Below are 112197 nucleotides of genomic sequence, written 5' to 3' on the forward strand. Positions count from 1 at the left end.
GCTCGGCCGGCTGTCCAAGCGCCGCTGGGTGTCCTGGCCGGCGGTGGCGTTCACCGAGATCTTCCGGTCGCTGCCGACGATGCTGCTGATCCTGGTGTTCCTGCTGGCGCTGCCGCCGGTCGGCCTCAACCTGCCGACGATCTGGAAGCTCGCGGTGCCGATCTGCCTGACCGGCTCGGCCACCATCGCCGAGGTGTTCCGGGCCGGCATCCTCGCCCTGGAGCGCGGCCAGACCGAGGCCGCGTACGCGATCGGGATGCGCTACGGCCAGGCGATGCGGCTGGTGATCCTGCCGCAGGTGATCCGGCCGCTGCTGCCGCTGCTGCTGGTGCAGCTGATCAACCTGCTGAAGGACTCGACGCTCGGCTACGTGGTGACCTACTCCGAGCTGCTCTACTCCGGCAAGATCCTCGGCGAGTACGTGCACGCGCCGATCCAGACCTACCTGGTCGTGGCCGCGCTGTACATGATCGTCAACTGGCTGATCACCCGGCTCGCGCACCTGATCGAGCGGCGGCAGGGCCGGCTGCCCCGGTTCCGTACCCGGCGGGTCACCGCCGCCGCGGCCGTCACCGCCGCCGCGGAGTGACCGCGGCGGCCCGCGGCCCGGCCGTGCGGCCCGGCCGTGCGGCCCGGCCGTGCGGCCCGGCCGTGCGGCTCAGTCCCGGCGACGGAAGGTGTCGGTGTTCGCCAGTACGGCGTGCGCCCACGGCAGTTCGATCTCGACGGGTTCGGCGCCCGGCCGTGGGCTGCGTACCGCTCGGTCCGACACGACGTGCCAGGCCAGGTGAAGCAGGTCGGCGCGGAGCAGCCCGGTGAACGAGGCGATCGCCGCGAGCTCGCCGGCGGTCACGAAGGCCACGTGCAGCGCCCTCCCCTTGGCCAGCCCGGTCACCGGCACCGTGGTGCCGGCGAACGAGCTGTCGCCCAGCGCGGTCGTGAAGGTGCCCGCGACGTGACCGTCTCGTTCCGCGGTGATCCGCAGCAGCGAGCCGTACTCGTTGATCCAGGTTCCGGTCCAGGTGTCCGGCGCGTCATCCATGCATCCAGCCTGCGGGCGGAACCCGCGCGGCGCCGAGTGGCGGGATAGCCACTCTGCATGGTTTTCTTGCCAGATGCTCCGGGTGGTGGCCGTCGTGGTGGAACCGCAAGCGTCGTTCGAGCTCGCCTGTGTCGCCGACATCTTCGGCATTCGACGAGATGGCATCCCGGACTGGGCGGAGTTCCTGATCGCCGCCGAACACCCGGGTCCGGTCGGCACCAAGGCCGGGTACCGGATCGTGGTCGAGCACGGGTTGGCCGCCGTCGACCAGGCCGACGTCGTGTTCGTCACCGGATGGCCAACACCCGCCGAACCGTCCCGCGCCCTGACCGACGCGCTGGTGTCCGCGCACGCGCGCGGCTGCCTCATCGCCGGGCTGTGCTCCGGGACGTACGCGCTGGCCGCGGCCGGCCTGCTGGACGGCCGGGCGGCGACCACGCACTGGTCCCAGACCGACGACCTGTCCCAGCGGTACCCGCTGGTGCGGGTCACGCCCGACGTGCTGTTCGTGGACCACGGGGATGTGGCGACCAGCGGCGGTGCCGGCGCCGCGGCGGATCTCGCGCTGCACATCGTTCGCCGGCGATGCGGTCCCGAGTTGGCCGCCACCATCGCCCGCAACATGGTGCTGCCGCCGCATCGGCAGGGCGGGCAACGTCAGTACGCCATCGATTCGCGGCCACGTCGACAACCGGATCCGTTCGGCGGGCTGCTCGACTGGTGTGTCGACCATCTGGCCGACGAGCTGAGCCTGGCCACGATGGCCAGGCGGGCCAGGGTCGCACCGCGCACGCTGCACCGTCGGTTCCAGTCGCACCTGGGCACGACGCCGGCGGCATGGGTCCAGCAACAACGGATCGCCCGGGCGGCCACGCTGTTGCAGACCACCAACCTGCCGGTCGCGGCCGTCGGGGCGGCCGTGGGGATGCGCGACCCGACCAACTTCCGGGCGCAGTTCCGGGCCGGGACAGGCACCAATCCGAGCGACTACCGCCGAACGTTCGCCCCACCACGCCGGGCACCCGGCAGAGGACTCGGCCCGGCGGTCCTGCCCGCAGGAGGGTGACCGGCTCGCGGGCGGCCGGGACCGCTCAGGGTCGGTCGTCGTCCTCGTCGGCCGGTTCGGGGTAGGCGTACCAGCGGATCCGGACCGGGCGGGAGCCGGGCGGCGCCTCGTCCACCCGCTGCGCGTACCGGTGCACGAGTGCCAGGTAGTCGGCCTCGAAGGCGCGGAACTGCTCCGGCGACAGGTGGGTACCGGCGCGCGACCAGGTGGTCATCGGCTTGTCCCGCTCCCAGTGCGCGAGCAGCGTGTCGACCATGGTGCCGATGTCGTGCGCGTCCTCGGCGAGCCTGCGCCGGGTGACCTGCTCGACCAGCGCCCGACCGGCCTGGTCGAGCGTGTCCGGGTCGGCGGTCTGCCAGTTCGTGTTGGTGCGCCGCCACCAGCGTTCCCGCCCGGTGCCCCGGTCGGGCACGTCCTCGATGTACCCGTACCGCTCGAGCTGGCGCAGGTGGTAGCTGAGGGTGCCGGTGTTCTGTCCGAGGCGCTCGGCGAGCGTGGTGGAGGTGACCGTGCCGTCCCGGTCGATCTCGCGGAGGATGCACCGGCGGAGCGGATGGGTGAGCGCCTTCAGCGTTTCCGGATCCGCGACACGGTGGCGCATCGGCTCGGGCATGTCCCCTAGGTTACATCTACAGACTTTTCTTTGCAGAGAAAGCTCTGCGGATTGCTAGGGTGGGCCCGGGACGAACCGGGGAGGGTCCGATGGCGCTGAGTACGAGAGTGTTTCGCCTGGTCGGCGTCGCCTTCGCGATCGCGGCGGCGGCCATGCTGCCGTGGCTGGCGGTGCTGTCCCGCACCCTGCCGACCAGTACCCGGGCGCACCACTGGTCGCTCGCCTGGGTCGGCTTCGACGTGCTGCTCGCGCTCGGCCTGGCCACCACCGGCGTACTCGCCTGGCGCCGGCACCGCGGCGTGGTGGTCACCGCGACCGCCACCGCGACGATGCTCGTCGTCGACGCCTGGTTCGACGTGCTGACCTCGGCACCGGGTGGCGACCTCGACCAGGCGCTGCTGCTCGCCGGGTGCTGCGAGCTGCCGGTCGCGGCCGGCTGCCTCGCCCTCGGCGTCGCCGCCACCCGCCGTCTCCGCTGATCGCGCCGGAAGTGTGGTGGCGTCAGCCGGTGGCCGGGGTCCCGGCGGTGCGGACCAGCTCGACGTAGCCGGGGAGCACGTCGGCGAGCGGAGCGGCTTCGGGGTGCCAGGCGCGTTCCCACTCCAGCGACACCGGCCCGGCGTACCCGCGCCGGTGCAGCTGTGCCAGCACCTCGTCGAGCGGCAACACCCCGGCGCCCAGCGGTACCGGCGTGCCGTCCTCGGCCGACGGGACGTCCTTGAGCTGCACGTACCCCAGCCACGGCGCGACCAGCGCAGCGGAGGCGGCCGGGGTCTCGCCACCGAGCCAGGTGTGCAGCACGTCCCAGATCACCCCGAGCGGTACACCGTCCGATGTGGACACACCGGCCCGCTCGGTCGCCGCGGCGACCACCCGTACCGCGTCTTCCGCGCGGCGGTGCGAGTCGTGCGTCTCCAGCAACACGCCGACGCCCGCGTCGACGGCGGCGTCGGCCACCGCCGCGAGCCGCCGTACCGCCCGCTCGTCCGCGGCCGGGGACGGCTCACCACCGCCCGGAAACACCCGCACGTACGGTGCCCCCACCGCGACCGCCGCCGCCAGGTGCCGGCGCAGCTCCGCCATCACCTCCGCGTCGTCCCCCTCGGCCGCCACCCGGATGTACGAGTCGAGCGCCAGCGCGGTGAGCCCGGCCGCGGCGAGCCGGTCCCGGACGGCTGCGAGCTCCGATGTGGACAGTCCGGGATGCACGGGCTCGCCGTCGGCGCACCGGAACTCGATGCCGGTGCAGCCGTTGGTGGTGGCGAGGTCGATCACCTCGGGCAGCGGCAGCCCCGGGCAGCCGAGGGTGGCGAACGCGATCACGTCAGTTCTCCTGTCCGGTGGTGGCGGGGCCGGGTCGGCGAAGCGACGCCGGCGCGGCGGGCCGGCCGGCGAAACGGGTCCGGCGCGGGCGGTGGCAGGTGCGGTGGGCCGGCCGGAAAGCGGTTCGGGCGCCGCCGGGCGTCGGCCGGTGGCGCGAGGGCCGGCGTCGACCGGGCGGGGCGAGGCAGCGACGGGGTCAGCCCTCCCGGCCGGACGCGGCACCGCGGGCGGGTCCGAGCGCGGCGGCGCCGTCACGTACCTGCCGGGTGGCCGGGATCGGCGCGGCCGGCCGGTGCAGCGCGATGGTGCTCTCCCGCAGCACCACCTCGGCGTCGATCCGGATCACCTGGGGCGTCGGGGTCTCCCGGCCGGCGAGGGCCAGATCCAGTGCGCGGGCGCCCATCTCGGCGAGCGGCAGCCGCACGGTGGACAGCGGTGGGGTGAGGTCTCGTACCGTCGGGATGTCGTCGAAGCCGGCGAGCGACACGTCGTCCGGTACCCGGATGCCGAGGTCGCGCAGCGCGGCGAGGGCGCCGATGGCCATCACGTCGGACAGCGCGACCACGCAACTGACCTCGCGCAGCGCGCCGGACTCGTGCAGCTTCCGGACCGCGGCGTACCCGCCGTCCCGGGTGAAGCCGCCGTCGGCGACCCGCCGGTTCGGCAGCTTCGCCGCGGCGCGGCCGAGCTCGTGCCGGAACCCGAGGTACCGGTCCCGCACGGTCAGCAGGTGTTCGGGCCCGGTGATCAGGGCGAACTCGCGGTGACCGAGGTCGATCAGGGCGCGGGCGAGCGCGCGGGCGCCGCCCTGGTTGTCCGGCAGCACGGTGTCGACGTCGAACCGGTGCTGGCTGACCACCGCGACCCGGCCGCCGCCCGCGGAGTACGCGGCGAGCGCGGCGCGCAGCTTCTCGCTGCGTTCCCGGTCGTGGTAGCCGGAGCCGGCCAGGATGATCGCCTGGGCGCGCTGCTGGTGCAGCATCCGCACGTACGCGAGTTCCCGGTCCGGGTCGCGGAACGTGCAGGACATCATGACGAGCATGTCGTGTTCGGTGGCGCGGCGCATGGCGCCGCTGGCGATGGCCGCGAAGTACGGGTCGGACACGTCGTGCAGCACCAGGCCGACGCTCGCGGTGCGGCTGCCGGCGAGCGCTTGGGCGTGCGCGTTCGGGGTGTAGTGCAGCTCGTTCGCGGCGGCGAGCACCTTGTCCCGCAGCTGCGGGCGGACCACCCGGTTGCCGCCGTTGAGCACCCGGGACGCGGTGGCCACCGACACCCCGGCCTGCCGCGCCACCTCGGCGAGTGTCGCCACTGCGGTACCCCTTTCCCGCGTGCATGCGCGCGCGGCATGCCACCCGGTATCCCTACCATCCGGGCGGGTTCGGCGTGGCCCGGGGCTCGCGCAACGCGCCCACCGGCCGTGCTTGACCCGGCCCGGACCGCCAGTCTACGGTACGGCAAGCGCTTTCCAGGTAAGCGCTTGCCGTAGCTTGCAGGAGGATCGACCGCATGCCAGTACGTACCGTCGGTATCGCCATGAACGGGGTCACCGGCCGCATGGGCTACCGACAACACCTCGTCCGCTCGATCCTCGCCATCCGGGACCAGGGCGGCGTGGAACTCCCGGACGGGACCCGGGTCGTACCCGAGCCGATCCTGGTCGGCCGCAACGAGACCAAGCTGCGCGACATCGCCGCCCGGCACGGCCTGGACCGGTACGGCACCGACCTCGCCGCGGTGCTCGCCGAGCCCGACGTCGAGGTGTACTTCGACGCGCAGGTGACCTCCGCCCGGGAGAAGGGCATCCTCGCTGCGATCGCCGCGGGCAAGCACGTGTACACCGAGAAGCCGCTCGCCGAATCGGTCGAGGGCGCCCGCGCGCTGGCCCGCGCCGCGTGCGCGGCCGGCATCGTCGACGGCGTGGTGATGGACAAGCTGTTCCTGCCCGGCCTGCGCAAGCTGCGCCGGTTGATCGACGGCGGCTTCTTCGGCCGCATCCTGTCCATCCGCGGCGAGTTCGGCTACTGGGTCTTCGAGGGCGACTGGCAGAGTGCCCAGCGCCCGTCCTGGAACTACCGCGCCGCGGACGGCGGCGGCATCGCGCTCGACATGTTCGCGCACTGGAACTACGTGCTGGAGGACCTGTTCGCGCCGGTACGGGCGGTGACCGCGCGGGTCGCCACGCACATCCCGGAACGCGTCGACGAGTCCGGGCGGTCCTATGTGGCCGATGCGGACGACGCCGCGTACGGCATCTTCGAGCTGGACGGCGGGATCGTCGCGCAGATCAACTCGTCCTGGTGCGTTCGGGTCAACCGGGACGAGCTGGTCGAGTTCCAGGTCGACGGCACCCACGGGTCGGCGGTCGCCGGGCTGCGCCGGTGCCGGTTCCAGCACCGCGCCGGTACCCCGAAGCCGGTGTGGAACCCCGACCTCGCCACCCCGGAACCGTTCCGCGAGCAGTGGCAGGAGGTACCGGACAACGAGGAGTTCGACAACGGCTTCAAGGTGCAGTGGGAGCAGTACCTGCGGGCCGTCGTCGCGGGCGAGCCGTTCCGGTACGACTTCGCCGCCGCGGTGCGCGGCGTGCAGCTCGCCGAACTCGGCTACACCAGCTCACGGGAGGGCCGGCGGGTCGAGATCCCGGCGGTGGACGCATGAGTGACCTCGTTCTGCCCACTATGGACGGTCAGCTCGCCACCTACCGCCTGCGCGATCCGGTGCGCTGGCCCGCGATCGAGCGACCGGCGACCTCCCGCGTCGCCTACGCGGCGGCACACGTCGTCGCCGATCCGCTGGCGGACAACACACCCGGCGCGGCGGCGGCGGTCGACTGGGACGCGACCATCGCGTACCGCCGGCACCTGTGGTCGCTCGGCCTCGGGGTGGCCGACGCGATGGACACCGCGCAGCGCGGGATGGGGCTGGACTGGTCCGCCACCCGCGAGCTGATCCGCCGCTCGGCCGACGCCGCCCGCGACGTCGCCGGGCCGGCGGTGCTCGGCTGCGGCGCCGGTACCGATCACCTCGGCGACGTGACCGCCGTGGACGAGGTGATCGCCGGGTACGAGGAGCAGATCGGCACGGTCGAGGACGCCGGCGCCACGGTCATCCTGATGTGCAGCCGGCAGCTGGCCCGGCTCGCCCGCGGACCCGAGGACTACGCCCGGGTGTACGGCCGGCTGCTCGACCAGGTGCGCCGGCCGGTGATCCTGCACTGGCTGGGTGAGATGTTCGACCCGGCCCTCGCCGGCTACTGGGGATCGACCGACCTCGCGGTGGCGACGAAGAGCTTCCTCGACATCATCTCGGCCCATTCGTCCACAGTGGACGGTGTCAAGGTCTCGCTGCTGGACGCCGAGCACGAGGTCGCGCTGCGGTCCGCGCTGCCGGCCGGGGTGCGGCTCTACACCGGCGACGACTTCAACTACCCGTCGCTGATCGCGTCCGGGTCCGACGCGCTGCTGGGCATCTTCGACGCGATCGCGCCCGCCGCCGCCGCGGCGCTGCACGCGTTGGACGCCGGCGACCGGGACCGGTACGACGAGATCCTCGCGCCGACCGTCCCGCTGTCGCGGCACGTGTTCGGCACACCGACGTACCACTACAAGACCGGGATCGTGTTCCTCGCCTGGCTCAACGGCCACCAGGACGCGTTCACGATGGTCGACGGGCGGCAGAGCGCCCGCAGCCTGGTACACCTGGCCGAGATGTTCCGGCTGGCCGACGCCGCCGGGCTGCTGCGCGACACCGACCTGGCGGTACGCCGGATGCGCGCCCTGCTTGCGGTGCACGGGATCGAGGCCTGATGGCGGGCGACCGGACCGACCTCGACGTACCGAGCGGGGCGCGGGCGGCCATCGAGACGCCGGCGGCGGGCGACCCCCGGCTCTCCCGGCTGTCGCTGAACCAGAAGACCGTCGACCGGCTCGACCTGCCCGCCGCTGTCGACCTGTGCGCCCGGCACGGGATCCCGTCGATCGGGCTGTGGCGGGAGCCGGTCACCGAGTACGGCGTGGCCGCCGCGGCGAAGCTCGTTCGGGACGCCGGCCTGCGCGTCTCCTCGCTGTGCCGGGGCGGGTTCCTCACGGCCGAGGACCGCGAGGGGTTCCGCGCGGCGATCCAGGCGAACCAGCGCGCGATCCTCGAGGCCGCCGAGCTCGGCACCGACACGCTGGTGATGGTCGTCGGCGGCCTGCCCGCCGGCTCGCGCGACCTGCCCGGCGCCCGGGAACGGGTCGCCGACGCCATCGCGGAACTCGCGCCGTTCGCCGCCGGCCACGGCGTTCGCCTGGCCCTGGAGCCGATGCATCCGATGTTCTGCGCCGACCGCGGCGTTCTGTCCACTGTGGATGAAGCGGTCGCGATGGCCGCACCGCATCCGGCCTCGGCGGTCGGCGTGGTGATCGACACGTACCACGTGTGGTGGGATCCGACCGTGGCCGCGGCGATCGGGGCGGCCGGGGCGCGGATCGCGTCGTTCCAGGTGTGCGACTGGATGGTACCGCTGCCGGCGGACGCGCTGCTCGGCCGCGGGATGATGGGCGACGGGCACATCGACTTCCGGGCGCTGCGCGGCATGGTCGACGGTGCCGGCTACACCGGCGACATCGAGGTGGAGATCTTCAACGCCGACGTCTGGGCCGCCGATCCGGACGCGACCGCGGCGACCGTGAAGCGGCGGTACGTCAGCGAGGTGTGGTAGCCCGCCGAAGCAACGCCGGCGGACCGCCACGGGCGGTCCGCCGGCAGCGTCGGTTCAGGCCGGGACCTTGTCCAGGAAACCGGCCACCTGGGCGATCCGGCCCTCCTCGTCGAGCGCCACGACATCGAAACCGACGACGATCGGATCGGTGCCGTCCGGCCCGAGGTGCCAGTGGAACCGGGCCAGGTGGTGGTGGTCGTCGACCGGTCCGCCGAGACTGAACCGCAGCCCGGGGAACTGCTGCTGCGCCTCGCCGAGCAGCGCGTCGATGGCGTCCCGCCCGCGGACGTCGGCGAGCGGATCGGTGTAGCGGGCGTCGGCGGCGAAGACCTCGTCCACCAGGGCGCGGCGGGCGGCCGGGTCGTTCTCGTTCCAGGCGTCGAGGTACCGGGTTGCCAGCGCGGTGATGTCTGCCATGACTTCCTCCTGTTGTCGTGTCGGTACGCCCGACGCTACGGACGCCCCGGGGGCCGCCGAATCAGTCACGCATCGGTAATTCACCGGACACCGCGATCCGCCATGTCGGCCACGACCGACCCGTCGGGCGCCAAACGCTGCGACCGATTTCCGCCAGCCAGCCGCCGGGGAGTGGCCGCAGACTGACGACATGGAGTACGAGAACAGCCACACGCCGATCGCCCCCAGCATCCTGTACTGGGGCACCCCGGTCGTCCTGCTGTCCACCGAGAACCCCGACGGTACGGCCAATCTGGCCCCGATGTCGTCGGCGTTCTGGCTCGGCTGGCGCGGCATGCTCGGCCTCGGCGCGGGCTCGCAGACCGCACGCAACCTGCGCCGTACCGGGGAGTGCGTGCTGAACCTGCCCTCCGACGAGCAGGCCGACGCCGTCGACCGGCTCGCCCTCACCACCGGCAACGCCTGCATGTCGGCGGGTAAGTCGGCGCGCGGCTACCGGTACCAGCCGGACAAGTTCGGCGTCGCGCAGCTGACGCCGGCACCGTCGGACACCGTTGCGCCGCCGCGGATCGCCGAGTGCCCCGTCGCCATGGAGGCGACGCTCGCCACGACGCACCCGATCGCGGACGACAACGAGCAGGAGCGCGGCGCGATCGTGGCGTTCGAGGTGGTGGTCCGCCGCGTCTGGGTGCACGACGAGATCCGCGACACCGAGCGGGCCGACCACGTCGACCCCGATGCCTGGCGGCCGCTGATCATGAGCTTCCAGCAGCTGTACCGGCTGGGCCCCCGGGCCCGCTCGTCCCGGCTCGCCACCATCCCCGAACAGTCGTACCGGGACAGCGAGTACGTCCCCGTCGCGACTTGACCCTGACCCGCGGGTCAGGGTCTACGGTCGCGCCATGGCACCGAACTTCCCGGCAGCGGGCGCCCGGCGGGCGAACCACGAGGCGGCTTCCACCAGCGGATCGTCGACCGGCAAGGCGGTGGTCGTCACCGGCGGCGGCACCGGCATCGGGCGGGCCACGGCCCGGCTGTTCGCGGCCGAGGGCGCCGACGTGCTGATCACCGGCCGCACCGAGCGGACCCTGGCCGAGACGGCGGACGGCGTGAACGGCGTGCGTACCGTCGTCGCCGACGTGGCCGCGCCGGACGGGCCGGCGAAGATCGTCAGCGCCGCGATCGAGGCGATGGGACGCATCGACGTCCTCGTCAACAACGCCGCGATCATCCGGCCGGCGCGGCTCGGTGCGATCGACCGGTCCACCGCCGAGACCGAGCTGGGTACCAACCTGCTCGGTCCGGTGTTCCTGACCCAGGAGGCGCTCCCGCACCTGTCCCCGGGCGCGGTCGTCGTCAACGTCACGTCGAACGGCCCGCACCACGGCTGGCCGGGCAACTCGATGTACGGCTCGACCAAGGTGGCGCTCGACTTCCTCACCTACACCTGGGCGGCCGAACTCGCCGAGCGGGGCATCCGGGTGGTGTCGGTCGCGCCGGGCATCACCGCCACGCCGGTACTGGCGCACGCCGGGTTCAGCGCCGACCGTATCGCCACCGAGACTCCCCGCGCGATCGAACGCATCCCGCTCGGCCGGATCGCGGACCCGGCCGAGATAGCCTGGTGGATCGTGGCGATGACCCGGCCGGAGGCGAGCTACGTGACCGGCCAGGTGCTGCGCGTCGACGGTGGTCTCAACCACGCCGGCACGATCTGACGGCCGCGCGGGCGGCAAGGGAGGGGTCCGGGTGCGCATCGGCGAGCTGGCCCGGCGGACCGGCGCCACCCGGCGCGCGCTGCGGCTGTACGAGTCGCACGGGCTGCTGACGGCCGAGCGGGCGGCCAACGGCTACCGGCACTACGACGAGGCCGCGGCCCGGCAGGTGGCGAACATCCGGCGACTGCAGACGGTCGGCTTCACGCTGGCCGAGATCGCCGACTTCCACCCCTGCCTGGGCGGCGAGCTGACCGCGGTGTGCCCGGCCAGCACCCGCACGATCGCCCGCAAGCTCGCCGCGGTACAGGAGGAGCTGGACGCGCTGACCGTGTTGCGGGACCGGCTTGCCGACCTGCTCGACCACGCCGCCGAGCCCGCCGGGTCCCGCTGACCGCGCGGGGCCGACCGGTCAGTCCGATGTGGACAGTCGGACCAGCATCTTGCCGATGTTGCCGCCGCGCATCATGTCCAGGAACGCCACCGGCGCGTTCGGCAGGCCGTCGACGAAAGTCTCCCGGTAGGACAGTTCGCCGTCGGCCAGCCACCGGCCGGCCCGTTCGACGAACTCGGCGCGCAGATCGCCGTGGTCGCGGACGAGGAAACCGCGCAAGGTGAGCCGCCATCCGATCAGCCGGGCGAGGTTGCGCGGCCCGGGCGTCGGCTCGGTGTCGTTGTACCCGGAGATCATCCCGCAGATCGCGGCCCGGCCGAATCGGTTCATCGAGGCGATCGCGGCCTCCAGGTGCTCGCCGCCGACGTTGTCGAAGTACACGTCGATGCCGTCCGGGGCGGCCGCCCGCAGCTGCCGCGCCACCGGCCCGTCGTGGTAGTCGAACGCCGCGTCGAAGCCCAGCTCGTCGGTCAGGTAGGCGACCTTCGCCGCCGTACCAGCCGAACCGATCACCCGGCCGGCACCGAGCAGCCGGGCGAACTGGCCGGCCGCGCTGCCCACCGCACCGGCGGCACCGGACACGAACACCGTCTCGCCCTGCTTCAGCTGCGCCACCGCGACCAGCCCCGCGTACGCGGTGAGGCCGGTCATGCCGAGGATCCCCAGGTAGGCGGAGACCGGCGCCGCGATCGGGTCGACCCGCACCGCGCTGCCGGCGTCGAGCAGCGCGTAGTCACGCCAGCCGAGGCCGTGCAGCACCGTGTCACCCACCGCGTACCGCGGGGACCGGGACTCGACGACCTCGCCGATCGCGCCGCCCTCCAGCGGCCCGCCGACCTCGAACGGCGGCACGTACGACTCGACGTCGTTCATCCGGCCCCGCATGTACGGGTCGACCGACATCAGCGTGTTGCGCACCAGCACCTGCCCGTCGGCCGGCGCCGGCACCTCGACCGTGGCCAGTTCGAACGTCTCCGCGGTCGGCCAACCGACCGGCCGCGCCGCCAACCTGATCTCCCGCCCAGCTGTCATGCCACCAGGCTAGGGTCTGTTTCGGTCCGGGTGCGGGCCGACCGGGAGCCCGCCCGCTCAGACGTCGACGGAGCGGCGCCCCTCGAACGCGCGCCCCAGCGTGATCTCGTCCGCGTACTCCAGGTCGCCGCCGACCGGCAGCCCGGACGCGATGCGCGTCACCGCGATCCCCATCGGCTTCACCAGCAGGGCGAGGTACGTCGCGGTCGCCTCGCCCTCGGTGTTCGGGTCGGTGGCGAGGATCAGCTCGGTCACCGCGCCCGACTGCAACCGGGTCATCAGCTCCCGGATCCGCAGGTTGTCCGGGCCGACGCCCTCCAGCGGGTTGATCGCCCCGCCGAGCACGTGGTACCGGCCGCGGAACTCGCCGGTGCGCTCGATCGCGACGACATCCTTGGGCTCCTCCACCACGCACAGCACCTCGTCGGTGCGCCGTGCGTCCCGGCAGATCCGGCACTCGTCGGCCTCGGCCACGTTGAAGCAGACCCGGCAGAACCGCACCTGGTCCTTGACCCGGGTCAGTGCCGCCGACAGTCGGGTCACGTCCTCCCGGTCGGCGGCGAGCACGTGGAACGCGATGCGCTGCGCACTCTTCGGACCGACCCCGGGCAACCGGCCGAGTTCGTCGATCAGATCCTGGATGGCGCCCTCGTACACCGGGCGGTCCTAGAAGCCCAGACCGGGCATGCCGCCGGCCATCCCGCCGAGGCCACCCGCGATCGGGCCCATCTTCTCCTGCTGCACCTTGCGCGCCTCCTCGGTGGCGCTGCGCACCGCCGCGACGATCAGGTCCTGCAGGGTCTCGATGTCGTCCGGGTCGACCACCTTCGGGTCGATCTCGATGCTGCGCAACTCGGCGCTTCCGGTCACCGTCGCGGTCACCAGCCCGCCGCCGGCGGCACCCTTGACCTCGGTGTCCGCCAGTTCTTCCTGTGCCGAAGCCAGCTGCTCCTGCATCTTTTGTGCCTGCTTGAGCAGTTGCTGAAGGTTCGGCTGCCCGCCACCCGGCATCACGGCGACTCCTCGGGGCTCGTCGGCTCTGCGGTCTGTCCCTGCCGAGCGTAGCCGGCGCAACGCGACACCACCCGCACCGCCCGCTGCCGCCCGCGGACTTCGAGACGCCACCGCGGGTGTGGCACGGAATCCTGCCTGCCGGTCTGCGGGGGGGCGGGCCACCACCCGTTCTAGTCGATCGGCTCTGCCCCGAGCTTCTGTACCAGCAGCGAGACCGCCCGGTCCTCGACGCTGACCGGCTTGGGCGCGGTGGCCGGGTCGAACGGCTCGTCGGTCGGCTCGTCGCCGGGCGCGAACCCGTCCAGCGCCGGCGCCGTGCCCGGACCGGTCGGCCGAACAGGCGCCGTGGCCACCGCGGTCGCCGCGCCGCCGGTCGGGGCCGTGCCGCCCATGCTGACCGGTACCGGGTCGTCCGGCGAGAAGTCGGTGGGCCCGTCGGGCAGCCAGTCCGGTGCGCCGGCCGGCCGCGGCATCGTCGCCACCGCGCCGCCCGGCTGCGCGCCGCCGTTCCCGGGCGCGAACCCGCTCGGCGCCGATCCGGCACCGGCAGCGTTCGACACCGGCGCGCTCCCGGCGACCGCCTGAGCGCCACCGAACCCGGCCGGGGCCGCTCCCGCCGACCCGGTCGGGGCCGGGCCACCCGGCACGGGACCGGGCGGCACGGGGCCCGCCGATGCGGCACCGGTCGGCCCGGAGCCGTTCGCCGGCGGTACGGCAGCGGCGCCGCCGCCTCCCGCGGGTCCGGCGCCTCCCGCGGGTCCGGCGCCTCCCGCGGGTCCGGCGCCTCCCGCGGGTCCGGCGCCGGTCTCCGGCCGGCCGGGCGTCCCCCCGGCGGAGCCGCCGGGGCGGGCGATCTCCGGCCAGCCGCCGGCGTCGTCCGCAGGCACCGGCGAACTGGTCGCGGTCGGTGCCGGCGGCGCGGCGGCGGCCGGCGGGGCGCTGCGCTGCGGCGCCGGTCGGCTCGACGCCGCCGGGTTCGCCTCGCAGCGGATCCGCAGCCGACGGTGCAGTACAGCGTGCACCGCATCCTGGATCACCGACGCCAGGTTGTCGTCGTTGAGCCGCGCCGCGGTGCCGGCGTTGCGCGCCTTGAGAACCAGGGTGTCGCCGTCCAACGCGTACGGCCCGGCGTTCTGGCCGAGGATCGCCCACACCATCTGCCGCCGCCGCTTCACCTCGGCCAGCACCGCACTCCAGTGCGCCTCGACGGTGGCCAGATCCACGTCGCCGGACGCGGCGGGGCCCGCGGGTTCGGTACGGCCCGGCCCGCCCCCGGCCGCCGCCGGCGCGGCAGCCGGCACGGACGGCGCAGCCGGCGTGGACGGAGCAGGTGGCACGGACGGCCCAGGTGGCGCAGCAGGCGCAGGTGGGGCCGAGGCCGGGTCCGCCGCGGACGTCGACCCGGGCTCGACCGGGGCGGGCGCAGGCACCGGTGCGGCCGGCGCGGGCACGGCGGGCGCAGGTCCCGCGGCCTGCGCGGGCACCGACGCCGTCGCGGCCGCGGCACCCGCAGTCGGGCTCGGGCCGGACGCGGCACCCGCAGTCGGGCCGGTGCTCGGGCCGACCGGAGCGCCGGTACTCGGCCCGGACGCGGCACCCGCGCTCGGGCCGGCCGCGGCACCCGCGGTCGGGTCGGATGGGACGTCGGTGCCCGGGCCGACCGGGGGCGTACCCGGTGCACCCGCGGCCGGCGAGCCGACGATCGGCACCGCACCGCCGGCGGCGATCCGGTGCTCCAGCGTTTCCAGCCGTTGCAGCAGGTCGGCGGCGCTGTCACCGGCGGGCAGCAGCATCCGGGCGCAGAGGACCTCCAGCACCAGCCGGGGCGAGGTGGCGCCGCGCATCGAGGCGAGACCCTCGTGCAGGATGTCGGCCATCCGGGACAGCGTCGCCGGACCGAGCCGCTGCGCCTGCGCGACGAGCCGTTCCACCTCGTCCGGCGGCACCGCGAGCAGGCCCTTGCCGGCGGCGTCCGGCACCTGGTTGAGCACGATCAGATCGCGCAACCGTTCCAGCAGGTCGGAGGCGAACCGGCGGGGGTCGTGGCCGGCCTCGACGACCCGGTCGACCGCGCCGAACAGCCCGGCGCCGTCGGAGCCGGCGAGCGCGTCGACGGCGGCGTCGATCAGCTCCACGTCGGTCACGCCCAGCAGCGCGACCGCGCGCGGGTAGCTCACCCCGGACTCGTCGGCGCCGGCGAGCAACTGGTCCATGATCGACTGGGCGTCCCGCACCGAGCCGCCGCCCGCCCGTACGACCAGCGGAAACACCGCCGGATCGACCTTGACGCCCTCCTTGGCGCAGAGCCACTCCAGGTGTTCGCGCATCACCCCGGGCGGCACCAGCCGGAACGGGTAGTGGTGAGTCCGCGACCTGATCGTGCCGAGCACCTTGTCCGGCTCGGTGGTCGCGAACACGAACATGACGTACTCGGGCGGTTCCTCGACCAGCTTGAGCAGCGCGTTGAACCCGGCCGACGAGACCATGTGCGCCTCGTCGATCACGTACACCTTGTAGCGGCTGTTGACCGGGGCGAAGAACGCCTTCTCGCGCAGCTCGCGGGCGTCGTCGACGCCGCCGTGGCTGGCCGCGTCGATCTCGATCACGTCGATCGAACCCGGCCCGTCGGGCGCGAGCGCCCGGCACGAGTCGCACTCGCCGCACGGCTCCGGCGTCGGCCCCTTCGCGCAGTTCACCGAGCGGGCCAGGATCCGGGCGCTGGACGTCTTGCCGCAGCCGCGCGGCCCGCTGAACAGGTAGGCGTGGTTGAGCTTGTCGTTGCGCAACGCCGCCATCAGCGGCTCGGTGACCTGCTCCTGGCCGAACACCTCGGCGAAGGTGCGCGGCCGATATTTCCGGTACAACGCGATGTTCGGCACCGGCGTCTCGCCCCCTCTCCGAGACCCACTGCTGGCCCCGGAGCCGAAGTCTAGGTCAGCCGGCCGACACCATCCGCCCGGCGCGGCCGGGCGGGTGACGGCGGGGTTGCGATGCCCGGCACGGTGGCTCGGCGCGGGCACGTCGGCCGGCCGGGCGCGGGCACGAAAGGGCCCCCGTGCACCCGTGAGAGCTCGCGTACCCTTGCTGCCTTCCGGCCCTGGGGGAGTTGACGAGATGCACGCCGCACGAGGGGCTGGCGACTACTGTACAGGGCACCCGGCGGCCGAACCCACCCGCATGCGGCGCTCGGCGGTACCGGCTGGATACCTGCTCGCGCGGGCCGGTATCGTGTCCCGCGGAGGATTCGCCTAGTGGCCTAGGGCGCACGCTTGGAAAGCGTGTTGGGTTCACACCCTCACGAGTTCGAATCTCGTATCCTCCGCCAGTGCCTCACCGGGCACGACGTCGATGGCCCCCGCTGCGAGCAGCGGGGGCCATCGACGTCCGTAGTCTCATCTACAGTCTCAACGGGGCCCGGCGGAATTCCCGGGAGTCCCCTCTCCGCCCTCCTTGGCCACTACCCAGATGGGGCCGCCGACGCGCTGCGCCACGTCCCGGAGGGTGCCGGCGGTCACGTGCTGGTAGCGGGCCGCCATGGCGGTCGACGACCACCCCATGATCTGCATCACCACGCGCTCCGGTACGCCGAGGGTGAGCAGGACCGTGGCGGCGGTGTGGCGTCCGTCGCGGACCGTGGCACTGGCGAGCAGGCCCTTCCACGGGTCGTAGTCGGGTCGGCGCGCCCCCGACTTCAGTCATCGAGGGAGCGGTCATCCGGGTCGATGGCGCGCAAGATGCGTTGATCGATCTCGCGTAGCTGCCGGGACTGAGCCTTGGTCAGCGGGTCGAAGACCAGGCGGCGAACCTCCTCGACGTGGCCGGGTGCGGTGTGGGTCACCTTGGTCCAGCCCTCGGCGGTCAGGGTCGCCAGGGTGTAGCGGCCATCCGCCGGATCAGGGGTGCGGCGCACCCAGCCGCGCTGCTCATGCCGGGCGACCACCTGGGACAGGCGCGGCAGCGAGCCCCCGGTTCGCGTCGCCAGCACGCTCATCCGCAGGGTGCGGTCGGGCGCCTGGGACAGCCAGGCCAGCACCTGGTACTCGAAGTGACTGATCCCGGCGTCGCGGCGGAGTTGCGCGTCGAGCGCGGCCGGCAGCCTGATCAGCGCGCTGGCCAGGGAGAGCCACGTCCGCCTCTCCTCAGCGTCGAGCCAGCGGGGTTCCTGCGGGGTGTCCATGACGACAGCATAACTTAAAAGGTGAAGTGATTCACCGGCCGATTGACTTTCATGTTGAAGCGCCCTAGGCTAACTTGTGACTTAAATATTTAACTACTAGCGCCGAGTATCGGTCTGGGCTACGACCGCCTGGCCGCCGTGCTGGACTTCGGCACCACGCGAGTTCGTCCTGGTGGCGTTGGGCTGAGGACCGGGCGCCGACCAGGCATGACCGACCGGGCGCGGGGCCCAGAAGCGCCGTACCCCGGCTCCGCGCCCTCGAACGACCGTGGGCTGCAACTACAGAGGTACGCGCGATTTCCCGGCCCGGATGTTTCGGGTCGGCGCCCAAGGCCCGACGGGCCAACCGAGCGCGAATCCGCGTCCTGGCCGCCCAAGCGGCCAGGAACATCCGAGGAGTGAACATGTCGACATACATCGCCGTCAGCCACCTGCAGCCCAAGGAAGGCCTACGAGACCAGCTCATCGAGCTGCTGCGCGAGTTCGCAGTCTCGATGCACGCCGAGCCCGGGGGCATCCACTACTCGGTCCACCAGCCGATCGACGACCCGAGCGGTCCCTTGACGGTCGTCCAGGCGTACTCGTCGGTCGAGGCGTTCGAGGAGCACGACGCGTGGATGCGCTCGAACGTGCCAAGTCTCGCTGCGCTGCTTGCTTCCCGCCCACAGCCTCCGGTCCTGCATCGCCAGGTGCCACTGAGCGGGCACGCCAAGGAGTCCTTCTCGGCTTGAGCCGCCTGCGAACTGGACGTCGGCGGATCCGCCGAGGCGATCCCGTCCAAACCGGGGATCACCACCGGGCCACATCCCTTCTCCATCCTGTCCCGCTTGATCCGAAGGAACTTCCCATGTCAACGATCTCAACACTCGCAACGACCCTGCCCGTGCTCGACGACAGGGGCCGCCGCCTGCTGTTCACGGACGCGCGAACCGCGAACACCTTCACCGACCAGCCGGTGACCGACGAGCAGCTCGCCCAGATCTACGAACTGACGAAGTTCGGCCCGACCTCGGCGAACACCAGTCCCCTGCGCATCCTGTTCACCCGGCTCGGCGAGGGGCGCGACCGCCTGCTGCCGTTCATGAACGAGGGCAATCGAGCGAAGACGGCCGCCGCGCCGGTCACCGCCATCCTGGCCAACGACTCCGCGTTCCATGAGCGGATCCCTGAGCTGCTGCCGTTCAAGCCCCAGCTGCGCGAGGTGTTCGCCGGGGCCCCGGCCCTGCGCGAGGCAACAGCGCGCTACAACGGTGCGCTGCAGGCCGCGTACTTCATCTTCGGTGTCCGAGCTGTCGGCCTCGCCGCCGGGCCGATGAGCGGCTTCGACGCCTCCGCCGTCGACGCCGAGTTCTTCGCCGGCACCACGTGGCAGTCCCATCTCGTGGTGAACATCGGGTACCCCGGTGCCGACGCCTGGTTCCCTCGCCTGCCGCGCCTGCACCACGACGAGGTCGTCCGCTACGCGTGAGCAACCGGATCGGGCGTATCTGAACCTCTTCGAACCCGGCAACGTACGGGCGTTCTTGGACGAAGCCCTTGCCCGCCGGCTGTTTCCCGCAACAGGAACGGCGGAGATCGACGGCTGGCCCCTGTTCGACGCTCTGATGCCGAACGCTCGGTCAGCCAGACAAGCAGTCACCGCCGATCGATCAGCCAGTGCGTGACGTCTGTCGCCGCACGATCGAGAGTCCTGGAAGTATGTGGCCTCCGGCGCCTCGGCGATGCTGGTCACGGCGGTGTGTTTCGCATCGGTCAGGTGCGGCTGAGGTTCTGCCGCAGGTGCCGCAACTGCCACGCGGTCAACACGGCGCGGGGGCAACCCCAGCCAGCCGGGCTGGTTTCTGCGTATAAGCAAGGTGATGATGAGAACGTGCTGGTTCCCCGAGCAGTTGCCGTCGTCATTGACGGGCCTCGTGCGCTGATCATCAAGCGTTTCCTCAGGCACGACTCTGCGGCTGTCTGTGCGATGTGCGGCGACGCCGGCTGGCCCGGGCCAACGTGCCCCGGCCATCACTATGCGGTCCTTCCCGGCGGCGGCGTTGAAGACGGCGAAACCGTCGAGGAGGCCGCTCTGCGCGAGCTCAACGAGGAAACGACACTGAGCGCGAGGATCGAGCGGCTGGCGTGGACGGGCCGGCACAACGGCCGACCCGCCTCGTACTTCCTCATGGCTGACGTCCGCGGGATTCCGGTCCTGTCCGGCGAAGAGGCACAGGCGCATGGCCCAAACGACAGTTTTGAACTCATGTGGGCCACCGCCCAGGATTTCGACCGCCTCAACCTTCATCCCGCTGACATCCGGGCTCCGCTCTCCAGCCTTCTGCGAGCGAACTGAACCCTGGCACAGGTGCAGGTCCGGCAGCAGCAGTTGGCAGGGCGGAAACGCCGGTCTGCCAACGTCCCTGGCCGAGCTGGCGCTGTCCTGCCGTCTCATTCGCGCCCGTACGCGGCCGTTCGGAGACATCCACGGTTCCTCGGGGCGCCGGTCCGGCGTTGTTCGTCGGTGCGATTACGCCGGTGTGACGTTGTTGCGGTGGTTGGCGGTGAAGCGCGCCTTCTTCTGGCGGTTACCGCACGTGTTCATGTCGCACCACCTGCGGGTGCGGCTCTGGCTGGTGTCGAAGAAGGCGGCCTGGCAGGTCGGCGATGAGCACAGGGCCAGCCTCCCGTCGCGTTCCCCCGCGATGATGCCGATCGCGTCGGCGGCGATCACCCCGAGCGCGTCTGCCACGGCGGAGGCCGAGCCGAGCTGCCAGCGCCGGGCGCCCTCGGGAGTCAGGACAGCCGCGGCCCGCCCCTGAATGCTGCAGTCGTTGATGATCTCGACGGCGGGCATCGGGAGCGGTTCGTGGCGCGCGGCCGCGGTCGCCGCGGCGTGAATCGACTCGCGGAGCTGCCACGCGCGTTCGAGCTGGACGGTGGTGCAGGACGGCACGGCGAGGCCACTGACCGCGAGCCAGTCGGCGAGTCGGTCGGGCGTGGGGATGCGTTCCACCGCGTCGCCGTACCGCTCGGACAGGGTCCCGGTGAAGCTGGTCGCCAGCACCTTGCCGAGACGGAAGTCGGGAAACCGGGGACTCATGGAACCACCTTAGCCGGTTGCGAGCGCGTTCCGGCCATGCTAGAACCGTCTTAGCTGGTTCCAACAGGATGGGGGCGCCGCATGAGCCGTCACACCCGCGACGTGCACACGTTCGAAGCCCACGCGAGCGACGCCGAGCTCGCCGAGCTGCGCGCACGGCTGGCCGCGGCCCGGCTGCCGGAGGCCGAGACGGTCCGCGGCGCCCCGCCCGGCCCGCACCGATGGGAGCAGGGCGTTCCCCTCGCCGACCTGGTGGACGTGGTGCACCACTGGCGCACCGCCTACGACTGGCGGGCGTTCGAGACGCGCCTCGACCGGATCGGCCAGTTCCGCACGACCATCGACGGGCTGGGAATCCACTTCCTGCATCGCCGATCGGCCCGCCCGGACGCCACGGCACTGATCCTCACGCACGGCTGGCCGGGCAGCGTCGCCGAGTTCGCCCACGTGATCGACGAGCTGACCGCGCCGTCAGACGCCACCGCGCCGGCGTTCCACGTCGTGGCTCCGTCCCTGCCGGGGTTCGGCTACAGCGACAAGCCAGCCGGTACCGGATGGGGCACCGGACGGATCGCGGCCGCCTGGGTGGAGCTGATGGGACGGCTCGGGTACGACAGGTTCGTGGCGCACGGCGGCGACTGGGGCGGCGTGATCACCACGGTCCTCGGCGGCAGGTTCCCGGAACACGTTCTCGGTATCCACACCACGCTCGCGCAGGCGCCGCCCGGATTGCCGACGGACGGGTTGACCGCGGTCGAGCGCACCTGGGTCGACCAGACCCGCGACTTCTGGCTGCACCGGGCGGCGTACGCGAAGCAGCAGGCGACCCGACCGCAGACCATCGGGTACTCGCTCGTCGACTCACCGGTCGGGCTGCTCGCCTGGATCCTCGACAAGTTCGCCGAGTGGACCGACACCGAGGACAGCCCGTTCGAGACGATCTCCACCGACCGGATCCTCGACGACGTCACCCTGTACTGGCTGACGCGTACGGGCGCGTCGGCGGCCCGCATCTACTACGAGAGCCACGGCGGCGTGAACGCGCTCGATCCCGAGCTGCGGGTCGACGTCCCGTCGGCGATCAGCATCTACCCTCGCGACATCGAGAAGTGTCCACGCCCCTGGGCGCAGGAACGGTACCGGCAGATCGTCCGCTGGCGGTCGCCGGAGAACGGCGGGCACTTCCCGTCGCTGGAGGTTCCCGGGCCGTTCGTCCGGGATCTGCAGGAGGGCCTCGCGGCGGTACTGGCCGCACAGGCGTGAACGCGGCCGGCGCCGAGCCCACCGACTCCCGACGCCCCGTCCCGACCGACCGCGGTCGAGCCCGCGTTCGGGCTCGTCCGCCCGGAGTTGTGGGCGAGCGGGGTTACGGGGCGTGCAGGGGCGGGTGGATCGCGGCGATCTTCTTGGGCACGCACATCAGCCAGGCGTCGAGGACGAGTTCGCGCATCTCGGGCACGTCGAGGGCGGCCAGCCGCACCCGCACCCAGTTGAACCGCTCGTCCGACGGCAGCGGCGGCAGGAACTTCTCCGGCTCGCCGGCGACCAGCGCGTCGCGCTCGTCCTTCGGGTAGCCGAAGCCCATGATCGTCTCGTCCCGGGAGAGTGCCGCGTAGACGATGCGGCCGACCCGGAACTTGACCCGGTCGTACACCAGCGCCTCGGTGGTGCGGGGCAGCCGGATGGCCCAGCTGCGCACGTCGTCGACGGTGACCATGCCTCCGGTCTACCCCCGGGGACCGACATTTCCGCGGGAGAATGGTGCGTGGCCCGCTGGGTACTGCACGTCGACCTGGACCAGTTCGTCGCGGCGGTGGAGATCCTGCGCCGACCGGAGCTGCGCGGCCTGCCGGTGGTGGTCGGCGGCGACGGCGACCCGAGCCGGCGCGGCGTGGTGAGCACCGCGTCGTACCAGGCCCGGCGGTACGGCGTGCATTCCGGCCAGCCGCTGCGCATTGCGGCCAGGCTGTGCCCGGACGCGGTGTTCCTGCCGGTCGACCGGGAGGCGTACGAGGCGGCCTCGGCGACGGTGATGGCCACGCTGCGCGGCTTCGACGCGGTCGTGCAGGTACTCGGGTGGGACGAGGCGTTCCTCGCCGTGGACACCGACGACCCGGCCGCGGTGGCCGCCGAGATCCAGCGCCGGGTGCGCGCGGCGACCGCGCTGGACTGCACCGTCGGCATCGGTACCAACCGGATCCAGGCCAAGCTCGCCACCGGCTTCGGCAAGCCCGCCGGGATCTTCACCATCACCCCCGACACCTGGTACGGCCTGCTCGGCGACCGGCCGCCCGACGCGCTGTGGGGCATCGGCGCGAAGACGGCGAAGCGGTTGGCGGCGCTCGGGATCACGACGGTGGCGGGGCTGGCCGGTACCGACCCGAGCACGCTCGCGGACGCGTTCGGCGCGGCGACCGGCCCGTGGCTGGTACGGCTGGCGCGCGGTGCGGACGACGGCACGGTGACCGACGCGCCGCACGTGCCGCGGTCCCGCAGCCGGGAAACCACGTACCAGGAGGATCTGGCCGACTGGGCGCAGGTGCGGCGGGAGGTGGCCCGGTTGGCCCGGCTGGTCGCCGCCGACGCCGCCGAGCTGCGGGTGGCGCGGGTGGTGGTGAAGGTGCGGTACGCCCCGTTCCACACGCACACCCACGGGCACTCCCTGGCCGAGCCGACGACCGACGCCGACCGGATCGAAATGGCGGCGCTCGCCGCCCTCGACGACTTCGCCGCCGACCGCCCGGTCCGGCTCCTCGGCGTACGCGCGGAGTTCCCGCGCTGATCCGCCGCGGCCGACGCGCCAGGTGGACGGCGCCGGCGCTTCCGTTGGTACGCCGGGAAAGCGGTGCCGGCACGCGTCGGTCCACTGTCCATTGTGGAGCTATGGTCGGTGACCGTGGCATGCGAAGCGGTCCGAATGGGTACTGCTCTGGCATGCAGACACTCAATGTCGTGCTGTTGATCGCATCGGTCCTGTTCCTGGTGCTGGGCGGGATCAGCTACAGCCACCGGCGGACCCGCAAGGTCCGCTGGGAGTGGCTCGGCATCGCCTGCCTGGTGGCGACGATGTTGGTGAGCAAGCTCGCTGCGCTGTTCTGATCCGCCGCGCACCGCCCTCCCCAGCCGGCATCGGCGGCGTACCCAGGCGCCGGTGCCGGGCCCGCCGGCGCCACTCGGCGGCCGCACCACCCCCGGAGGCACCCATGCTGTTGCTCCACAACGAGGACGCCGGCACCAGCGATGCCGAGTCGATCGCGACCGGCGAGAAGATCATCGGTGCGCCGGTCACCCGGGTCGCGGTCTCGGCCGGCACCGGGCTCGACCCGATCCTGGCCGAGCACACCGACGAGGACGTGATCGTCGCCGGGGGCGACGGATCGCTGCACGCCCTGCTCCGCGCGCTGTACCGGCGGGACGAGCTCGGCCGGCGGCGTGTCGGGCTGCTCCCGCTCGGTACCGGCAACGACTTCGCCCGCGGCAGCGGGATCCCGCTGGACGTCACGGCGGCGGCCGGCGTCGTCCGGGACGGCGCCACCCGCGCCACCGACCTGATCGTGGACGACACCGGCGACGTCGTGGTGAACGCGGCGCACGTCGGGGTCGGCGCCGACGCCGCGGACAGCGCCCGCCCGCTCAAGCCGCACGTGGGCCCGGCCGCCTTCCCGATCGGTGCGATGATCGCCGGTCTGGTCCGACCCGGCAAGCGGCTGACCGTGGTCATCGACGGTCGTACGGCCACGCATCCGCGGCACCGCAACCTGATGGTGGCCGTCTCCAACGCGCCGACGATCGCCGGCGGCAGCGCGCTGCTCAGCCCGGACGCGTCCGTGCACGACGGCCGGATGCACGTGACGATCTCGCAGGCGACCGGGCCGATCGCGCGGATCGGTTACGCCCTGCGGCTGCTGCGCGGCCGGCACGTCGACTCGCTCGACGTCATCCACGGCCCGGCGGACCGGGTGCTGGTGGCCGGCGAGTCCTTCCGGGTCAACGCGGACGGCGAACTCTCCGCGCCGACCGTCAGCCGGTCCTGGCGGGTACTGCCAGGCGCCTGGCGCCTGTTCGTACCGGCCGACCGCGCGACGGGCCGGCAGCCAGCGGCCGAAGCCGCCGGCGAAGCTGGTCCGGGTACGGAGGCGGAGGTGCGACGGTGACCGCGATCCGATGGCCGTGGCGGCACGCGCCCACCCACCACCGTCAGGTGCTGATGCGCCGCGTCGGCCGGGCGGGCTACGCCGCGTACGGGGCGATCCACCTGCTGGTCGCCTGGCTCGCGGTGCAGATCGCGTTCGGCGGCTCGGACCGGTCGGCCGACGCCGGCGGCGCCCTCGCCACCCTGGCCGGCGCCGCGTTCGGCCGGGTACTGCTCGCGATCCTCACCGTGGGGCTGCTGCTGCTGACCCTGTGGCGGCTCGCCGAGGCCGTCTGGGGCGAGCCCGGCCACGGTGGCCATCCCGGCACGAAGCGGCGACTGACGTCGATCGCGCAGGCGATCTGCTTCGCCGCGCTGACCGCGACCACGGCGCGAACGGTGCTGTCCGACCGCGCACCGTCCAGCGGGCACAGCGAGCAGCGGGCGACGTCGACCGCGCTGAGCCTGCCGGGCGGGCGGTTCCTGGTCGGCGCGATCGGCGTCGGGGTGGTCGCGCTCGGCATCGGCATGCTCTGCTACGGCCTGCTCCGCCGGTTCGAGCGCGCCATGCAACTGGACCGGCTGGGCCACCGGGCCCGCCGCGCCGTGCTCGCCGTCGGCGCGATCGGGCACGTCGCCAAGGGCGTCGCGTACGGCATCGTCGGCGTGCTGCTGACCATCTCGGCGGTCACCTACCAGCCGCACCACAGCCGCGGGCTGGACCAGGCGCTGCGGGTACTGGCCGGCCAGCCGCACGGCCGGGTGCTGCTGTGCCTGGTGGCGTTCGGGATCGGCTGCTTCGGCGTGCTGTGCTTCGTCCGCGCCCGCTACCAGCGACGCTGAGCGATCCCGCACGACGGCACGTCACCGGCGGCGTCAGGGGGCCGCGTCGCCACCGGGCAGCCGCGAGCGCGCCGGTCAGTGCGCGATGACCAGCTCGTACGAGTGGAGCCGGGCCTTGTGGTCCCAGGCCTGGGTGGTGACCATCAGCTCCTGCGCACCGGTCTTCGCAACCAGTTCGGTCAGCTGGTGCGCCACCTGGTCCGGGTCGCCGACGACGGTGTGCTGGCCACGCTGCTCCATCAACTGCCGGTCCAGCGACGTGTACGGGTAGTTCGCCGCCTGCTCGGGGCTGGGCAGCGGGCCCGGCCGACCGGTGCGCAGCTGCAGGAACGACAGCTCCTGCGAGCTCGCCATCCGCCGCGCCTCGTCCTCGGTGTCGGCGCAGAACACCGACACCCCGAGCATCACGTACGGCTCGGCCAGGTCCGGCGACGGCCGGAACGACGAGCGGTACAGTTCCACCGCCGGCAGCGTGTTGTCGCCGGCGAAGTGGTGCGCGAACGAGAACGGCATGCCGAGCGCGCCGGCCAGCTGCGCCGAGTAGCCGGACGAGCCGAGCAGCCAGATCGGCGGCCGATAGCCCTTGCCCGGCACGGCGGTGATCGCGCCGTACGGGTGGTCGTCCGGGAACTCGCCGTCCAGGAAGCCGATCAGCTCGCCGAGCTGGCGCGGGAACTCGTCCGCGGCGGGCGAGGCGTCCCGGCGCAGCGCGTGCGCGGTGACCTGGTCGGTACCGGGGGCTCGACCGAGCCCGAGGTCGATCCGCCCGTCGTGCAGCGCGGACAGCATGCCGAACTGTTCGGCCACCACCAGCGGCGCGTGGTTGGGCAGCATCACCCCGCCGGAGCCGACCCGGATGCGCTCGGTCGCGCTCGCCAGGTGCCCGATCAGCACCGGCGGGGACGAGCTCGCGATGCCCGGCATGTTGTGGTGCTCGGCCACCCAGTACCGGTGGTAACCAAGCCGTTCCGCCAGCCGTACCAGCTCGACGCTGTTGCGCAACGCGTCGGCCGGCGTCGATCCGTCCGGTACCGGCGCCAGGTCCAGCACCGACAGCTTCACCTCGTCAGACACAGCCACGTGACGTGCAACGCGCCGCGCTCCCGGCGCGTTCCCGGGTACGGCGGTCGGTAGGCGGGATCACAGCGCCGCCGCCAGCCCGGCGTGCCGGACCACGCCTCGGACCAGCCGGGCACCGCAACCCGGCATGTCCGGACCATGCCTCCGTCGGCACGGCGGGCCGGGCCGCGCCGCGGACCAGCCGGGCCACACGGCGGGCACGGACCACGCCTCGGACCAGCCGGGCCACTGCGGTGTGCCGGGTCGACGCTCCCCGGCTGGCCGCGGGGGGCCGTCAGCCCGGCACGGTGGCCAGGTCGGTGAGGATTCCGCGGGCGTGGCCGGTCAGGTACCACTCGTGCCGGTACGTGTCGGCGAAGCCGTCGCCGCCGACCGCCGCCGGCGCGATCTGGCTGGCGTGCGCGGACATCGCGGCCCGCTTCGCGGCGAGTTCGGCGTCGGTCGCGGTCAACCGCACCGGAATCTCGTGCCCGGCCCGTCCGTAGTCACCGGTGTGCCCGCTCGCCGCGTCGATCAGGTGGGTACCGCCACGTCGGTGCAGGTGGTCCCGGTCCACCGTCGCCTCGTACGACACGGCGCCGGTCATCGCCGCCGCCAGCGCGCCGATCCGGTGCACCGCAACGTGATCCGGGTGACCGTAGATGCCGCGGTCGTCGTAGTGCAGCACGGTGTCGGCCCGTTCGGCGTCGATCACCTCGGCGAGCCGCCGGGCCAGCCGGTCGGTCCGCCCCCGGGCCAGCGCCCGCGGATGCCGGGCCGACGGCCACCCCGCCATGCCCGAGTCGCGCCGGCCGAGCAGTACCAGCCGGGAGACGCCGAGCAGCTCGGCCGCGGCCTCCAGCTCGGCCAGCCGGCGGCGGTGCACGGTCTCGCCGGGGCGCAGCGGGGCGAGCCGCTCGCCGAGCTCACCGCCGGTGGCCATGACGAGTACCACCCGGGCGCCACGGTCGGCGAGCCGGCGCATGGTGGCCGCGGTGAAGATCGCCTCGTCGTCGGGGTGCGCGTGCAGAACGACGACGGCGCGGCCGGACAGGTCGGGCGCGCCGGCGGAGGCGGGCACGCGGGTACGGGCAGGGCGGGAGGCACGCAGGGCCGAAGACATGGGTACGCTCGCTGACTCGACGGGAGCCCGGTGGCAGACCGGGCGGGGCGCGGGAGATCAGCGGCAACAACACGGACACGCGGCGGCGACAATCGGCGCGAAGCCGGTCGCGGTGCAGCGCAGGTCCGTCATGACCGAGGATTCTGCCACGACCGCGGGCCGGCCCGCCAGGACACCCCGGACACCGGCCCGCGATCCGCCGAACGCGACTCGCCGCCCCGGGCCGGACCGGACAGCCGGTCCGGCGTCGGCGGCGGCCCGGGTCAGGCGGCAGCGAGGATCCAGCGGTGCCCGAAGGGGTCGGCGATGCGTCCCATCCGGCCGTACTCGTGGTCGCTCAGCGGAAAGATCTCGGTACCGCCGGCATCGATCGCCCGCTGCCAGACGGCGTCCACGTCGGGCAGCCGCAGCGCGAGGATGACCGGTACCGCCCCGTCCGGTGCGGGATCGACGTCGTCGGCGTCCTTGACGGCGAACTCGCTGGTACCGACGGAGAGATCGGCGTGCACGATGCGGCCGGCGTCGCGGTAGCGGCTCAGTTCGGTCGCGCCGAACGCCTGCCGGTAGTAGTCGATGGCGGCGGCCGCGTCCCGGACCGCCAGGGTGGGTGCGAGTGTGCTGTCCATGCCTGCCATCGTGGCGCCGCGGGCGGCACCGGTATTGGAAAAACCCGACCGCTCAGCCCGATGCGACCGGCAGGTGGTTGGGCATGCCCGCCGCGCGCGGCCGGTACCGGGTGGGCGTGACCGAGGCGAACGTCCGGAAGTCGTGGATCAGGTGCGACTGGTCGACGTACCCGTGTGTGGCGGCCAGTCCGGCCCAGTCGATCCGGACCGCGCCCGCCGGCAGCGCCGCGCAGCCGGCGGCGACCCGCTGGAACCGGCGGATCCGCGCGTACCGCTTCGGGGTGTAGCCCGTGTGGGCGGCGAACCGGCGGGCCAGCCCCCGGTCGGTACGGCCCAGCCGGTCCGCGACGGTCGCCACCGGCAGCCCGCGCTCCAGCGCCCTGGCCGCCGCGCCCACGAGCGGATCCGGTCCGGCCGGCCGGTCTCGCAGCCGGGCCAGCAGCAGCTCGGCCATTGCGGCCAGCCGCCCGCGCGGGGTCGGGTAGCCGCGCAGCCGCTCCGCGAGCGTCGCGCCGTCCCGGCCCCACAGCTCGTCCAGCGGCAGATCGCCGGTGGCGTCCGGAGTACCGAAGAACGGGAAGCCGCCGCCGGGCCGGAAGCAGACGCCGACGACCTGCCGCTGCTCGGCGGTGTCGATGCACAGCGGCGCGGCGTTGGCCCCGGACACCGTCGCCGCGGGCAGCCGGTGCACCCGGGCGAAGCCCGGACCGTCGTACCAGCGTTGCTCGTCCTCGGCGAGGTTGACGATCAGCTGCTGCCGCCCGGTCGGCAGGGCCAGCTCCAGCGCGGCGTCGAGCGGTTCGTCGTACCAGTAGAGGTTCGTGACGAACGGGGCGAGCGGCGCCGGCGGCGGCATCGTCAACAGCATCGCCTGCCAGACTACGACGCCGCGGGCCGGCCGAGCGGGTCAGCGGCGACGACGCGCGGACGGGCCGGGGCAGTTGCGACGTGGGTCAGCTGGCCGGGGCGAGCGGCCGGCGGTGGTCCTCGACGAGCTCCAGATCGGCCAGGTTGACCAGCTCGGCCACCTCGTCCACCGACCGGCACACCGCCACCTGGTAGCCGTTGTGTGACACGCGCAGCAGATCGCGGGGCCGGCCGTCCTCGGCTGCGGTCCCGATCATGTGCTCGACGGTCCAGCGCCCGTCCCTGCTGCGGTACATCGTCTTCGACGGTAAGCCGGATTCCTTGGCGTGGCCTGGAAAAAGGGCCTCGATGTAACGGAGGAAACGGCCAGGGCGTCGCCCCGGCCACACTTCTGCCGGTACGGACGACCGACCCCACCGTTCGGCCTACTCACCGACCAGCCGAACGGGCCAATCCGGTTAGGGATCCTGGCAGAACGGGGTCGAACGGCCGGACCGAAAGGCACCGGTGGGGCATACCGGGCGGCGGTCGTCAGACCTCGCTTCTACGATGCGACCATGCCCATGTCCGTTGCCGATCATCTCGCCACGCTGCGCGCCGAGGGCGAGTTGCTCGCCGCGGCCGCCGACCGCACCGACCTCGACACCCCCGTCCCGACCTGCCCCGACTGGACGCTGCGCGACCTGCTGCGCCACATCGGCGGGGTGCACCGCTGGGCCGGCTACTACGTGACCACGGGATATGCCGAGGAGACCAGCGAGGAGCTCGACCGCGAGCTGATGGAGACCTGGGGCGACGACGCCGAGCTGGTCGGCTGGTTCCGCGCCGGGCATGCCGCGCTCGTCACGGCGCTGACCGAGGCGCCCGATTCGTTGGCCTGCTGGACGTTCCTGCCCGCGCCGTCGCCGCTGGCGTTCTGGGCCCGGCGGCAGGCGCACGAGACGGCGATCCACCGGGTCGACGCGCAGGCCGCGGCGGGCCGGATCACCGGCGTCGCACCCGAGTTCGGCGCCGACGGTCTGGACGAACTCCTGCTCCGCTTCCTCACCCGCCGCCGGCACCGCCCGGACGGCTGGGGCGCGCCGACCCGGCTGGGGCTGACCGCCACCGACATCGACCGGCGCTGGCTCGTGACGATCTCCGAGTCCGGTGTCCGAGGCGACGATCGGCCCGACGCCGCCGCCTGCGCCGCGGCCGACTGCGTGATCACCGCGACCGCGTCCGACCTGTACCACCTGATGTGGAACCGGCGCGACCACGCCGGTCTGACCGTCACGGGTCGTCCCGATGTCCTCGACCGGTGGCGCACCACCATGGCGGTCCGCTGGTCCTGACGCGGTTCGCCGCGGCCGGTCAGCCCGCGACGCCGACCACGACGAACATGAAGGCCATCCCCAGTACGGTCATGCCGAGGGTGAGGCGGCTGGGGTGCCGGGCGTGCGCCTCGGGCAGGATGTCGCTGGTCGCGATGTAGAGCAGGAATCCGGCGAAGAAGCCGAGATAGAGCCCCAACACCGACTGCGGTACGTGCACGAACAGCGTCACCGCCGCCCCGGCCACCGGCGCCACCGCGTCCAGGCACAGCAGGGTGAGCGCGCGGCGATGGGCGTTGCCGTACAGCGAGGTGATGGTGAAGGTGTTGAAGCCGTCGGCGAAGTCGTGCGCGATGACGGCGATCGCCACGGTGGCACCGATCGCGGTACTCGCCTGGAAGCCGAGGCCGATCCCGAGCCCGTCCAGGAAGCTGTGCGCGACCAGTGCCGAGGCGGCGAGGACCCCGACGGTCGGGTAGTGGTGGCCGTGCGACTCGTACTCGTGCTCGTGGCCGCGGTGCACCGCGGTGCCACGTTCGACGATGTGCAGGGTGAGGAACCCGGCGGCGAACGTGATCATCACGGCGGGCACGCCGAGCACGTGGTAGGCGTTCTGCTCGAACATCTCCGGCAGCAGGTCGAACGCCACGACGCCCAGCAGTACGCCGGCCGCGAGGCCGAGGATCAGGTGCAGCTTGTCCCGGGCCCGGAGCGCGACGAGGCCACCCGCGAGGGTGGCCACCAGGGACAACAGCGTGACGAGTACCGCCATGCCGCCCAGCATATTCGACAACGATTTTCTCTTTCACTGGGCCGCCCGCGATCTCGATCACTGCCCAGCCGTTACCCGGCTGCGCGACTCGCTCGACTGAGACGATCGAGCAAGGCGTTGCTAGGCTGCGGCGATGGCCGGAGGCAACAACAAGGGCAACCGCGAGGCGCTGCTCGACGGCGCGAAACGGTGCCTGCTGGAGAAGGGGTTCGACCGCAGCTCGGTGCGCGACATCGCGACGGCCGCCGGGGTCTCCACCGCCGCGATCGGCTACCACTTCGGATCCCGGGAGAAGCTGCTGTTCCAGGCGCTGTTCGCGCTCATCGACGAGTGGGGCGACAAGGCCGGCCGGGCGCTCGTCTCGGCCGACGACCCCGACGCGGACGTGGTGGAGCGATACGTGCGCAGCTGGGACGAGCTGATCGCGCAGGCCCGCGCGCACCCCGACCTGTGGCTGACCTCGGTCGACCTGTTCATGCAGGCGCGCCGGAACCCGGACCTGCTGCCGCAGTTGGCCGACGGGATGCGGCAGGGCCGCACCGGCTCCGCCGCGACCATCCTCAGCGTGCCCGAGGACGAGGTCTCCGACGAGGCGGCGCGCACGGTCGGGATGGTGCAGATGGCACTGATGTCCGGCGTCGTCATCCAGGCGCTCGCCGACCCGGAGCACCCGCCGACCGGCGCCGCCGTACTGGCCGGCCTGCGCGCCCTCGCCGACCTCGGAAAGTGACCCCGGCGCCGGGACCCGAAGCCGCCCGGGCGCCGCAACGGACCCGGAAGGGCCGCACACGAACTCGGCCCGCCACCTCGCAGGTGCCGGGCCGAGCGGGTGGTACGGCGACGGTCAGGCGAGCACGTCGGCGACCGGACGGAACGGCAGGTCGTGCGCGGCGGCGACCGGCTCGTTGGTGAGCTGGCCGGCGTGCGTGTTGAGCCCCTGCGCGAGCGCCGGGTCGTCGGCCAGCGCGGCGCGCCATCCCTTGTCCGCCAACGCAACCGCGTACGGCATGGTCACGTTGGTGAGCGCGAACGTGGAGGTGTTCGGCACCGCGCCCGGCATGTTCGCCACGCAGTAGAAGATGCTGTCGTGCACCCGGTAGGTCGGGTCGGCGTGCGTGGTCGGGCGGGAGTCCTCGAAGCAGCCGCCCTGGTCGATCGAGATGTCCACCAGCACGCTGCCCGGCCGCATCCGGGACACCAGCTCGTTGCTGACCAGCTTCGGCGCCTTCGCGCCCGGCACCAGGACCGCACCGATCACCAGGTCGGCGTCGGTGACCTCCTTCTCCAGCTGGAACGCGTTCGAGGCGACGGTGTGGATCCGCCCCTCGTACAGGTGGTCCAGCTCGCGCAGCTTCTCCACGTTGAGGTCGAGCACGGTCACGTCGGCGCGCATGCCGACCGCGATCTCGACCGCGTTGCGGCCGGCGACACCCGCGCCGAGCACGACGACCTTCGCCGGCGTGACCCCCGGTACGCCGCCGGGCAGCACGCCGCGGCCACCGGCGAACCGCATCAGGTGGTACGCGCCGACCTGCGGGGCGATCCGGCCGGCGACCTCGCTCATCGGGGCCAGCAGCGGCAGCGAGCGGTCGGCGAGCTGCACCGTCTCGTAGGCCACCGAGGTGACCTTGCGGTCCAGCAGCGCGTCGGTGCACTCCCGGGACGCGGCGAGGTGCAGGTAGGTGAAGAGCACCTGACCCTCGCGCATCCGGTGGTACTCCTCGGCGACCGGCTCCTTGACCTTGAGCACCAGGTCCGCCTCGGCCCACACCGCGTCGGCGGTGTCGCCGATCTTGGCACCGGCGTGCAGGAACTCGTCGTCCGGGATGGACGAGCCGACGCCCGCGCCGCGCTCGATGACCACCTCGTGCCCGTGCGTGACCAGTTCGTGCACCCCGGCCGGGGTGATCGCGACCCGGAACTCGTTGTTCTTGACCTCGCGTGGAACGCCGACCTTCATGACGCACTGTCCTTCCGACTGCAGGCACCGTTGCCTGGGAGAGGTCGTGCGGATCGGGCTCGACCGACCTCTGCTTGAGCTGATCACCGGTTCAACGACACGAGTCGTTCGAGGGTCGCCCGTGTCGACACCTCTGCGGTAATGGTCCGGCCTGAGGTGACCGTCGGTCATCGTTCCGGCAAAACGAGCCCAAGGCCGATCATTGTGCGCCGGGCACAACTCAACCGTGCAACCTGCCGGCATAAAGCTGGATCTGTAGTGCCAAGCGCACGTCCGGTGCATCAAGGTCCACCGGGAGCGCGGCACGCAGCCGGCGCATCCGGTAGCGGAAGGTGTTCGGATGTACGTGCAGCTGCCGGCTCGCCGCCGCCGGATCACCCGGGTGCGCGAGGTACGCCCGGAGCGTCTCGGCGTACCAGCCGCCACGCGAGTCGTCGGTCGCGAGCAGCGCGCCGAGCGGGCCGATCGCGAGCAGGTCGCCCAGCGGCACCGCGCCGGTGACCAGGTCGAGTACGGCCGCCGCCCAGGAGTCCTCGTGCGCGGCGACCGGCCCGGTGACGAAGCCCCGGTCGATCAGCCGCAGCAGCGCCGCGGCCTGCACGGTCGAGCGGTGCAGCTCGCCGAGCCGGTCGACCGGGCCGCCGGCCGCGACCCGTACGTCCGGCTCGGTGCGCGCCAGCTCGGTGCCGAGCTTCGCCAGCCACGGCCAGGAGCCGGTGTCACCGTGCTCGGTCACCACCGCGTACAGCCGGCCCTCGTACTCGGTGATCGCCGGCCGCCGCCAGCCCCGGCTGCGGCCGATCGACTCCCACAGCGCCTGCAGCCGGTCCGCGTGCCGGGGCGTACCGGGGTGCGGGTCGTCCGGCGCGGCCAGATCCAGCGCCACCGCCCGGTACGGGCCCGGCGGCAGGGCCAGGTCGGCCGGGTCGTCGGCCCCGGTACCGGACAGGGCGGCGCGCAGCCGGTCGGCGGCGACCCGGCGGGCCACGTCGGCGGCGGCCCGCACCCGCAGCAGGTGCAGCGCCACCACGCTCGCGGTGTCGGCGAACGCCTGGACCCGCTCCTCCGGCGGCCGTTCCGGCACCAGCGCCCAGATCGAGCCGAGCAGCTGCCCGGACAGCCGTACCGGCACGATGAGCCGGGGCATCGTGCCGTCCGGCTGCTCCGGTACGAAGATGGGCTCGGAACCGCTGCCGAGCCGGCGGAACACGCCGCGGGAGCGGAACTGGCGCAGCACGTCGGCGGGCACCCGGCGGCCGACGATAGTGGACAGCCGGGCCGCGTCCGCCTGTTCCTGCCGCTTCGAGTAGGCGAGCACCCGGGAGAACTCGTCCTCGATGGTGACCGGCGCGTCGATCACCGCGGCGGCCGCGTCGGCCAGCGTGAACAGGTCCTGGAACGCCGGCGAGTCGACCGAGCCGGCGGGCGCAGCGACGGTACCGGTGTCGACCAGGCTGCGCAGCAGCCACACCACTTGGGCCCAGGACACCTGCCGGCGGGCGGTCACCAGCGGCAGCCGCAGCTCCCGGGCCCTGGCTCGGACGGCCGCCTCGCGGGCGACCGGTGGCCGCAGCAGCAGCGCCGCCGCGCCCCGGTCGGCGCACCGTTCCAGTACGGCCAGCGCCGCCGGCACGTCGTGTACGGCGACGCCGAGGACCAGGTCGCCGGGGTGGATGCGGTCCACGTCGGACGGGTCGGGGTCGGCGACGACCACGTCGCGCACCCCCGGATCGGTACCGACCTCGACCGGGTCGAGCAGCCCCGGGCCGAGCGCGTCGAGCACCCACCGCAGCCCGATCACCGCGCCTCCCGCCGTCGTCGTCGCCCCCATTCTGTCCCGGTACCACCGTGTACCGATCGGCGAGCCGGGTACCCGGTGTGGTGAGTACGACGGTTTCGACCGGGCACCAACCGGGTAATCTGGAATCGTTCCAGATTATGGCGCCCCGGCCCGCCGGGGCACAAAGGACGGATCACAAGGGGGAGAGATCATGGCAGCCGTCACCGGCCCACTGTCCGACGAGGCGCGCAAGGTCACCGGCGATGCCCTGCAGTCGGCGCTGGTCGACCTGATCGACCTGTCGCTGTCGGCCAAGCAGGCGCACTGGAACCTGATCGGCCCGCACTTCCGGTCGCTGCACCTGCAGCTCGACGACGTCGTCGACATCGCCCGCAAGCACATGGACATCGTCGCCGAGCGGGCCGTCGCCATCGGCGTCAACCCGGACGGGCGCGCCGAGACGGTCGCCAAGTCGGCGCACACCAAGCAGCTGCCCGACGGGTACGTGCAGGACCGCGACGTGATCGAGTACTTCACCAGCCTGCTGGCCGACATCGTGCAGCGGTTCCGCACCCGGGTACGCGACACCGACGAGCCCGACCCGATCACCCAGGACCTGCTGATCGCCGCGACCCAGGACCTCGAACAGCAGCACTGGATGATCCAGGCCCAGAAGTAGCCGCCGAGAGAGTTGATCAAGGACTGAGTTAGTTGATCAAGGGATCGGGACACGTTTGCCCAGGCCGATCCGCACCGATCCCTTGATCAACCGGGCCAGCGCGGCGCGGCCGCGCCCGCGCCGTGCCACGCCGTGCCGGGCTGGGCCGCGCGCCGGGGCGGCGTCGATCAAGGACCGGGAGTGTTGATCAAGGGATCGGGACACGTTCGGCCAGGTCGGTCCGCACGGATCCCTTGATCAACTACGCCGGGGCTTGATCAGGCGTCGAAGGCGGCACCGGCGGCGGTCGGGTCGCCTGCGGCGATCGCCTGGTAGATCGCCCGATGACGCTCGTACAGGCCGGGCGGCGGCACCGCGTCGGCCGAATCCGGCCGGTCCGGCCAGACCAGCTGCGCCTTGCGCAGCGCGCCCACGACGCCGGACCGCAGCAGGGTCAGCGCCGGGCTGGCTGCCGCCTCGATCATCGCGTCGTGGAACTCCTCGTGCGCGGTCAGCACGGCGTTCGGCCGAACGTCCCGCATCCCCTCCAGCGCCTGGCGCAGCGCCGCCAGCTGGGCGTGGTCGGCCTGCGTGGCCGCCTCCCGGGCCGCCTGCCGGTCCAGCGCGTCCAGCGCGGTGAACATCGACTCGGCCGGCAGCCCGGAGAACGTCACCGCGACACCGAGGGTACGAGTCAGCGCCTGCGGGTTCAGCGCCTCCACGTACGTACCGGAGCCGGATCGGCGCCGCAGGATGCCGGCCGACTCGAGGAACCGCAACCGGTCCCGCAGCGCGGTACGGCTGACGCCGAGGCGGGTGGCAAGCTCACGCTCGGCCGGTAGCCGCTCGCCCGGCCGGATCTCCCGGATGATCGCGGCGAGCCGCATCGCGAGCGGATCGGCCAGCGCGTCCGGTGGATCGGCGAGCGGCCCGTCACCCGTGTACCCGTAGCTCATGGCCCGCATTGTTCCGTGTACTGAGCGGATGTGCGGCCCCCGTACGGCAGGTTTGACCGAATCTTGCCCGCCCGCCCGTCGATCTTGGCCCTGCGGCGCGCCGATCGCGGCCTCGTGGCGGCGCCCAGCCGCGCCGATCGCGGCCTCGTGGCGGCGCCCAGCCGCGCGATCCGGCCGGTGGCGGCGCCCAGCCGCGCCGATCCGGCCGGCGGCGGCGCCCAGCCGCGCCGATCCGGGCCGGCGGCGGCGCCATCCTCCCGCCGGTCGTGGACTCGTGGCGCCGCGCCGAGCTCGGGCCCGCGGCGGCGCGCCGTCGAGGACACGCCGCACGCAGGTTCTCGACCAGCGGGGACGAGCGGGCGGGTTCCTGATCGACGCGACGAGGCCGCATCGGCGAGCGATGCGGCCTCGAAACGCAAGCCCGGGCGGACCCACGACCGCGGAAAGCTTCGTTCTTCCCCCCGTCGTGCAGCCCGCCCGGCTGCCGGTGTCTCGCCCCCCTGGCCGGTGCCACCCCCCAGTTGCGCCGGCCGCAAGACACCCTGGTCGTCGCGATTTATTCCCGTCGATCGGTACGACCACCTACAAGGTTGGTAGCACCGCGCATGGTTGTCAAGAGTTGCCGACGAATTACTCGGCGTAATTTTGCCAGGTGGAGATGGGTGGGTTTGGTATCCAGAGTCGCTACCCGGCAATGGTCGACCGCTGGATCATGCAGGAGAGGCGGGCCGTGCAGACCCGCCGGCCGGCGTCGTCGACGACCTCGATCTCGTACGTCGCGAGGCTGCGTCCGAGCCGCAGCGCCGTCGCGGTGGCGGTGACCGAGCCGTCCCGCACGCCGAGGTGGTGGCTCGCGTTGAGCTCGATGCCGACCGCGCGCCCACCCGGCCCGGCGTGCAGCGCCGCCCCGACCGACCCGACGGTCTCCGCCAGCACGCAGGACGCGCCGCCGTGCAGCAGCCCGTACGGCTGGGTGTTGCCGACGACCGGCATCCGGCCGACGACCCGGTCCGGGGCGGCCGACAGCACCTCGACCCCCATCCGGTCGGCGAGCGCCCCCATGCTCTCGAAGACCTCGCTCAGCGTCGCCGCCGTCACTGCCCGCTCGTCCACGCCCGCCGCGGCCCGCTCGTGCACACCCGCCGTCTCGCCCGCGTCCACCGCGCCGCCCCTGACCGTCTCGTCGTCCGCCATGCCGGCGACGCTACCCGCCTGCCGCCCGGCCGGGAACGTCGTGCCACGACACGTGCCGCACACCACCACGCCGGTACGAACGATCCGGGCACTCGCCGCGATCGGTTCTACTCTCCAGCAACGGATCCAAGGCGGGACAGCACCAGATTCGTTGGCAGGTAACCGGACCGGAGACCCCACGCACTCGGCACGCCTCCGGTCGTGACCCCGACGGCGCGATCGACTCGACGAAGTACGCCGCCATCGTCCACTATGGACTATCAAGTGCCACGCCGCACCCCAGCAGCGGCAACCGATCCATCACTGATGAGTCCATAGTGGATAGTTTCGATTCGGGCCGGGATCGATGGGTTCAGCCAGGCACGGTCCGCCGCGCCTCGGTGAGACTGCCGTCGGCGACGTACGAGTAGAACCGGTCGGTGTCGCCGGACAGGTACCCGAGGAGCGGCTCGCGCATGGCCGGAAAGGGCAGGGTCGCGATCCGTTCCCGGGCGGTCGACAGCGGAACGAACTCGCTGGCGACGACCTCGCCGGCCGGATCACCGGCGAACCCGTCGACCGCCGACCAGCCGGCCACGACGAAAACGTGCGCCGTGGACAGGAACGACGGCGTGCACAGCTCGGTCACGTGCGCGAGCCGCACCACCGGGCCGGGCCGCAGGCCGGTCTCCTCGACCAGCTCGCGGCTCAGCGCGGCGAGCAGTGACTCGCCGTCCTCGACCGTCCCGCCGGGCAGGCTCCAGAAACCCCGGACGCGGAACTGCTGGCGCACCAACAGCAGCCGGTCGTCCCGGACCAGGATCCCTGCCACCGCTGCGATCCGCCGCACGCTCAGCCCCGGAGGGCGATCAGGTGCAGCAGCGGGGCGACCGCGCGGTACGGGTCGGTGCGGCCGGCGCGGTCCTCCGCGTCCAGGATGGCGGCGAACGTCTCGTCGTCGGGCACCGGGCTGTCCGCGGCGAGGGTGTCGGTGAACACCCGCACGCCGTACCAGGTGGGTACGGACAGGCCGAGACCGGCCAGCGCGGCGGTCAGGTCGGCGCGGCGGTCGGCGCGGGCCTGCACGCCGATCCGGTTCAGGTAGCCGGCCTGCGTGAACGCGCGGCGCGCGGCGGTCCAGTCACCCGTGAGCCCGGGCCGCATCGCGAGCGCGTCCCCGTTGCGTACCAGCAGGGACAGCACCCCGCCGGGTGCGAGCACCCGGGCCAGGTCGGCGAGCAGCGGGGCCGGATCGTCGAAGTACATGAGCACGCCGTGGCACAGCACCACGTCGAAGCTCGCCGGCCCGAACAGCCCGCCCCGACCCCCGCCGGCCGGCTCGCCCCCAGCAGGCACGGCACCACCAGCCACACCGGCACGCCGTCCCCCGGCAGGCACACCGCCGGCAGCCACATCGGCGCGCTCGTCCCCGGCAGCCACATCGGCACGCTCGTCCCTGGCCGGCCCGCCGGGCGGCGGGTCCCCGGCGGGCGCGTGCAGTTGGGCGATATCGGCGCGCACCAGCGTGACCCGGTCGCGTACCGTGGCCGGTTCGACGCTCAGCGCCGCCTCGAAGTCGGCCAGCAGCCGGTCGGACCCGTCGAGGCCGGTCACCCGGTGCCCGCGCCGGGCCAGCCGCAGCGCCTGGGTGCCCTGGCCGCAGCCGACGTCGAGCACCCGCCGCGGTGGCGCGTCCGGTACCTGCTCGGCCAGTTGCCGCGCCACGAGCTCCTGCCGAACCGCCTGCCGCAGCGACCCGAGGCGGGCCCGCCACTCCGGCTCGCCGGCGGCGAACCCGGTCACGACCGGTCCAGGAACGCGGTCATTCGACGGCGCTTCTCGTCGTCCTCGAACAGCACCGCCTGGGCCAGCTGCTCGATCTGCGGGTGCGCGTCGGCCGGCGCGTCGACGGCAAGCTTGGTGAGCCGCAACGCGAGCGGTGAGACCTTCGCCATCCGGTCCAGCAGCGCGTGCGCGGTCGCCAGCAGCTCGTCGGCCGGCACCACCTGCGACACCAGCCGTACCGCCAGCGCGTCCGCGGCGGTGAGCCGGCGGCCGGTGTACAGCAGTTCCTTGGCGAGCGACTCGCCGACCAGCTGCGGCAGCCGGTAGAGCGCGCCGGCGCCGGCGACGATGCCGAGCCGCACCTCGGGCTGGCCGAAGAAGCTGCGGTCGGTGCAGATCCGCACGTCGCAGGCGTAGCAGAGTTCGGCGCCGCCACCCAGCGCCGGCCCGTCGACGGCGGCGACGCTCGGCATCGGCAGCGACCGGATGTGCTGCATGATGCCGTGGTTGATGCCCGCGAGCGCGTCGTACCGGTCACGGTCGCGCAGCTGCGCGATGTCCACCCCAGCCGCGAAGATCCCGTCGGTACCGCCGGTGAGCAGCAGCAGTTTCGGCTCGCGGGTGAGCTTGTCGCACACCGCGTGCAACTCGTCGACCATCTCCGCGTCGATCGCGTTGCGCTTGTCCGGCCGGTGCAGCGTGACGACCACCCGGTCGTCTCGCTCGTCGACCAGCAGCGTCCGGTAGTCCGTCACCGTCCCCCTCCGTTCGCCGCGCCGGGTCGGCGTCGCCGGTGCTCATCGACGACCTCCGGCCCAGCGGCCCGCCGACCGCGCCCGGCGTTACTCATCGACGACCTTCTTGCCGTCGACCCAGCGGTAGAAGCCCTGGCCGGACTTGCGGCCGAGCCGGCCCTCGGCGACCATCCGCTGCAACAGGTCCGGCGGCGCGAACCGGTCCCCGTACGCCTCCCGCAGCGTCTCGGCGATCGCCAGCCGCACGTCCAGCCCGACCACGTCGGTCAACTCCAGCGGGCCCATCGGATGCCGGTACCCGAGGGTCATCGCGGTGTCGATGTCGGCCGGGCTCGCGACCTTGGCCTCGACCATCCGGATCGCCTCCAGGCCAAGCGCCACGCCGAGCCGGGAGGACGCGAACCCGGGTGCATCGGCCACCACGATCGGCTCCTTGCCCAGCCGTACCGCGAGGGCCAGCGCCGCGTCCGTGGTGGCCGCCGCGGTGTCCGGGCCGACCACGACCTCCAGCAGCCGCATCGACCAGACCGGGTTGAAGAAGTGCAGCCCGCAGAACCGGTCCGGGCTGGCCAGGACGGCGGCCAGCGCGCCGATCGCGATGCTGGAGGTGTTGCTGGCCAACAGATCCGGCCGCAGCCGCTCCGCCTCGCGCAGCACCTGCCGCTTCAGCTCGACCCGCTCCGGTACCGCCTCGATCACCACGGACGGCTCCGAAGGCAGGTCGGCCAGCGCGGTCGCGGTGGTCAGCCGGTCCCGGGCGGCGGCCGCGTCGGCGGCGTCCTGCCGGCCGGTGCGCACCGCCTTGTCCCACCGGGCGGCCAGCGTCGCGAGCGCCGCGGCGGCCCGGCCGCCGTCGACCTCGACCAGCTCGACCTGGTACCCGGCGTTCGCGGCGACGTAGCCGATCCCGCTGCCCATCGTGCCGCCTCCGATCACCACCAGCCGCTCGGCCACCCGTACCTCCCACCGCTCGACGACGCTGTCGAGCCGACCCTACCGGCGCCGCTGTGCACCACCGCCGGCGTCATCGCGCCGCTGTGCACCACCGCCGGCGTCAGCCCACCGCTGTGCACCATCGCCGGTGTCATCGCGCCGCCGAGCGCCGGGACGGTTGCGGAGTCGGCCGCCGAGCTCGCGATCTCGCGCACGTGTCCACATAGCGACTGGTAGCGTGGATTCGGCCTCTAAGTTCCGATCGTCGTGCCAAGTACCGTTGTGTCATGTCAGGGGAGGCCAAGGCCGCGCCCGAACAGCCGGATTCCTCTGGTCTCGGGTCGTTGCTGAAGGTCTCCGGCGCGGTCGTCGCGCTCCTGGCCGGCATCCACGCGCTGACCGGGTGGAACCCGATCAGCCTCGTTCACCCGGAGCCACGCGCCGAGTTCGTCGTCGTCTCATACGAGTTCGCCGGATCGCCCTGCGATCCCGGCTGTGGCATGCATGCCATCCTGCGCAACAACGGCGGCCGCGCCGGGGCGGCAGAGGCGGTCAGCCGCCGCTGAAGCCGTGCAGCAGGTAGACGACGATCCACAGGGCGGTGGCGAGGACACCGATGGAACTGGCCATGCCGAGCCGGTTGTCCGGGCTGATCCGCTGCCGGCGGGCGGACACGGTACCGATGCCGACCAGGATCAGCGCGATCACCGAGGCACCGGGTACCAGCAGGCCCGCGATGGCGAGGGCGCAGGACCAGCCGCCGAGCGGGGTGCGCTGCTCCCGGCCGTACCGGCTGGCGACCGGGATGCCGAGAGCGACGAGTCGCTGCCGGGCGAGCAGGATCTCCCGGACGCACCGTTCCAGCGCCGGTGTCCGCGGGTTCGGGTTGCGCGCCGCCTCCCAGTACGACGGGTAGCCGCTGCGGCTGATCTCCACCGCGAGCTTCGCCTGCGCCCGCTGCAGCCTGCGTACCGTCCGGTCGGCGCGCAGGCCCGCCTTGGCCGCGGCGCGCTTGCGGGCGGCGCTCCGGCCGCGCGCGGTGACCAGCGCGTCCATCTCGTCCGGCGCGACCAGGATCGGCTCGATGCCGTTCAGCCGGCCCAGGTAGTACCCGGCCTCGTGCCGGCGGGCCACCCGCAGCATCAGCAGCACGGCGACGAACCCCGGGATGCCCTTGATCAGCAGCCCGGCGATCAGGCCGCCGACGCCGATGCCGAACCCGTCCCGCAGCAGCGGCGAGTTCCAGACGAAGTGCAGCGTCCAGGCGCCGAGGTAGGCGAGGACCGCGACGCCGACCCGGATCCGCAGCGGCCGGTCGGTACGAACCACCGCATAGCCGACGCCGGCCCCGACCAGCGCGGTGAACAGCGTGTGGCTCCACAGACCGCCCAGGAACCCCCGGACCAGGAAGGTCGCCACGACCGGCATGATCGTGTCGCCGTCGCCGGCGATTACCACCGAGTTGATGGAGTAGACGAAGTCCTCGACGACCTGGAAGCCGAGACCGACGAGCGCCCCGTAGACGAAGCCGTCCACGACACTGTTGACGTGCCGCTTGGCCAGCAGCACGATCGCGACCACGCCGAGCGCCTTGAGCGTCTCCTCGTTGGTCGGGCCGACGATCGCCGGCGCCCAGCGGTCGGCGAAGCTCGGCGAGAAGACCTTGGCGAGGATCTCCTGGGCCGCGGTGTTGCCGATGTTGGCCATCGCGGTCGCCACCAGCCCGCCCCAGCAGAACGCCGTGGCGAGCAGCACGAACGGTTCTCGTTCCAGCCAGTCGACCTCGCGGACAACCCAGATGAACGGCACCGCGTACGCGGCGAACAGCACGAACGCCACCGCGGAGGCGCGCGGGTACAGCCGGACCGCGTCGGCGAAGATCAGCCCGATCCGCCAGGCGCCGATCGCGACGAGCACGGCGACCATCCACACCGCGGGCATCCGCAGCTGGACCGCGGGGCCGGAGGCGGCCGGCGGCGGCGCCACCGGCGGGCGTTCGGCGATGCCCGCCCGGTGCCGACCGTCATGGGACAGCGGGCGACGCGCACCGAGCCGTTTGGTGATCTTGCGAGTCGGCTCGGCACCGTCCTCGGGTACCGTGCCGGACGTCACGACGCACCGAACCGCACGCTACGGATCATGGCGGTCAGGTCCGTACCCTCCTTGCGCAGGTCCGACCCGTCCCCGGCCATGCTGATCTCGACACCGACGCCGTGATGCCCGAACACCGCGTACGTCCCGTTCCGCCCCGGCGTGGAGTAGCTGCCGGCGAGCCCGGAGACGCCGGTCACGGTCGACGTCGGATGTTCCTCCTGCGAGGTCTGGTACCCGGGATTGCTCTGGATCTTGCGGCGCAGTCGCTCGCTCAGCCCGGCCAGGTCCCCGGCGTACCTGCTGGCCTCGACCACGACCCGGACGCTGCGCACCGAGAAGACCAGCCGGTACAGCGAGGGCTGCGTCTTGGTGACGTCCAGGACGGCGTCCGCCGGCGCGGCCACGGAGACGCCGAGGCCGACGTCGAGCCGTTCGCCGGCACGCAGCGAGCGCCCGGCGGGCAGCGCGTCGTCGATCGTGGGCAGGCCGATCGCGATGGCGGCGACGACGGCGAGTACGGCGAGGCTGCCGTACAGGTTCGGACGGAGCACGGCAATCCCCACCTCACTCTGAGTCGGTGGTGACCAGCAGAAATGTAGCGCATAGCGCCAAATGGTGCGGTCTCGGAGCGCGCTCGGTGACGGCCTGCCTCCCCATCGCCCCACCTCCACCACCGCCATCGCGCCCGGCGGCACCTCTCATCGTCCGTCCGGCCGCCCTGTTGATCAAGGCGTACCGGTGGGCAACTCCCCCATCGTGTTCGGCGGTACGTGTCACAGAACGCACGCGCAGTAGTCGTGACTCGGGAGCCGTAGCCTGCCATGCATGGAGTTCGCCGAAGTCGTCCGGCGTCGCCGGATGGTCCGCAACTACGACCCCGATCGTCCGGTGCCCGCCGACGTCCGAGACCGGATCCTGCGGCACGCGCTGCGCGCGCCGTCCGCCGGGTTCTCCCAGGGCTGGGCCTTCCTCGTACTGGAGTCGGCCGAGGACCGGGCCCGGTTCTGGGCGGCGACCGCGCCGGACGACTCGACGCCGGACGCGCCCTCGAGGTGGCTGGCCCGGATGTCGACCGCACCACTGCTGGTGGTGCCGCTGTCGCACCGGGACGCCTACCTCGACCGGTACGCGGAGCCCGACAAGGGCTGGACCGACCGGGACGAGGCGCGCTGGCCGGTGCCGTACTGGCACATCGACACCGGGTTCGCCGCCCTGCTGATGCTGCTCACCGCGGTCGACGAAGAGCTCGGCGCGTGCTTCTTCGGCATCCCGCCGGAGCGCATCGACGCGTTCCGCGCCGCCTTCGGCGTGCCGGAGCCGTACCAGCCGATCGGTGCGCTCACCATCGGCTACCGGGCGCCCGACCCGCGCTCGCCGTCGCTGCGCCGCGGCCACCGCCCGTTCGACGACGTGGTCCACTTCGGCCGCTGGTGACGCCGCCAGGCCCTGTCGAGCGGGGCGCAAGGTGGCCGGAAAGCGCTGGCCAGGCGGTACCGCACCATGGTCGACGCCGGAACGGCTGGGCGCGCGAAAGGACGCACCCGCCTGGTGGGGGGTGCGTCCTGGTTGCGCCGTGTTCGTGACGGACAGTCGGTGCCGGATCCTCCTCGCCGCCGCTCGGGGGTGTGCGGTACCGACTCGCCACCATCCGCCGCCGGGGCGACGGATCGGTTGTTCTACTCGCCCTGTCGCTGCGTGGGGATCTGCCCCTGGAGCAGAGCCCGCACCTCAGACTCGCGGTAGCGCCGGTGGCCACCAAGCGTCCGGATGGCGCTCAGCTTGCCGGCCTTGGCCCACCGGGTCACGGTCTTCGGGTCGACCCGGAACATCGAGGCCACTTCCGCCGGGGTGAGCAGCGGCTCGGATTCATGCGTACGCGATGCCATCGGTTATTCCTCCTGATTACTCTCAGCCATCGACCGGGGTCCCGCCGGCCGACGCTCTTCCATGGTCCGTCCTGTCCGCGATGTCCGACATGGGCCGAACGGATGAACTGGGCTGGACAACAGGAGGAACTAAGTCCGATCTATCCCCATTAACTGGCGTGCGGTCAGTTGCGGCGTTCCCGTAGCTGCACCTTCCGCCAACGTTCCAGCAGGTCGGAGTAGAGCTCGCCGGCGGCGTCCGTGTCGCCACGGGCCAGTGCGGCCAGGGTGTCCGCCACCACCCGGGGCGAGTCGTCGTCCAGCAACTCACGGTCACCCATCAGGTAGACCAGGCCGCCGTAGTCCAACTCGACTACCGAGCGTGGGTGGAACTTCTCCAACCAGCGCGCGTCGTTCTCCACCGCCAGCGTCATCGGCGCGTGCTCGCCGACGGTCCGGCGCATCACCGCGAGCGCCCGGTGCGCCCGCCGCCGGGCCCGCGCCATCGACGTCCGGTACCGGACGTGCCGCTCGGTCGGGGCCAGCCCGGCGCGGCGCTCGTCGTACTCCACGAAGGCGAACCAGCGGGCCGGGACCACCCAGCCGGACACCAGCTCGTGCAGCAGCTGGTCGTGCTCGGTCAGCGCGGCGCCGCCGGTACGCAGGTCGCCCAGCGGATCGGCCGCGGTGCGCCAGTCGGCCACCACCCGCTCCGCCACCGCGGTCAGGGCCGGCGGCACGAACGCGTCCGCGAGCGCCGCGGGCACCCCGCGCCGGGCCGACAGCACCCCCTGCGCCACTTGGACCCGCAGGTCCCACGGGCAGACCAGGGTCACCTCGCCGTCGGTCACCGAGTACGCCTCGTCGGGCAGCTCGGGCAGCTTGGTCCAGCCGGCGCCCAGCGCCTCCAGCACGGTGCGCCGCTGCCGCGCCGGGCCGAGCGCCTGCGGTACGGCACGATTGGCCGCCAGGTAGCGCCGCCAGTGTTGCTGGCGGGCACGCTCGAACGCGATCAGCGGTTCGTAGACGCGAAGGTACGACGCGAAGGGCGGCACGGCGCCGATCGTGCCACGTCCGAGCCTCTCACCGCCGACGCGGTGTCCGCGAGTTGGGATGCACCGCACCTGTCGCCCCGTACCGGGCGAGCGCGCGCACTACGCTCAGTTGTACCGGCAGACCCGCCGGCGGCGCGCCGCCACCCCACAAGGACGCGGCCGAGGACACGTAGGAGTGACGAAAAGATGGGCGTATTCACCGCCGACAGCGGCCACGAACAGGTCGTCTTCTGTCAGGACAAGCCGTCCGGGCTGAAGGCGATTATCGCGATCTACTCCACCGCGCTCGGCCCGTCCCTCGGTGGCACCCGCTTCTACCCGTACGAGAGCGAAGCCGACGCGGTCCACGACGCGCTCGAGCTGTCCCGCGGCATGGCGTACAAGAACGCGCTGGCCGGGCTGGACCTGGGCGGCGGCAAGGCGGTGATCTGGGGCGACCCGAACACGATCAAGTCCGAGGCGCTGCTGCGCGCGTACGGGCGGTTCGTCGAGTCGCTGGCAGGTCGCTACATCACCGCCTGCGACGTCGGCACCTACGTCGCCGACATGGACATCGTGGCCAAGGAGACCCGGTACGTGACGGGGCGGTCGGTCGAGCACGGCGGCGCCGGCGACTCGTCCATCCTCACCGCGTACGGCGTGTTCCAGGGCATGCGCGCCGCGGCCGAGCACGCCTGGGGCACCCCGACCCTGCGCGGCCGCCGGGTCGGCGTGGCCGGTGTCGGCAAGGTCGGCCGGTACCTGCTGCAGCACCTCACCGAGGACGGCGCCCAGATCGTCGCGACCGACCCGAGCCCGGCCGCGACCGAGTGGATGCGCAGTACGTTCCCGCAGGTCGACGTCGTCGCGGACACCGACGCGCTGCTGGCCTCCGACATCGACGTGTACGCGCCCTGCGCCATGGGCGGCGCCCTGAACGACGAGACGGTGGGCGCGCTGCGCGCCAAGATCGTCTGCGGTGCGGCGAACAACCAGCTGGCCCACCCCGGCGTCGAGAAGGTGCTCGCCGACCGCGGCGTGCTGTACGCGCCGGACTACGTGGTGAACGCCGGCGGTGTGATCCAGGTCGCGGACGAGATCGACGGCTTCAACTTCGACCGGGCCAAGTCGCGGGCCAGCAAGATCTTCGACACCACCAAGGAGATCCTGGCGCTGTCGGACAGCGACGGGGTGCCGCCCGCGGTTGCCGCGGATCGGCTCGCCGAGCGCCGGATGGCCGAGTGCGGTCGGCTGCGTGGCATCCTGCTGCCCGCTCACTGAGCAGCAACCGTACCGCCGGCTCCCAGCGGGGCCGGCCCGGGGCACCGGTCGGTAGCGGCCGGTGACCGTTCGTACCCATTACTTCGACGCCCCCGGTGCGGCATCGCGCCGGGGCCGCTGTGTGGTCTGCCACCGATGGCTCACTCAAGGGTGGGGCGAGGTGCCGAATCCCGGACCGGCGCTGTACCGTATTAGCCACGAGAGATGCCTAAGTCACCGGGGTCGCCTCCGGCACCCCGTCATTACCGCGTGAGGGGGTCGAGCCATGGGGCGCGGCCGAGCTAAGGCCAAGCAGACAAAGGTGGCCCGGCAGCTGAAGTACCACACCCCTGATACCGACCTCGGGGCGCTTGAGCGCGAACTGGGGAGCGGTCCTTCCAACGGGGACGATCTCAACAGCGTGGACGAATACGGCGACTCGTACGACTCGTACGAGGAGGAGTCGGGGCAGCGCGCCGCCAACGGCCGCTGATCGCCTCGCCTTTCGTCCACGCCGACAGGGCCGGTCCTTCCGGCCACCTCGCCGGTCCGCACGAATCCGTGCGGACCGACCGCGTGCCAGCGGCACGGTTCCGACGCGGCAGCCACCGCGATCCACCGTGCCCCGGCACCGGACCCGCGAGTCCGTCGGCGAAAGAGATCGACAGCAGAAACGGGCCACCCGGTCGACGAGGACCGGGTGGCCCGTTGCCTGCCCACCGGGCGCTGCGGCGCCCGGCAGCCGGTCAGGCGGTCGCGGTGGGCTCGCCGGAACTCGGCGCCGCCGGCGGGACCTCGATCGGCCGGGTCAGCGCGCCGGCCACGGTGCGTGCCCGCGGCGCGGCCACCGCACGCAGCCCGCTGAGCCGGTGCAGCAGCGACTGCTGCCGCTCCGCGACACCCGGACCGACACCGAACTTCGCGATCGCCTTGCGGACCAGGTTCATCCCGCCGAGGCCGGGCAGCTCGTCCATCTTGCGGTCGATCCGCTCGATGTGCTTGGCGCCCTCCGGCCCGCCCATCAGGTAGTTCAGCACGAACGCGGTCTCCCGCTTCGGCTCGATGGTCGAACCGACCGGGCCCCAGAACGCCTTCATCGCGAACCGGGTCAGCTTGCGCGCCTTGGCGGAACGCTCCAGCCGGTCCTTCGCCTGCGAGGCGTAGAAGGCCAGATGCCGGGTTTCCTGCTGCTGCACCCGCTTGAGCAGCTTGGTCAGCTCCGGGTGGTCCTCCCGCTGCATCATTCGCGCGTACGCGGAGTGCGCCGACCACTCGTTGATCGCACCCCAGGACATGTGCACGGCGACAAAATCCTCCCCGATGATGTTCGCCGCGAGCGCCTGGTTGATCGGTGCCAGCCGGTCCTTGACGCCCTGCGCGAGGCGCACCTCACGGATGTGCGCGTAGTCGGCAAGCATGCCGTGCACCCGCAGCACCTCGTCGAGCGCCTCGCCGTGCCAGAACTCCTCGTACGCCCAGTGGGTGAGGAACGCGGTCACCTCCGGGTCCTTGTGCGACGGGGTGACGAGCAGGTCACGCAGGTAACAGATCGTATGGCTCTCTACGTCGGACATGTAACGCAGAGTGCGCAGTGCCGCCGGGGTGAGCGGTCGTTCTCGGAACGAGTCGTAATCGACGTCGTCGAACTTGACCCGCACCGAGTTGTTCTTGTAGTTGCTGATGTCGAAGGCCACGTAGGTATTCGTATCCTGTACCGGCGCGGATCGCTAGCGGCGGAGCGTGCCGAATCTCCCCGATGGCCGGCAAACCGACCGTGAGATTGACCAAGTCACGAACACCGCCGCTGCGCAGCGTGAGCGGTACGGCCGGCACGGTTTACGCCCGGCTTGCCAGCGAGAGACACTGACGGGCGGATTGTTCGTCCGGCACCGCGGAACCGTCTGTGACCACGCCGGAAGACCGCAGGGCACCACCGCATCCGCGACGGTGACACACAGCGAACAAGGGGTCTGGTATGGACAGTAGGGCAGTCACCGAAGACGATCGGACCAGCCGGGACACGGCCGGCACGCCGTTCGGCCTCCGCTTCGCCCGGACGCCGCGCGCCGGCGTCGAGCTCGACCTCGACCACGTCCGCTACGACGAACGCAGCCAGCGCTCCCTCGCCGCCGATGGCGACCGCTGGCTGCCCCTGATCGACCACCGCCTCGCCCAGACCCTGCAGACCAGCGGCGAGAGTCCACGCGAGGACGAGATCTTCGACAAGTCGTTCACGTGATAGCGCCGGACACCGTGCTCGTGCTCACCGGCCGGCTGGACGCCACCGCCGACCTGGTGATCACCGAACTCGACCGCCGGGACGTACCGGTGTTCCGGTGCGACCCGGCGGACTTCCCGGACCGGCTCGCGCTGTCCGCCACGTTCGACGGCGCGGGCGGGTGGACCGGGACGCTGCGCACGCCGTACCGGTCGGTCGAGCTGGACCGCATCGTCGGCGCCTACCACCGCCGGCCGGGCCGGATCGCCGTTCGTACCGGCGGGGCGGACGGCACTCCGGCGCAGGGCCCCGCCGGGGCCGGCGCGCCGGGACGGGGCCCGGACGCCGGGCACACCGCCGGTCCCGACGACGCCGGTACCAGCGGGGCCGACGAGTGGGCGACGGCGGAGGCGCGCGGCGGGTTCGGCGGGCTGCTCCGCGCCGTACCACGCTGGCTCAACGACCCCGGCCGGATGGAGCACGCCGAGTACAAGCCGGTGCAGCTCGCCGCGGCCGCCCGCGCCGGCCTGGCGACACCCCGGACGCTGATCACCACCGATCCGGCCGCCGCGCGGGAGTTCGTCGCCGGGCTGCCGCGCGCCGTGTACAAGCCGTTCCGCGGCTCGCTCCCGTCCGCCGGCGGCACCCGGTTCATCTACACCAGCCCGATCACCGCCGCCGAGATCGACGACTCGGTCCGGTACACGGCGCACCAGTTCCAGGAGTGGATCGACAAGGAGCACGAGGTGCGGCTGACCGTGGTCGGCAACCGGTACTTCGCCGCCCGGCTGACCGCGCGCTCCGACGACGCCCGCCTCGACTGGCGGTCCGACTACGACGCGGTCGACTACGCCGTCGCCGAGGTACCGGACGGGGTGCGCGCCGCGGTCGCCGCGATGCTCGCCGACCTGGGGCTGCGGTTCGCCGCCATGGACTTCGTCGTGCGGCCGGACGGGCGCTGGTACTTCCTGGATCTCAACCCCAACGGGCAGTGGGGCTGGATCGAGCACCACACCGGGCTGCCCATCTGCGCCGCCATCGCCGACGCGCTCACCGGATGCGTCGGGTAACGCAGCCGTCGTTCGCCTGCGTCCGATCGGGGTGACGGCGCAAAGGCCACCCGCTTCGACCCTTCGATGGGGAGCGGGCTCGCCCCTCCCCATCGAAGGTGGGTCAGCCGCGGGTGTGCTCGCCGAGCATCTGGACGCGGCCGTCACCCTCGACGACCTCGCCGAGGACCCAGGCGTTCACGTCGTGCGCGGCCAGCAGCGAGATCGCCCGGTCGACGTCGGCGGGACCGACGATGGCGACCATGCCGACGCCCTGGTTGAAGGTGCGTTCCATCTCCTCGGCGTCGATGCGCCCCTTGGTGGCGATCAGGTCGAAGATCGGCTGCGGCCGCCAGGACGAGCGGTCCACGATCGCGTCCAGGTCCTCGGGCAGCGACCGGACCAGGTTGCCCGGGATGCCGCCGCCGGTGATGTGCGCGAACGCGTGCACGTCGCACTCCTGGATCAGCGACAGGCAGTCCTGCGCGTAGATCCGGGTCGGTACGAGCAGCTCCTCGCCCAGCGAGCGCTGCACGCCGAGGTCGTCCACCACGGTGTCGAGCTTCATCCGGCCGGCGCCCAGCAGTACGTGCCGGACCAGCGAGAACCCGTTCGAGTGCAGGCCGGACGAGCCGAGCGCGATCAGGGTGTCGCCCAGCTGGACCCGGTCGCCGCCGAGCACCTTGTCGGCGTCGACGACGCCGATGCCGGTCCCGGAGATGTCGTACTCGTCCGGGCGCAGCATGCCCGGGTGCTCGGCGACCTCGCCGCCCACCAGCGAGCACCCCGCGTACCGGCAGCCGTCGGCGATGCCGGCGACGATCTCGACGATGCGCTCCGGCACGACCTCGCCGCAGGCCACGTAGTCCTGCAGGAACAGCGGCTCGGCGCCGCACACGACCAGGTCGTCGACCACCATCGCGACCAGGTCGACGCCGACCGTGTCGTGGATGCCCATCTGCTGCGCGATCAGCAGCTTGGTGCCGACGCCGTCGGTGGAGGAGGCGAGCAGCGGCTTGGCGTACTTCGTGGTGTCCAGCGCGAACAGGCCGGCGAAGCCGCCGATGCCGCCGACCACCTCGGGCCGGAAGGTCTTGTGCACCTTGCTCTTCATCAACTCGACGGCCTGCTCACCGGCCTCGATGTTGACGCCGGCCTCGGCGTAGCTGGAGCCGCGCTTGCGGCCACGGCCGGCGGTGCCGGACCACGGGACGGTACCCGCTCGCTGACCCGTCTCGCCGTTGGTGCCGTCGGTCGTACCAGCTCGCTCGGTCACCTGGGTCACCGAATCTCCCCTCAGGTGGGCCGCCGAGCGACCCACGTCGTTCACGGACGCCGGAGGGCGTCCGCCCCACCCGGGCCGGCGGACACCGGGTTGGCATCCGCTGCCTGTGGCCGCGCCTCGCTCGGGCGGCCGGCGCCAGCGTCGGCGGCCGGTGGGCCGGACGTGGCGGTCGAACTGTCGGCGCGTCGGCCGATGCCTTCCAGGACGTGCTTGCCGACCAGGGTGTCGGCCGGCAGCTCGACCGGGTAGACCCCGTCGAAGCAGGCCCGGCAGAGCCGGTTACGGGGCTGCTCGGTCGCCGCGATCAGGTTGTCCAGCGACACGTAGCCGAGGGTGTCGGCGCCGACCGACCGGCGGATGCCCTCGGTGTCCAGCCCGTTCGCCAGCAGCTCGGCGCGGGTGGCGAAGTCGATGCCGTAGAAGCACGGCCACTTGACCGGCGGCGACGCGATCCGGACGTGCACCTCCAGCGCACCGGCCTCGCGCAGCATTCGGACGATGGCCCGCTGGGTGTTGCCGCGCACGATCGAGTCGTCCACCACCACGACCCGCTTGCCGCGGATCTGCTCGCGCAGCGGGTTGAGCTTGAGCCGGATGCCGAGCTGGCGGATCGTCTGCGACGGCTGGATGAACGTGCGGCCGACGTAGGCGTTCTTGACCAGCCCCATGCCGTAGGAGATGCCGGACTCGTCGGCGTAGCCGATCGCCGCCGGCGTACCGGACTCCGGGCTCGGGATCACCAGGTCGGCCTCGACCGGGTACTCCTGGGCGAGCCGGCGGCCGATCTCCACCCGCGTCGCGTACACGTTGCGGCCGGCGATGGTGGTGTCCGGCCGGGCCAGGTAGACGTACTCGAACAGGCAGCCCTTGGGCTCCGGGTTCGCGAACCGCTCGCTGCGCAGCCCGTGCTCGTCGATGGCGAGCAGCTCGCCCGGCTCGACCTCGCGGACCACCGAGGCGCCGACGATGTCCAGCGCGGCGGTCTCGGACGCGACCACCCAGCCCCGCTCCAACCGGCCCAGCACCAGCGGGTGGATGCCCTGCGGGTCGCGGGCGGCGTAGAGGGTGTCCTCGTCGCAGAACACGAAGCTGAACGCGCCGCGCAGGGTCGGCAGCAGTTCCAGCGCGGCCGCCTCGACCGACAGGTCGGGGCGGCTGGCCAGCAGCGTGGTGACCAGGGCGGTGTCGTTGGTGGCGCCGGCGTCCAGGCCGAGCTTCGCGGCCCGGTGGGCCAGCTCGACCGCGTTGACCAGGTTGCCGTTGTGCGCCAGCGCGATCGTGGTGCCGGCCGTGGTGGACCGCAGGGTGGGCTGCGCGTTCTCCCAACCGGGGCCGCCGGTGGTGGAGTAGCGGCAGTGGCCGACCGCGATGTGCCCCCACAGACTTGCCAGGGAGGCCTCGTCGAACACCTGGGAGACCAGGCCGAGGTCCTTGTACACCACGACGCCGGAGCCGTCGCTGACCGCGATGCCGGCCGCTTCCTGGCCGCGGTGCTGCAGTGCGTAGAGACCGAAATAGGTGAGTTTGGCGACCTCTTCGCCCGGTGCCCAGACACCGAAGACGCCACACGCGTCCTGCGGGCCGGGGCCGTCCGGGTCGAGATCGTGGGTCAGCAGCCCGTCGCCTCGGGGCACTGCCGCTCCTCGCTAGCCGGGGAAAGCCGTCGCCGGCCAGTGTACGCGAGCCGACTCCGATGACATAGAGGCGTCGTTTGATCACTTCTGGTCATCATCGCCGGTCCCGCGGCCGTACGAGCAGCCCGCGGCGCCCCCACCCCCGTGCGACGATGGTCCGGATCGTGGCGTGAGCGGCGCAAGCCACACGGTCGGACTCACCGGGCCAGCGGCAGCTCGTGGCTGAGGTCGGCCCGCACGCCACTCGCCCGGACGGAGCCGGCGGCGACCGCGTCGGCCCACGCGGTGCGACCGGTGGCCAGCCGGACCCAGGTCAGCGGGTCGGTCTCGATCACGTTCGGCGGCGTCCCGCGGGTGTGCCGGGGGCCGGCGATGCACTGGATCGCCCCGTACGGCGGGACGCGGACCTCGACCGAATGCCCCGGCGCGCGCTCGGCCAGCCAGCCCAACAGCACCCTGGTCGCATCTCGCAGCACCGCCGCGGGCGGGGTACGCCCGGCGTCCAGCTCGGCGGCGGCCGCGGCGACCGCGGCCGGGTCCGGTCCGCGGGAACGAGTACGGGCGGTCACGGCCGGGACGATACCGTCACGGTACGACGGGAACGCCGGGAGACATCCGCGTCGCAGGTTGGTTGGCTGCTTTGTTCCGGGTCCGGAAGAACGAGGCGAATCTTCGACGTGGGTCACTCGGTTGACAGGTCGGGTCGCCAACTCACAGGCGGACAAGGCATAGTTCCGGCGTTGGGACGGACGTATACACCGGAGGCGGTGGAGATGGCAACGCCAGCGCACACCCGCGGGCGTCGACGCCGGGCGAGCCTGGCCACGGCGGTCGGCCTGGCCGTCGGGCTCATGCTGGCCGGGGTGGCGGCCACCCCGGCCATCGCCGCACCCACCCTGTCGGTCAGCGCCAGCCCGGACACCGTCGACCTGAAGGTCGGCGGTGACAACCGCACGATCAGCATCAACATCCAGACGTCCGAGCCCGCGGAGAACGTCTCGGCGGTGGTCAGCGTGCCGCTCGCCGACTCCGGCGTGACGATCAAGGGCTCGCAGGGCGCCAGCTGCGTCGCCACCGGGCAGAACCAGCTCAACTGCCCGGTCGGGCACATGGACCCGGGCAAGGCGAAGGCTATCTACGTCACCGTCGCCGCGCCGCAGCAGAGCGAGATCGCGGCCGGCGACAGCCGCAGCGGTAGCGGCCAGGTGCAGGTCACCGCGGCCGGCGCACCGCAGCCCGGCTCGGCGTCGTTCAACATGACGCTGTCCAACGACGCCCCGCAGTCGGTCGGCCAGATCTCCGGGTCGGTGCTGTCGGCGAAGGACGGCTCGGCGATCGCCAACGCCAAGGTCACGCTGACCGACAGCGCCGGTACCAGCCGGCAGGCCACCACCAACGCGAACGGCGAGTTCAGCTGGACGCCGAGCGACGACCAGACGCTCGCCGCGGGGCAGATCACCGCGACCGTGGACGTCGACGGGTACAAGCAGGCCAAGCAGACGCAGAACGGCACCAACGGTCAGCCGCTGGCGTTCTCCCCGTTCAAGCTCACCAAGATCGCCAAGGCGAAACCGACGAAGACGCACGCCAAGGCGGCGTCGCCGACGCCGAGCGAGGCACCGAAGGACGACGGCGGCGGGCTCGGCACCATCGTCTGGGTCCTGATCATCCTCGGCGCGTTGCTGGTGGTCGGCGGCATCGTCGCGATCGTTCTGCTGATGCGCAAGAAGGACGACGACGGCGACGGTCCGGGCGGCTCGGGCGACGGGATCCTGCCGTTCAACGACGGTCCCGAACCGACCGGGTACCCGCAGCGCGGCGCCGGCGAGACCGCGGTGATCAGCGCGGTGCCCGGCGGCGACGACGCGCCGACGATGGTGCACAACGGGCCGCTGGTCCGCGACGACGGCTACCCGCCGTACGGGGGCGCCGGCCAGACGCAGGCCTACGGCGCCGAGAACGGCCAGACCCAGGTGTACGGCGGCCAGACCCAGGCGTACGGGGCGGACGCGCCCAGCGGCGCCACCCAGGTCTACGGCGGCGAGACCCAGGTGTACGGAGCGCAGCCACCCGCCGGTCCGCCCGCCGGCGACGCGACCGGCACGTACGGCGGGCAACAAGGTCCGTCCCAACCGTGGCAGCAGTCCGACCGCGGCGTCGGCGGTTCCTACGAGGGCACCATGTACGGCCGCGGTCCCGGCTCCGCGCCGACCTCCGGCGCGGCACCCGCGTCCGGCGCCCCGACCAGCGGTTACCCCGGCTCGGGTGCGGCTCCGACCAGCGGTTACCCGGGCGGGCAGCCGACCAGTGGCGCGGCCCCGACCAGCGGTTACCCGGGCGGGCAGCCGGCCGGCGGTTACCCGGGCGGGCAGCCGGCCAGCGGCGCGAACCCGGCGAGCGGCGGCGGGTACCCGCAGTCCGGCGGCGCGCCGGCCGGTGGCTACGGCCAGGGCGGCGGCTACGGTCAGCCGGCCGGGCAGTACGGCCAGGGCCAGCAGTACGGGCAGGGCGGTCAGCAGTACGGGCAACCGGCCGGGCCGGGTCAGCAGTACGGGCAGGGCGGCCAGCAGTACGGGCAGCAGCGGCCGGAGCTGAACGAACCGACCGGTGTCTGGCAGCCCGGCCAGCAGCAGCCGGGCCGGCCGCAACAGCAGCCGCGGCCGGCGCCGCCGTCCGGCGACGAGACCCGGCTGGACCGCAACGACGGCGTCGACTGGCTCGACTGAACGCTCTGCCGACCACGGCCCTTGATCGACGCGGGTACCCGAGCCCCGCCGCCCCGACAAGCCCGGGATCGAGGCAGCGGGCCGCGCCACCGGCCCTGGTCAGCGCGGCGGCGCGCCACCGGCCCCTGGTCGGCGCGGCGGCGCGTCATCGGCCCCCTGGTCGGCGCGGCGGCGCGTCATCGGCCCCCTGGTCGGCGCGGCGGCGCGTCACCGGTCCTTGATCGATGCTGGGGGCGGGGCGCAGGTTGTCGGCCGACGGGCTTGTCAGTGGGGTGTGCGTTCGCCGCGGTGCAGGTCGTGGCCGGCGATCACGGCGGTGGCGGCGAGTGCGGCGAGGACCGCGGTCGCCGCGAGTCCGCTCGGGTGCAGGCCGGTACGGGCGTCGGCGAGCAGGTTCTGGCCGGCCGCCATCGCCAGGCCGAGCCCGAACAGCAGCAGGGCTGCGGACAGCCGGCGGGTGCTCGGCAGGACGGTGGCGGTGGAGATCCGGCCGACCAGGGTGCAGCACCGGACGGCGAGGAACGCCAGCGTGGCCCAGTAGTACCCGACGAGGGCGAGGTCGGCGGGGCCGGTGACGTGCTCGGCCACGCCGCTCCAGGCGACCGTCAGCAGGATGCCGACCGCCGCGGTGGGTGCGGCCAGGGTGCGGACTGCCACGATGGACAGCTGCCGCAGGGACGCCGGCCGCAGCCGGGGCAGCGGCGCGCCGAGCGCGACGCCGGCGAGCAGCGGCGCGAGCCACAGGCTGGTGGCCGGGTGGGCGACGTCGGCGGTCAGCGCGGCGGACGGGGTGACGGCGCGCAGCGCGAGCACGGTCGCCGCGACGACCGCGAACAGCATGACGGTCAGTACCCGCCGGGTCTGGCCGCTGCGGTTCTCGCCCCAGTCGCTCGGGTGCAGCCAGAGCCGGACGGCGCCGGCCAGGGTGTCCGGCCAGGATCGGATGCCCGCGGCGGACACCTCGCGGCTGATGTCGACGCCCCAGCGCTCCCGGACGGCCGGCGGGTAGAGCCGCGCGAGCAGCGTCGCGGCGCTCATGGCCGCGTCGCCCCGAGTGCCCGCAGGCCGGCCGCGGAGACGCGGGCCATCTGCTGTAGCTCGGCCCGCAACACCTCGCGGCCGGCGCCGGTGATCTGCATGGTGCGGTGCCGCTCGGCGGACTCGCCGGCGCCCTCGACCGGTTGGATCAGCTCGCGCGCCTCCAGCCGGGACAGCGCGCCGTACAGGCTGCCCGGGCCGAGCCGGCTGCCGGTGAGCTGCTCGATCGCGGCGTTGATCGCGTACCCGTGCAGCGGCCGGTCGGCCAGCACGGTGAGCACGAGCATCTGCGCGTCGTTGCTGTGCATGGCCCTCCTCGTCTCCGCCTCAGCATAGTACGCACCTCGATACTACTTGCCTCGTACTACGAGGCGCGTACTATCGCGGCCATGGAACCCGAGTACCGGAAGGGCCGCGCCACCGTGGCCGCCTGCGGCGCGAGCCTGCTCCTGGCCGCCGTCTTCGAGGCGCTGACCGTCCTCGCCGCCCACGACCGGACCGTGCGGGTGGCGAGCCCGTGGCGGGACGACCCGTACCACGCGGTCGTCGGACTGGCCGAGCTCGCCGTCCCGTGGCTCGGGCTCCTGGTCGTGCTGCGGCTCTTCGCATGGCGGGCGCCCGGCGGGCCGGACCGGGCGCAGCAGACCGCCCGCGCCGCCGGCACGATCACCACGCTGGTCGGGGTGGCGTCCGCGTTCGAGTGGGCGGCGGTGCTCGGTGCGGCGCCCGTCGCCCGGACCGGCTGGACCTCGGTACTGGTCGCCGGCCTGGCGGTGACCTCGCTGCTCGTGGCAGGCGCCGCGGTGCTGCTCGTGCGGTGTCGCCAGCCGCTCGGCTCGGCCCGCCGGTGGCGGCACGACTGGTTGGGTGACGTCGCCCTGCTGCTGCGGTGGACACCGCTGCCGCGCCGCTGGACCGGCCCCGCCATGGTCGACCGCGTACGCCGACACGCGCTGGCCGTGTTCGCTGCCGTCAGCGTGCTGGCCGGAGCCGGGCTCGCCGGCGCCCAGAGCATCGGCGAAAGGCTCACCGATCCGCTGCTCGTCACCTGGTACTTCGTCGTCGAGGCGGCCAGTCTCCTGGCGTTCTGCCTGGTCAGCAACGCCGTCGCCGGGTTCGTCGTCCGGCCGGCCGCTGGCCGTGCCCGCCGCGCCGTCGAGACGTCGTTGGCCACCGGCGGCGCCGCGGTCCTGCTGGCGGTGGCGTTCCGTGACGCGATCCGGGCCGCGTTCGGGCTGGGGCCGGTGACGGCCGTACCGACCCTGGTCGGGCTCACGCTCGGTGCCGGGCTCGGCGCGGCGGCGCTCGCCGCCGTGCTGGCGCTGGCGGTGCCGGCCCGGCCGACGGGGCACCAACGACCACACCACGGGGAGGCAACCCGATGACGGCCACCATGATCAGCGCCGAGCACCTGACCAAGCGGTACGGGCGGCGACCGGTGGTGCGCGACCTCAGCCTCGCCGTCGAGGCCGGCCAGGTCTGCGCGCTGCTCGGGCCGAACGGCGCCGGCAAGACGTCCACCATGCGGATGCTGCTCGGACTGTCCACACCGGACGGTGGCCGGGCCCGGCTGCTCGGCGAGCCGGTCGCGCTGGGCGCTCCGGTACTGCGCCGGGTCGGGGTGCTGATCGACGGGCCGGCGCTCGTGCCGCACCTGTCCGGCCGGGCCAACCTGCGGCTGCTCTGGTCGGCGGCCGGCCGGCACTGGCCGCCACCCGGGCTCGACGCCGCGCTGGAGCTGGCCGGGCTGGGCGACGCGCTGGACCGGAAGGTACGCGGCTACTCGATGGGCATGCGACAGCGGCTGATGCTCGCACAGGCGCTGATGCGGCAGCCGGAGGTGCTCATCCTGGACGAGCCGGCCAACGGCCTGGACCCGGCCGAGGTGCGCGCGCTGCGCGAACGGCTCGCCACGCTGGCCCGGCAGGGCGCCGCCGTCCTCGTCTCCAGCCACCAGCTGGCCGAGGTGCAGCAACTCGCCACCCACGTGGTGGTGCTCCGGCACGGCCGGCTGGTCGCCGCCGGACCGCTGGCCGACCTGGTCGGTACCGCCGGATCGCTGGAAGAGGCGTACCTGACCATGACCGGAGAAGAGGACGAACGTGCTGCGCGTTGAACTGACCACCCAGCTGCTGCGGATCCGTACCCTGATCGCGCTGGCCTGCCTCGCCGCCGTACCCGTCGCGGCCGGTGTGGCGACCGCCGGCAACGCCGGGCACCGCAACGGCGGCAACGCCGGGCTGTTCGGCGCGGCCAGCTACTCCGCGCTCAACCACGCCGTCGCCAGCCTCGCGTTCCTGGAACCGCTGCTGCTGCCGGTCGTGGTGGCGCTGCTGGGCAGCGCGATCGGCGCCGCCGACCGGGACTGGGGGACGCTGCGCTACCTGTACATGGCGCCGGTGAGCCGGCGGCGGCTGCTCACCGGCAAGCTCGCGGCGCTCGGCGTCGCGACCACCGCGGCGACGCTGTGCGTACCGCTGGCCGGGTTGCTGGCCGGCCTCGTGCTCTTCGGCTGGCACGGGTTCCACGTCATCGGCGCGGCCGACCTCACCGCCGGCGAGACCGCGGTACGGGTGTCGGTCGCGTGCGGCTACAACGTGCTGTGCATGCTGAGCGTCGCGACGATCGCCTTCGCGCTGGGCATCCTGCTGCCCCGCGGCGCCGAGGCGCTCGGTGCGGCCGTTGCGTTCGTCATCGCGGCCAGCATTCTCCACGGCACCACGGTGCTGCGGAGCGTTCAGGAGGTACTGCCGGTGCACTACTGGCAGCTCTGGACGCCGCTGTTCGACCGGGCCGGCGCCGCCCACCTCGGTACGGGTGTGCTGGTTCAGCTCGGCACGATCGTGGTCGCGGTCTGCGTCGCGCTGCTCGCCCTGCTCCGCCGCGACCCGGCCGCCTGACCCCTCCGGCGCCGCTCAGCGGGTCCGGGGGACCCGGCCGCCGGTGAAGACGCCGGAACGCAGCACCGGCACCTCGGTGCTGGCGTCGCGCTCGACCGCGAGATCGACGTCGGCGCCGAAGCCGTAGTTGGTCAGTTCGCGGCCGGAGGCGCTGCCGCGGACGGCCGCCGGCACGTCCGGCATCCCGTACAGCACCGCCACCGCCGCGGCGGCCTCGACCGACAGCTCACCGCCGGTCAGCCCGTCCAGTACCGCCGCGGCGCCGAGCAGGTCCTCGACGCTCGGCCGCAGCGTGCCGTCCGGCCAGCGCTCGCCCGCGGCGATCACGCCGATCGGTGCCTCGGGCGTCCCGTACCCGTCCGAGCGGAGCAGGTCGGCGACCGCGCTCGCGTTGCGCAGGCAGCCGGCGAGCACCGGGATCCCGCTGGACTGGGCCGCGGCACAGATGGTCGCCCCGTTCGGCGACGGCAACACCAGATCGGGTACCACCGGCGCCGACCGCAGCGCCGACGGCGACAGCGACCACGGCCGCTTCGGGGTCGTCGCCGACCGGCCCACCGCGACCGCCGCACCGATCCGCTGCGCGTACTGCTCGGCCTGGTCGTTCCACGGGAACGGGTGCACCCGGAAACCACGCTCGACCGCGATGGTCACCGACGTGGTGAACGACAGCACGTCCACGACGACGAGCGCGGCGCACACCCGGCTCAGTTCGGCCGCGCCGGCCAGCCCCCACTCGAACCGGACGCCCGCACCGGGCTGGGTGAACACCGACTCGGTCATGCCGCGAAATTACCGCCGGGCGCGCGAGGGCGCGCGAGGATTTCCGGTGCTGTCGGTCACCGAAATCTTGGAGACGATGGCGGGTGGGCTCGGGGTCGGGGTGTCAGGCCCACCCCTGCCCGCCGGCGCTCGCTACTGTGAGCGGTGTAAATCCTGTTCGCGCTGCGTGCGCTCTTGCTGGTGGTGTAAAGGCCACCTCTGTTCCTCTTTTCACCCCCCGTGGGGGAACCGTGGGGAGCGGGCTTCGCCCCTCCCCACACCCCTCCCCATCAAGGGGGCAGTCGCCCCCTTGACAATCCCCCACCGGAAAACCAGTGATCAGGAAGGACGCCGCCTGGCCGCTTCGGAGCTACGGGGCGTCGGTACGGCCTACCCATCGCCGCCGGACCCGCCACGCCAAGCCAACCCCACCCGCTTGTGGGCCGCCAGGACACGAAGCGACGCGACGCGTTGCGAGGCGGGCGTTGCCGTGATGGACATGCCCGGCCGGTTCCCCGGTCTTCTTCGACACACACTCGGCGTCGATGGACACCATCACCGGGCCTGCCAAGGGGATGGCCAAGGGGAATCCCCTTGGCGGGGAAGGAGCGCGAGGAGGGGGCGAAGCCCTCTCCTCGCATTCCCCCACGCGGGGTCCAAGCGTGAACAGAGGTGGCCTTTACACCACCAGCCACATGCGGCGCCGGACAGAGGGCGTTGACACCCGCACGCCAAGCACGCAGCGCTCAGGCGTCCGTGGCCAGCGCCGCCGCCTCGGCAGGAGCGCCGAACAGGGCCGGGAGCGTCCCGGACCACGCCGTACGCAGCTCGTCCAGCGGCACGGTGAACTGGTGTGCCACCGCCAGCTCCCGGCTGTCCGGGTCGATCATGCCGATGCCGGTCCACGGCACCTGGTGCTCGGCGCAGAGCGCGGTGAACGCGGCCTGCATGCCCCGCGGTACCGACACGAGCACCCGGCCGGAGGACTCGGAGAACAGGAACACGAACGGGTCCGTCCCCTCGGTGAACCCGTCCGGCAGCAGCACCCGGACACCGGCGTCGTGCCGCAGGCACCCCTCGACCAGGGTCATCGCAAGGCCGCCGTCGGACACGTCGTGCGCGGCGGTGATCAGCCCGTGCGAGCCGGCGGCGCGCAGCAGCTCGGCCAGCCGCCGCTCGTGGTCCAGGTCGACGGTCGGCGGGGTACCGCCGAGGTGACCGTGCACGGTGGCCGCCCACTCCGACCCGGACAGCTCCGGCTTCGTCTCGCCGAGCAGGATCAGCAGGTCGCCGCGGCCGTCCGCGCTGGGCTTGAACCCCATCGGGATGCGTTGCCGCACATCGGAAAGCAGCCCGAGCACGCCGAGCACCGGGGTGGGGTCGATCGGGGTGCGGCCGGTCTGGTTGTAGAAGCTGACGTTGCCGCCGGTGACCGGGATGCCGAGCTGCTGGCAGCCGTCGGCGATGCCGCGGACCGCCTCGGCGAACTGCCACATCACCTCCGGGTCCTCCGGGCTGCCGAAGTTGAGGCAGTCGGTCACCGCGATCGGCTCGGCGCCGGTCACCGCGACGTTCCGGTACGCCTCGGCCAGCGCCAGCTGCGCGCCCTGGTACGGGTCGAGCCGGGCGTACCGGCCGTTGCCGTCGGTGGCGAGCGCGATCCCGAGGTTGGAGTCCTCCGACAGCCGCAGCACGCCGGCGTCCTCCGGCTGCGCCAGCACGGTGTTGCCCAGCACGTACCGGTCGTACTGCTCGGTCACCCAGGTCTTGTCCGCGAGGTTCGGCGCCGCGACCATGCGCAGCAGCGTGTCCCGCAGTTCGTCCGGTGTGGACGGTCGGGGCAGCGTCTCGGCCACGTCGGCGGTCAGCAGCACCCGGTCGGCCGGCTCGCGCAGCGGCCGCGCGTACACCGGGCCGTCGTCGGCGAGACTCGCCGGCGGCGCGTCGACCACGGTCTCGCCGTGCCAGCGGATCGTAAGCTTGTCGCCGACTCCGGTGACGGTGCCGAGCGCGGTGGCGAGTACCCCCCACTTGGCGCAGACGGCGAGCACCGCGTCGAGCTTCGGCGGCTCGACCACGAGCAGCATCCGCTCCTGCGACTCGGACGCGAGCACCTCGTGCGGGTCCATCGACGCCTCGCGCAGCGGTACCCGGTCGAGGTCGATCAGCATGCCGGTGTTGGCCGCCGCGGCGGTCTCGGACAGCGCGCAGGTCAGGCCGGCGCCGCCGAGGTCCTGGATGCCGGCGACCAGGCCGGCGTCGTACAGCTCCAGGCAGGACTCGATCAGCAGCTTCTCCATGAACGGATCGCCGACCTGTACCGACGGGCGGCGCTGCTGGCTGGTCTCGTCGAACGTGGCGGATGCGAGGACCGAGACGCCGCCGATGCCGTCCCGGCCGGTCTTCGCGCCGACCAGGACGACGACGTTGCCCTCGCCCTCGGCCTCCTTGCGCTGCAACCGGGCCACCGGCAGGACGCCGACGGACAGCGCGTTGACCAGCGGGTTGCCCTGGTAGCACGAGTCGAAGACCAGCTCGCCGCCGATGTTCGGCAGCCCGAGGCAGTTGCCGTAGGTGGAGATGCCGGCGACGACGCCCGGCAGTACCCGGGCGGTGTCCGGGTGGTCGGCCGCGCCGAACCGGATCTGGTCCATTACCGCGATCGGGCGGGCACCCATCGCGAGGATGTCGCGGACGATGCCGCCGACGCCGGTCGCCGCACCCTGGTGCGGTTCCACGTAGCTCGGGTGGTTGTGGCTCTCCACCTTGAACGTGACGGCCAGTTCGTCGGAAACCCGGACCACGCCGGCGTTCTCGCCGATGCCGGCGAGCATCCGGGTGTCCTTCGGCGTCTTCTCGCCGAACTGTCGCAAGTGGACCTTGCTGCTCTTGTACGAGCAGTGCTCGGACCACATGATCGAGTACATCGCGAGCTCGGACTGGGTCGGCCGGCGGCCGAGGATCTGCCGGATCCGCTGGTACTCGTCGTCGGCAAGGCCGAGTTCCGCGTACGGCTGGGCCTGTTCCGGCGTGTCGGCCGCGCGCGGCACGGTGTCCAGCACGGGCTTCTCGCTGTCTGTCATCGTTCTCCTACCGCCGATCCCGACTCGCCGCGGGCACCGCGGTGCCAAGGTGTGCCAGGACGGCCGCGAAGATGCCGAGGCCGTCGGTGGACGGACCGGTCAGCGCCTCGACCGCGTGTTCCGGGTGCGGCATCAGCCCGACCACGTTGCCGGCTGCGTTGCGCACCCCGGCGATGTCGTGCTGCGAACCGTTCGGGTTGCCCCGCACGTACCGGAAGACGACCCGGCCGGTCGTCTCCAGCTCCTCCAGCGTGGCCGGATCCGCGACGTAGCAACCCTCGCCGTTCTTCACCGGGATCAGGATCTCCGCGCCCGGCTGGTACGCGTTGGTCCACGCGGTGTCGGTCTGCTCGACCCGCAGCCACTGGTCCCGGTTGCGGAAGTGCAGGTGCCCGTTGCGGGTCAGCGCACCGGGCAGCAGGTGCGCCTCGCAGAGGATCTGGAAACCGTTGCAGATGCCCAACACCGGCAGCCCGGCGTTCGCGGCATCCACGATGGACATCATCGCCGGGGAGAACCGGGCGATCGCGCCGCAGCGCAGGTAGTCCCCGTACGAGAAGCCGCCGGGCAGCACGACCGCGTCGACCCCGTGCAGGTCCGCGTCGTCGTGCCAGAGTGCGACCGGTTCGGCCCCGGACAGCCGGATCGCGCGCTGCGCGTCCCGATCGTCCAGCGAGCCGGGGAACGTGACGACCCCGATCCGGCTCACTGCCCGCCCTCGCCCTCACCCTCGGCCGCCGCGGCCGGTGGTACGGCATTCGCCGGCGTGGCGGCTGGCGCCGCGCTCGGCGTGGCGGCTGGTGCCGCGGTCTCGACCGGCCGGGCCTCCACCAGCGGGGTACCGGGGTCGAGCCGGCGCGGTGCGATCACCGCCGGCACGTCCGGCTCCACCGGGTCCACACCGGAGATCGCGTCGATGGCGCCGGCCGGTGCGGCCCGCCCCGCCTTCTCGACCCGTACGGTGAAGTCCTCGATCACCGGGTTGGCGAGCAGCGCATCGGCGAGCTGCCTGGCCTTCGCCAGATCCGGCTCACCGGTGAACTCGATCTCGACCCGCTTGCCGATCCGCACCGAGGCGACGTCGGTGACACCCAGCCGGGGCAACGCGCCCGCGACCGCCTGACCGGCGGGATCGAGAATCTCGGGTTTGAGCATGACGTCGACGACCACGCGAGCCACGCGACGCTCCTGTCGAAATAGTTGCCGGGCACGAGCGCGCTCAGCGTATCTCGCGGGCTACCCCGCCCCGCCGCCGGCCAACCCGGGAAACCCCCCGATACGGTGCGACAATGCCGCAATCTCCGGCACCGGTCGGTGGATCGTCGGGCGGCTCACGCCAACCCGCCGCTGCTGATTCACGTGAAACCGGCCAGGTACCGCCGGCGACCGCAGCCGCGTTCTCGTCCGGCAGATCCCCCCTCTCACCACAGACCCGACGCGCCGGCATCGGGTCGCGCTGAGCTTCACCGCCCGTACGAGTCGGCGGCCTGGCGCTGGTGGCGGCTCGCGGGTCGGCACCCTCGTAGACGCCGTACGACCACCCGACCGGGCCGTTGACGCGACCATCGGTAAGTTGTAACTTACGGTTCGTGGAGACTAACGAAGCCGGTGAAGCGTGGGACGTACTGGGTGACCGGTCCCGACGCGCGATCGTGACCAGGCTGGCGGAGCGGCCGTGGGCCGTCGGCGAGCTCGCCGACGAGCTGCCGATCAGCCGGCCGGCGGTGTCGCAGCACCTGCGGGTACTCAAGTCGGCCGGGCTGGTCGATGACGAGGTGCGCGGCACCCGCCGGGTCTACCGGCTCAACCCGGCCGGCGTCGCAGCGCTCCGGGACCAGCTCGACACGTTCTGGCGCCGCGCATTGGCCGGCTACCAGGACCTGCTGCCGGGCGACCGGCAACCACCGAAATCCGAACCCGAGGAGTCATCGTGACCAGCACCGAGACCACCACCGTCGTCCGTTCCGTGGTCGTACCGGTGGACGCCGAGCGCGCGTTCGCCACGTTCACGCAGCGGTTCGGCGACTTCAAGCCGCCCGAGCACAACCTGCTGTCGGTACCGATCGCGGAGACGACGCTGGAGCCGCGGGTCGGCGGCGGCATCGTCGACCGCGGCGTCGACGGCAGCGAATGCCGCTGGGCCCGGATCCTCGCGTACGACCCGCCGAACCGGGTCGTGTTCAGCTGGGACATCGGGCCGACCTGGCAGGTGGAGAGCGACCCGGAGAGCAACAGCAGCGAGGTCGAGGTGCGGTTCGTCGCCGAGGCGCCCGACCGGACCCGGGTCGAACTGGAACACCGGCACCTCGACCGGCACGGCCCCGGCTGGGAGGGCGTCCGCGACGGCATCGCCGACGACCGCGGCTGGCCGCTCTACCTCGCCCGATACGCCAACCTGTTCGCCACCACCGGCTGACCCGGGGCAGGGCGCGCCGCGTGCCGAGCAGGGAGTCGAGTCCGGCGGTCACGCCGAACCGTCGAGCACAGCTCCCTGATCGACGCGCGGCGGCGCGGCAGTGCCACCGGCGGTCGGGCGGCAGCGCCACCTGCGGTCGGTCAGAGAATCGGGGCGGGGGTGTAGGCGGCGGCCTCCGGGTGCGCGTCGAGGATCGGGCGGATCCGCGCCAGTACCGCGTCGACCTGGGCGGACGCCGCTCCGGTGAACGCAGCCCGGTCGGCGACCAGCGCGTCGATGTCGGCGCGGGTCAGCGGCATCCGGTCGTCCGCGGCGAGCCGGTCGAACAGGTCGTTCGAGCTGGCCTCGCCGCGCAACGCGAGGGCCACCGCGACCGCGTGCTCCTTGATCACCTCGTGCGCCTGCTCCCGCCCGACACCCCGGCGTACCGCGGCGACGAGGATCTTGGTGGTCGCCAGGAACGGCAGGTACCGGTCGAGCTCGCGGGCGACGACGGCGGGGTAGGCACCGAGCTCGTCCAGCACGGTCAGCAGCGTCTGGAACAGCCCGTCGGCGGCGAAGAACGCGTCCGGCAGCGCGACCCGGCGTACCACCGAGCAGGACACGTCGCCCTCGTTCCACTGCCCGCCGGCGAGTTCCGCGGTCATCGAGGCGTACCCGCGGAGGATCACCGCGAAGCCGTTGATCCGCTCGCAGGAGCGGGTGTTCATCTTGTGCGGCATCGCCGAGGAGCCGACCTGGCCCTCCTTGAAGCCCTCGGTGACGAGCTCCTGGCCGGCCATCAGCCGGATCGTGGTGGCCAGCGACGACGGCGCCGCCGCGGTGTGCACCAGCGCGGACACCGCGTCGTAGTCGACCGAGCGCGGGTAGACCTGGCCGACCGAGTCGAACACGTGCGCGAAGCCGAGGTGCTGGGCGACCCGCCGTTCCAGCTCGGCGAGCTTGGTCGCGTCGCCGTCGAGCAGGTCGAGCTGGTCGGCCCCGGTACCGACGGGGCCCTTGATGCCGCGCAGCGGGTACCGGTCGAGCAGCTCGGTCAGCCGCGCGTACGCGCCGAGCAGCTCCTCGGCGGCGCTGGCGAACCGCTTGCCCAGCGTGGTGGCCTGCGCCGGCACGTTGTGCGACCGGCCGACCATGACCAGCGTCTGGTACTCGGCGGCGCGGCGGGCGAGCCGCGCCAGCGCGGCGACGATGCGGTCGCGCACCAGCGCGAGGGAGTCGCGTACCTGCAGCTGCTCGACGTTCTCGGTCAGGTCGCGGCTGGTCATCCCCTTGTGCACCTGCTCGTACCCGGCGAGCGCCGAGAACTCCTCGATGCGCGCCTTGACGTCGTGCCGGGTGACCCGCTCGCGCTCGGCGATCGAGTCGAGGTCGACGTCGTCGAGCACCTTCTCGTACGCCTCGACGACGCCGTCCGGCACGCTCACGCCGAGGTCGCGCTGCGCCTTCAGGACGGCGAGCCAGAGCCGCCGCTCCAGCGTCACCTTGTACGCCGGGGACCAGAGCCGGACCAGCTCCGCCGACGCGTACCGCGCCGCCAGCACGTTCGGGACCTGGGGTTTCGCCGCAGAAGTCACGGCACCATTCTCCCCGACCCGGCAACGCTCCCGCATCGGCCCGGGCCGATGCCGGCTGCGCAGGGCGCGGGGCCCCCGATGCGTTGATCAAGGGATCGGGGCACGAAGTGCGAGGACTTCCTGCCGCGATCCCTTGATCAACGGGACGAGCCCTTGATCAACGGGACGAGCCCTTGATCAACGGGACGAGCCCTTGATCAACGGGACGAGCCCTTGATCAACGGGGTGAGACGCCGAGACGCCGCGCCGGCGTGGGGCGTCGGTCAGTTGAGGGCGAGGACCTCGTCGGCGGACACCGGACTGGTCAGGCGGTTGGCCAGCCAGCGGAACGGGGCGATGCCGGCCTGGTCGGTCGCGGTGTGCATCTCGGGGTGCCACTGCACGCCGAGCAGCGGCCGGTCGACGCCGACGATCGCCTCGACCAGCCCGTCGGACGCGCGGGCGGCGATGGACAGGCCCTCACCGAGCGCGGCGACGCCCTGGTGGTGGTAGCTGTTGGCGCTGATCTTCTCGGCGCCGGCGAGCGCGGCGAGCGTCGGGTCGGTGATCGTGACCTGGTGGTACGCGGGCTGCCACATGTCGTCGGGGTGCCGGCGACCGTCCCGGAACTCGCTGGAGTGCACGACCTCTTCGGAGCGTTCCGGCAGGTGCTGGTGCATCGAACCGCCGAGCGCGACGTTGAGTACCTGCATGCCGCGGCAGATGCCGAGGATCGGCAGGCCGCGCTCGAACGCGGCGCGGACCAGCCCGAACTCGAACGCGTCCCGGTGCGGTTCCAGCTTGGCCAGCGGGTGCGCCGGTGCGCCGTAGAGCTCCGGGCCGATGTCGGCGCCGCCGGTCAGCAGCAGACCGTCCAGCATGGAGAGATAGTCGTCGTGCAGTTGCTCTGAGTGCACGGGAATCGGGACCGGCAGCATGCCGCAGTCGCGTACCCAGCCGAGATACGTACCCGGAGTGATGTCGAGGTGACGTGGGCCGAAGCCGAGTTCGCGGGACTTCTCCGCCCCGACGCTGTATCCGGTGACCCCAACGACCGGCCGTCGCACGGCACTACCTCCGACACCCTGGTTCGATTTGTAGGTAAGCAAAGCAGCGTCAGCGACGATACCGCGCCCGGGTGGATTCGCCACCCACATCATGGGAAGGCATCACCAGAACGTGGAAGGCCGGGGTACTTCCCGGTCACCACCGGAGATCTCCGGACACCCGCCCGTCACTCGACGTGACGCGCGAGACAGGGGCCGGTCGACCGTTGGACGTACCGGCAGGCAGGGGTGCGGCGCGGTCAGGGGCGCAGGGCCGGATCGGTGACGACGCCGGCGAGGTCGGCCGCGGCGAACGGGAAGTCGACGCTCGCCAGTACCGACTCGGTCAGCAGCACGCGCGACCCGTCCGGGCGCAGCAGCACCGCACCCCGCTCGACCGCATCGCCGATCGACACCTCGTACGTGACGAGCCGACCACCGTCCGCTTTCCTGTCGTGACAGTACGAGGTGGTACCGGCGGCGGCGCACACCTGCCGCGGCTCGAGGCGATCGCCGCCGGGCGACGTGGCCAGCAACGCCAGCCGCGGTGCGCCGGGCTGGCCCGGCACCGTCCAGTCGGCGTACCAGGCATCCGCGGCGCGTGCCCGTGAGTCCGGCAGCCGGCTCGGCCCGGCCGCCGACACCGCCAACGGCACCGGGTCCCGGTACGCGCGCAGCGCCGCACCGCCAGGCAGGTCCGCCCGCACCGCGGTGTCCAGCGCGGCCCGCTCGGCCTTCGCCGTACCGCCGCGTCGGGCCGGGGCCGCCGACCGCAGCGTCACCGGTACCGGTGCGGCCAGCGCGGCGCTCGTCGCCGCCCGGGTGAGCGCGGCGCGGTCGTAGCCGTACCGGCCGGTCCGGCTGCGGTCGCCGACCCGCACCGCGAGATGCGGACCGCGCAGGTGCACGGCCCACCGCGTGTCGTCGGCGGTGTAGGTCGCAACCCGCGTCCCGTACGGGCCGGGCGCGAGCCGGCACCGCTGCCCGGCCGGGCACGCCGGCAGCGTCCCGGTCGAGTAGGTCAGCGCCAGCCGTACCTCCTCGGTCCGGCCATCCACAGTGGACTCCCAGGTGCCGTACCAGGCGTTCGCCGAGGCGGCGGCGCTGGCCGGCAGCGCGGTACCGCCGTCCGCCGGGTACAGGCTGCGCAGCGTCAGCCGCGACCTGTGCGGCAACGCCGCCCGCAACGCCGCGTCCAGCCGGTCCGCGGTCGAGCCGCCCCGTTCGGCCGGCGATGGTGGCGGCCCGGTGCGCTGCCCGGTGCCGAGCATCGCACCGGCCAGCACCAGTACCACCAGGGCGGCGGTGCCGACCAGCGCGCCGAGGTGGCGGCGCCGGCGGTCCTGCCGGGCGGCGACGAGCAGCCCGTCCGAGGTGACCCGCATCGGCGGCTCGTCCGAACTCACGTAGTCGCGCAGCGCCTCGCGCAGCGGCTCGTCCCCCGGGGTCTGGCCGGCCGTGTCGTCCGGCGGCTGCCACCGGTTCGACGCCGCCCACCGGTTCGGCAGCGGATCGCCGGACGGGCCGGGGGGCAGTTCGTCGCGCATCGCCTCACCGCCCGGACAGCACGCGCTCGCCGAGCGCGGTACGCAGCGCCTGCACGCCGCGCGCGGTCTGGCTCTTCACCGTGCCCTCGGCGACGCCGAGCAGCTCCGCCACCTCGGCGACCGACTGGTCCTCCAGGTAGCGCAGCACCACCATGGCGCGCTGCCGCGGCGACAGCAGGGCGAGCGCCCGGGCCAGGTCGATCCGGTCCTCGCTGCCCGGCGCCGCGGCCACCCGCTCCGGCACCTCCGGTACCACCTGCTCGCGCCAGGCGCCGCGGCGACCGGACAGGAACAGGTTGAGCAGCGTGCGCCGCGCGTACGCGTCGACGGTGGGGCGGCGGATGCTACGCCAGTGCCGGTACAGCCGGACGAACGTGGACTGCACCAGGTCCTCGGCGGTGTGCCAGTCGCCGCACAGCGCGTACGCCGTCCGGCGCATCGCCTGGCCGCGCGCGGCGAAGTACTCCGCGAACTCGCGCTCCGTGTCCACCGCCACCTCCCGCCGACGACGGCAGGCTACCGGCCCGGACCCCGCGCCGGCATCCACCACCGGACCGGTACCGCCGATCCGGCCGCTCCGGACCCGGCTGCGGCGAATGGCGGCGCGGCGGGTGTCGGGTCAGCGCGGGACGGTGACGGTGCCCTGCACGGCGGCCAGCGCGATGTCGGAACGGCGCTGCCCGCCCGGCATCGTCACCGACCCGGCCAACCGGTACGCGGCGGCGCGGGCCGCGGCGAGGTCCTCCCCGGTACCGGTGGTGCACAGCACCCGGCCGCCCGCCGACACCAGCGCACCGTCGGCGCCCCGGGCCGTACCGGCGTGCACCACCCCCGGCGCGTCGGCGCCGCTGATCACCGCACCGGTCTCCGGGGTACCCGGGTAGCCGGCGGACGCCAGCACGACCGTCACCGCGGCACCCTCGCGCCAGGTCAGCGGCGGGTGCTCGGCGAGCCGGCCGGTGGCCGCGGCGTACAGCAGGCCGGCCAGCGGGGTGGTCAGCAGCGGCAGCAGCACCTGCGTCTCCGGGTCGCCGAACCGGGCGTTGAACTCGATCACCTTCGGACCGTCCGCGGTCAGCGCCAGACCGCAGTAGAGCAGGCCGTTGAACGTCGCGTCGCGGGCCCGCAGCTCGCCGAGCAGCGGGTGCACCACGTCGCGCAGCACGTCGTCGGTGAGGGTCGGCGGCGCCCACGGCAGCGGCGCGTACGCGCCCATGCCGCCGGTGTTGGGGCCGGTGTCGCCGTCCCCGATGCGCTTGAAGTCCTGCGCGGCGAGCATCGGCACCGCGGCGGTCCCGTCGGTGAGCACGAACAGCGACACCTCGGGTCCGGCCAGGTACTCCTCGACGACGACGCTGCCGTCGGTGGGCGCCAGGCAGGCGTCGGCGTGTGCCAGCGCGGCGGCCCGGTCGTCGGTGACCACCACGCCCTTGCCGGCGGCCAGCCCGTCGTTCTTCACCACGTACGGGGCGCCGAACTCGTCCAGCGCCGCCGCCACCTCGGCGCGCCCGGCGCAGCTGCGCGCCCGCGCCGTCGGTACCTTCGCGGCCACCATCACGTCCTTGGCGAACGCCTTCGAGCCCTCCAGCCGGGCCGCCGCCGCGGACGGGCCGAAGCACGCGATCCCGGCCGCCCGGACCGCGTCGGCGACGCCCGCGACCAGCGGCGCCTCCGGGCCGACCACGACCAGGTCGGCGCGTACCTCGGTGGCCAGCGCGGCGACCGCGGCCGGGTCGGTCGGCACGACCTCGCGCAGCTCCGCGACCTCCGCCATCCCCGGGTTGCCCGGCGCGCAGACCAGCAGTTCCACCGCCGGGTCGGCGGCCAACGACAGCGCCAGCGCGTGCTCGCGCCCGCCCGTCCCGATCAGCAGTACCCGCATGCCGGCAGCCTACGTTCCGCAACCCCGGCCGTACCCCTCGCCCCACGCCGGTTCGGGGGGTCCTCCGGCGTGGCGGCAGGCTCCGGGCGTACCTTCCGGTCCCGAGGTGTCGCGGACCCCGCTCGCTCTAGGGTCTGTTTCGGAGCCCCCGGCCGAGCGAGGCGAGTCCCGTTTGTCTGCTCGCAAGGCGGAGGGCAGTTCGTGTGCCGGGCTTGCACACGGGCTGTCCGACAACGCCGCGAGCGGGCAAACGGGGCCGCCGCAGCCGGCACGCGGGACTTGCGAAACAGACCCTAGAGGAGGTCGTGGCGGACGATCGTCTGGTCGCGGCGGGGGCCGACGCCGACGATCGCGACCGGTGCGCCGGCGAGCTGCTCGACCCGCTCGACGTAGCGCTGCGCGTTCGCCGGCAGGTCGCCGAACTTCCGCACGTCGGCGAGATCCTCCCACCAACCGTCCAGGTACTCGTAGATCGGCTTGGCGTGGTGGAAGTCGGTCTGCGTCATCGGCATCTCGTCGTGCCGGGTGCCGTTCACGTCGTACGCCACGCACAGCGGCACCCGCGGCAGCCCGGACAGGATGTCGAGCTTGGTCAGCACCAGGTCGGTCAGCCCGTTGACCCGGGTCGCGTACCGGGCGACGACGGCGTCGAACCAGCCGGTGCGGCGCGGCCGGCCGGTGGTCACCCCGTACTCGCCGCCGACCTTGCGCAGGTGCTCACCGTTCTCGTCGAACAGCTCGGTGGGGAACGGCCCGGCGCCGACCCGGGTCGCGTACGCCTTGGAGACGCCGACGACGCGGTCGATCCGGGTCGGCGGGATGCCGGCGCCGACGGCGGCGCCGCCGGAGGTCGGGTTCGACGACGTGACGAACGGGTAGGTGCCGTGGTCCAGGTCGAGCATCGTCGCCTGGGCGCCCTCCAGCAGCACGGTCTTGCCGGCGGTCAGCGCCTGGTCGAGCACCAGCCGGGTGTCCGCGATGTACGGGCGGAGCCGCTCGGCGTACTCCAGGTACTCGGCGCACACCGCGTCGGCGTCGATCGCCTTGCGGTTGTAGACCTTGACCAGGACCTGGTTCTTCTCCCGCAGCGCACCCTGCAGCTTCTGGGCGAGGATGCCCGGGTCGAGCAGGTCCTGCATCCGGATGCCGATCCGGGCGATCTTGTCGCCGTACGACGGGCCGATGCCGCGCCCGGTGGTGCCGATGCGCTGCACACCCAGGTACCGCTCGGTCAGTTTGTCCATGATCCGGTGGTACGGCATGATCAGGTGCGCATCGGCCGACACGAGCAGGTTGCTGGTGTCGACGCCGCGGGCGGCGAGCCCGTCCATCTCCTCCAGCAGCGCCTTCGGGTCGACCACCACGCCGTTGCCGATGATGGTCACCACGCCGGGCGTGATCACCCCGGACGGCAGCAGGTGCAGCGCGAACTTCTCGCCGTCCGGCGTGACGATGGTGTGCCCGGCGTTGTTGCCGCCCTGGTATCGCACCACATAGTCGATTCGGTCCCCGAGCTGGTCGGTTGCCCGACCCTTGCCCTCGTCGCCCCACTGTCCACCGACGACCACGATCGCTGGCATGCGTCCGCCCTCCTGGCGCCTCCCGCTACACCGGAACCATAGAGGTCGCAGCCGGCCGGACTGCCGCCGCCCACCGGCATGACCAGCTGCTGGGCGGCGACCCCGACCCTGGCGCCGACCGCCGCCGCGTCGCCTGCCACCGTGGTACCGAGCGACTGCCGGCCCGCAGGTCGGCGTACGGGAGGAACGACGTGGGCGACCAGGTGGTACTGCTCGGCCTCGGCCAGGGCGACGACACCGGCGACGACTGCGACAGCTGCGGTACCGGCTGCAGCGCCGACAGCGCGCGCGGCGGCTCCGACGCCGCGAGCTGCGGGTCCGGCTGCGGGGGGCACGGCGAGCCACCGACGCCGCGCGCCGCGGTACTGGCCTGCCGGGACGCGCTGCGCGCCGGCGGTGCCGAGGTCCGGCTGGTGGAGGCGAACTCGGACGCCGAGATCGACACCGTACTGAAGGAGACGGTGCTGGCCGACGGCAAGCTCGTGGTGGTCGGCAACGACGACGGCGAGGCCCGCGCGGTGGTCCGCCGGCTGGTCCGGCGCTGCGCGCCGCCGCCCAGCAAGCGCCCCGCCGACCTGCCCGCCGACCGCACCCTGCCGGACCTGCCGCCGATCGGGCTGCTGTCGCTGGACCGCAACGGCACCGACGACCTGGTCGCCCGGCTCGGCCTACCGCGCGACCCGGCGAAGGTGGCCGCCGCGGTGCTGGCCGGGCGCACCGCCCGCTTCGACCTGCTGCGTACCGACGGCGGATCGGTGACGCTGCACGGCGCGCTGCTGGGTGGCGCGGACGAGGACGGCCGGCCCGTACCGTGGCGCGCCGTGGTCAACGTGGACGACGCGGTGCTGTCGGACGGTACCGACCCGCTGCTGCTGTGCACGGTGGTCAACGCGCCCGGCGACAGCTACACCGAGGTGGACGGGCTGCCGCTGGTCACCGCCGCGGATCCGGCCGACGGCTCGGTCGACGTCGCCGTGGCGGTACTGCGCTACGTGGGCAAGCGCTGGCTGGGCAACCGGCGCGCCCGGGTCGAGGTGCGGCGGGCGCACGGGCGCGCGGTCGCCGTGACGCCGACCGAGGACGTACCGTTCGTCGACGACGCGGTGACCGGCACGCTGACCCGCAAGCGCACCTGGTGGGTGGAACGAGGCGCCTGGGCGGTGTACCGATAGAACTGCTAGATCTGTCCCGGTCGGGTTCTGTCGAGAGGCCCCAACAGGAAAGCCTGGGGTGGCTGTCCACTAAATCTGCGTCGGCCGGACGAATGGCCGACAATATCGAGTAGTCCGCTCACCGTCCGCGACCACGCGTCGCGGACCGTACAGGTCACAGGGGGAACTGGTGGAGGATTCCCGCACCGGTCGGCAGTCGACCTCGTCGCCCGCGGATGACGGTGCCCGAACCACCGTCCCGCCCCGCCGGGACGACGCCGCGGCAGCCGGTGCGCCGAACGACGGCGCGCCCGGGCCGTGGCCACCGGTACCGTCCGGCGACGTCGCCGACGACCCGACCCCGACCGCCCAGCTGGACGACACGGCCGCGCCGGCGGGGCCGGACGCGCCCTGGCCGCCGCCGGCGCCGGACGCGGGCGGCTGGGGCGGCACGGAGCCGGGCGGCGCCGGCTGGGGCGGCACGGAGCCGGGCGGGGCCGGCTGGCCGGTGGCCGACACCAACCCGTGGTCGCCGTTCTCCGAGCCCACCCCGGCCGGTGGCGCCGGGTCGGACTGGCCCGCGTTCCAGCCTGCCGACGGCCGGCCGGCCACCGCGGACTGGTCCCAACAGCCGGCCGGTACCGACACCGGCTGGCCCGAGCCGCCGGACGTGGACCCGTTCTCCGGTGGTGGCGCCGGCTGGCCGCAGGTCACCGACGCGGCACCCACCTCGCCGCAGCCGGGTGCGCCGGCGGCCCGGCCCGCCCCGGCCGACGCGCCCTACGACCACACCCAGGACGGCGTCTTCGACCAGCTGGCGCTGCCGCCGTTGGCCGACCCGCCGGCGACCGGGCCGGGAGCGCAAGGCCCAGCTACCGCAGGCCAGCACGCCGGGGGGCAGGCTGCGCCGAGCCCGAACGGCCCCGGCCGACCCGGCGGGCAGGCGGCGCAGCAGCCCGCGCCGCCACAGCCCGGCCAGAACCGGCCCGCGCAGCACCAGGGCGGCCCCGCAGCTGGCGGCCCGACGCAAGGCGGTCCGGCGCCGGCCGGTCCCGCGCAGGGCGGTCCCGCGCAGAGCGGACCGGCTCAGGCCGGCCCCACGCACGGCGGCCCTGCGCACGGCGGCCCGGTACAGGGCGGCCCGGTACAGGGCGGCCCGGTACAGGGCGGTCCGGTGCAAGGCGGGGGGACGAACCAGGGCGCCGGGCAGGGGCAGCCGGCGGTCGACCCGGGCCAGCAGTGGCCGGCGGCGCCGCAGTCGGCGCCACCCGGGTACGACGCTTACCCGCAGCAGCAGGGTTGGGGTGGTGCGCCGACCCCCCAGCCCGGCGCGCCGCAGTGGGGTGCCGGGCAGCAGTACCAGACCGGGCAGTACCCGCAGGTCGAGCAGCAGCCGCACTACCCGATGCCCGGGGCGGACCACGCCCCGACCGCGGACGACTTCGCCCAGCGCCGCGCCGCGCGACCCAGCGACCCGGTCGCCTCCCAGGGCGTACGGCGGGCGGTACGGGTCGGTTCGTTCGGCCTGATGAAGCTCGGCCCCGGCCGCAAGGAGCAGGAGCAGCGGCACGCCGTCGAAATGGTGCGCCGCAACTTCGGCGGGCTGCGGCAGATCACCGTGATCAACCCGAAGGGCGGCGCCGGCAAGACCGTCGCGGTGCTGATGGTCGCGATGACGTTCGGCCAGAAGCGCGGCGGCTACGTACTCGCCTGGGACAACAACGAGACGCAGGGCACCCTCGGGATGCGCGCCGCGCAGGACTTCCACAACCGTACGGTGCGTGACCTGCTGCGCGACCTGGCGCACTTCCGCGGCCCGACCGGGCGGGTCGGCGACCTCTCCCAGTACGTGCGGTCCCAGGGCGAGGCGATGTTCGACGTACTGGCGTCGGACGAGTCGGCGACCGCCGGCGAGATGCTCACCGCGGCGGCGTTCCACGACATCCGCGAGGTGGTCAGCCGGTTCTACAAGCTGATCGTGGTCGACACCGGCAACAACGTGCGCGCGGCGAACTGGCAGTCCGCGATCGACGCGACCGACCAGCTGGTGGTGTGCATGTCGGCGCGCAACGACTCGGCCGAGACCGCCGCGCGGGCGCTGGACCACCTGGAGCAGACCGGCCGGCACGACCTGGTCCGGCGGGCGGTCACCGTGGTCTCGATGCCGGCCCACCGCAAGGATCTCGACCTGCCGGCGGTGCAGCGGCACTTCTCCGCGCGCACCCGGGCGGTGTTGCTCGCGCCGTACGAGAAGCTGCTCGACTCGGGTGAGCCGATCCGCTACGCGGGGCTGTCCCAGTCCAGCCGGGACGCCTGGCTGAAGATCGCCGCCGCGGTCGCGGAGGGACTCTAGGGTCCGACGCGGCCCGGCCGCTAGGAGATCGGGTCCAGCGGGATGGCGTGGCGGGTGGCGCGGGTGGTGCCCCAGTCGTACAGCGCCTGGAGGACGGGGGCGAGGCTGACGCCCTCGTCGGTCAGCCGGTACGAGACGGGTGCCGGCACGCCGTCGTGCACGGTGCGGCTGATCAGCCGGGCGCGCTCCAGCTCGCGCAGCCGCTGGGTGAGCATCTTCTCGCTGACGTCGGGCATCCGGCGCCGTAGCTCGCCGTACCGGTGCACGCCCTCCTTCAGGTGCGCCAGGATCACCGCCGTCCACCTGCGGCCGATGACGTCCATCGTCAGCTCGACCGGGCAGTGGTAGGCGCGGGCGGCGCTCACCGGGCACGCACCGGAAAGTGCGTTCTTGCGGCCGCGCCGGCCCGGTGTTTCGCTGGCTTCATGATCATCGAGTACACCCGCTATCGCATTCCGGTCGCCGACGCCGAGGCGTTCGAGGCCGCGTACGCCCGCGCCGCGGTGCCGCTGGCGGGCGCGCCGCAGTGCGTCGACTACGAGCTCACCCGGTGCGACGACGACCCCGAATCGTACGTCCTGCGCATCACCTGGACGTCGGCTGCCGACCATCTCCAAGGCTTCCGCGGCAGCCCCGCCTTCCGCGCCTTCTTCGCCGAGATCAAGCCGTACTTCCCCGCGATCGAGGAGATGCGCCACTACACCCGCACCGCGGTAGTGGGCACCGGCGCCGGCGCCTGACGCGCCCGCCCCCGCAACCGCCCGAGCGCCCCAGATTCGGGTAAGGGGTGGGGTTGGGTTTCTTCTCTGTAGACGAGCGGATCAGCCGTCGAGGGCGTCGGCGGCGGAGGGATCGCAGTCGCGCAGGAAGGTGGCGCACCGGGCCGCCTCGTCGGACTCGCCGATCTGGTCGGCGGCCTGCCCGAGAGCGTGCAGGCAGCGCAGGAAGCCGCGGTTCGGCAGGTGCGACCACGGCACCGGGCCGAACCCCTTCCAGCCGTTGCGGCGCAGCTGGTCGAGCCCGCGGTGGTACCCGGTCCGCGCGTACGCGTACGCCGTCACGACCGCGCCGCTCGCCAGCGCGCGCTCGGCCAGCTCGGCCCAGGCGGCGCTGTAGGCCGGGAAGTGGGCGGCGACCGCGGCGACGTCACCGTCGTCGCGCAACGCGGCGGCCAGCTCGGCGGCCGGCTCGGGCTCCTCGGCGAGCAGGGTCGCCGGCGGCTCCGGCAGCAGGTTCTGGTGCGACACGCTCATTCCGCCAATCGGTACGACATTTCCAGGCCTTCACACTCCGGGCGCGCAGGCTCCCGACACCCGAACGCTACCCGCAGCGGCCCACCGCCGATCCGGCGCCGGGACCGCGTCGCGGCCGGTCGCGGGTCGACGCCACGGCGCGGAGGCGGGCAGGTACCGACGGCGACGCCCCCGGGTGCGTGTAACACGCGGCCCGCGGTCCCCGACGTACCAGGTGTCCGGAGCCTCCCCAGGACCCGGTATGACGGTGGCCCGCCGCTTCGGCGACGGGCCACCGTTCTCGTCTGCCGAGGCGCCCGAGCCCTGCCGCGGCACCCACGCGAGCACGCTCTGCCGCGGCGCCCGCGACCAAGCTCTGCCCGGGTGTCCGGGAGATCAGGACACCCGGACCCGGCGGCGCGGCTCGGAGCCGGCGGTCGGTCTCCCGGACAGCGCGTTGTGCCCGTCCACGTTCGCCAGCACGACGTGCGGATCGTCGAAACCGAAGTCGAGCCCGCTGATCAGCCAGCGCCCGTCCGGGTCGCCGTCCTCGACCAGGTCGAGCAGCCGGAGCGGATGCCCGACGACCGGCGCGAGCGGCGGCAGCACGTCGGCCCGCCAGCACAGCCGCAGGCTCTCGTCGCCGGCGTCGACCGGCTCGGTCGGGTCGAGGTCGTCCCAGCTCAGCGAGCATTCCCCGGTACGCCGGTGGCAGGCGGTGAGCCGTTCGCCGGCGAACTGGAACACCACCGGCCCCTCGCTGTACCACTCGTCGAGGTCGCGATCCCACAGCACCCAGGTGTGCTCCAGCGGCCGGCCGGCCAGCCGGGCCAGCCGCTCGCCGTGCACGTCCAGGATCTCCCGGGCGGTGTAGAGCCAGCGCGGCCGGTACCCGCCGACCTGGTGGGTGAACGCCCCGGTCGGCGCCTCCGGCGTGGACAGGTGCCGGTCGTCGGCGAACTGGTCGAGCGTGGGCGTGGCGTCCGCGTACCGCACCGTGGTCAGCGAGCACGGCGCGACGCCGCGGGTGAGCAGTTCCGGCCGGTCGGCGAGCGGCTCGTCGCCGAACAGGGTACGGACGAGGTCGACGGTGACGCCGCCGTGCGAGACGACCACCGTGTTGCCCCGGTCCTCGGCGTGCTCGCGCAGGAACCCGGCGAGCCGGTCGCCGGCGTCGCGCGAGCTGTCACCCCACAGCGGCCGGTAGTCCCGGTCTGCGGTGGAGCGTGCCCACTCGCGCTGGAAGGTGTCGAACGGCTGGCTGCCGTCCCAGCTCATCCGCTCGCGCAGGCGCGGGTCGGTGTGCACCGGCAGCCCCAGCACGGCGGCGATGATCTCGGCGGTCTCCCGGCTGCGCCGCAGCGGGCTGGCCCAGACCTGGGTGACGCCCCTGCCTCGCAGGCACGACCCGGTCCACAGCGCCTGGGCCCGCCCGGTGACGGTCAGCCCCGGGTCCCCTCCCCTGCGTTGTTTCTCGCCGTGCTGGACGAGGTAGAAGGTGCTCATCCCCCAGAAAGCCAGTCTCGCTCACGGCCCCGCGACCCCATTCCGTATCACGAAAGATCACCATGCCGAATGGACCCGAACCCGGCACTCGATCGGACCCGCGCTGCCTGGCCCGTCCCGCCCCGCAGCCGGCCCGCCACGGCAGGGTCTCGGGGCAAGCCCCAGGGCCCGTCCCGGCGCCGGCGGCGACGCCGAGACAGACGCTAGGTCCGACCGAGTGCCGTTCGTACCACACTTTCGGTTGTGTTGGCGAGTCGGTGTGTGACGCTCGTTACGCAACTCGTGTCCGGCGTTTCCGGACCGCTCCCGGGGCCGCGGGGCCGACCTCGCTCACTTCGCCAGCGTCGTACCGCTGGAGCGCAGCGCCTCGCAGGCCGCCTGGACCCGCTCGGCCATGCCCTGCTCGGCCGCCTTGCCCCAGGCACGCGGGTCGTACTGCTTCTTGTTGCCGACCTCGCCGTCGATCTTCAGCACGCCGTCGTAGTTGCGCAGCATGTGGTCGACCACCGGCCGGGTGAACGCGTACTGGGTGTCGGTGTCGATGTTCATCTTGACCACGCCGTAGTCGACCGCGGCCCGGATCTCGTCCAGCGTCGAACCGGACCCGCCGTGGAACACCAGGTCGAACGGGCGCTGCCTGCCCACCTTCGCGCCGACCTCGTCCTGGATCTGCTTGAGGATCTCCGGCCGCAGCTTGACGTTGCCCGGCTTGTACACCCCGTGCACGTTGCCGAACGTCAGCGCCGTGATGTAGCGGCCGTTCTCGCCGGTACCGAGCGCCTCGACGGTCTTCAGCCCGTCGGCCGGGGTGGTGTAGAGCTTGTCGTTGATCTCGCCGACGACGCCGTCCTCCTCGCCGCCGACCACGCCGATCTCCACCTCCAGGACGATCTTCGCCTGGTGTGCCTGGGCCAGCAGCTCACGGCCGATCTCCAGGTTCTCGTCCAGCGGCACCGCCGAGCCGTCCCACATGTGCGACTGGAACAGCGGGTCCTCGCCGCGCGCCACCCGCTCCTGCGAGATCGCGAGCAGCGGGCGCACGTAGGAGTCGAGCTTGTTCTTCGGGCAGTGGTCGGTGTGCAGCGCGATGTTCACCGGGTACTGCTTGGCCACCTCGTGCGCGTACCCGGCAAGCGCGACCGCGCCGGTCACCATGTTCTTGACGGTCGAGCCGGACAGGTATTCGGCGCCGCCCGTGGACACCTGGACGATCCCGTCACTGCCGGCCTCGGCGAAGCCGCGCAGCGCGGCGTTCAGCGTCTGCGACGAGGTCACGTTGATCGCCGGGTACGCGAAGCTGCCGGCCTTCGCGCGGTCCAGCATCTCGGCGTACACCTCGGGCGTGGCGATGGGCATGAGCGCTCCTTGAGCTGTGTCGTGTCTCGGTCGAGTCTCGCGGGTGCGACCCCGGTACGGGGTCGACACCGGAAGATGGACGCCGCTGTCCCCGGTACGGCCGGTCCGCGACCCGCCGTACCGCGACGTCGAGTATTCCGCACATTCGCCGGCCCGGTGACCTTCGGCGACCGGTACCTCGACCGGCACGCCGACCACCGGCACCGCGGTGACCTCCCGCGGCCCGGAGACCCGGACGGCCCGGTGTCCTCCCGCGGCCGGTAGACCCGGATGCCCCGGCAGCCTCCCGCAGGCCGGAGACCGGACGGCCCGGTGGCCCCCGCGACCGCGAGACCCCGGTGGCGCGGTGGCCTCCGCCCGCGGCGCGGTGACGCGGAGTACGCGCCGGGGCCGGTACCTCGGTGAGGCGCTGCGGGCGGCCGGGGACCCGGTTACGGTTGAGGCGCACACGCAGCGACAGCGGCGGATACCCGCCCCGGCGCGCACGCGCCGGCGAACCGATCTGCGGAGGTGACGCGGTGACCGAGCCGGAACTGGCACCCGACCAGGAGCGCGACCCGAGCGAGTACCGTCCGGGCGAGACACCGCTTGCCGCGCGGATCGAGGCGCCGGACGCCGACTCGCCGGACGACGAGCGGCCCGCCGAGCCCGCCGACGAGGACGAGCCCACGCCGGACATCGGCCTGGAGACGCCCGTCGACGACAGCCTGGAACAGGCTCGCGCGGTCCCCGACGACCCCGACGACTACCGCTGACGTTGTCGCGACAATTCCGGCAGGCTTGCGGTCCGGACCGATCGTTCGGGTCGCTGGCCAGGCTCAGCAGAAGGTGAAGGCGGCGTAGCCGACGACGCGGTCGGGCGGGCCGATGGTGTCGGCGGAGGTGGCGTAGCCGAGCAGGCGCGGTGTCCAGCCCGCCCGGGCGGCGAGCGCGGTGAGGCCGCGCAGGCCGAACACGCCGCAGGCGTCCCGCACCCCGATCCGGTCCGGCGCCCGCTCGGTCACCGCACGGATGGTGGCCGCGTCCTGCTCGCGCGCCTGCGCGTCCGGCTCGTAGTGGGACAGGTCGGTGGAGCACAGCAGCACGGTGCCGGAACGCCGGATACCGGCGGCGAGCAGGTCGGCCACCGCGTCCGCGGGCGTCGGCCCGGCCACCACCGGCAGGATCGGGGTGCCCGGCATGAGCACCGCCTGCAGGAACGGAACCTGTACCTCCAGCGAGTGTTCCGGCTCGTGCGGCTCGTCGTTCGCGGCCGCGGCGCCGGCCTCGATCAGGGTGTTGCGGCCGATGGCGTCGAGCGGGATCTCGCCCAGCGGGGTGGCCCATTTGTCCGCTGTGGACACCGCGCAGCCGGTGAGCCGGACGAAGTGCGCCGGGCCGATCAGCAGTACCCGGGCGATCCGTTCGCCGTGCGCGGCGAGCCGCGCGTACACCTGGGCGGCGGTGGGGCCGGAGAACCGGTACCCGGCGTGCGGCACCACGTACGCCGGGGCGAGCGCCTCATCGGCCGGCACCTCGACGCCGGCCAGCAGCGAGTCGACCAGGCCACGCAGGGTGTCCGGGTCGCTCGGATAGAACTTCCCGGCCACCGCCGGCGGGCGCACCGTCACCGGACACCGCCGGTACCGGAGGCGGGCGACGGAGCGGCGGCGCGGCGGTCGTGCGGGCCGAGGCCGCCGCGCTCGACCAGCCGGACCGGCTGCCGGCGGGAGCCCCAGTCGCCCGGCGGGCCGTCGAACACACCGGCGATCGACGCTCCACAGTGGACGCAGTGCCCGTCGTCGGTCAACCGGTAGTCGCCCAGCACGTACCAGTCGCGAACGATCACCGGTTCGCCGCAGGACGGGCAGTACGTGGTCTGGCCGTCGGCGTCGTGCACGTTGCCGGTGTAGACGTGGTGCAGGCCGCGCTCGCGGGCGATCCGCCGGGCCCGGCGCAGCGTCGCCGGCGGGGTACGCGGGATGTCGCGCATCTTGAAGTCCGGGTGGAACGCGGTGAAGTGCAGCGGCACGTCCGGACCGAGGTGCTCGGCGAACCAGTCGCACTGCCTCGCGATCTCGTCGTCCGAGTCGTTCTGGCCGGGAATCAGCAGCGTCGTCACCTCGAACCAGACGTCGGTCTCCCGCAGGTGATCGAGCGTGTCCAGCACGTTGTCCAGCTTGCCGAACGTGACCTTGCGGTAGAACCGCTCGCTGAACGCCTTCAGGTCGATGTTCGCCGCGTCCATGTGCGCGTAGAGATCCCGGCGCGCCGTCTCGTTGATGTAGCCGGCGCTCACCGCCACCGCCTTGATCCCGCGGTCCCGGCAGGCGTCCGCGACGTCCATCGCGTACTCCAGGAAGATCGTCGGATCGTTGTACGTGAAGGCGATCGAGCGGCAGCCCAGCTGCTCGGCGGCGCGGGCCAGCGCCTCCGGGCCGGCGGCCGAGGTCAGCGTGTCGATCTCGCGCGACTTGGAGATGTCCCAGTTCTGGCAGAACCGGCAGGCCAGGTTGCAGCCGGCGGTGCCGAACGACAGCACCGGCGTGCCGGGCAGGAAGTGGTTGAGCGGCTTCTTCTCGATCGGGTCGACACAGAACCCGGAGGACCGCCCGTACGAGGCGAGCACGATCTGGTCGTCGACCCGGCCGCGGACGAAGCACAGCCCGCGCTGCCCCTCGTGCAGCTTGCAGGCGCGCGGGCACACGTCGCACTGGATCCGGCCGTCCGGCAGCTGGTGCCAGTAGTCGGTGGCCACCGTGAACGGGTCGTCCAGGCTGAGCCGATCGGCGGCCTCGTCCGATCTGCCGGCACCGGCCGGCGCCGTCCCGGGGCCGCGGCGGCGCGGCGGGTCGAGGTCGACCTCGGTGCTCCCCATCGGTCCCACGCTAGTCCGCTGCCGCCACGCGGACCAGGCATCGCCGGGCAGGACATTTGTACCGGCCGAGTCCGGATCGACGACTCTGCCCGGGATGGGTGTCGCGGGGCGAGGCTGGGCTCGATCGTTTCGGCGGAGGGTGATCGAGATGTGGCGACGAATCGCACCGGCGTGGGTGCTGGTGCTGCTGGCCCCGTTCGTGGGCGAGTTCCTGCTCGGGAACACGACCCTGAGCGCGGCGTACGCCTACCCGGTGGATGCCGCCATGTACGGCGCCGGGGCCGTGCTGGTGCGCGAGGTGACCCGGCGGACCGGCCGCGGCTGGCCGACGATGCTGGCGCTCGCCGCCGCGTACGGGCTGGTCGAGGAGGGGTTCGCGGACATGAGCCTGTTCAACCCCAGGTTCGCCGGCCTGCACCTGCTCGAACCCGGCAACCTGTTCGGGATCGGCTGGACCTGGTGGCTGTTCGTCCTGACGCTGCACGTGGTGTGGAGCATGGGCGCCTCCATCGCCCTCACCGAGGCGCTGTACGCGCGGCGCGGCACCGGGCCGTGGCTCGGCCGGGTCGGCCTGGCGGTGACCGCGGTGGTCTTCGTCGGCGGGGTCGCCGCCGTCCACGGGACGTTCCGCGGCGGTCTCCCGTCCTTCCCGGCGTACGAGCTGTCGGTCGGGCAGGTGGCGCTGACCGCGATCGGGACGGCGCTGTGCATCGTGGTCGCGTTCCTGTTCCCGCGGGTCGACCGGCGCCGGCGCACCGGTACCGGCCGGGTGCCGGCACCGTGGCTGGTGGCGCTGCTCGCGGCGGTGGCCGGGGCGGTGTTCGAGCTGGCGAACCACGGCCTGCCCGGTGGCTGGCCGATCCCGATCGACCTGGTGCTCTACGTCGCCGTCGCGGCGCTGCTCGTCGCCTGGTCCCGGCGGACCGGCTGGACGGCCCGGCACGCGTTCGCGCCGGCGTTCGGCGCCCTGCTGGTGTACTGCGTGGTCGGCTTCGTGGCGCAGCCGAAGCACGGCGTCGATCTGGTCGGGCAGGTCGGGTTCGTGCTGGTGGCGCTCGCGCTGACCGCGCTGGCGGTGCGCAGGACCGCGACCGCCCGGGTACCGGCGGCGGCCCCGGCCACGATCGCGCCCTGACCGGCGGACCACCGGCCGCACCGCGAACCGGTCGCGCAGCGCGGCGGCGAGTTCCGGATCGTGCTGGCTGGCGGCGACCAGGGCAACGAACTGTCGTCCTCGGCACCATGAACCCGGGCCACCAGGAGTACGCCCGGTGGCCCGGGAGCCGCGAGCAGGCGTACGCCCGGTGCCGCCGGGAGCCGCGGCCGGGCGGTACGCCCGGTGTCGTGAACCGCAGGCGGTTGCCGGGCGGTGCGGGTCGGACCCGGACCGCCCGGCGGCGGCTCAGACCCGGACCGAGAACGAGTACAGCCGGGTGATCTGCTCGTCGGACAGGTTGTCGTCCGAGACCATCAACAGCTCCCGCCGGCCGTCCCGCAGGTGGCGGCCGGTGAAGACCATCCCCTCGATGTTGTCCAGCAGCGGGTTCGGCTGCGGCTGCTTGGCCGTCGCACCGTCGCTCGGGCACTGCCCGATGTCGGCGAGCAGCCGCCGGCGCGCCTGCCGGACGGTCGTGTCGGCCAGGCTGCGCACCCCGGTGACGTCCTGCGCACCGGCCAGATCCGCCTCGTACAGCCGGATCGTGTTGCCGTAGCCCTGCTGCCAGCCGCGCTCCAGCACCAGCAGCCGGGTCGGCGAGATCGCCTGCACGTCGGAGATCTGCAGGCCGGCGTCGACGGTGAACGCGTACTGCGCGGCGACCTCGAACCGGCCGTGCCGCCGGTCCCAGCGAAGGAACCGGTTGAGCCCGTTGCCGTCGGCGTCGGTGCCGTCACCGGACAGCGGCGACTCCATCGACGCGATCAGCGACCGGTCGCCGGGCAGCAGGGTCAGCCCCTCGAAGGTGGCGTTCTCCTCGGCCTCGCCGGCCGGCGCGACCCGGAACCGGTCCGGCACCGGCAGGCTGGCCAGCACGTTGCCGTGCCGGTCGTACCGCCGGACGGACGGCTCGACCTCGGAGGTGATCAGCCGGGTGCCGTCCCGGTCCACGGCGATCGCCTCGGAGTCGATCGCGTTCCCGTGCTCGTCCGCCAGCGGCTGGTACCCGACGGGCCGGGTGGCGAGCCCGCTGGTCGGCCGGGTCAGCGTCCAGAGCGCGGACGTGTCGCTGACGGCCAGCAGGTGCGAGCCGTCGTACTGGAGGCCGGACAGCTCGCCGACCTGCGCATCGCCGAACTTCCGCTTGTCCAGCGCGTCGGAGAAGCCGCGCAACGACACGAAGGGCGAGCAGGCACCGGCGTCGTGGCGGCCGGGCCCGGGGTGGGCGGCCGCCGGCACGGCGGCGGCGACGGTACCGAGTGCGGTGACGGAGGCAGCGAGGAGTGCTCGAATTCGCATGGCTCGGATCATGCCGGAAACCTCCGTCCCGCGGTCGACCGGCGGACGAACGCCACAGTCCCGGCAGGTGAGCACGATGCGCCGCGCCCGCGACGGCGGGCTGCGCCGGATCCGGGATGACGGACTGCCACGGGAATGGCCGGGCGCGCCTCGCCGGGACGGCGGCCGGACGGCGGGGTTGCGGCGGGGGCGGGCGGGCACGGCAGACTGGCGCGGTGCAGAAACGCGTGTACACCGGGCATCTCGACCCCGGCGCCGCCGACTACGTGTACCTGCCGGTCGACGTCCCGGCCGGCACCACCCGCCTCGCCGTCCGGTACTCGTACGACCGGCCGCCGCTGGCCGCGGGCACCGTCGGCAACGCCTGCGACGCCGGCATCTTCGACCAGCGCGGCCTGGATACGGGGTTCCGGGGCTGGTCCGGCGGGGCGCGCGACCGGTTCGAGCTGTCGGCGGCCGACGCCACGCCCGGCTACCTGCCCGGGCCGGTCGAGCCGGGCCGCTGGCACGTGGTGCTCGGTCCGTACACGGTGGCGCCGGGCGGGCTCGACTACACGGTCGAGGTGACGTTCGACGATGCGCCGGTGGTCGGTGAGCCGGCGGTGCACCACCCGCCGGCGAGCACCGGGCGCGGCCCCGGCTGGTACCGCGGCGACTGCCACCTGCACACCGTCTACTCCGACGGCGGGCGCACCCCGGCGCAGGTCGCGGCCGCCGCGCGGGCCCGCGGGCTGGACTTCATCAACTCCAGCGAGCACAACACGCCCGCCTCGCACCGGATCTGGGGCGAGCATGCCGGCGACGACCTGCTGATCCTCACCGGCGAGGAGATCACCACCCGCAACGGCCACTGCCTGGCCATCGGCCTGCCGCCCGGCTCCTGGATCGACTGGCGGTACCGGGCCGCCGACGGCGTGTTCGCCGACCACGCGGCGCGGGTGCGCGAGCTCGGCGGCCTCGTCGTGCCGGCCCACCCGTACGGGCAGTGCGTGGCGTGCTCGTGGAAGTTCGGCTACGAGCAGGCCGACGCGGTCGAGGTGTGGAACGGCCCGTGGTCGATCGGCAACGAGGCGGCGCTCGCCACCTGGGACGGCACCCTGGTCGCCGGCCGGTTCCTCCCGGCGATGGGCAACAGCGACGCGCACCGGGACGGCGACGTGGTCGGCCTGCCGCAGACGGTCGTACACGCCGAGGCGCTGTCCGCCACCGGGATCAAGGCGGGCCTGGCCGCCGGCCGCTCGTACCTGGCGGACGACGCCGCGGTGACCGTGTCGCTCGCGGCGACCGCGGACGGGCGTACCGCGGGGATCGGCGAACGGCTCGCGGTCGCGCCGGATGCGCCGGTGACGGTCCGGCTGGCGGTGACCGGAGTGCCGGCCGGCACCGTACGGCTGGTCACCGACCGCGGCCTGGTGCATGCGGCGCCGCTGCCCGGCCCGGTCGAGTGGCGCACCACCGCGCGTTACACCAGCTACGTCCGCGCCGAGGTGCGGCACGCCGATGCCGACGCCGCCCTGCCGTACGGTTCGATGGCGGCGCTGACCAACCCGATCTTCCTGGACGGTTAGGCCCGGCACTCTGGGCAAACCACGCACATGCCGCGTACCGGCGGGAGAAACTGCGGGGAACAGCCGCACTCCGGGGGGCGCCATGGACGAACGCGACGGTACGAACGACAGCACGCCCGACGGCGAGCCGGCGCCGACCGCCGGCGCCGAGCCCACCGGGGAAGGCGCAGCCACGCCGGCCGCCGGCAGGGCGACCACCCACCGGGACCGGGCGGCGGTACGGGACTGGAAGGACGCGGTCACGCCGCGCTCGGCGCTGCTGTGCGTCGGGGTGTTCCTGCTCATGCTGGCGTTCGCGCTGTCCTACATGGGCGCGCTGCACCACCCGAAGCCGCACCACATCGACCTGGCCGTGGCGGCACCGAGCCGGTCGGCGGGACCGCTGCTGGCGCAGCTCAACGGGTTGCCGGGGGAGCCGGTCGAGGCCCGTGCCGTGTCCGACGCGGCGACCGCGCGGCGCCAGGTGACGACCCGGGACGCGGACGGGGCGCTGGTGGTCACGCCGGCGGCGAGCGGCGGCGGTACCGCCCGGTTGATCGTGGCGAGCGCCGCCGGACCGTCGATGTCGCAGGCGCTGGAGCGGGTGATGACGGCGGTCGCGCCGCGCGCCGGGCTGCGGCTGTCGGTGACCGACGTCAAGCCGTTGCCGGCCGACGACTTCGAGGAGCTGAGCTCGTTCTACCTGGTCGTGGCGTGGAGCGTGGGCGGCTACCTGGTCGCCTCGATGCTCGGCGTCTCCGCCGGTACCCGGCCGGCGAACCTGCGCCGGGCGTTCATCCGGCTGCTCGCGATGGCGGTGTACTCGATCGCCGCCGGGGTCGGCGGCGCGATCGTCGTCGGCCCGGTACTGCACGCGCTGCCGGCCACCGTCGGACAGCTGTGGTGGATCGGGGCGTTGCTGGTGTTCTCCGCGGCGGCGTTCACGATGGCGATGCAGGTCCTGGCCGGGGTGATCGGCATCGGCATCGCGATCGCGGTGTTCGTGGTGCTCGGCAACCCGAGCTCCGGCGGGGTGTTCCCGTGGCCGATGCTGCCGGCGTTCTGGCGCGCGATCGGGCCGTGGATCGGCACCGGCGCCGCCACCCAGACGGTGCGCAACGTCTCCTACTTCGACTCCCACCACATCACCGCACACCTGCTCGTGATCTGCGGGTACCTGGTGTTCGGGGTACTGGTGGCGCTGCTGGTACCGGGGTTGAAGGCGCGGCGACCCCGGCGTGTGGGATCGCCCGCACATCTCGCGGCCGAGGCGTGAACCGATCTTCGCGCCGGGTAGGGTCGCCCGAGTGGGGCACCTCGAGTTGACCAGGGCGGCGAGCGAGCCGCTGGCGGTCAACCTCCTCGATCCGAAGTCGCTGATCGACACGTTCGGGCTGGTCGGCGTCTATGCGGTGATCTTCGCCGAGACCGGTCTGTTCTTCGGGTTCTTCCTGCCCGGCGACACGATGCTGTTCATCGCCGGCATCGCCAGCTCCGCCGTCGCCGAGCACCTGCTCGGCACCCAGCTGTCCCTCCCGGCGTTGCTGATCGGGGTGCCGGTCGCGGCGATCGCCGGTGCCCAGCTCGGCCACTTCCTCGGCGCCCGGTTCGGCCGCGCCATGTTCGACCGGCCCGCCTCCCGCCTGTTCAAGGCGCAGTACGTGGACCGGGCCGAGTACTACTTCAACAAGTTCGGGCCGGCCAAGGCCGTCGTGCTGGCCCGGTTCATCCCGGTGGTCCGCGCGTTCCTGAACCCGGTCGCCGGCATCCTGGAGATGCCGTGGCAGAAGTTCCTGCTGTGGAACGTGGTCGGCGGCGTGATCTGGACCGACGGCATCATCCTGCTCGGCAACCGCACCGCCGGCGTGATCCCGCCGAGCATCATCGACAAGTACCTGCTGCCGATCATCGCGGCGATCGTGCTGATCGCGCTGCTGCCGATGCTGCGTGAGCTGGGCAAGCGGCTGCTGGCGCGGCGCCGCGGCGGCGCCGCGCAGACCCGGGACGACGACACCGAATCGCAGCCCGCGACCCGCCGGTGACGGTACGCGAACGGGGCCACGGCCGCGCGGCGGTCGGCGCCGGATCCGGCCGGGTACGCTGAGCCGGACCGGAGCTCGCGGCCCGAGACGGTGTGTCGGGAAACGAGCCGCAGACTCACCCTCGGTACGCCGGAGAAGCCGATGGAACCCACTGGACGCGACGTCGGTCCGTTCCGTGGTGTCACCACCGTCCGGGTGCACGGTGGGTTCGAGATCTGCCGCGGCCAGGACGAGCAGGGCCGGGCGGTCACGATCCTGACCATGGGCCCGTCCGCGGTGCACGACGACTCGCTGCGCGGCGCGCTGACCGAGGCGTACCAGTGGGCCCGGTCGCACGCCCCGGCCGGTGAGGAGTTCGCCGGAGTCGAGCTGTCCGGCGAGCAGCCGTGGGTGGCGAGCCTCGACGCGGCCGGCACCATCGGCGTGCGCAGCGTGTTCGACCGGCTGGTCAGTACCGTGCGGCCGCCGGCGCCGGGCCGGCACACCGGCAACATCCCCACCCGTACCGACACCGGCTCGATCCCGCGCGCCACCGACACCGGCGCGGTCCCCCGGGTCGGGCCGGACGGACGCCCCGTCCACGCGGACACCGGATCGATCCCCCGGGTCGGGCCGGACGGACGCCCCGTCCACGCCGACACCGGCGCCATCCCCCGGGTCGGGCCCGACGGGCGCCCAGCACACGCCGACACCGGATCGATCCCGCGGACCACGGCCGACACCGGATCGATCCCGCGGGCCGGCCGGGCGATGCCGCCGGCCCCCGGGCCGCCTCCGGGAGCCGCGCCGCCCGGATACCGGGCACCGGCCGGGCCCGCCGGCAGCCGGCACACCGGGCAGCTGCCGCGGGTGGTGGAGTCGCCGACGAATCCGCTCCCGCCGGTCTCCGGCCCGGCTCGGCACACCGGCCAGTTCCCCCGGGTCGCGCACACCGGCCAGCAGCCGCGGGTCGATCACACCGGTCGGCCGGTCGAGCCGACGGCGCGCACCGGCCCGCTGCCCACGCACCAGACCGGGCAGCTGCGCCCACCGGCGCGGCCCGGCCGGGACCTGCCGGCGATGCCCGCCTACCAGGGGCGGCCGTACACGGCGGCGCCGCGACCGATCGCCGCGCCGTACACCGCCCGCCGGGTCCCGGTGGGCGGCGGCCGCGCGCTGCCGATCCTGCTGATCATCATGGCGCTCGGCGCGATCGGCGTACTGGCCCTCCTGGTCGCCGCCTACCTCGCGATCCGATCCTGACCCGCGTCTGGCGAGGTCAGCGACCGAGCCGGCGGCAACACGCCCGCGAACATCCCGCCGGACAGCAAGACCCGGGCCGGCGCCCCCACCGGCCCGGGCACATCCAGCTGGTCAGGACGCGGTACGCGGGCGCGGGCTGCGACGCCGGCGCGGCGGCGCGATCAGGCTCGCCACGGTGCTCAGATTCGGCGACACGATCCGGTAGTAGGCCCAGACCCCGCGCTTCTCCCGCTCCAGCAGGCCTGCCTCGGTGAGCACTCGCAGATGGTGGCTGACCGTCGGCTGGCTCAGCCCGAGCGGACCGATCAGGTCGCAGACACACGCCTCGCATCGCGGCGCCGCCTGGATCAGGCTGAGCAGCCGCAACCGGGCAGGGTCGGCGAGCGCCTTGAGCAGGCCGGCGAGGCGGTCTGCCTCGGCCGCCGCCAGCGGTTCGCCGGTGAGCGGCGAGCGAGCGGTCGGTACGGTCTCGGTGAGCACAGCGGTCACGTGCCCTCATCCCCCTGGACATTCAACATCTTGAATATTTGCCGGTACCTATAGCGTTAACGCCGCCGACTGCGGTAGGTAACGGCCAGCGGAGCGACATATCTAGGCTGTGCGGGTGCCCGACGACTCCTTGCCGCTCAAGCCCACCCCCCTCGCCCCAGGTGACCAGGTCGTACTGATCTCGCCGGCCGGACCGGTGTCCCGCGAACAGGTCGAGCGCGGTGCCGCGCTCCTCCGCGAATGGAAACTGTCCGTCACTGTCGGCGCACACGCGTACGACCGGGACGGCCTGGTCGCCGGTACCGATCGCGACCGGCTCGCCGACCTGAACACCGCCCTGGCGGACCCCGCGGTACGTGCCGTGCTGTGCACCCGCGGTGGCTATGGCAGCCAACGAATCGTCGCCGGGATCGATACGGCCGCGGTCGCCCGCGACCCGAAGATCGTGCTCGGCTTCTCCGACATCACCGCGCTGCACCTGGCGCTGTGGCGGGGCGCCCGGCTGGCCACCCTGCACGGCCCGGCGCTCGCGCTACGCACCGAGCCGGACCCGATGACCGTCGCCGCGCTGCACACCGCCCTGTTCGACCCCACGCCGGTACGCCTCGCGGCCGACCCGGCCGAGTCCACCGCCGCGGTGACCACCGCCGGGCGCGCCGCCGGGCGGCTGCTCGGCGGCAACCTGGCGATGCTCGCCGCGACCCTCGGCACCCCGGACGCGCCGGACCCGACGGGCGCCGTACTGCTGCTGGAGGACATCGCGGAGCCCGCCTACAAGGTGGACCGGATGCTGCTGCACCTGGAGCGGGCCGGCCTGCTCAACGGCCTCGCCGGCGTCGCGGTCGGCCAGTTCACCGACTGCCCCGGCACCGACCCCTCGGTACCCGAGGTGCTCGCCGACCGGCTGCACCGGCTCGGCGTACCGGTGCTGGGCGGGCTGCCGATCGGCCACGGCGCGGTGCGCGTGACCGTCCCGCTGGGCACCCGGGCGGTACTCGACGCCGACGCCGGCACCCTCACCGCGGATCCGGCGCTCCGGCGGCCGTAGCCCGGCGGCAGCGGATCGGCACTCCCGTTGGCATGCCTCGGCCTCCCGCGGGGGAGTCCCCGCGCACGGGCAGGGCCGTGCCGGTCAGGCCAGGTCGAGGTCGGCGAGGGAGTAGGCGGCGCGGTACTCGAGGCCGGCGGCGCGGACCGCGTCGCCGGCGCCGCGGTCGACGACCACGGCGACCCCGACCACGTCGGCCCCCTCGGCCCGCAACGCCTCGACCGCGTCCAGCACGCTGCCGCCGGTGGTGGAGGTGTCCTCGACCGCGAGCACCCGCCGGCCGGCGACGTCCGGACCCTCGATGCGTCGCTGCAGGCCGTGCGCCTTGCCCTGCTTGCGGACCACGAACGCGTCGACCCCGTGCCCGCGGCCGGCGGCCGCGTGCAGTACCGCGGTGGCGACCGGGTCGGCGCCGAGCGTCAGCCCACCGACGGCGTCGTACCCCCAGTCCGCGGTGAGATCGAGCAGCACCCGGCCGACCAGCGGCGCCGCGGCGTGGTGCAGCGTGATGCGGCGCAGGTCGACGTAGTAGTCGGCCTCCCGGCCGCTGGAGAGCACGACCCGGCCGTGCACCACGGCCAGATCCTTGATCAGCTGACGCAGGTTCTCCCGATCCGACACGGCCACAGCCTAGAGCCCCTGGCCACGCCTGCTGCCGGCGCCCGGCCGAGGCACGCCGACCGGCCGGCGCCGCACCGTCGAGAACCGGTACGGGTCACTCCCTGGTGCGGCTGCCCCCGGCGCTCGGCAGCCGGTGCAGCACCGCGCGCGGCAGCCGGCTCAGCACGACCGCGGCCGCCTTGTACCGCAGGGACGGGACGCTGAGCAGCTTGCCGCGGCGCAGGTCGCGCAGCGCTTCGGCGACCACCTGGTCGGCCTCGAGCCAGGCGAACCTCGGCAGCCCGGTCATGTCGATCCCGGCGCTGTCGTGGAACTCGGTGTGCGTGTAGCCGGGGCAGAGCGCCATCACCCGGACGCCGTGCCGGCGCGCCGCCGCTCCGATCGACTCGCTGAAGTTCGTGACCCAGGCCTTGCTGGCTGGGTAGGTCGAGCCCGGCATCACCGCGGCGAAGCCCGATACCGACGAGACGTTGATGATCGCGCCGGACCGGCGCGGCACCATCACCGCCAGCGCGGCGTGCGTCAACCGCAGCACCGACCGTACGTTCAGCCACAGCAGCCGCTCCTCGTCGTCGGCGCTGTTGCTGGTGAACGGCTTGTGCAGGGAGATGCCGGCGTTGTTGACGAGCAGCGCGACCGGCCGGTCGGCATCGCCGACCCGTGCCTCGACCGCGCCGCACCCCTCCGCCGTGGACAGGTCGGCGGCGAGCACCTCGACCGCCACGCCGTACCGCCGGGTGAGCTCGGCGGCGGTGTCGGCGAGCCGCTGCTCGTTCCGGGCGACCAGGACGAGGTCGCGGCCGTCCCGGGCGAGCCGGTCGGCGAAGGCCGCGCCGATCCCCGCGGTCGCGCCGGTCACCAGTGCGGTGGGCATCGTCGTCGCCCCCTAGCGCGGCGGGCCGTAGCCGGGGCCGGACTGCGGCGGACCGCCGTAACCGGGACCCGACTGCGGCGGACCGCCGTAACCGGGACCCGACTGCGGGGGGCCACCGTAACCGGGGCCGGATGCGGGCGGGGCGCCGTAACCGGGGCCGGATGCGGGCGGGCCACCGTAACCGGGGCCGGACGCCGGCGGGCCACCGTAACCGGGGCCGGATGCGGGCGGGGCGCCGTAGCCCGGGCCGGCACCGTAACCCGGGTCGCCGTAGCCGGTCTGGTCGCCGTACGGGTTGGGCGCGGTGCCGTAGCCCGGGTCGGGCGCCGCCGGGTAGCCACCGGCCGGGCTGCCCGGATACGAGGGGGCCGGGCCACCCGGCACCTTCTTGGCGAAGTACTGGCTCGACTGCTTGATCGCGAGCAGCACGATGGCCACACCGTGGCAGAGCACCAGCAGGACCGCGAGCACGATCGAGACCGGCATGTACCAGCCGGGCATCATGCTGCTGGTGTCGATGTTCGAGGTGGTCGCCGTGTTGGACAGGCTGCCGATCGCGCCGCAGAACCCGCACACCACGAACAGGCCGGAGATCACGAACGTGGTGATCCAGGTGCCCCGCTTGCCGCGCAGGTTGCCCAGCGCGAGGACCACGATCGTGATGCTCAGCAGCAGGTAGATGATGATCGAGATGACCTGGGCGACCTTGAACACGTTGGTGGCCGAGTCGACGGTGCTCTGCGACAGGCCCTGAGCCGCCATCCAGTCGCCGATCCGGGTGATCGCCAGCACCGAGACCGCGACCTGCCCGAGGTTGACCACGACGGCGGCGAGCATGCACGCCACGGCGGCGGTCACCGTGATCGGACGACCACCCGCCGCGGTGGAGAATCCTGGCGCCGCGGGCGGCACGGATGGTGGCGGATACATCATCGGACCTCTCTGTCTCTGGTGCGCCCACCGTACCGGGACACGGCGATCAATATCCGTACGGTCGGTACGGTTGCCGTGGCGGGACCGGCGCGGCGGGCCGGGCGGCGCGGAACCAGGCACCGACCGGGCGCAGCCCGACCATGATCATCGCGACCGTCACGGCCGCCAGCGCGAGGATCCCGAAGATGGCCGAACCGGCGATCTCCCATCCCGGTGCGAGCTGCGAGATCGACGTGTCCGAGTCGGACGCGGCGCTGCCCACCGCCGCGTTGATCGCGCCGAACATGCCGATCCCGGACAGGCAGCACAGCCGCAGCGCGGCGCACAACCCGCCGACCGACCAGATCAGGATCCGCCCCACCTGTTGGCGCCGGATGGTGAGCAGCGCGGCCAGCCCGAGCCCGATCGTGACCAGCATGTTCAGCACGATCGTCAGGATCAGGTAGGGCTGCAGGCCGGTGGCCAGCTCGCCGCTGGTGTCCAGCCGGCTGAAGTCCTGGAAGATCAGGATCTCGAACACGGTCTCGGCCAGCGTCATGGCCGCCGCCCCGAACACCGCCAGGGCACCGGCCATCACCTGGACCGGCCGGCCGGGCGCTGGTGGTGGCGGCGTCGAGTATGCCGCGCCGTACATCCCGCCTCCCCATTTGTCCTGGGTTGTCGGTGGACGCACCACCACCGCCGTTCGATGGGACCGTAGGCGAGGCATGCAAACGCCGGAGCGGCGGCATGCCGCTCCGGCGTTTCGCGGTGGTGCTCAGGCCCGGGCCACGACCAGCCCGGAGCCGTCCTCGGCGGTACGCACCGAGACGGTGTCGCCGTCTCGCACCGCGCCGGCGAGCAGCTCCTTCGCCAGCTGGTCGCCGATGGCGGTCTGGATCAGCCGGCGCACCGGACGAGCCCCGTACATGGGGTCGTAGCCGTGCTCGGCCAGCCACTTGTGCGCGTCGTCGGCGACGTGCAGGGTCAGCCGGCGGTCGGTCAACCGCTTCGCCAGCCGGGCCACCTGGATGTCCACGATGGCCTGCATCTCGCTGGTGTCCAGCGCGTGGAAGACCACCACGTCGTCCAGCCGGTTCACGAACTCGGGCTTGAAGTGCTCGCGCACCAGTGCCAGCACCGCCTGCTTCTTCTCCTCCTCGGCCAGCGTCGGCTCGATCAGCACCTGCGAACCGAGGTTGGAGGTGAGGATCAGGATCGTGTTGCGGAAGTCGACCGTGCGGCCCTGGCCGTCGGTCAGCCGGCCGTCGTCCAGCACCTGCAGCAGGATGTCGAACACGTCGGCGTGCGCCTTCTCCACCTCGTCCAGCAGCACCACCGAGTACGGCCGGCGCCGCACCGCCTCGGTCAGCTGGCCGCCCTCCTCGTACCCGACGTAGCCGGGCGGGGCACCGACCAGCCGCGCCACCGAGTGCTTCTCCCCGTACTCGGACATGTCGATGCGGACCATCGCCCGCTCGTCGTCGAACAGGAAGTCGGCGAGCGCCTTCGCCAGCTCGGTCTTGCCCACCCCGGTCGGGCCGAGGAACAGGAACGAACCGGTGGGCCGGTTCTCGTCGGCGATGCCGGACCGCGCGCGGCGTACCGCGTCCGAGATGGCACCGACCGCCTCGGCCTGGCCGATCACGCGCTTGCCCAGCTCCTCCTCCATCCGGAGCAGCTTGGCCGTCTCGCCCTCCATCAGCCGGCCGGCCGGGATGCCGGTCCAGGACGCCACCACGTCGGCGATGTCGTCCGGGCTGACCTCCTCGTTCAGCATCGCGCCGTTGGCCTGCAGCTCGGCCAGCTCCTGGCCCGCGTCGGCGAGCTTCTTCTCCAGCTCCGGAATCCGCCCGTACCGCAGCTCGGAGGCGCGGCCGAGATCGCCGTCGCGTTCGGCCAGTTCGGCCTCGCGCTTGATCTGGTCGAGCTCCTCCTTCGTCTCGGAGATGGCGGAGATGTGCTGCTTCTCGTTCTGCCAGCGCTCGTTCAGCACGGTCAGCTGCTCGCGCTTGTCGGCGAGTTCGCGGCGCAGCTTCTCCAGCCGCTGCTTCGAGGCGTCGTCGTCCTCCTTGGACAGCGCCATCTCCTCGATCTCCAGCCGCCGCACCGCGCGCTCGATCTCGTCCACCTCGACCGGCCGGGAGTCGATCTCCATCCGCAGCCGGGACGCGGACTCGTCGACCAGGTCGATCGCCTTGTCCGGCAGGAACCGGTCGGTGATGTACCGGTCGGACAGCGCGGCGGCGGCCACCAGCGCGGCGTCGGTGATCCGCACCCCGTGGTGCACCTCGTACCGCTCCTTGAGGCCGCGCAGGATGCCGACGGTGTCCTCGACGCTCGGCTCGCCGACGAGCACCGGCTGGAACCGCCGCTCCAGCGCCGGGTCCTTCTCGATGTGCTCGCGGTACTCGTCGAGCGTGGTGGCGCCGACCATCCGCAGCTCACCGCGGGCGAGCATCGGCTTGAGCATGTTGCCGGCGTCCATCGAACCGTCCGCCTTGCCGGCGCCGACGACGGTGTGCAGCTCGTCGATGAACGTGATGATCTGGCCCTCGGAGCCGGTGATCTCCTCCAGTACCGACTTGAGCCGCTCCTCGAACTGCCCGCGGTACTGCGCGCCGGCGATCATCGCGCCGAGATCCAGCGAGACGAGTCGCTTGTTCTTCAGGCTCTCCGGCACGTCACCGGCGACGACCCGCTGCGCCAGCCCCTCGACGATCGCGGTCTTGCCGACGCCCGGCTCGCCGATCAGCACCGGGTTGTTCTTGGTGCGCCGGGACAGCACCTGGACCACCCGGCGCACCTCGGCGTCCCGGCCGATCACCGGGTCGAGCTTGCCCTCGCGGGCCTGCGCGGTCAGGTCGATGCCGTACTTCTCCAGCGCCTTGTACGTCTGCTCCGGGTCGGGCGTGGTGACCCGCCGGTCGCCGCCGCGGACCACCGGGAACGCCGCGACCAGGTTCTCCTCGGTGGCGCCGGCGTCCGTGAGCGCCTGCGTCACCTGGCCGCCCACCCGGGCCAGCGCGGCCAGCAGGTGCTCGGTCGACAGGTACTCGTCGCCGAGGGGCCGGGCGATCTGCTCGGCGGCGTTGATCGTGTTGACGATCTCCCGGGACACGGTGGGCTCGGCGATGCTGCTGCCGGACACGGTCGGCAGCTTCGCCAGCGCGGCCTGGGTGGCGCTCTCCACCCGGCCCGGATCGGCGCCCGCGGCCCGCAGCAGCGCGGTCGCGGTCGACCCCTCGGTGGACAGCAGCGCATCCAGCAGGTGCCAGGCCTCGACGGTGGCGTGCCCCTTGCCGGTCGCCGCGGACACGGCCGCGGCGATGACCTCACGACTCTTGGTGGTCAGGCGTTCGACGTTCATGCTCTCCCCGCAGCAGACTTCGGTTCTCACGGCCTTGCGCCAGTGCCCCGGGGCCGGCCGACGGAGTTCTGGCGCATCCCTTGGTGCAACCGGGCAAGAGTTGAGTCTATTCCGCTCAACCTGAGGTTTGTCCCGGCGCGGCGGATCCGGCCATGACATGGCCCACTCCGTACCCGCGGAGGCGCATCGCCCCGGCGGCGCCGGGCCGCGCCGGCGACCCCCGTACGCGCCGGGGCGTCGCCCGCCGGGTCAGCGCTCCGCGGCGGGGCGGTTCGCCAGTTCGGACAGGTTCATCGCCATCGCCCGGTGCACCGCCGGGATCCGGTCCAGCGCGCGCAGCGCGGTGTTGCGGACCCCGCGCAGCGGTGCCGAGCCGACGGTGGCGACCCGGGTCATCCGGTGCGTGAACGCCACCACCTCCTCGGCCACCGGGCGCCGCTCCGCCTCGTACTCGTCCAGGACGGTCTCGGCGGCGCCGTCCCGCAGCACGGCCGTGAGCTTGTGGCCGAGCGTCACCGCGTCCTGGATGCCGGTGTTCATGCCCTGACCGCCGGCCGGGCTGTGCACGTGTGCCGCGTCGCCGGCGAGCAGCAGCCGGCCGGACCGGTAGTGCGCGGCGAGCCGATGGTGGACCCGGAACCGGGAACTCCACGCGATCTCGTCCACCCGGGCCGGGTGCCGCCGGGGCCCGCGGGCGTCGAGCAGCGCCCGCACGTCGGCCAGGCTGGGCTTCTCCGGCGCCTCGTCGACGGTGGCGACGATCCGGTGCCGGCCGCCGGGCAGCGGCGCGACCACCGTCACCCCGTCGGCCGAGAGGTACAAGATGGCCTGGTCGTTCGGCTCGGACCAGGACAGCCGCACGTCCGCCAGGACGAACGACTCCGGATAGCTGTCGCCGGTGAACTCGATGCCGGTCCGCCCCCGGACGAAGCTGTGCATGCCATCGCAACCCACCACGTACCGGGCCCGCACCGTCTCGCCGCTCGCCAGCGTGCCGCGCACGCTCGCGGCGTCGACATCCAGCCCGGTCAGCCGGTACGGGCGGTGCACGTCACCGCCGGCCGCGCGCAGCCGCGCGGTGAGTACCCGCTCGGTCACGTCCTGCGGGACCAGCAGGGCGAACGGGAAATCGGTCGGCAGCTCGCCGAAGTCGACGGTCAGCAGTACCCGGTCGCGCTCGCGCACGGTGAAGCGCCGGGCCACGATGCCCTGCGCGACGAGTTCGTCGGCGAGGTCGATCTCGCGCAGCACCTCCAGCGTGCGGGCGTGCACGACGGCGGCCCGCGAGGTGTCGGCCGCCTCGGCCGCCTGGTCGACGACGACCGTGTCGACGCCGGCGGCGGCGAGCACGGTGGCCAGGGTGAGACCGACCGGTCCGGCACCGGCGATCAGGACGTCGGTGCTGCGCGGAATGTCCGACACGGGCAACCCCCTCGGGTGCGAACGGCTCGTGTGCACAAGCTTCGTCCACACCCGGCACGTTCTGCGGCTCGGACCCATCGCCGCCGAATCGCTCGTCGCCGCCCTCGGTGCCGCCCACCAGTCGCACCGCACCGGCTCGCTCGACGACACCGGGCTTCGAGGTGACGAGGGTCGCCGGCGGGAATAGTGGACTGCCCGTTCTAGTACCGGTACCGTCCTCGGGGTGGGACGACCCAAGGAGTTCGACGTCGACGAGGCGGTCGACGCCGCGACGCAGGCCTTTCGTGATCGTGGCTACGAAGCCACGTCCACCCAGGACCTGTGCGACGCCACCGGGTTGTGCCGCAGCAGCATCTACCACACGTTCGGCAGCAAGCGGGAGCTGTTCGAGCGGTCCCTGACCCGGTACACCGAGCGGCAGACCGGCGAGCTGGTCGACCTGCTGCACGCCGACACCCCGGTACCGGAGCGGTTGCGCGCGCTGTTCGACGCGATCATCACGGCCGGGTCGGACGGCTGCTTCACCGTCAGCTCGGTGGTGGAGCTCGCCGGCCGGGACGACGAGCTGACCGCGTGCGCGCTGCGCGGGATGTCGTCGTTGCGCGGCGAGCTTCGATGTGCCATCGAGGCCGGTCAGGCGGCCGGCGAGATCCGCACCGGATCGTCGCCGGACGAGCTGGCCGACTTCGTCCAGGCCACCATCGCCGGCCTGCAGGTGATGGCGCGGGGCGGGGTGGCCGACACGGCGATGCGGCACGCCGCGAACGTGGCGCTCGCCGCCATGTAGCCGGCACCGAACCCCCACCCACCAGCAACGACCCGATCCGCCCGGGCAACGCACGAGCCGGGCGACCCCGACCGAGAACCCTTGGCGGCCAACGACGGCCGCGTACTAGAACGATCAGTCCAAAAATCCTTGTCTTCGGGAGACCCGCCATGCCGCTCGCGGTCTACATCCTCGCGCTGAGCGTCTTTTCCCTAGGTACCAGCGAATTCGTCATCTCCGGGCTGTTACCCGAGGTGGCCGGCGACCTGCACGTGTCGATCCCCACCGCCGGGCTGCTCATCTCCGGCTTCGCGATCGGGATGCTCGTCGGCGCGCCGATCCTCGCCGCGGCCACCCTCAAGCTGCCCCGCAAGGTCACGCTGACCGGCGCGCTCGCGGTGTTCATCGCCGGCAACGTGCTCGCCGCGATCGCACCGAACTACCCGATGCTGTTCGGCGCCCGGGTGCTCACCGCGCTCGCCACCGCCGCGTTCTGGGCGGTCGGCGCCGCGACCGCGGTCAAGCTGGCCCCGGCCGGCGCGCACACCCGCGCGCTCGCCGTCATGGTCGGCGGGCTGACCGTCTCCAACATCATCGGCGTACCGTTCGGCACCCTCGTCGGCCAGCACCTCGGCTGGCGGGCGGCGTTCCTGGTGGTCGCCGGGCTCGCCGGGATCGGCCTGGTCGGCGTGCTCAAGGTGGTACCGGGCGGGCACTCCGCGGACCCGGCCGACCGGCCCAACCTGCGCGGCGAGCTGGCCGCGTTCCGCAGCGGCCGGCTGTGGCTCGCGCTCGCCACCACGGCGCTGGTACAGACCGGGTTCATCGCGGTGTTCAGCTACCTGACGCCGCTGCTGACCCGGGTCGCCGGCGTGCCGAGCGGGCTGATCCCCGGCGTCCTGCTGCTGTTCGGGCTGGGCAACCTGGTCGGCATCACGCTCGCCGGCCAGTTCGCCGACGCCCGGCAGCTCGGCACCCTGTACGTGGCGCTCGCCGGGACGATCCTGGTGCTGGCGTCGCTGGCGCTGTTCGCCGGGTCGACCATCGCCGCGGTCGCACTCGCGTTCGGGCTCGGGCTGTTCGGCATGGCGTGCGCGCCGTCGATGAACGGCCGGGTCTTCTCGCTGGCCGGAGCCGCGCCGACGCTGGCGTCCTCGGTCAACGTGTCCGCGTTCAACGCCGGCAACACGATCGGGCCGTGGCTCGGCGGGCTGGTCATCGCCGGCGGCCTCGGGTACGCCTCGACCGCCTGGGTCGGTGCCGCGGTCGCGGTCGGCGCGCTGGCGCTGGCCGTACTGTCCGGCGTGGCGGACCGGCGGTCCCGGCCCACCGAGCCGGTGCGGACCGACGTACCGACAACCGAGCTCGCCGACATGGCCGCCTGACGACCCGCTCGCCCGGTCGATCACCCCGTGCCGTCCGCATGCCGGACGGCACGGGGCTCGTCGCCCCCGGCATGGTCGGCGCACCGGACCGGCACCCCGCCGACGGGAGAACGGCTCGCCGCCGTTGCGATCGGGAAGATCGAGCACGAACGAGGCACTCACCCTGACCTTGTAGGGTTGCCACTCCGGCAAAGTCAGAGGAACACAAGGCGGTGAACACCGTGCGGGTACGGGTCGAGAAGGCCGTGCTACCAGGCATCGGCGTACGGCACGACCTAGCCACCACGTCCGGTCGTCGGATCGGGGTCATCACCCACCGATCGGGCCAGCGCGACCTGATCGTGTACGACCCGGAGGATCCCGACGAAAGCAGCGACACCGTGCCGCTGACCGACGACGAGGCCGATGCGCTCGCGGTGATCCTGGACGCATCCCGGGTGCTCAGCCAGCTCGCCGGGCTGCACGACCAGGTCGCCGGCACACTGGTGATCGAGCAGATCCCGGTGCGGGCCGGCTCGCCGTTCGCCGGCCGGCCGATGGGCGACACCCAGGCCCGCACGCGTACCGGCGCCTCGATCGTCGCCGTACTGCGACACGGCGAGGCGCTCGCCTCGCCCACGCCGGACTTCCGGCTGGCCGGCGGCGACCTGATGGTCGTCGTCGGTACCCGGGAGGGCGTCGACGGGGTGGCCGACATCATCGCGCACGGGCAGACGGGGTAGCCGGTGGACACTGCGGCACTCCTCACCGAAATCGGCGCGCTGCTGTTCGGCCTCGCCCTGCTCGGCCGCGTCGCCCGTCGCATCGGCCTCACCCCGATCCCGCTGTACCTGCTCGCCGGGCTGGCCTTCGGCCACGGTGGGCTGCTGCCGCTGTCCGCCAGCCAGGAGTTCACCGAGGCCGGCTCGGAGATCGGTGTCGTCCTGCTGCTGGTGATGCTCGGCCTCGAGTACTCGCCGGAGGAGCTGGTCGGCAACCTGAAGCGGCACGCGCCGTCCGGCCTGATCGACGCGGTGTTCAACGCGGTACCGGGTGCCGCGCTCGCGCTGATCCTCGGTTGGGGTCCGGTCGCCGCCGTGGTCCTCGCCGGCATCACCTGGGTCTCCTCGTCCGGCGTGATCGCGAAGGTACTCACCGATCTCGGCCGGCTCGGCAACCGGGAGACGCCGACGGTGCTGTCGGTGCTGGTCACCGAGGACCTGGCGATGGCGCTCTACCTGCCGATCCTGACCGCGGTGCTGGCCGGATCGGGCCTGCTGATGGGCGGCCTGACGTTGGGCATCGCCGTCCTCACCATCACCGCCGTACTCGTCGTCGCCATCCGGTACGGCGGCTTCATCTCGGCGCTCGTCTCGGCCAAGAACGCCGAGTCCTTCCTGCTCGGCGTGCTCGGCCTGACGCTGCTCGTCGCGGGCGTGGCACAGGGCCTGAAGGTGTCGTCCGCGGTCGGCGCCTTCCTGGTCGGCATCGCACTGTCCGGCGAGGTCGCCGAGCACGCCAGCCAGCTGCTCAGCCCGCTGCGTGACCTGTTCGCCGCGGTGTTCTTCGTCTTCTTCGGCCTGCACACCGACCCGCGGTCGATCCCGTCGGTGCTGCTGCCAGCGGTCGGGTTGGCCGTGGTGACGATGGGTACGAAGGTGGCGACCGGCTACCTCGCCGCGAAACGCGCCGGCATCGCACCCCGCGGGCGTTGGCGGGCCGGGCTCGCGCTGACGCCACGGGGAGAGTTCTCGATCGTCATCGCCGGGCTGGCGGTGGCGGCCGGGATCGAGAAACAGATCGGGCCGCTGGCCACCGCGTACGTGATGATCACCGTGGTGGTCGGGCCGTTGCTGGCCCGGCTCACCGACATCGGCCGGCCGCGCCGGCGGGTCAAGGTGGTCGCCACGCCGCTCCCGGCCGGCGCGCCGATCGACGTCGACGATCTGATCGGACCGGAGGAGCAGGCCGCCATGCTGCCCGAACCGCGGACAGTGCCGGACACCCCCGAGCCGCATCACGCCGCGAACGGGCGGGCCGGAGCCGGACCACCGGGCCAGGCCCCACCGGACGAGCCGGCGGTGGTCGAGGCGACCGAACTCGACGAGGCCACCGCCGAGCGCGACGACGTGCACTGACACCACCGCGGCGCGGTCTGCGTCCGTCCCGGCCCGGCCGGGAGCCGCTCAGCCCTGACCGGCCGCGTCGCCGGCGGCGCCCGGCCCGGACGCGCCCTGCCCGGACGCGTCGCCGGAGGCGCCGTGCCCGGCCTCGCCGTGCCCGGTCTGGCCCTGGCCGGCAGCACCCTGGCCGGTCTCGCCCTGCCCTGGACGCGCGGGCTGCTGCTCGGCGAACCGGTCCAGGCTGTCCTTGGCCCGGACGACACCGGTGCCGATCTTGTCGGAGTACTTCCCGCCGGTCTTCTCGTCGATGAAGCCGGCCGCCCGGTCCAGCTTCGCGTCGATCTTGTCGTTGTGCTCGGCCGCGAGCCCGCGGGCCCGGTCGGTGGCCTTGTCAGCCAGCTCGGTGGCCCGATCGGCGAACTCGTCGAACTTGTCCCACAAACTCACTGGCCTTCCCCCTTCACCGGTCGGACTCCATGGTGCCCCGCCGGTATCGGCCCGCCCAGCCCGGGCGGCCGAAACCCGGGGAATCCCAGGGTTGCCGGCCGGCAAAGCCTGGGTTGCCGGCCACCAGTGGCGGGCGCCGGCCACCGGGAGCCGGGGTTGCCGGCCACCAGGGCCCGGGCCACCCGCCGGACGAAAAAGGTCCTGGCCGCACCGATGGGTGCGGCCAGGACCGACGTTCTCGACCCGGAAGGGCGTCAGTGGTCGTCGCCCCTGTTGCCCATGTAGTCCTTGCCCTTTTCGGCGGCGCTGTCCAGCTTGTCGTCGTACTTCCCGCCGGTCTTCTCGCTCGCCATGTCACGGGCCTTGTCCATGCCCTGCTCGGCCTGATCCGGGTGGTCGCCGAGCATGTCCTTGGCCTTGTCCTTCATGTCGTCGAACTTGTCCTTCATCCCCATGACCCGTTGTCCCTCTCGTTGCGATCCGCGGCGACCGGCCGGCCGCCGCCACCACCACGAAGGCGGCTCCGGTCACCGACGCTACCCAGCAGCACCGGGCTGACCCCGTTCTTCGACGTTTCCCCGATACCGACCACTCGGACGTGCGACACTCCCGCCCACACACACGGACACGGCCGGGGGACGTGTCGTCCCCCGGCCGTGTGCCGGTGCTTTCGGGTGTTTTCGATCAGCGGTCGCGGCGCCGCTGCTGGGAGTTGCGCGGGCGCCAGACGACCAGCGCCGTCTCCTGGGTCGGCACCAGATCCCGCCCGTACGACGGGGTCATGGCGTGCAGCTCGGCCAGCTGACGGCGCGCCTCCAGCAGCTGCTCCTCCAGCTCGGCGACCCGGGACTGCATCAACCGGGTGGCCTGCTCCAGCTCGATGATCCGCTTGATCCCGGCGAGGTTGACCCCCTCCTCCTGGGACAGTCGCTGGATCTCGCGCAGCAGAGCCACGTCCCGCGCGCTGTAGCGTCGGCCGCCGCCCGCGGTGCGGCCCGGCTGCACCAACCCGAGCCGGTCGTACTGCCGGAGCGTCTGCGGGTGCATGCCGGCCATCCGAGCCGCGACGGAGATGACGATGACCTTCGCATCCGACGTCGACTCGATGTTGACGAAGAACTCCGTGGCCATGCCGACCTCCTCAGTGCTCCTGCCGGTGGACCCGGGCGTCGATCCGGTCGCGCGGTGCGGCCGGCGTCTCCGCGGCGAACTCGGCCAGCGCCTTGCGGGCCCGCTCGGACAGCTCCGGCGGTACCGACACGTCGATCGTCACCAGCAGGTCGCCGGCACCGGTCTTCGCCGGCACACCCTTGCCCCGGACGCGCAGGACCCGGCCGCTCGGCGTACCCGGCGGGACCCGGACGGTGACCACACCGTCCACTGTGGGCACTCGCAGGTCCGTACCGAGCGCCGCCTCGGCGAACGTGACCGGGACGGTCAGCGTGATGTTCTTGCCGCTGCGGCCGAACAGGTCGTCCGGCGTGACGTGCACCAGCACGTACAGATCGCCGGCCGGACCGCCGCGGCCACCCGGCTCGCCCTTGCCGCGCACCCGGATCCGCTGCCCGTCGGACACACCGGCCGGCAGCCGGACCGACATCGTGCGGGTCTTCGTGACCCCGCCGGTGCCGCGGCACTCGGGGCACTTCTCGTCCACCACCGAGCCGGTACCGGAGCAGTCCTTGCACGGCTCGGAGAAGCTGAACGCGCCCTGGTTGCTGGACGTCAGCCCCGAGCCATGACAGGTCGGGCAGGTGCGCGGCGAGGTGCCCGGCTTGGCGCCGGTGCCATGGCACAGGTCGCAGACGCCCGGCGACCGCAACGACAGCGGCAGCGTCGTGCCGAGCACCGCGTCGGTGAACCCGACCGACACCTCCGCCTCGATGTCCCGGCCGACCCGGTCGGTCGGCGGCGCGTTGTGCCGCCCACCGCCGAACAGCGAACCGAACAGGTCGGTGAAGCCACCGGCCCGGCTCTGCGCGTTGCCGATCAGGTCGGACAGGTCGAACGGCATGCCGCCGCCGCCCGCCGCCCCGCCCGGCATCCGGCCGCCCAGGCCGCTGCCGAACAGCGACCTGGTCTCGTCGTACTCCTTGCGCTTCTTGTCATCGGAGAGCACGGAGTAGGCCTCGGAGACGTCCTTGAACCGCTCGCGGGCGGCGTCGTCACCGGGGTTGTGGTCGGGGTGCAGCTCCCGAGCCAGCTTGCGGAAGGCCTTCTTGATGTCGCTCGCCGGCGCATCCTTCGGCACACCGAGGACCTTGTAGTAGTCCTTCTCCAGCCAGTCCTGTTGGCTCACCGCAGCAGCCCCCCTTCCACCTGTCCACGCATCGAACCGGTCAGCTCTCCGACCCGTCCGTGCTCGGCCCGTCCGTGCCCTTCTTCTGCTCACCGGCGTCGGCCGAGGCGGCCGGCTCGGTGGCCGGCTCGGCCGGCGTGGCCGACTCGGCCGGCTTCGCGTCCGGGTCCGGGTCGGCGACCGCGACCATGGCCGGCCGCAGCATCCGCTCGCCGTGCCGGTAGCCGCGGCGCATCACCATCACGCAGGTCGGCTCGGTGACGTCCGGCGACAGCGAGTGCGCCACGGCCTCGTGGTGCATCGGGTCGAACGGATCGCCGGCCTCGCCGTACGGCGTGAGGCCCGCCTTGGTCAGCACCGACGTCAGCTGGTCGGCGACCGCACCGAACGGGCCGACCAGGTCGCCGTGCTCGCGGGCCCGGTCGAGGTCGTCCAGCACCGGCAGCAGCGACGCGAGCACCGCGCCGGTCGCCTGCTCGGCGGCCACGTTGCGGTCCCGCTCGACCCGCCGCCGGTAGTTCGCGTACTCCGCGACGACCCGCTTCAGGTCGGCGGTGCGCTCGGCGAGCTCGGCACTCAACTTCTCCACCTCACCGGCATCGGGCGCGGCGGTCGTCTCCGGCGTACCGGCCTCGCTCGGCTCTGCCGTCCCGGCTGGCTGGTCGGCCGGGGCCGACTCCGGGGCGGCCGTGTCCGTACCGCCGCGGGGCGCTGTGCCGTTCGGGTCGATGCGGCGCCGGTCGCGCACGACTATCCGCTCCTCCTGCTCCTCGTCCTCGCGCGGGCCGGTGCCCCCGGTGGCCGGGGGCACCTTTCCTGCGTCGGTTGGCTTTCGCTCCGTCACTTCTTGTCGTCCTCGTCCACGATCTCGGCGTCGACGACGTCGTCCTTGCCGCCCGCGGCGGAACCGGCCTGCGCACCGGCGTCGCCGGTGGCGCCGGCACCCGCGGCACCCTCGGCACCGGCCGAGGCACCCTCACCGGCGGCCTGGGACGCCGCGTACATCGCGGCACCGGCCTCCTGGGAGACCTTCGCGAGCTTCTCCTGCGCCGTCTTGATGGACTCGATGTCCTGGCCGCCGAGCGCGCCACGCAGCTCGCCCAGCGCCTCCTCCATCTCGGACTTCTTGTCGGCCGGGATCTTCTCGCCGTTCTCCGCGAGGAACTTCTCGGTCTGGAACTGCAGGCCCTCGGCGAGGTTGCGGGTCTCCGCCTCCTCGCGCCGCTTCTTGTCCTCCTCGGCGTGGTCCTGGGCCTCGCGCATCATCCGCTCGATGTCCTCCTTCGGCAGCGAGGAGCCGCCGGAGATGGTCATCGACTGCGCCTTGCCGGTCGCCTCGTCCTTGGCGGACACGTTGACGATGCCGTTCTCGTCGATGTCGAAGGACACCTCGATCTTCGGCACGCCCCGCGGCGCCGGCGGCAGCCCGGTCAGCTCGAAGGTGCCGAGCTTCTTGTTGTACGCGGCGATCTCGCGCTCGCCCTGGAACACCTGGATGAGCACGGACGGCTGGTTGTCGTCGGCGGTGGTGAACACCTCGGACCGCTTCACCGGGATCTTGGTGTTGCGCTCGATCAGCTTGGTGAACACGCCACCCTTGGTCTCGATGCCCAGCGACAGCGGGGTCACGTCGACCAGCAGGACGTCCTTGACCTCGCCCTTGAGCACGCCGGCCTGCAGCGCGGCACCGACCGAGACGACCTCGTCCGGGTTGACGCCCTTGTGCGCGTCCTTGCCGACCAGCTCCTTGACGACCTCGTTCACCGCGGGCATCCGGGTCGAGCCGCCGACCAGGATGACGTCGTCGATGTCGGACACCTTGATGCCGGCGTCGCGCACCGCCTGCTCGAACGGGGCCTTGGTGCGGTCCAGGAGGTCCTGGGTGAGGCGCTGGAACTCGCTGCGGGACAGCGAGATGTCCATGTGCAGCGGGCCGTCCGGGCCGGCTGTGATGTACGGCAGGTTGATCGTGGTGTTCGTGGTGGCGGACAGCTCGATCTTGGCCTTCTCCGCGGCCTCCTTGAGGCGCTGCAGGGCCATCTTGTCCTTGCCGAGGTCGACGCCGTGCTGCCCCTGGAACGTCTGCACCAGGTGCTTGATGATGCGCTCGTCCCAGTCGTCGCCGCCGAGGTGGTTGTCACCGTTGGTCGCGAGGACCTGGATCACGCCGTCGCCGATCTCCAGCAGCGAGACGTCGAACGTGCCGCCGCCGAGGTCGAAGACCAGCACGGTCTCCTCCGCGTCGCCCTTGTCCAGCCCGTACGCCAGGGCGGCCGCGGTGGGCTCGTTGATGATGCGCAGGACGTTGAAACCGGCGATCTCGCCGGCCTCCTTCGTCGCGGTGCGCTGCGCGTCCTCGAAGTACGCCGGGACGGTGATCACCGCGTCGGTGACCTGCTCGCCCAGGTAGGCCTCGGCGTCCCGCTTCAACTTCTGCAGGGTCCGGGCGCTGATCTCCTGCGACGTGTACTTCTTGTCGTCGATGTCGATCGACCAGTCGGTGCCCATGTGGCGCTTGACCGATCGGACCGTCCGGTCCGGGTTGGTGATCGCCTGCCGCTTCGCGACCTCACCGACGAGGACCTCGCCGTTCTTGGCGAACGCGACGATCGACGGCGTGGTGCGCGCGCCTTCGGCGTTCGCGATGACGGTGGGCTCGCCACCCTCCAGGACGCTGACCACAGAGTTGGTGGTGCCGAGGTCGATGCCGACCGCACGTGCCATGTTTGCTTCCTCCGATACTGATGCCAGGTGGCCGTCTTGTGCTGCCATGTGGCGAAGTTGAGTGCGCTTGACTCAATGTTGACGCGACCCCACATCGATCGTCAACTCGGGTTGAGCCTGTCTCACGCAACCTTCATGGTCACACAACGCAGCACCCCGGGTCCGCATTCCCCCTCGAGGGTGGCGCAATGCACGCCGGCGGCCGTGGCGCACCCCACGCCGGTACGGCGGGTCAGTGCCGGCCGGCGTCCCTCGCGGCGCGGAGCGCCCGCGGCAGGTTGCCGAGCACCGGCAGTTCCTGGGTGGCGCGGGCGCGGTGGCCGACCAGCCGTTCGGCCGACCGCTCGATCGGTACCTCGGCGCCGTCCGCCGGCTCGGCGCGGCGGCGTCGGCCCCGGGGCGGCGTACCGGCGCGGGTCGCCGGTACGAGGCCGCCCGCTCGCTGCGCGAACGACGGCCGGTCCGCGGCGACGGCGTGCCGCCCGGTGCCCTGGGCCGGCAGCTCGGCGGGATCCGCGGCACTCTCGGCCTCGACGGCCGGCGGCGCGAGCGCGGACGCGAGGGCGGAGCTCGCCGGGGTGGCCGCGTTCGCCGCGGCCGCGGGTTCGTTGGCGGGACGCAGTGGCGACCCCGCCGACCGCGGTACCCGGCCGCCCGTCCGGGTGTCGGCGGCTCGTCGCGGCGTCGTACCCGGCGGGCAGACGTCGGCGAGGATCGAGTCGGCGACCTCCCAGCTCGGGCACGGCCACGAACCATGACATTCGGCGCACTCGGTACCGAGCAGGCTGTCCGGCTGGTGCCCGTGCCAGATGTCGGCGGCGAGGACCCACGCCGTCACCTCGACGACCGCCGCCGGTGGCTGGCGCGGCGGCGGAGAATCCAGCGTGTACGGACTGCGCATAGCTGCGGGTACCTCCTCGGGCCGCGTCGGCACGGGCCGACCGGCCGCCGGTGTTCGAGGCGTCGCCGGGACGGCTGTCGCCGACGTCCCGTACGCGCCTTTACTGGTAACGCCATACCACCGAGGGCGGTCACGCAAACACGTTCCGTACGCGTGAATGTGGAACGGCAGGTAGGGCCGCTCAACACGTAGGGTGTGAGCGTCGGTCGGTGCCCATCAGCGGCGTTCCCGGACGAGACGGCACGGCCGGACGAACCGGTTCCACCACGGGCCGGACCACCGCTGCTACCGGCGAGTAATAAGCTGTCGGCAGCCCACACCCGCAACCCGGGAGGAACGCGGACCATGCACGCGCTCCAGATCGTCGCCACCGTGGTGGCCTGGCTGGTGTTCGCCGGCGCCGTCGTCATGGCGGTCCGTGCCGGCCGGTACTTCGTCCGCCTGTTCCGGGTCGGCGCGAGCGACCCGAGCCGGTTCGTCGCCAAGGGTCAACGCACCGCGACGATGCTGCGCGAGATCCTCGGCCACACCCGGATGCTCAAGTGGACCCGGGTCGGCGTCGCGCACTGGTTCGTGATGGTCGCGTTCGGCGCGCTGCTGTTCACCATCGTCGAGGCGTTCGGCGAGGTGTCCAACCCGCGGTTCGAGTGGCCGGTGATCGGTCACTGGGCGGTGTACGGCCTGCTCATGGAGCTGATCGCCGGCCTGTGCTGGATCTCGATCATCGTGCTGATCATCATTCGCCAGGTGAACCTGCCGCGCCGGCGCAGCCGGTCGAGGTTCCTCGGCTCCACCGCCTGGCAGGC

General features: G+C 73.0%; 113 protein-coding genes, 1 tRNA gene, 1 other RNA gene and 3 pseudogenes (2 of these 118 only partly in view). 48 read left to right on the forward strand and 70 right to left on the reverse strand.

All coding sequences use genetic code 11. The features are described 5' to 3' along the window. Positions 1-589 carry the 3' portion of an amino acid ABC transporter permease gene (locus Asera_RS04190; RefSeq protein ID WP_051802723.1) on the forward strand. 272 nt of this gene lie to the left of the window's left edge, so only the last 589 of its 861 coding nucleotides appear in the window; the start codon falls outside the window, past its left edge; the stop codon is at positions 587-589. Between the two features lie 69 nt (positions 590-658). Here Asera_RS04190 and Asera_RS04195 read toward each other — a convergent pair whose 3' ends face one another. Further along, complete coding sequence (locus tag Asera_RS04195; RefSeq protein WP_030448363.1) at positions 659-1042, reverse strand: avidin/streptavidin family protein; 384 nt, start codon at positions 1040-1042, stop codon at positions 659-661. A 73-nt stretch (positions 1043-1115) separates the two neighbouring features. Here Asera_RS04195 and Asera_RS04200 point away from each other — a divergent pair, with 73 nt between their 5' ends. After that, positions 1116-2108, forward strand: a complete 993-nt coding sequence (locus Asera_RS04200; protein WP_084132376.1) for a GlxA family transcriptional regulator — start codon at positions 1116-1118, stop codon at positions 2106-2108. 25 nt (positions 2109-2133) lie between these two features. On the opposite strand, the gene Asera_RS04205 is transcribed toward Asera_RS04200, so the two are convergent. Further along, positions 2134-2721: an ArsR/SmtB family transcription factor gene (locus Asera_RS04205; protein ID WP_030448365.1), complete on the reverse strand. Its 588-nt coding sequence runs from the start codon at positions 2719-2721 to the stop codon at positions 2134-2136. An 89-nt stretch (positions 2722-2810) separates the two neighbouring features. Between Asera_RS04205 and Asera_RS04210 the strand changes: the two genes are divergently transcribed. Continuing rightward, positions 2811-3200 carry a hypothetical protein gene (locus tag Asera_RS04210; RefSeq protein WP_030448366.1) on the forward strand — a complete coding sequence of 130 codons (390 nt, stop codon included), beginning with the start codon at positions 2811-2813 and terminating at the stop codon, positions 3198-3200. Between the two features lie 22 nt (positions 3201-3222). Here the strand turns inward: Asera_RS04210 and Asera_RS04215 are convergent, their stop codons facing one another. Further along, positions 3223-4044 carry a sugar phosphate isomerase/epimerase family protein gene (locus tag Asera_RS04215; RefSeq protein ID WP_051802725.1) on the reverse strand — a complete coding sequence of 274 codons (822 nt, stop codon included), beginning with the start codon at positions 4042-4044 and terminating at the stop codon, positions 3223-3225. Between the two features lie 196 nt (positions 4045-4240). Next, entirely contained in the window at positions 4241-5356 is a 1116-nt protein-coding gene (locus Asera_RS04220) for a LacI family DNA-binding transcriptional regulator (RefSeq protein WP_084132378.1), read from the reverse strand. A 197-nt stretch (positions 5357-5553) separates the two neighbouring features. Here Asera_RS04220 and Asera_RS04225 point away from each other — a divergent pair, with 197 nt between their 5' ends. From Asera_RS04225 to Asera_RS04235, 3 genes are read left to right on the forward strand one after another with little or no spacing between them, the layout of a single operon-like run. Further along, positions 5554-6705, forward strand: a complete 1152-nt coding sequence (locus Asera_RS04225; protein ID WP_030448369.1) for a Gfo/Idh/MocA family protein — start codon at positions 5554-5556, stop codon at positions 6703-6705. Then, positions 6702-7853, forward strand: coding sequence for a dihydrodipicolinate synthase family protein (locus Asera_RS04230; protein ID WP_030448370.1), 1152 nt, complete (start codon positions 6702-6704; stop codon positions 7851-7853). The genes Asera_RS04225 and Asera_RS04230 overlap by 4 nt, the downstream gene beginning before the upstream one ends. Continuing rightward, on the forward strand, positions 7853-8749 hold the full coding sequence (locus Asera_RS04235; protein ID WP_030448371.1) for a sugar phosphate isomerase/epimerase family protein: 897 nt from the start codon (positions 7853-7855) through the stop codon (positions 8747-8749). The genes Asera_RS04230 and Asera_RS04235 overlap by 1 nt, the downstream gene beginning before the upstream one ends. 54 nt (positions 8750-8803) lie before the next feature. Here the strand turns inward: Asera_RS04235 and Asera_RS04240 are convergent, their stop codons facing one another. Next, positions 8804-9166, reverse strand: coding sequence for a nuclear transport factor 2 family protein (locus Asera_RS04240; RefSeq protein WP_030448372.1), 363 nt, complete (start codon positions 9164-9166; stop codon positions 8804-8806). 190 nt (positions 9167-9356) lie between these two features. Here Asera_RS04240 and Asera_RS04245 point away from each other — a divergent pair, with 190 nt between their 5' ends. The 3 genes from Asera_RS04245 to Asera_RS04255 are packed head-to-tail and all read left to right on the forward strand — an operon-like array spanning position 9357 to position 11275. Next, a complete protein-coding gene (locus Asera_RS04245; protein WP_030448373.1) occupies positions 9357-10034 on the forward strand; it encodes a flavin reductase family protein in 678 nt (225 codons plus the stop codon). Positions 10035-10068: 34 nt separating this feature from the next. Then, positions 10069-10884 carry an SDR family NAD(P)-dependent oxidoreductase gene (locus tag Asera_RS04250; protein WP_244843730.1) on the forward strand — a complete coding sequence of 272 codons (816 nt, stop codon included), beginning with the start codon at positions 10069-10071 and terminating at the stop codon, positions 10882-10884. Between the two features lie 31 nt (positions 10885-10915). Further along, the gene (locus Asera_RS04255; protein WP_030448375.1) at positions 10916-11275 is read left to right on the forward strand and encodes a MerR family transcriptional regulator; all 360 of its coding nucleotides are present in this window, start codon (positions 10916-10918) and stop codon (positions 11273-11275) included. An 18-nt stretch (positions 11276-11293) separates the two neighbouring features. Here Asera_RS04255 and Asera_RS04260 read toward each other — a convergent pair whose 3' ends face one another. From Asera_RS04260 to ffs, 5 genes are all read right to left on the reverse strand, one after another. Next, positions 11294-12307: an NADP-dependent oxidoreductase gene (locus tag Asera_RS04260; RefSeq protein ID WP_030448376.1), complete on the reverse strand. Its 1014-nt coding sequence runs from the start codon at positions 12305-12307 to the stop codon at positions 11294-11296. A gap of 57 nt (positions 12308-12364) precedes the next feature. Beyond that, complete coding sequence (gene recR, locus Asera_RS04265) at positions 12365-12964, reverse strand: recombination mediator RecR (protein ID WP_030448377.1); 600 nt, start codon at positions 12962-12964, stop codon at positions 12365-12367. Positions 12965-12973: 9 nt separating this feature from the next. Continuing rightward, complete coding sequence (locus Asera_RS04270) at positions 12974-13318, reverse strand: YbaB/EbfC family nucleoid-associated protein (protein ID WP_030448378.1); 345 nt, start codon at positions 13316-13318, stop codon at positions 12974-12976. A 173-nt stretch (positions 13319-13491) separates the two neighbouring features. Further along, the gene (locus Asera_RS04275; RefSeq protein WP_244843732.1) at positions 13492-16200 is read right to left on the reverse strand and encodes a DNA polymerase III subunit gamma and tau; all 2709 of its coding nucleotides are present in this window, start codon (positions 16198-16200) and stop codon (positions 13492-13494) included. A 165-nt stretch (positions 16201-16365) separates the two neighbouring features. Beyond that, positions 16366-16456, reverse strand: an RNA gene (ffs, locus tag Asera_RS04280) — signal recognition particle sRNA small type. Between the two features lie 102 nt (positions 16457-16558). Here ffs and Asera_RS04285 point away from each other — a divergent pair. Further along, a tRNA-Ser gene (locus tag Asera_RS04285) sits at positions 16559-16646 on the forward strand. A gap of 79 nt (positions 16647-16725) precedes the next feature. On the opposite strand, the pseudogene Asera_RS33510 reads toward Asera_RS04285, so the two are convergent. Together Asera_RS33510 and Asera_RS04295 are read right to left on the reverse strand one after the other, a co-directional pair. Continuing rightward, positions 16726-16998 (reverse strand): annotated as a pseudogene (locus Asera_RS33510) (tyrosine-type recombinase/integrase); the annotation flags it as partial. 14 nt (positions 16999-17012) lie between these two features. Then, on the reverse strand, positions 17013-17498 hold the full coding sequence (locus Asera_RS04295; RefSeq protein ID WP_030448380.1) for a MarR family winged helix-turn-helix transcriptional regulator: 486 nt from the start codon (positions 17496-17498) through the stop codon (positions 17013-17015). 404 nt (positions 17499-17902) lie between these two features. On the opposite strand from Asera_RS04295, the gene Asera_RS04300 reads away from it, so the two are divergent. The 3 genes from Asera_RS04300 (at position 17903) to Asera_RS32960 (ending at position 19833) form a co-directional block, all read left to right on the forward strand. After that, entirely contained in the window at positions 17903-18229 is a 327-nt protein-coding gene (locus Asera_RS04300) for a putative quinol monooxygenase (RefSeq protein ID WP_157035056.1), read from the forward strand. Between the two features lie 116 nt (positions 18230-18345). Then, positions 18346-18966 carry a malonic semialdehyde reductase gene (locus tag Asera_RS04305; RefSeq protein WP_030448382.1) on the forward strand — a complete coding sequence of 207 codons (621 nt, stop codon included), beginning with the start codon at positions 18346-18348 and terminating at the stop codon, positions 18964-18966. 402 nt (positions 18967-19368) lie between these two features. Then, the gene (locus Asera_RS32960) at positions 19369-19833 is read left to right on the forward strand and encodes an NUDIX domain-containing protein (protein WP_030448383.1); all 465 of its coding nucleotides are present in this window, start codon (positions 19369-19371) and stop codon (positions 19831-19833) included. Positions 19834-20007: 174 nt separating this feature from the next. On the opposite strand, the gene Asera_RS04315 is transcribed toward Asera_RS32960, so the two are convergent. Then, entirely contained in the window at positions 20008-20580 is a 573-nt protein-coding gene (locus tag Asera_RS04315; RefSeq protein ID WP_030448384.1) for a CGNR zinc finger domain-containing protein, read from the reverse strand. 81 nt (positions 20581-20661) lie between these two features. Between Asera_RS04315 and Asera_RS04320 the strand changes: the two genes are divergently transcribed. Then, positions 20662-21843 (forward strand): epoxide hydrolase family protein, encoded by a 1182-nt coding sequence (locus Asera_RS04320; RefSeq protein ID WP_030448385.1) that lies wholly within the window; start codon positions 20662-20664, stop codon positions 21841-21843. A 103-nt stretch (positions 21844-21946) separates the two neighbouring features. Here Asera_RS04320 and Asera_RS04325 read toward each other — a convergent pair whose 3' ends face one another. After that, positions 21947-22297 (reverse strand): MmcQ/YjbR family DNA-binding protein, encoded by a 351-nt coding sequence (locus Asera_RS04325; RefSeq protein WP_030448386.1) that lies wholly within the window; start codon positions 22295-22297, stop codon positions 21947-21949. Between the two features lie 48 nt (positions 22298-22345). Here Asera_RS04325 and Asera_RS04330 point away from each other — a divergent pair, with 48 nt between their 5' ends. From Asera_RS04330 to Asera_RS04345, 4 genes are all read left to right on the forward strand, one after another. Beyond that, on the forward strand, positions 22346-23362 hold the full coding sequence (locus Asera_RS04330) for a DNA polymerase IV (RefSeq protein ID WP_030448387.1): 1017 nt from the start codon (positions 22346-22348) through the stop codon (positions 23360-23362). A gap of 152 nt (positions 23363-23514) precedes the next feature. Beyond that, positions 23515-23679, forward strand: a complete 165-nt coding sequence (locus Asera_RS04335; RefSeq protein ID WP_157035057.1) for a hypothetical protein — start codon at positions 23515-23517, stop codon at positions 23677-23679. 104 nt (positions 23680-23783) lie between these two features. Then, positions 23784-24734 (forward strand): diacylglycerol/lipid kinase family protein, encoded by a 951-nt coding sequence (locus Asera_RS04340; protein ID WP_051802726.1) that lies wholly within the window; start codon positions 23784-23786, stop codon positions 24732-24734. Next, complete coding sequence (locus Asera_RS04345) at positions 24731-25555, forward strand: DUF1206 domain-containing protein (RefSeq protein ID WP_051802727.1); 825 nt, start codon at positions 24731-24733, stop codon at positions 25553-25555. Before Asera_RS04340 ends, Asera_RS04345 begins: the two co-directional genes overlap by 4 nt. Before the next feature lie 75 nt (positions 25556-25630). Here Asera_RS04345 and Asera_RS04350 read toward each other — a convergent pair whose 3' ends face one another. From Asera_RS04350 to Asera_RS04370, 5 genes are all read right to left on the reverse strand, one after another. Next, positions 25631-26635, reverse strand: a complete 1005-nt coding sequence (locus Asera_RS04350) for an LLM class flavin-dependent oxidoreductase (RefSeq protein ID WP_084132384.1) — start codon at positions 26633-26635, stop codon at positions 25631-25633. A 274-nt stretch (positions 26636-26909) separates the two neighbouring features. Continuing rightward, positions 26910-27695 carry a PIG-L family deacetylase gene (locus tag Asera_RS04355; protein WP_051802728.1) on the reverse strand — a complete coding sequence of 262 codons (786 nt, stop codon included), beginning with the start codon at positions 27693-27695 and terminating at the stop codon, positions 26910-26912. A gap of 305 nt (positions 27696-28000) precedes the next feature. Then, entirely contained in the window at positions 28001-28363 is a 363-nt protein-coding gene (locus Asera_RS04360; protein WP_211255713.1) for a VOC family protein, read from the reverse strand. 52 nt (positions 28364-28415) lie between these two features. Continuing rightward, the gene (locus Asera_RS04365; protein ID WP_030448392.1) at positions 28416-29231 is read right to left on the reverse strand and encodes a helix-turn-helix domain-containing protein; all 816 of its coding nucleotides are present in this window, start codon (positions 29229-29231) and stop codon (positions 28416-28418) included. 85 nt (positions 29232-29316) lie between these two features. Next, positions 29317-29526: a hypothetical protein gene (locus Asera_RS04370; protein ID WP_030448393.1), complete on the reverse strand. Its 210-nt coding sequence runs from the start codon at positions 29524-29526 to the stop codon at positions 29317-29319. Between the two features lie 261 nt (positions 29527-29787). Here Asera_RS04370 and Asera_RS04375 point away from each other — a divergent pair, with 261 nt between their 5' ends. Beyond that, positions 29788-30564 (forward strand): maleylpyruvate isomerase family mycothiol-dependent enzyme, encoded by a 777-nt coding sequence (locus tag Asera_RS04375; RefSeq protein WP_211255714.1) that lies wholly within the window; start codon positions 29788-29790, stop codon positions 30562-30564. A gap of 19 nt (positions 30565-30583) precedes the next feature. Here Asera_RS04375 and Asera_RS04380 read toward each other — a convergent pair whose 3' ends face one another. Continuing rightward, positions 30584-31315: a ZIP family metal transporter gene (locus Asera_RS04380; protein WP_030448395.1), complete on the reverse strand. Its 732-nt coding sequence runs from the start codon at positions 31313-31315 to the stop codon at positions 30584-30586. A 133-nt stretch (positions 31316-31448) separates the two neighbouring features. Between Asera_RS04380 and Asera_RS04385 the strand changes: the two genes are divergently transcribed. Further along, entirely contained in the window at positions 31449-32045 is a 597-nt protein-coding gene (locus Asera_RS04385) for a TetR/AcrR family transcriptional regulator (RefSeq protein WP_030448396.1), read from the forward strand. A gap of 114 nt (positions 32046-32159) precedes the next feature. Here the strand turns inward: Asera_RS04385 and ald are convergent, their stop codons facing one another. Both ald and Asera_RS04395 read right to left on the reverse strand, forming a co-directional pair. Further along, positions 32160-33275 (reverse strand): alanine dehydrogenase, encoded by a 1116-nt coding sequence (gene ald, locus Asera_RS04390; RefSeq protein ID WP_030448397.1) that lies wholly within the window; start codon positions 33273-33275, stop codon positions 32160-32162. A 220-nt stretch (positions 33276-33495) separates the two neighbouring features. Then, entirely contained in the window at positions 33496-35106 is a 1611-nt protein-coding gene (locus Asera_RS04395; protein ID WP_051802730.1) for a PucR family transcriptional regulator, read from the reverse strand. A 160-nt stretch (positions 35107-35266) separates the two neighbouring features. Between Asera_RS04395 and Asera_RS04400 the strand changes: the two genes are divergently transcribed. Then, positions 35267-35734, forward strand: a complete 468-nt coding sequence (locus tag Asera_RS04400) for a Dps family protein (protein WP_030448399.1) — start codon at positions 35267-35269, stop codon at positions 35732-35734. Positions 35735-35991: 257 nt separating this feature from the next. On the opposite strand, the gene Asera_RS04405 is transcribed toward Asera_RS04400, so the two are convergent. The 7 genes from Asera_RS04405 to Asera_RS04435 form a co-directional block, all read right to left on the reverse strand. Beyond that, positions 35992-36669, reverse strand: coding sequence for a FadR/GntR family transcriptional regulator (locus Asera_RS04405; protein ID WP_169745888.1), 678 nt, complete (start codon positions 36667-36669; stop codon positions 35992-35994). Between the two features lie 684 nt (positions 36670-37353). After that, complete coding sequence (locus Asera_RS04410) at positions 37354-37863, reverse strand: PaaI family thioesterase (RefSeq protein WP_084132390.1); 510 nt, start codon at positions 37861-37863, stop codon at positions 37354-37356. Positions 37864-38215: 352 nt separating this feature from the next. Then, on the reverse strand, positions 38216-38674 hold the full coding sequence (locus Asera_RS04415; protein WP_169745889.1) for an NUDIX hydrolase: 459 nt from the start codon (positions 38672-38674) through the stop codon (positions 38216-38218). A 20-nt stretch (positions 38675-38694) separates the two neighbouring features. Next, positions 38695-39645: a class I SAM-dependent methyltransferase gene (locus tag Asera_RS04420; protein WP_084132394.1), complete on the reverse strand. Its 951-nt coding sequence runs from the start codon at positions 39643-39645 to the stop codon at positions 38695-38697. Then, positions 39642-40382: an enoyl-CoA hydratase/isomerase family protein gene (locus Asera_RS04425; protein ID WP_030448404.1), complete on the reverse strand. Its 741-nt coding sequence runs from the start codon at positions 40380-40382 to the stop codon at positions 39642-39644. Before Asera_RS04425 ends, Asera_RS04420 begins: the two co-directional genes overlap by 4 nt. 87 nt (positions 40383-40469) lie before the next feature. After that, positions 40470-41336, reverse strand: a complete 867-nt coding sequence (locus tag Asera_RS04430) for a 3-hydroxyacyl-CoA dehydrogenase family protein (protein ID WP_030448405.1) — start codon at positions 41334-41336, stop codon at positions 40470-40472. Continuing rightward, positions 41315-41530 carry a hypothetical protein gene (locus Asera_RS04435; protein ID WP_030448406.1) on the reverse strand — a complete coding sequence of 72 codons (216 nt, stop codon included), beginning with the start codon at positions 41528-41530 and terminating at the stop codon, positions 41315-41317. The genes Asera_RS04430 and Asera_RS04435 overlap by 22 nt, the downstream gene beginning before the upstream one ends. A 72-nt stretch (positions 41531-41602) precedes the next feature. On the opposite strand from Asera_RS04435, the gene Asera_RS04440 reads away from it, so the two are divergent. Continuing rightward, on the forward strand, positions 41603-41881 hold the full coding sequence (locus Asera_RS04440; RefSeq protein ID WP_157035058.1) for a hypothetical protein: 279 nt from the start codon (positions 41603-41605) through the stop codon (positions 41879-41881). Here Asera_RS04440 and Asera_RS04445 read toward each other — a convergent pair. Beyond that, complete coding sequence (locus tag Asera_RS04445; RefSeq protein WP_051802733.1) at positions 41868-43427, reverse strand: PrsW family intramembrane metalloprotease; 1560 nt, start codon at positions 43425-43427, stop codon at positions 41868-41870. The genes Asera_RS04440 and Asera_RS04445 overlap by 14 nt on opposite strands. After that, positions 43424-43960, reverse strand: a complete 537-nt coding sequence (locus Asera_RS04450) for a hypothetical protein (protein WP_030448409.1) — start codon at positions 43958-43960, stop codon at positions 43424-43426. Before Asera_RS04450 ends, Asera_RS04445 begins: the two co-directional genes overlap by 4 nt. Before the next feature lie 274 nt (positions 43961-44234). Between Asera_RS04450 and Asera_RS04455 the strand changes: the two genes are divergently transcribed. Then, on the forward strand, positions 44235-44843 hold the full coding sequence (locus tag Asera_RS04455; protein WP_030448410.1) for a nitroreductase family protein: 609 nt from the start codon (positions 44235-44237) through the stop codon (positions 44841-44843). Positions 44844-45085: 242 nt separating this feature from the next. On the opposite strand, the gene Asera_RS04460 is transcribed toward Asera_RS04455, so the two are convergent. Together Asera_RS04460 and Asera_RS04465 are read right to left on the reverse strand one after the other, a co-directional pair. Then, positions 45086-45295, reverse strand: a complete 210-nt coding sequence (locus tag Asera_RS04460; protein WP_030448411.1) for a BldC family transcriptional regulator — start codon at positions 45293-45295, stop codon at positions 45086-45088. 164 nt (positions 45296-45459) lie between these two features. After that, positions 45460-46329 (reverse strand): DUF8083 family protein, encoded by an 870-nt coding sequence (locus Asera_RS04465; protein ID WP_030448412.1) that lies wholly within the window; start codon positions 46327-46329, stop codon positions 45460-45462. A gap of 186 nt (positions 46330-46515) precedes the next feature. On the opposite strand from Asera_RS04465, the gene Asera_RS04470 reads away from it, so the two are divergent. Together Asera_RS04470 and Asera_RS04475 are read left to right on the forward strand one after the other, a co-directional pair. Then, positions 46516-47589, forward strand: coding sequence for a Glu/Leu/Phe/Val family dehydrogenase (locus Asera_RS04470; RefSeq protein ID WP_030448413.1), 1074 nt, complete (start codon positions 46516-46518; stop codon positions 47587-47589). A gap of 265 nt (positions 47590-47854) precedes the next feature. Next, the gene (locus Asera_RS04475; protein WP_030448414.1) at positions 47855-48061 is read left to right on the forward strand and encodes a DUF3073 domain-containing protein; all 207 of its coding nucleotides are present in this window, start codon (positions 47855-47857) and stop codon (positions 48059-48061) included. Between the two features lie 253 nt (positions 48062-48314). Here the strand turns inward: Asera_RS04475 and Asera_RS04480 are convergent, their stop codons facing one another. Then, complete coding sequence (locus Asera_RS04480) at positions 48315-49262, reverse strand: ferritin-like domain-containing protein (RefSeq protein ID WP_211255715.1); 948 nt, start codon at positions 49260-49262, stop codon at positions 48315-48317. A gap of 281 nt (positions 49263-49543) precedes the next feature. Between Asera_RS04480 and Asera_RS04485 the strand changes: the two genes are divergently transcribed. Continuing rightward, positions 49544-49807, forward strand: coding sequence for a hypothetical protein (locus tag Asera_RS04485; RefSeq protein ID WP_030448416.1), 264 nt, complete (start codon positions 49544-49546; stop codon positions 49805-49807). Beyond that, positions 49804-50856 (forward strand): MvdC/MvdD family ATP grasp protein, encoded by a 1053-nt coding sequence (locus Asera_RS04490; protein WP_035297929.1) that lies wholly within the window; start codon positions 49804-49806, stop codon positions 50854-50856. The genes Asera_RS04485 and Asera_RS04490 overlap by 4 nt, the downstream gene beginning before the upstream one ends. Positions 50857-50959: 103 nt before the next feature. Here Asera_RS04490 and purM read toward each other — a convergent pair whose 3' ends face one another. The 3 genes from purM to Asera_RS04505 all read right to left on the reverse strand — a co-directional run bounded on the left by purM (position 50960) and on the right by Asera_RS04505 (position 54323). Next, entirely contained in the window at positions 50960-52120 is a 1161-nt protein-coding gene (purM, locus tag Asera_RS04495; protein ID WP_030448418.1) for a phosphoribosylformylglycinamidine cyclo-ligase, read from the reverse strand. Positions 52121-52161: 41 nt separating this feature from the next. Beyond that, the gene (purF, locus tag Asera_RS04500) at positions 52162-53754 is read right to left on the reverse strand and encodes an amidophosphoribosyltransferase (protein ID WP_030448419.1); all 1593 of its coding nucleotides are present in this window, start codon (positions 53752-53754) and stop codon (positions 52162-52164) included. 197 nt (positions 53755-53951) lie between these two features. Then, positions 53952-54323 carry a sterol carrier family protein gene (locus Asera_RS04505; RefSeq protein WP_051802734.1) on the reverse strand — a complete coding sequence of 124 codons (372 nt, stop codon included), beginning with the start codon at positions 54321-54323 and terminating at the stop codon, positions 53952-53954. 204 nt (positions 54324-54527) lie between these two features. Between Asera_RS04505 and Asera_RS04510 the strand changes: the two genes are divergently transcribed. Next, a complete protein-coding gene (locus tag Asera_RS04510) occupies positions 54528-56480 on the forward strand; it encodes a carboxypeptidase regulatory-like domain-containing protein (RefSeq protein ID WP_157035059.1) in 1953 nt (650 codons plus the stop codon). 264 nt (positions 56481-56744) lie between these two features. Here Asera_RS04510 and Asera_RS04515 read toward each other — a convergent pair whose 3' ends face one another. Both Asera_RS04515 and Asera_RS04520 read right to left on the reverse strand, forming a co-directional pair. Beyond that, the gene (locus tag Asera_RS04515) at positions 56745-57518 is read right to left on the reverse strand and encodes a hypothetical protein (protein WP_030448422.1); all 774 of its coding nucleotides are present in this window, start codon (positions 57516-57518) and stop codon (positions 56745-56747) included. Further along, positions 57515-57826 carry a PadR family transcriptional regulator gene (locus Asera_RS04520; protein WP_030448423.1) on the reverse strand — a complete coding sequence of 104 codons (312 nt, stop codon included), beginning with the start codon at positions 57824-57826 and terminating at the stop codon, positions 57515-57517. The genes Asera_RS04515 and Asera_RS04520 overlap by 4 nt, the downstream gene beginning before the upstream one ends. 81 nt (positions 57827-57907) lie before the next feature. Here Asera_RS04520 and Asera_RS04525 point away from each other — a divergent pair, with 81 nt between their 5' ends. The 3 genes from Asera_RS04525 to Asera_RS04535 are packed head-to-tail and all read left to right on the forward strand — an operon-like array spanning position 57908 to position 60418. Continuing rightward, on the forward strand, positions 57908-58903 hold the full coding sequence (locus tag Asera_RS04525; protein WP_030448424.1) for a hypothetical protein: 996 nt from the start codon (positions 57908-57910) through the stop codon (positions 58901-58903). Continuing rightward, the gene (locus Asera_RS04530; protein WP_051802735.1) at positions 58900-59634 is read left to right on the forward strand and encodes an ABC transporter ATP-binding protein; all 735 of its coding nucleotides are present in this window, start codon (positions 58900-58902) and stop codon (positions 59632-59634) included. The genes Asera_RS04525 and Asera_RS04530 overlap by 4 nt, the downstream gene beginning before the upstream one ends. Then, entirely contained in the window at positions 59621-60418 is a 798-nt protein-coding gene (locus tag Asera_RS04535; RefSeq protein ID WP_030448426.1) for an ABC transporter permease, read from the forward strand. The genes Asera_RS04530 and Asera_RS04535 overlap by 14 nt, the downstream gene beginning before the upstream one ends. A 15-nt stretch (positions 60419-60433) precedes the next feature. Here the strand turns inward: Asera_RS04535 and Asera_RS04540 are convergent, their stop codons facing one another. The 4 genes and pseudogenes from Asera_RS04540 to purS form a co-directional block, all read right to left on the reverse strand. Then, positions 60434-61201, reverse strand: coding sequence for a 2-phosphosulfolactate phosphatase (locus Asera_RS04540; RefSeq protein WP_030448427.1), 768 nt, complete (start codon positions 61199-61201; stop codon positions 60434-60436). A 725-nt stretch (positions 61202-61926) separates the two neighbouring features. Beyond that, positions 61927-64263, reverse strand: a complete 2337-nt coding sequence (gene purL, locus Asera_RS04545) for a phosphoribosylformylglycinamidine synthase subunit PurL (protein WP_084132660.1) — start codon at positions 64261-64263, stop codon at positions 61927-61929. 7 nt (positions 64264-64270) lie between these two features. Next, positions 64271-64972, reverse strand: coding sequence for a phosphoribosylformylglycinamidine synthase subunit PurQ (gene purQ, locus Asera_RS04550; RefSeq protein WP_030449179.1), 702 nt, complete (start codon positions 64970-64972; stop codon positions 64271-64273). Between the two features lie 242 nt (positions 64973-65214). Then, a pseudogene (gene purS / locus Asera_RS04555) lies at positions 65215-65442 on the reverse strand (phosphoribosylformylglycinamidine synthase subunit PurS); the annotation flags it as partial. Between the two features lie 410 nt (positions 65443-65852). On the opposite strand from purS, the gene Asera_RS04560 reads away from it, so the two are divergent. Both Asera_RS04560 and Asera_RS04565 read left to right on the forward strand, forming a co-directional pair. After that, positions 65853-66197 (forward strand): ArsR/SmtB family transcription factor, encoded by a 345-nt coding sequence (locus Asera_RS04560; RefSeq protein ID WP_035298449.1) that lies wholly within the window; start codon positions 65853-65855, stop codon positions 66195-66197. Further along, a complete protein-coding gene (locus tag Asera_RS04565) occupies positions 66194-66679 on the forward strand; it encodes an SRPBCC family protein (RefSeq protein ID WP_030449182.1) in 486 nt (161 codons plus the stop codon). Before Asera_RS04560 ends, Asera_RS04565 begins: the two co-directional genes overlap by 4 nt. A gap of 140 nt (positions 66680-66819) precedes the next feature. Here Asera_RS04565 and purB read toward each other — a convergent pair whose 3' ends face one another. From purB to Asera_RS04595, 6 genes are all read right to left on the reverse strand, one after another. After that, complete coding sequence (gene purB / locus Asera_RS04570; RefSeq protein WP_051802924.1) at positions 66820-68292, reverse strand: adenylosuccinate lyase; 1473 nt, start codon at positions 68290-68292, stop codon at positions 66820-66822. 227 nt (positions 68293-68519) lie between these two features. Next, entirely contained in the window at positions 68520-69302 is a 783-nt protein-coding gene (locus Asera_RS04575; protein ID WP_051802925.1) for a gamma-glutamyl-gamma-aminobutyrate hydrolase family protein, read from the reverse strand. Positions 69303-69541: 239 nt separating this feature from the next. Further along, positions 69542-70828, reverse strand: a complete 1287-nt coding sequence (locus tag Asera_RS04580; protein WP_030449185.1) for a hypothetical protein — start codon at positions 70826-70828, stop codon at positions 69542-69544. 4 nt (positions 70829-70832) lie between these two features. Beyond that, positions 70833-71318, reverse strand: a complete 486-nt coding sequence (locus Asera_RS04585) for a SigE family RNA polymerase sigma factor (RefSeq protein WP_157035136.1) — start codon at positions 71316-71318, stop codon at positions 70833-70835. A gap of 129 nt (positions 71319-71447) precedes the next feature. After that, positions 71448-72710: a phosphoribosylamine--glycine ligase gene (purD, locus tag Asera_RS04590; protein WP_030449187.1), complete on the reverse strand. Its 1263-nt coding sequence runs from the start codon at positions 72708-72710 to the stop codon at positions 71448-71450. Positions 72711-73003: 293 nt separating this feature from the next. Next, positions 73004-74290 (reverse strand): adenylosuccinate synthase, encoded by a 1287-nt coding sequence (locus Asera_RS04595; protein WP_212804511.1) that lies wholly within the window; start codon positions 74288-74290, stop codon positions 73004-73006. 191 nt (positions 74291-74481) lie between these two features. On the opposite strand from Asera_RS04595, the gene Asera_RS04600 reads away from it, so the two are divergent. Both Asera_RS04600 and Asera_RS32965 read left to right on the forward strand, forming a co-directional pair. Continuing rightward, positions 74482-75462, forward strand: a complete 981-nt coding sequence (locus tag Asera_RS04600; RefSeq protein WP_030449189.1) for a diacylglycerol kinase family protein — start codon at positions 74482-74484, stop codon at positions 75460-75462. A 169-nt stretch (positions 75463-75631) separates the two neighbouring features. After that, positions 75632-77794 carry a chromosome partitioning protein gene (locus tag Asera_RS32965; RefSeq protein WP_244843734.1) on the forward strand — a complete coding sequence of 721 codons (2163 nt, stop codon included), beginning with the start codon at positions 75632-75634 and terminating at the stop codon, positions 77792-77794. 20 nt (positions 77795-77814) lie between these two features. Here Asera_RS32965 and Asera_RS04610 read toward each other — a convergent pair whose 3' ends face one another. Beyond that, a complete protein-coding gene (locus Asera_RS04610) occupies positions 77815-78159 on the reverse strand; it encodes a winged helix-turn-helix transcriptional regulator (protein WP_244843736.1) in 345 nt (114 codons plus the stop codon). Between the two features lie 60 nt (positions 78160-78219). Here Asera_RS04610 and Asera_RS04615 point away from each other — a divergent pair, with 60 nt between their 5' ends. Next, the gene (locus tag Asera_RS04615; protein WP_030449192.1) at positions 78220-78534 is read left to right on the forward strand and encodes a putative quinol monooxygenase; all 315 of its coding nucleotides are present in this window, start codon (positions 78220-78222) and stop codon (positions 78532-78534) included. A gap of 81 nt (positions 78535-78615) precedes the next feature. Here the strand turns inward: Asera_RS04615 and Asera_RS04620 are convergent, their stop codons facing one another. The 3 genes from Asera_RS04620 to fbaA form a co-directional block, all read right to left on the reverse strand. Continuing rightward, a complete protein-coding gene (locus Asera_RS04620) occupies positions 78616-79047 on the reverse strand; it encodes a DUF3151 domain-containing protein (protein WP_030449193.1) in 432 nt (143 codons plus the stop codon). Between the two features lie 375 nt (positions 79048-79422). After that, positions 79423-80532, reverse strand: coding sequence for a histidine phosphatase family protein (locus Asera_RS04625; RefSeq protein WP_051802926.1), 1110 nt, complete (start codon positions 80530-80532; stop codon positions 79423-79425). A gap of 330 nt (positions 80533-80862) precedes the next feature. After that, on the reverse strand, positions 80863-81888 hold the full coding sequence (gene fbaA, locus Asera_RS04630) for a class II fructose-bisphosphate aldolase (protein ID WP_030449194.1): 1026 nt from the start codon (positions 81886-81888) through the stop codon (positions 80863-80865). Positions 81889-82406: 518 nt separating this feature from the next. Between fbaA and Asera_RS04635 the strand changes: the two genes are divergently transcribed. Then, entirely contained in the window at positions 82407-82643 is a 237-nt protein-coding gene (locus Asera_RS04635; protein ID WP_030449195.1) for a hypothetical protein, read from the forward strand. Between the two features lie 63 nt (positions 82644-82706). Here the strand turns inward: Asera_RS04635 and amrB are convergent, their stop codons facing one another. After that, positions 82707-83498, reverse strand: a complete 792-nt coding sequence (gene amrB / locus Asera_RS04640; protein WP_030449196.1) for an AmmeMemoRadiSam system protein B — start codon at positions 83496-83498, stop codon at positions 82707-82709. After that, positions 83495-84745 (reverse strand): AmmeMemoRadiSam system radical SAM enzyme, encoded by a 1251-nt coding sequence (gene amrS / locus Asera_RS04645; RefSeq protein WP_084132671.1) that lies wholly within the window; start codon positions 84743-84745, stop codon positions 83495-83497. Before amrS ends, amrB begins: the two co-directional genes overlap by 4 nt. A gap of 148 nt (positions 84746-84893) precedes the next feature. On the opposite strand from amrS, the gene Asera_RS04650 reads away from it, so the two are divergent. Then, positions 84894-85880 carry a hypothetical protein gene (locus tag Asera_RS04650; RefSeq protein WP_035298469.1) on the forward strand — a complete coding sequence of 329 codons (987 nt, stop codon included), beginning with the start codon at positions 84894-84896 and terminating at the stop codon, positions 85878-85880. A 267-nt stretch (positions 85881-86147) separates the two neighbouring features. On the opposite strand, the gene Asera_RS04655 is transcribed toward Asera_RS04650, so the two are convergent. Further along, positions 86148-87200 (reverse strand): esterase-like activity of phytase family protein, encoded by a 1053-nt coding sequence (locus tag Asera_RS04655; protein WP_030449199.1) that lies wholly within the window; start codon positions 87198-87200, stop codon positions 86148-86150. A gap of 215 nt (positions 87201-87415) precedes the next feature. On the opposite strand from Asera_RS04655, the gene Asera_RS04660 reads away from it, so the two are divergent. The 4 genes from Asera_RS04660 (at position 87416) to Asera_RS04675 (ending at position 92031) form a co-directional block, all read left to right on the forward strand. Further along, a complete protein-coding gene (locus Asera_RS04660) occupies positions 87416-88768 on the forward strand; it encodes a CehA/McbA family metallohydrolase (RefSeq protein ID WP_035298452.1) in 1353 nt (450 codons plus the stop codon). Positions 88769-88850: 82 nt separating this feature from the next. After that, positions 88851-90023, forward strand: a complete 1173-nt coding sequence (locus tag Asera_RS04665; RefSeq protein WP_211255771.1) for an ABC-2 transporter permease — start codon at positions 88851-88853, stop codon at positions 90021-90023. Between the two features lie 31 nt (positions 90024-90054). Continuing rightward, the gene (locus Asera_RS04670; RefSeq protein WP_244843738.1) at positions 90055-90789 is read left to right on the forward strand and encodes a DedA family protein; all 735 of its coding nucleotides are present in this window, start codon (positions 90055-90057) and stop codon (positions 90787-90789) included. Between the two features lie 141 nt (positions 90790-90930). Beyond that, the gene (locus Asera_RS04675) at positions 90931-92031 is read left to right on the forward strand and encodes a hypothetical protein (RefSeq protein WP_035298454.1); all 1101 of its coding nucleotides are present in this window, start codon (positions 90931-90933) and stop codon (positions 92029-92031) included. A gap of 111 nt (positions 92032-92142) precedes the next feature. Here Asera_RS04675 and Asera_RS04680 read toward each other — a convergent pair whose 3' ends face one another. Further along, positions 92143-92520, reverse strand: coding sequence for an ArsR/SmtB family transcription factor (locus Asera_RS04680; protein ID WP_051802928.1), 378 nt, complete (start codon positions 92518-92520; stop codon positions 92143-92145). A gap of 115 nt (positions 92521-92635) precedes the next feature. On the opposite strand from Asera_RS04680, the gene Asera_RS04685 reads away from it, so the two are divergent. After that, positions 92636-93568, forward strand: a complete 933-nt coding sequence (locus Asera_RS04685) for a S66 peptidase family protein (RefSeq protein WP_030449204.1) — start codon at positions 92636-92638, stop codon at positions 93566-93568. Positions 93569-93652: 84 nt separating this feature from the next. Here the strand turns inward: Asera_RS04685 and pyrE are convergent, their stop codons facing one another. From pyrE to Asera_RS04715, 6 genes are all read right to left on the reverse strand, one after another. Beyond that, the gene (gene pyrE / locus Asera_RS04690) at positions 93653-94189 is read right to left on the reverse strand and encodes an orotate phosphoribosyltransferase (RefSeq protein ID WP_030449205.1); all 537 of its coding nucleotides are present in this window, start codon (positions 94187-94189) and stop codon (positions 93653-93655) included. Between the two features lie 94 nt (positions 94190-94283). Continuing rightward, positions 94284-95063, reverse strand: coding sequence for an SDR family NAD(P)-dependent oxidoreductase (locus tag Asera_RS04695; RefSeq protein ID WP_030449206.1), 780 nt, complete (start codon positions 95061-95063; stop codon positions 94284-94286). A gap of 12 nt (positions 95064-95075) precedes the next feature. Continuing rightward, positions 95076-95996 (reverse strand): MFS transporter, encoded by a 921-nt coding sequence (locus tag Asera_RS04700; RefSeq protein WP_211255772.1) that lies wholly within the window; start codon positions 95994-95996, stop codon positions 95076-95078. A gap of 46 nt (positions 95997-96042) precedes the next feature. After that, complete coding sequence (locus Asera_RS04705; RefSeq protein WP_030449208.1) at positions 96043-96630, reverse strand: hypothetical protein; 588 nt, start codon at positions 96628-96630, stop codon at positions 96043-96045. A 123-nt stretch (positions 96631-96753) separates the two neighbouring features. Further along, positions 96754-99345 (reverse strand): ATP-dependent chaperone ClpB, encoded by a 2592-nt coding sequence (gene clpB / locus Asera_RS04710; protein ID WP_030449209.1) that lies wholly within the window; start codon positions 99343-99345, stop codon positions 96754-96756. A gap of 249 nt (positions 99346-99594) precedes the next feature. After that, on the reverse strand, positions 99595-100767 hold the full coding sequence (locus tag Asera_RS04715) for an FAD-dependent oxidoreductase (RefSeq protein WP_030449210.1): 1173 nt from the start codon (positions 100765-100767) through the stop codon (positions 99595-99597). A 223-nt stretch (positions 100768-100990) separates the two neighbouring features. Here Asera_RS04715 and Asera_RS04720 point away from each other — a divergent pair, with 223 nt between their 5' ends. The 4 genes and pseudogenes from Asera_RS04720 to Asera_RS04735 form a co-directional block, all read left to right on the forward strand. Beyond that, entirely contained in the window at positions 100991-101554 is a 564-nt protein-coding gene (locus Asera_RS04720) for a TetR/AcrR family transcriptional regulator (RefSeq protein ID WP_030449212.1), read from the forward strand. Between the two features lie 149 nt (positions 101555-101703). Continuing rightward, positions 101704-102918: a Cmx/CmrA family chloramphenicol efflux MFS transporter gene (locus tag Asera_RS04725; RefSeq protein WP_035298471.1), complete on the forward strand. Its 1215-nt coding sequence runs from the start codon at positions 101704-101706 to the stop codon at positions 102916-102918. A 221-nt stretch (positions 102919-103139) separates the two neighbouring features. Then, on the forward strand, positions 103140-103640 hold the full coding sequence (locus tag Asera_RS04730; RefSeq protein ID WP_030449214.1) for a cation:proton antiporter regulatory subunit: 501 nt from the start codon (positions 103140-103142) through the stop codon (positions 103638-103640). A 3-nt stretch (positions 103641-103643) separates the two neighbouring features. Further along, positions 103644-104822 (forward strand): annotated as a pseudogene (locus tag Asera_RS04735) (cation:proton antiporter); the annotation flags it as partial. A gap of 261 nt (positions 104823-105083) precedes the next feature. Here Asera_RS04735 and Asera_RS04740 read toward each other — a convergent pair. The 7 genes from Asera_RS04740 to Asera_RS04770 all read right to left on the reverse strand — a co-directional run bounded on the left by Asera_RS04740 (position 105084) and on the right by Asera_RS04770 (position 111391). Next, positions 105084-105467 (reverse strand): antitoxin, encoded by a 384-nt coding sequence (locus Asera_RS04740; protein WP_211255773.1) that lies wholly within the window; start codon positions 105465-105467, stop codon positions 105084-105086. A gap of 254 nt (positions 105468-105721) precedes the next feature. Then, positions 105722-105922 (reverse strand): antitoxin, encoded by a 201-nt coding sequence (locus Asera_RS04745; RefSeq protein WP_030449217.1) that lies wholly within the window; start codon positions 105920-105922, stop codon positions 105722-105724. A gap of 229 nt (positions 105923-106151) precedes the next feature. Beyond that, positions 106152-106598, reverse strand: a complete 447-nt coding sequence (locus tag Asera_RS04750; RefSeq protein ID WP_030449218.1) for a heat shock protein transcriptional repressor HspR — start codon at positions 106596-106598, stop codon at positions 106152-106154. A 10-nt stretch (positions 106599-106608) separates the two neighbouring features. Further along, entirely contained in the window at positions 106609-107766 is a 1158-nt protein-coding gene (gene dnaJ, locus Asera_RS04755) for a molecular chaperone DnaJ (RefSeq protein WP_030449219.1), read from the reverse strand. A 40-nt stretch (positions 107767-107806) separates the two neighbouring features. Beyond that, the gene (gene grpE, locus Asera_RS04760; protein ID WP_051802929.1) at positions 107807-108577 is read right to left on the reverse strand and encodes a nucleotide exchange factor GrpE; all 771 of its coding nucleotides are present in this window, start codon (positions 108575-108577) and stop codon (positions 107807-107809) included. A gap of 29 nt (positions 108578-108606) precedes the next feature. Continuing rightward, positions 108607-110490, reverse strand: coding sequence for a molecular chaperone DnaK (gene dnaK / locus Asera_RS04765; protein ID WP_030449221.1), 1884 nt, complete (start codon positions 110488-110490; stop codon positions 108607-108609). Between the two features lie 232 nt (positions 110491-110722). Further along, positions 110723-111391: a hypothetical protein gene (locus Asera_RS04770; RefSeq protein ID WP_030449222.1), complete on the reverse strand. Its 669-nt coding sequence runs from the start codon at positions 111389-111391 to the stop codon at positions 110723-110725. Between the two features lie 345 nt (positions 111392-111736). Between Asera_RS04770 and Asera_RS04775 the strand changes: the two genes are divergently transcribed. Then, positions 111737-112197: the 5' end (the start) of a (Fe-S)-binding protein gene (locus Asera_RS04775; RefSeq protein ID WP_030449223.1), read on the forward strand. It continues 1804 nt past the right edge of the window; the window shows 461 of its 2265 coding nt (coding positions 1-461); the start codon lies at positions 111737-111739; the stop codon falls past the right edge of the window.

This window comes from Actinocatenispora sera (assembly GCF_018324685.1).
Lineage (GTDB): Bacteria > Actinomycetota > Actinomycetes > Mycobacteriales > Micromonosporaceae > Actinocatenispora > Actinocatenispora sera.

Bases quoted from the DNA above. Each gene is read 5' to 3' on its own strand.
- Asera_RS04370 (WP_030448393.1), bottom strand. From the start codon at position 29,526: ATGTACCGCAGCAGGGACGGGCGCTGGACCGTCGAGCACATGATCGGG.
- Asera_RS04700 (WP_211255772.1), bottom strand. From the start codon at position 95,996: ATGATGTATCCGCCACCATCCGTGCCGCCCGCGGCGCCAGGATTCTCC.
- Asera_RS04365 (WP_030448392.1), bottom strand. From the start codon at position 29,231: ATGCTGTTGACGATGCCGCCGCCGGCGCCGCTCGCCCCGTTCGTCACG.
- Asera_RS04385 (WP_030448396.1), top strand. From the start codon at position 31,449: ATGGCCGGAGGCAACAACAAGGGCAACCGCGAGGCGCTGCTCGACGGC.
- Asera_RS04320 (WP_030448385.1), top strand. From the start codon at position 20,662: ATGAGCCGTCACACCCGCGACGTGCACACGTTCGAAGCCCACGCGAGC.
- Asera_RS04650 (WP_035298469.1), top strand. From the start codon at position 84,894: ATGTGGCGACGAATCGCACCGGCGTGGGTGCTGGTGCTGCTGGCCCCG.
- clpB (WP_030449209.1), bottom strand. From the start codon at position 99,345: ATGAACGTCGAACGCCTGACCACCAAGAGTCGTGAGGTCATCGCCGCG.
- fbaA (WP_030449194.1), bottom strand. From the start codon at position 81,888: ATGCCCATCGCCACGCCCGAGGTGTACGCCGAGATGCTGGACCGCGCG.
- Asera_RS04675 (WP_035298454.1), top strand. From the start codon at position 90,931: ATGGAACCCACTGGACGCGACGTCGGTCCGTTCCGTGGTGTCACCACC.
- Asera_RS04340 (WP_051802726.1), top strand. From the start codon at position 23,784: ATGCTGTTGCTCCACAACGAGGACGCCGGCACCAGCGATGCCGAGTCG.
- Asera_RS04595 (WP_212804511.1), bottom strand. From the start codon at position 74,290: ATGCCAGCGATCGTGGTCGTCGGTGGACAGTGGGGCGACGAGGGCAAG.
- Asera_RS04270 (WP_030448378.1), bottom strand. From the start codon at position 13,318: ATGCCGGGTGGCGGGCAGCCGAACCTTCAGCAACTGCTCAAGCAGGCA.
- Asera_RS04405 (WP_169745888.1), bottom strand. From the start codon at position 36,669: ATGAGCTACGGGTACACGGGTGACGGGCCGCTCGCCGATCCACCGGAC.
- Asera_RS04395 (WP_051802730.1), bottom strand. From the start codon at position 35,106: ATGGGGGCGACGACGACGGCGGGAGGCGCGGTGATCGGGCTGCGGTGG.
- Asera_RS04615 (WP_030449192.1), top strand. From the start codon at position 78,220: ATGATCATCGAGTACACCCGCTATCGCATTCCGGTCGCCGACGCCGAG.
- Asera_RS04475 (WP_030448414.1), top strand. From the start codon at position 47,855: ATGGGGCGCGGCCGAGCTAAGGCCAAGCAGACAAAGGTGGCCCGGCAG.
- Asera_RS04295 (WP_030448380.1), bottom strand. From the start codon at position 17,498: ATGGACACCCCGCAGGAACCCCGCTGGCTCGACGCTGAGGAGAGGCGG.
- amrS (WP_084132671.1), bottom strand. From the start codon at position 84,745: ATGGGGAGCACCGAGGTCGACCTCGACCCGCCGCGCCGCCGCGGCCCC.
- Asera_RS04530 (WP_051802735.1), top strand. From the start codon at position 58,900: ATGACGGCCACCATGATCAGCGCCGAGCACCTGACCAAGCGGTACGGG.
- Asera_RS04745 (WP_030449217.1), bottom strand. From the start codon at position 105,922: ATGGGGATGAAGGACAAGTTCGACGACATGAAGGACAAGGCCAAGGAC.
- Asera_RS04235 (WP_030448371.1), top strand. From the start codon at position 7,853: ATGGCGGGCGACCGGACCGACCTCGACGTACCGAGCGGGGCGCGGGCG.
- Asera_RS04485 (WP_030448416.1), top strand. From the start codon at position 49,544: ATGGACAGTAGGGCAGTCACCGAAGACGATCGGACCAGCCGGGACACG.
- Asera_RS04300 (WP_157035056.1), top strand. From the start codon at position 17,903: ATGTCGACATACATCGCCGTCAGCCACCTGCAGCCCAAGGAAGGCCTA.
- Asera_RS04625 (WP_051802926.1), bottom strand. From the start codon at position 80,532: ATGAGCACCTTCTACCTCGTCCAGCACGGCGAGAAACAACGCAGGGGA.
- Asera_RS04520 (WP_030448423.1), bottom strand. From the start codon at position 57,826: ATGCACAGCAACGACGCGCAGATGCTCGTGCTCACCGTGCTGGCCGAC.
- Asera_RS04205 (WP_030448365.1), bottom strand. From the start codon at position 2,721: ATGCCCGAGCCGATGCGCCACCGTGTCGCGGATCCGGAAACGCTGAAG.
- Asera_RS04305 (WP_030448382.1), top strand. From the start codon at position 18,346: ATGTCAACGATCTCAACACTCGCAACGACCCTGCCCGTGCTCGACGAC.
- Asera_RS04525 (WP_030448424.1), top strand. From the start codon at position 57,908: ATGGAACCCGAGTACCGGAAGGGCCGCGCCACCGTGGCCGCCTGCGGC.
- Asera_RS04540 (WP_030448427.1), bottom strand. From the start codon at position 61,201: ATGACCGAGTCGGTGTTCACCCAGCCCGGTGCGGGCGTCCGGTTCGAG.
- Asera_RS04245 (WP_030448373.1), top strand. From the start codon at position 9,357: ATGGAGTACGAGAACAGCCACACGCCGATCGCCCCCAGCATCCTGTAC.
- Asera_RS04210 (WP_030448366.1), top strand. From the start codon at position 2,811: ATGGCGCTGAGTACGAGAGTGTTTCGCCTGGTCGGCGTCGCCTTCGCG.
- Asera_RS04225 (WP_030448369.1), top strand. From the start codon at position 5,554: ATGCCAGTACGTACCGTCGGTATCGCCATGAACGGGGTCACCGGCCGC.
- Asera_RS04455 (WP_030448410.1), top strand. From the start codon at position 44,235: ATGGAGTTCGCCGAAGTCGTCCGGCGTCGCCGGATGGTCCGCAACTAC.
- Asera_RS04655 (WP_030449199.1), bottom strand. From the start codon at position 87,200: ATGCGAATTCGAGCACTCCTCGCTGCCTCCGTCACCGCACTCGGTACC.
- Asera_RS04705 (WP_030449208.1), bottom strand. From the start codon at position 96,630: ATGTACGGCGCGGCATACTCGACGCCGCCACCACCAGCGCCCGGCCGG.
- Asera_RS04620 (WP_030449193.1), bottom strand. From the start codon at position 79,047: ATGAGCGTGTCGCACCAGAACCTGCTGCCGGAGCCGCCGGCGACCCTG.
- Asera_RS04460 (WP_030448411.1), bottom strand. From the start codon at position 45,295: ATGGCATCGCGTACGCATGAATCCGAGCCGCTGCTCACCCCGGCGGAA.
- purL (WP_084132660.1), bottom strand. From the start codon at position 64,263: ATGACAGACAGCGAGAAGCCCGTGCTGGACACCGTGCCGCGCGCGGCC.
- Asera_RS04750 (WP_030449218.1), bottom strand. From the start codon at position 106,598: ATGGCCACGGAGTTCTTCGTCAACATCGAGTCGACGTCGGATGCGAAG.
- Asera_RS04380 (WP_030448395.1), bottom strand. From the start codon at position 31,315: ATGGCGGTACTCGTCACGCTGTTGTCCCTGGTGGCCACCCTCGCGGGT.
- Asera_RS04360 (WP_211255713.1), bottom strand. From the start codon at position 28,363: ATGGACAGCACACTCGCACCCACCCTGGCGGTCCGGGACGCGGCCGCC.
- Asera_RS04515 (WP_030448422.1), bottom strand. From the start codon at position 57,518: ATGAGCGCCGCGACGCTGCTCGCGCGGCTCTACCCGCCGGCCGTCCGG.
- ald (WP_030448397.1), bottom strand. From the start codon at position 33,275: ATGAAGGTCGGCGTTCCACGCGAGGTCAAGAACAACGAGTTCCGGGTC.
- Asera_RS04410 (WP_084132390.1), bottom strand. From the start codon at position 37,863: ATGGCGGACGACGAGACGGTCAGGGGCGGCGCGGTGGACGCGGGCGAG.
- Asera_RS04240 (WP_030448372.1), bottom strand. From the start codon at position 9,166: ATGGCAGACATCACCGCGCTGGCAACCCGGTACCTCGACGCCTGGAAC.
- Asera_RS04230 (WP_030448370.1), top strand. From the start codon at position 6,702: ATGAGTGACCTCGTTCTGCCCACTATGGACGGTCAGCTCGCCACCTAC.
- Asera_RS04510 (WP_157035059.1), top strand. From the start codon at position 54,528: ATGGCAACGCCAGCGCACACCCGCGGGCGTCGACGCCGGGCGAGCCTG.
- Asera_RS04375 (WP_211255714.1), top strand. From the start codon at position 29,788: ATGCCCATGTCCGTTGCCGATCATCTCGCCACGCTGCGCGCCGAGGGC.
- Asera_RS04200 (WP_084132376.1), top strand. From the start codon at position 1,116: ATGCTCCGGGTGGTGGCCGTCGTGGTGGAACCGCAAGCGTCGTTCGAG.
- Asera_RS04400 (WP_030448399.1), top strand. From the start codon at position 35,267: ATGGCAGCCGTCACCGGCCCACTGTCCGACGAGGCGCGCAAGGTCACC.
- Asera_RS04770 (WP_030449222.1), bottom strand. From the start codon at position 111,391: ATGCGCAGTCCGTACACGCTGGATTCTCCGCCGCCGCGCCAGCCACCG.
- purB (WP_051802924.1), bottom strand. From the start codon at position 68,292: ATGCGGGAGCGTTGCCGGGTCGGGGAGAATGGTGCCGTGACTTCTGCG.
- dnaK (WP_030449221.1), bottom strand. From the start codon at position 110,490: ATGGCACGTGCGGTCGGCATCGACCTCGGCACCACCAACTCTGTGGTC.
- Asera_RS04440 (WP_157035058.1), top strand. From the start codon at position 41,603: ATGTCAGGGGAGGCCAAGGCCGCGCCCGAACAGCCGGATTCCTCTGGT.
- Asera_RS04195 (WP_030448363.1), bottom strand. From the start codon at position 1,042: ATGGATGACGCGCCGGACACCTGGACCGGAACCTGGATCAACGAGTAC.
- Asera_RS04335 (WP_157035057.1), top strand. From the start codon at position 23,515: ATGCAGACACTCAATGTCGTGCTGTTGATCGCATCGGTCCTGTTCCTG.
- Asera_RS04665 (WP_211255771.1), top strand. From the start codon at position 88,851: ATGGACGAACGCGACGGTACGAACGACAGCACGCCCGACGGCGAGCCG.
- Asera_RS04725 (WP_035298471.1), top strand. From the start codon at position 101,704: ATGCCGCTCGCGGTCTACATCCTCGCGCTGAGCGTCTTTTCCCTAGGT.
- Asera_RS04250 (WP_244843730.1), top strand. From the start codon at position 10,069: ATGGCACCGAACTTCCCGGCAGCGGGCGCCCGGCGGGCGAACCACGAG.
- Asera_RS04325 (WP_030448386.1), bottom strand. From the start codon at position 22,297: ATGGTCACCGTCGACGACGTGCGCAGCTGGGCCATCCGGCTGCCCCGC.
- purD (WP_030449187.1), bottom strand. From the start codon at position 72,710: ATGCGGGTACTGCTGATCGGGACGGGCGGGCGCGAGCACGCGCTGGCG.
- Asera_RS04580 (WP_030449185.1), bottom strand. From the start codon at position 70,828: ATGCGCGACGAACTGCCCCCCGGCCCGTCCGGCGATCCGCTGCCGAAC.
- Asera_RS04470 (WP_030448413.1), top strand. From the start codon at position 46,516: ATGGGCGTATTCACCGCCGACAGCGGCCACGAACAGGTCGTCTTCTGT.
- Asera_RS04260 (WP_030448376.1), bottom strand. From the start codon at position 12,307: ATGACAGCTGGGCGGGAGATCAGGTTGGCGGCGCGGCCGGTCGGTTGG.
- Asera_RS04315 (WP_030448384.1), bottom strand. From the start codon at position 20,580: ATGAGTCCCCGGTTTCCCGACTTCCGTCTCGGCAAGGTGCTGGCGACC.
- Asera_RS04695 (WP_030449206.1), bottom strand. From the start codon at position 95,063: ATGCCCACCGCACTGGTGACCGGCGCGACCGCGGGGATCGGCGCGGCC.